The sequence below is a fragment of the Caballeronia sp. LjRoot34 genome (genome assembly GCF_964253815.1).
In the GTDB taxonomy this organism is placed as follows: Bacteria; Pseudomonadota; Gammaproteobacteria; order Burkholderiales; family Burkholderiaceae; genus Caballeronia.
In genome coordinates, this window is the sequence record NZ_CAXUSB020000002.1 from 1548877 (window position 1) to 1664219 (window position 115343).

Consider the following 115343-nt stretch of genomic DNA (forward strand, 5'->3'; position numbering starts at 1 on the left):
GAGTTTGATCATTTTTCTTGGGGAAAGGGCTACAACGCGCGCTCGATGCCGAACTCAAGACCCGAGCGGTCCAGCCACCTGCGATACGCCATCGAGCTTGCGTCCGAGCGCATGGGCAACTCGCGACGAGGATTGACGGGCAGCTTGCGGGGAAACTGGTTGATCAGAACCATCCGGTCCTGCGCAAAGATCTCGTGATAGAAATGCAGGATCCCTGTGTCGCTGTTCCCGCTGTCATGAACACACGCAAACGAATGAACGATGCATCGGTCCTCTTCGACAGGCTGGATGAACAGGCCGATGACGTCTTTCTTTCCAACCTGAATCAGGCTGTCCTTGTAAATCAATGCGATAAAAGGCGAGGCGATCCTGTAGTCGTAGAAAATCGTCGATCCGCCGCCGGCAGCCGCGGAAGCCATCGGCTGAAAAAAACTGCAGCCAACGGCCCATAGTTCGGCACCCTCTTCTCTCATCTCGACCGAGTAACGCGGGACTTCGGCGGACTCATATCCGCCGAGGGTTCCGGTATGAATGAACGAGAAGTGAGAGAGGTCGAAGAAATTCTCAATGACCCGCTGCCCCGAAGTCGGCACTCCTATGCGTCCGCGATAGATGAAGCGGCGCCCCGGCTCCGCGAATTCAGGAATGGCGAGAATGTCTCGCCTGGGCTTTCCCGGCGTGACCCAGATGAACCCGTACTGCTCGCGTACGTCGGGCAGCGGGACCTGCTCGCCCGACTCGCGAACGAAGCTGCAATGCACGGTGTTATCGTGGTCGCGGCTGACTATGATGTCCTGGCCGAGCAATCGCGTCCGTTCGCTGCGCCCGGGCGCAATCTCTTTGCCGAAAGAAACCACGTACCAGTCATCGCGCGCAACCGTGTCGTCTATTGCCTGCATTTCGTTTCCTCATTATGCGTCATGCGCGCGAGCGCTTCGCTCGCGCGATGGGTTCGCCATTCGGCAATCGCGCTTTGCATCCAGACGTGACGCTCATCGCCGAACGCGTTCGATAAACCGTTCCTCACCGCAACGGCCGCCCGGTTTATCTCGATGCGCCGTTCGGCCGGGGCGGGTTCCATCGAGACTACGTGGACGCCGCACGTCGCTTCGTCCGATGGGAAAACGAACGCGCCAAATGTGCTCTGACCACTCGCGCCTTCCGATTCCACCATCAGGCCGCCCGCGCGATCAAGCGATGCGACGAAAGAGCCGCGTTCGTCCGTGCCCTTGAAAACGAGACGCTCCGGCGTGCTCGAATCCGACACATCGATTTGCGCCGGCGCGTGGCTCCCTGAAGAAGTCGACGCATGCGATGCAACGCTGATGAGCGCCGCCAGGGCTGCATCGACCGGTACGGGAAAATAAAGCGTGCGAACGGGGTAGGTCCTGGGGCCGTCGAGCGGCGGACTGCCCGCCGGTTGCCCCAGGTTGAGCCAGACATAGCCGTTGCTCTCGGTCACGGCATAGCGCTGGGCGCATGCGGCTTTCGGCGGCACGATATCGGGATGTGCCGGCATGTGGATGCATTGGCCATCGGTGCCGAAGGTCCATCCATGATAAGGGCATAACAGACTCTCGCCGCGCACCGCACCAAATGAGAGCCGCATTCCCCGATGTGGGCAACGGTCGCCCCATGCACTGGCGTGTCCAGAAGCCGAACGCCACAACGCGATGCGTTGTGAGTGCACGGTAACCGGCATGACGGTGGCAGGCATCAGGTCGTCCGAAGCCGCGACCGCGTACCAGGAATCTGGCGCATCGTGCTGTAATTGCTGAGAGGGAATCATTGGCGGGACGATGTGAAATGGAATGAGGGTGACCATGTGGGAAGCCTGATGCAAATCATCAGGCTGTGCAATTTCTAAAAAAAGACGACTGCGTCATAAATCCCGACTTAGCACGCACTGAAAGTCCGATGCATGAATATAGGCATGTTTCATGCTCTATTTCGTCGCGCGTTGCGCTGAACCTGAAAACCGTTCGCCCAGTGCAAGACATAACGGAAAGTTGGAGCAAGACCATGAGCATGCTTCTCTCGTTCGCCAGTTCGTTCTCCTCGCTCCCCTCGAGTTCAGCGCCGCCGCCTGACGACGCGCTGGAAATTCCCCGCATCACGCTCAGGCAACTCACTTACTTCGCTGCCGCGGCACGACATGGCAGCGCCCTGCGCGCAGCGGAAGAACTGAACATCTCGCCGCCGGCAATATCGGGCGCTATTGCCAGTCTGGAAAGCGTCTTGCAGGAACAGTTGTTTATCAGGCGGCACGCCCGCGGGCTGGTCCTGACGCCGGCCGGTCAACATCTCTTCTTCGAGGCGCGCGACGTCATCAGCCGGGTGAGTGATATTGAGTCGGCGCGTCACAGGCATCCCGACAAACGACGGCGCCAGCTTTCGCTAGGGTGTCTGGGGGACATCGCTGCCGACCTCCTGCCGCCGCTGATCCGTCAGTTCCAGTCAGCAAATCCGGGGGTCGAGATCCGCTGGCAGAGCGACAGTCATCCGCTCTTGATGTCGAAGATGGAAGAAGGTTCTCTCGATCTGATTTTCGTACTCGATTTCGAGGTTGCGCCGACTTACCAATGCACGATCCTGCAACCCTCGCCAGTATGCTGCGTCCTGCCCGCCAACCATCCGCTTGCCAACTCGCTTACATCACTCAAACAGCTCGATCAGGAACCGTTCATCATGCTGGACATCCCAAAGACGAGAGACTATTTCCTCTCCATCTTCGGCGATCTGGGTATTCAACCCAATGTCAGCCAGCGCGCGTCGTCGGCGGAGATGGTGCGCAGTCTCGTGGGAAATGGTTTCGGCTACTCGCTTCTCAACTTCAACGCATCGAAACGCAAGGACATCGTCTTCAGGCCGTTCGATAATTACACGAGTGCGTCGAACCTCGTTGCGATTCGCCCTTATCGCCGGCATCCTTTGCCGCTCATCGAGAACTTCATCTCGACGACGCAGACATACATGAATGATCATTGGGGCAATGGCACCGCTCACTGATCGGCAAGCGTCCCGGAACTGCCTGCGTCCATGCAGGACCGTCGCAGCCGTGGCGAAGTCACGTGACGGCCTTTTATCGAGCAGATGGCGCAGCAGGCAGATCGAGACCCGGCGGCACGCAGCGGCGGGTCCACATCATGGCTTTATCGTAGAGACGCGCGAGTGCGAGACAGGACAGTTCGTCATTCATACGCCCGATCAGTTGCATTCCCATAGGCAGCCCGGCACGGTTGAAACCCACTGGAACGCTGATGACGGGGCAGCCCGACATCGTTCCGGGAATAACCGTCTCCATCCATCGATGATAAGTGTCCATCGTTCGGCCGCCAATTCTCGTGGGCCAGATCTGCCCGGCATCGAACGCAAAAACCTGTGCCGAGGGCAACGCGACGGCATCGTAAGACGCGTGCCAGGTATTCATGGTCCGAAACCACGCGGTGCGAAATGTGATGGCGCTCGCCACGCGCTCCGCGCTATAGCCCAACCCGCGCTCCACTTCCCAGATAGCGTCGGGCTTCATCAACGCCCGGGTGGCGGGATCGCGATAGTACGGTCCCAACTGGACGCTCATGATCCAGGCGCGCAGCGTCAGCCAGTTCTCCCAGATTTCCTCAGCAGGGAAATCCAGCTTCAGTGGCTCGACCGTGACACCCAGTTGTTCGAATACATCCAGCCCGGCTTCGCATAGGGAGATCACTTCGTCCTCGCAGGCCAGATGCCCGCCGAGGTCGCCCAGCCAGCCTATGCGGCGGTTCCGCAATTGAACCGGCATGCCGTGCGCGAAGTCGGAAAAAATGGTGGCGGACTCGTTGATCGACAGCGGCGCGCGCGGATCGGGGCCGGCCTGAACCGATAGCAACATCGCCAGATCCTCGACCGTGCGCGCCATCGGGCCGACAACTCCCAGCGTGGCGCTGAACAGGTCGGGCCCGGCTTCAGGTATGCGCCCAAACGAAGGGCGCAGGCCGAACACATTGTTGAAGGCAGCCGGATTGCGCAGCGATCCTGCATGGTCGCTGCCGTCGGCAACCGGCAACATGCGCGTGGCGAGCGCGGCAGCCGCGCCGCCGCTGCTCCCGCCCGCGCACTTGCTGCTGTCGTACGGGTTACGCGTCGTCCCGAACACAGGATTGAACGCATGCGATCCCAGGCCGAATTCGGAGGTATTGGTCTTGCCGATAAAGACCGCGCCCGCCGCCCGCATGCGCTCGACCTGGATCGAGTCAGCCTCTGCAATGCGATTGCGGAAGATCGGCGAACCCGAGGTCCATGTCATTCCTTTGACCGGATCCAGGTCCTTCACCGCGGCCGGAAAACCGTGCATCCATCCGCGAGGGCCGGCGTTCGCAAGCTCGCGGTCCCGCTCGCGAGCCTCGTGCAGCAGAACGTCACGCGGTCTCAAGGAAACGATCGCGTTGATTTCCGGATTGACCCGGTCGATGCGATCGAGATACGACTCCATCACCTCCACGCACGACACGGTCCGGCTACGAATCGCTTCGGCGAGTTCGCAAGCGGTCGTGAGAACAATCGAATTCGATGACATTGGCGCGTTCCGGTTCGACATCGCGTTTATCCGCATTCAAGGCACGAAAGACCGGTCGATAACCGACTGAGGATCGATGCGGTCAGCCGCAAAACCCTGCGACTGCGATACCCACTTCCATGCATCGCCGACGAGCGCCGGATCGAATCGCCCGAGCCCCGTGCGCGCGGAAATTTCATTGATCACGAGGGGCTTCATCGCCTTGATCTCCTCGACGCTGATTGCAACGTTGGTATCCGGGACCATCTCGTGCAGGTCCTCCGCAGCCTTCTCCGGATGATCGACGACGAACTGCATGGCACGCAGGTAAGCGCGCGCAAATTTCTTCACGGTGTCCGGGTGATCCCGGATGATGCGGCCAGAGGCCAGCACCGACCAGTTGTAGCCCTGCAGCCCGACGTTGAACCAGGGCAAGACCGTCAGCCGGGTGGTGGTGCCCGTCAGCAATGTGGAGAAATTGGGTTCTTCGGTGGTCCATGCAATGACGGCATCGACCTTGCCCGCCAATAGCATCGGTCCGAGCGCGTTGTCATCGACCTTGAGCAGACGAACCGAATTCGGGTCAAGCCCATTCATCTTCGCGATCACCGGCCATAGTGCGTTCGATCCCGAAAACGCCGCCGTTGCAACCGTCTTGCCTGCGAGATCCTTAATGGCCGAGATCCCGCTCCCCGATTTCGTGATGATCGCATCCGGCGACTTGGAGTAGACCGCCACGATCGCCTTTGCCGGAATCGGGGTAGTCGCCTGAGCGCTCATCAGCGAGGCCATGCTCGCCCCGCCAAAATCATCCGTGCCGCTTGCAACCCGCGTGACGGCGTCCGCTCCGCCGCGACCGATATCGATTGAAACATCGAGACCCTCTGCTGCGAAGAACCCTTCCTTGATACCGACATGGGTAAAGCTGATATAGCCGGACGGAAACCAGTCCAGGACGAATCGCACTTTCTCGGCCGCTCCAGCAGGGAACGAAGCAAGAGCCAGGAGACAGATTGCGAATAAGCCGGTGAAACGTTTATTCATTGAAACCCCGCATTGTGTTGTTGATCGGCAGCACGGCAAAGCCGGGGCTGGCGGCCGGGCTCTCCGGCTTCGGAGCAAAGACTATTCTCTTCAATATTGCCGTGCGTTTTTTTGACAAGCCATTAGTTCGATTTTTCTGATTTAGGTAACATGGCCCGGGACCCGCTCGTTCGTGCATGACGGCCGATATGTTCCAGCCATTCACCGGAGCAAACGGCGGCGCGAAGCAGCGCTCGACAGCGTCGCTCATCATTGCCCTCCATGCTCAGATAACTTGACTCAAACCCCCGTAAAACTTCATTTCGCGCTGCATGGTGGATCGTTAAGATGCGGAGGCCAACGGGGTATCACCCACACTTATCCACGCTATTCATAGCGCCTCCGGCTCGTATCGCTCGTTGAGACTCCATGAAAAACGAACTTCCTGATTGTCAGAATCTCGCTCCGGAAGCAGTGCACTTGCTTGCGGCCCGTGAAATCGCGCGGCCCGCCATCTCCCTGAACGCCGTGACGCAAACGTTCGTGTCGACCGACGGCACCACCGTGACCGCTCTTGATCGCGTCGACCTTTCGATCCAGCGACACGAGTTCGTATCCATCATCGGTCCCTCGGGATGCGGCAAGTCCACGCTTTTGCGCCTGCTTGCCGGACTGCTGCCGCCGACCTCAGGCGAGGTCGAGATATTCGGGCTCAAGGTGGCGGAACCTCGTGACGATATCGGATTCGTGTTCCAGAGGCCAACCCTCTTGCCCTGGTTGAACGTGCTGGAAAACGTGACCTTTCCGATCCGGCACAAGGGCGGGCGAGTCACACCGCAGGTCCAGGAACAGGGCATGGCGCTGCTGAGCTCCACGGGCCTGGCCGACTTTGCGCGCAAGATGCCTCATGAATTGTCGGGCGGCATGCAGCAGCGCGTTTCCATCGTCCGCGCGCTGTTGCAGGACCCGGACATTCTCTTGATGGACGAGCCGTTTTCCGCACTCGATGCACTGACCCGCGATGAGATGTCGCTCGAGCTCCTGCGGGTGTTGAGGACGCGGCCGAAGACGGTGGTGTTCGTTACGCATTCGATTGCCGAAGCTGTGCTGCTATCCAACCGGATCGTGGTCATGGCGGCCAGGCCGGGACGGGTGCGAAACCTGATCGACGTTCCGCTCTCGCTGCCTCGCACGCTGGACACAATGGCTGATCCGTTGTTCGGGAAAATCGCCAACGATATCCGGGAACAATTGTTTTCCCGCCCCAGGGAAACTTGACTATGAAACCGTTTATCTATCGCTATTCGCCTGTCATCCTGCTGCTCGCCATCCTGGTGGCATGGCAGGCAGCTTGCAAGCTGTTGCATCTTCCGGTGTACGTATTGCCCGACCCGGCCCAGATCGCAGCGGCGGCCATGGACATTGCGCCGATGCGATGGCTCGACAACATATGGGCCACGTTACAAGTCGTTTTTCTGGGATTTGGAATCTCGCTGCTCGTGAGCATTCCGCTCGCTATCGCCGTGGCAAATTCACCGTTGCTTTCCCGGACGATCGTGCCGCTGCTGGTTGTCGTGCAATCGACGCCTGTCGTCGCCATTGCGCCGATCGTCGTGGTCACGCTCGGTGCAGGCACGCTCCCCCGTGTCCTGATCACCTGCCTGATCACCTTCTTTCCGCTGGTGGTATCGACAATCACAGGGCTTCGCGCTACGCCGGCCGATCTTGTGGAGTTGTCGCGGTCACTAAGAGCGCCGCAGCTTCGGCAGATCATGCAGATTCGCATACCGTATGCCGTTCCGTACATCATGAGCGCCGCGAAAGTCTCGATCACGCTGGCGGTGATAGGGTCGGTCGTTGCCGAGTTCGTGGCGTCGAATGAGGGGCTGGGCTACATGATTCAGTACGCCACTTCGCAATTCAAGCTCGCAGAAGCATTTGCTGCGCTGTTCGTGCTGCTTTGTATTTCGCTCGCGCTCTATCGGGTCGTGGTCATCGTCGAACGGGTCTTTTTCAACTGGTCGTTGCCTCGATAGGGCAAGCCAGCGCCGTTACCGGCATCTTCACCGGGCGGCCGAGCCGGGCAAACGCCTGGCTAAAGCCGATTCCTCCCATTGAGCAACTACTTGCCGTGACATGACTTGGCGGTCTCACAAGCGAAGTGCGACTACCCGGCTTTGTACCGGTTCGCTCAGAGGAAAGCGTTCTTGTCGGCGATTATGGCGAATGAATGTGGACTATAATGCACATGTTTATCAACATGGAGATGCGCATGGGAAAGGCATTCGAAGTCCGGGCGCGCAAGTCCACGAACGTCACATTGCCGCCTGAAGTCCTGGATCGGGCCAAGGAGCTCGGGATCAATCTTTCGCGAGCGAGCGAGCGCGGTGTGCGCGAAGAAATTCAGGAGGCTGAGGCTCGCCGTTGGGCCGACGACAATGCGGAGCTGGTCGCGGCATACACTGCAATGGTTGACCGCGACGGGCTGCCGCTCGCGAAGTACAGGATGTTTTAATGGCGCGTTTTGATCTCTACGGTAACCCCGACGATGAAACGCGGCGCCTTGCACCGTACCTGCTCGACGTACAGAGTACGCATGTCGGAATCTTGCCGGCGCGCATCGTGATTCCTCTGCGGCCTGCCGCGGATCTCGGGTTCTCAGGCAAACCGTCCGACTTGCTGCCAGTCTTCGAGATCAATGGCGAGAAACACTTCCTCGACACGCCTGCCATGAGTGCTGTTCCGGTGAACGCGCTCGGCAAGCGCATTGGCTCGCTTGCCGAGCGCCGCGATGCCATCCTGGCAGCGCTCGACCGGATCTTCGGCGCCTATTGATCGAAGGCGGGGTGGCGTCGGCCGGTCTCACAGGCTAAAACTGACCAAGGGCCAGCCTTAGACCCGTCAAGCTGTCCGTGTGCCATCCAAAGGCGGATGCGTCACGATCGACTTCAGCGCCGCCACGGCCTGGGACAATGTCGCAAGATCCGGGCGCGGGCGCCGCATGGAGGGGTCGGTGGCGAATGCCGCTTCGAACGACTGGGCGATGTCGAGCAGACGCCGGTCGCCACGAAACGCGCCCACCAGTTGCAGGCCGAAGGGCATACCCGCATGGTCGAGCCCGCAAGGCAGCGACAGTGCGGGATTGGTGGCCAGCGTGATCACATAGGTGAGCCCGAGCCACCGGTAGTAGTTCGCGAGCGGCCGCCCGTTCATCTCGGCCAGATAGAGCTGCTCCCACGGAAACGGCGAGATGGGAGAAGTCGGGGACACGATCAAATCGTAGCGCGCGAACTGCGCCTGGAAACGCCGGAACAAGCGCGTTTGTTCAGCGTGCGCCCAGGCGACGTCGGCAAGCGACATCGCTTGTCCCATCTCATAGTTGCTGCGCGTGTTCGGACCGAGCGAGGCCGGGTCGCGCTGGTACGCTTCCTGGAAACTCGCGACGAAGTTCTGTGCGCGAATCACGTCGAAGCAGCGGTCGGCTTCGCCCAGGTCGACGTCGAGCGGCTCGCACACCGTCACGAACTTCGACAGCGCCGCGATCTTCGCGCGGAACGTGGCCCGCAGCGCGTCGTCGACGTCGCAGATGCCGAAGTCTTCGGTGTAGGCCACCCGCAGCGTGCCGAGATCGATCTCGCGCGGCTGCAGGAAGGTATCCGGCGCGATGTCGTAGCTGAGCGGATCGCCCGCTTCGATCCCCGCGCTCGCGGCCAGTTGCAGGCGGGTATCGGCGACATCGCGGCCCATCGGCCCGACCACCGAGATCGGCGTCCAGCCGAGGGGCTTGCGCCCGCTCGGCACGAGTCCCGGCGACGGCCGCAAACCCACCACGCCGCAGAGCGCGGCCGGAATGCGCAGCGAGCCGCCCGTGTCGGAACCGGTGCAGAGCGGCAGCATGTCGGTGGCGAGCGCCACGGCCGAGCCGCCGGACGAACCGCCCGCATTGAGCATCGGATTGAACGGATTGCCGGTCGCGCCCCAGACCGGATTGCGTGTGTTCGCGCCCGCGCCCCACTCCGGCACGTTGGTCTTGCCCGTGAGAATGGCGCCCGCCGCGCGCAGACGCGCGACGAAGCCGTTGTCCGCCTCCGGCACGTTGGCGCGAAACGACGGCGATCCGTACGTGGTGAGCAGGCCCGCGGTTTCCTCCAGGTCCTTCACGCCGAGCGGCAAGCCGTGCAGCAGACCGAGCGGCTCGCCGCGCATGACGGCATCCGTGGCGCGGCAAGCCTCCTCGCGGGCGCGCTCGAAACACGTCGCGGTCACCGCGTTTACCGCGGGATTGATCGCCTCGATCTGCGCGATGCAGGCGTCGAGCAGTTCGAGCGGCGAGACCTGCCTGTTGCCAATCAGACGTCGCGCGCTCAGCGCCGACAGAGAAACCAGGGAGTTGTCCATGTCTTGTGGGTCAAGCGCGGTGGGGGAAGCGAAACGTTAGCGAGATCTGCCGTTTCAGCGCAGCGGCGCAGCGGCGGGTGGCACGGGTGCAACGAACGGTACGCCGCGCGCGCCAAGCCGCATGCCGGCCGGCAGCTTCGTCCACGGCAGTTGTTCGAGCCGCATCGGCATGGGGCCGGGCGCCGCGCCGACGATGATCGTCTGCGCGATCGGCGCGAAGTCCGCGCGAAAATGCACTGCGCTCTTCACGACCAGAATAGCCTCTTCCGTAGGCTCGATGCCGACGAGCCGAAACAGCGACTGATCGGCCATCTGCACCTTGTACGACGCGACCACGATGCGCACGCCGCCCACCCGCAGGCAGGCGGCCGGACCGACGTCGAGGTTGAAGCCGGCGTAGTACGGGCCGGTCGCACGGATCTTGCCGTCCGAGAGTGCCTCGATCACGAAGTCGCCCTCGTAGGGCGCGTCGCCGGCCACGCCGGAGCGGCCGCCGAGCGCGAGCCGGATGGTGTCGCCCACGCGATGCGCGTGGATGGCGGCCGCAGCCTCTGGATCGACGATCAGGCCGATCGAGGCACGCGTCGCGCCCTGCGCGATCAGCGCGCGCAGCATGCCGGTGGTGTCGGAATTGGCGCCGGCGCCGGGATTGTCCTGGCCGTCGGCGATGATCACGGGCTTCGTCGCCGCGCGGCTCAGTTCCATTGCATGGCGCACGGCATCGTCAGGCGCGAAGAGCGTGCCCGCGAACTCGGCTTCGGCGTCGTTCGCGGCTTGCGCGAGGCGCGCGGCGGCGGCATCGGCAATCGCCGGATCGTCCGCATACGCCCAGATCACCGGCGAGCATTCGGCGAAGTCGGCGGCGGGAAAGCCGGTGGCGAACGACAGGTCCGCGCCGCTTTCCGTCTCGATCGTATCGAGCAGCGCATAGAGCCGCGCGGCCGGCTGGATGTCGGTGCACTGCCAGCAGATCGGCACGAGAAACGGCAGGCGCCGCACCGCGAACGCGGCACGCGCGCCGCGCTGCCAGCGCTTTTCCAGCAGCGCGAACGCGCGCGCGCCGGTGCGGGCCATGTCGACGTGCGGATAGGTCCGGTAGGCTGTGAGCGCGTCCGCGCTCGCCAGCATCTGCGCCGTCACGTTGGCGTGCAGGTCGAGGCTGCCGACCACCGGCACGTCTTTGCCCACCAGCGAGCGCACGCGGCGCAGCAGTTCGCCTTCGCCGTCGTCGAGATGCGTGGTCACCATGGCGCCGTGCAGGTCGAGATAAACGGCATCGACCGGCAGCGCGGCCTCGATGCCTGCGAGGATCTCCCCCGCGATCTGTTCGTAGGCGGCTTCGGCCACATGCGCCGACGGACTCGCCGCGCACCATACGGTTGGAATCAGCACGCAGCCGGCGCGGCGGGCAGCGTCGACAAAGCCGGCGGCCGGAATGTTGGCGCCGCCGATCACCTCGAATACCGCGTCGCCTCGCGTGAGGCCGGGCCAGCCGCCGCCGCGCTCGAAGGCGAGCAGGTCGGCCCGCGTGGGGGCGAAGGTATTGGTTTCGTGCTGAAAACCGCAGAAGACGATGCGCTTCGTGCTGACCATGACTATGAATTCTCTCTCGGGTGGATGGATGCTCAGGCCGCCGGCCGGAAGTTCCGGAAGTCCCAGTGACGGCCGGGCGCCGCATGAATCAGCGCGCGGGTGTAAGCCTCCCGCGGCTGCGTGAGGACCGCGTGCGCCGGGCCAGCCTCGACAATGCGCCCATGCTGCATCACGACAATGGTGTCGCAGATCTGCGCGGCCACGCGCAGATCGTGGGTAATGAAGAGCACGCCGATGCCCACGCGCCGGCGCACTTCGTCGAGCAGTGCGAGCACTTGCGCCTGCACGGAGACGTCGAGCGCCGAGACCGCTTCGTCGGCCACCAGCACGTCGGGTTCCATCACCAGCGCGCGGGCAATGCAGATGCGTTGCCGCTGGCCGCCGGAGAACTGATGCGGGAAGCGGTCGATAGCGTCGACGGGCAGCCCCACCAGATCGAGCGCGCGCTCGGCCTTCAGGCGCGCCTCGGCGCGGGATGCGCCATAGTTGAGCAGCCCTTCCACGATCGACTCGCCCACGCGCAAACGCGGATTGAGGCTGCGATACGGGTCCTGGAACACGATCTGGATACGTTTCCTGAGCGGACGCAGCCGGCTGCGCGAGGCGGTGGCGATATCGTCGCCATGAAGCAGCACGGCGCCGGTGGTGGGATCGATCAGCCGCACCGCACAGCGCGCGACGGTCGACTTGCCCGAGCCCGATTCGCCGACGATCCCGACCACCTCCCCGCGCCGCACGGTCAGCGAGATGTCGGTCGCGGCGGCCACGGGCTGCACGCGGGAAAAGCGCGACGCGCTGCCGTAGGTCTTGCCGAGCGCGCGGATCTCGAGCACCGCTTCGCCCGCGGGCGCCACGCGCTGCAGCGGCACGAGGCTCGGCACCGACGACACCAGCAAGCGTGTATACGCCTCGCGCGGCCGGGCGAGCACCTCGTCGCGCGCACCCGACTCCACCACGCGGCCCTGGTTCATCACGACGATGCGATCGGCGATCTCCGCCACCACGCCGAAGTCGTGCGTGATGAAGATGACCGCCGTGCGATGCCGCTGCTGCAGCTCGCGGATCAGCGCGAGGATCTGCTTTTGCGTGGTGACATCGAGCGCGGTGGTGGGTTCGTCGGCGATCAGCACGCGCGGCTGCAGGATCAGCGCCATCGCGATCACGATGCGCTGGCGCTGCCCGCCCGACAACTGGTGCGGAAAGGACCGGTAGATGCGCGGCACATCGGGCAGGTGCACGGACTCGAGCATCGCCAGCACCCTTGCGCGCCGTTCGGCACGCGCGAGCCTCGTATGCAGGCGCAGCACTTCCTCCACCTGCTGGCCCACGCGCTGCACGGGGTTGAGCGCGGTCATCGGCTCCTGGAACACCATCGCCATGCGCGAGGCGCGCAGGATCCGCAGGCGCTCGTCGCTCGCGGCCAGCACGTCCTCGCCGTCGATCAGGATGCGCCCTTCGCTTGCCTGCAGCGCCTCGCGGGGCAACAGGCCCATCGTCGCGAGCGAGGTGACCGACTTGCCCGACCCGGATTCCCCGACGATGCACACCGTCTCGCCTGCCCGCACGGAAAAGCTCAGTTGCTCAACCACGGCCCGGCCCGGCACGCCGTCGGCGTCGCGCACCCGCACGGTCAGTCCCTGCAGTTCCACGACTGGCGCGTTCGCATCGACGGGCGGCTCGCCGGCAGGGGGGATCGTGGAGATCGTCGGTATCGTGGGGATCGGCATGGCGCGAAGGGTCCGGTTCAAAGGCGGCGCGCGAGGCGCGGATCGAGCGCATCGCGCAACGCGTCGGCAAGCACGTTGACGGTCAGCACCGTGATGGAAAGCAGCGCACCGGGATACAGCACGAGGCCGGGGATCAGTTGGAAATAGGTGCGGCCGTCGGCCATGATGTTGCCCCATGACGGGATGTCGGGCGGCACGCCGGCGCCGAGAAAGCTCAGGATCGCTTCCGTGATGATCGCCGAGGCGAAGATGTACGTGCCCTGCACGATCATCGGCGCGATAGTGTTCGGCACGAGATGGCGCAGCATCAGCCGCAAGGTGGGCGTGCCGAGCGAGATCGCGGCTTCCACGTAGGCCTCGTGGCGCACGCCGAGGATCACGCCGCGCACGAGCCGCACCACGCGCGGTATCTCGGGAATCGTGATGGCGACGAGCACCGTCGTCAGGCTGGAACCCGAGAGCGACACCAGTGCGATGGCGAGCAGGATGCCGGGAATCGCCATCAGGCCGTCCATCACGCGCATCACGATTGCATCGAACCAGCGGAAATAGCCCGCGGGCACGCCGATCAGCAATCCCGCGGCGAGGCTGAACAGGGTGACGCCGAGCCCCACCACGAGCGACACCCGCGCGCCGTACACCACACGGGAATAGACGTCGCGGCCGAAGGCGTCGGTGCCGAGCCAGTGCGCGGCGCTGAGGCCTTGCAGGCGCGAGCCGGGATCGAGCTGGGTGGGATCGGTGGTGCCGAGCAGCGGCGCGCACAGCGCCATGACCACGATCAGCGCGACCAGCACCAGCGCGAGCAACACTGGCCAGCCGCGCAGAGCGCGCCGCAGGCGCGAGACCGGGCGCACGTCGGCGGGAGGAACAGGCAAATCGGGAAGGTCGATCACGGTGGACATGTCAGCCTCAGTAACGAATGCGCGGATCGAACACGGTATAGAGCGCGTCGACCACCAGATTGACGATCACATAAAAGAATGAGAACAACAGGATCAGCGCCTGGATCACCGGATAGTCGCGCGCGAGCACGGCCTCCACCACCAGCCGCCCCAGGCCCGGCAGGTTGAAGACGGATTCCGTCACCACCACGCCGCTGATCAGCATTGCCACGCCCACGCCGACGATCGTCACGATAGGCACCGCGGCATTGCCGAGCGCGTGCCCGAGCAGCACGCCGCGTTCGGTCAGGCCCTTGGCGCGCGCGGTACGGATGAAGTCCTCGCCCAGCACCTCGATGATGCTGGTGCGCGTCATGCGCGCTATCAGCGCCACGTAGACGGTGGACAGGCCGACAGTCGGCAGCGTCAGCCCCATGAGAAACGGTCCGAGGCCGGCGGCGAGCGGCTGGTAGCCCTGTACCGGAAACCAGTGCAGCTTGAGCGAAAACAGCAGGATCAGCGCGTAGCCGGTGACGAACACGGGCACCGAGAAGCCAAGCACGGACGCCGCCATCACCGCACGATCGAGCAGGCGGCCGCGGCGCCACGCAGCGAGAATGCCGAGCGGGATCGCGATCAGCACCGAGAGCGTGATGGTGGTGGCGCACAGCGCCAGCGACGGCCCGATGCGATCGGCCACCATCGCCGCAACCGGCTGCCCCGAGATCAGCGAAGTGCCGAGATCGCCGTGCAGCAACTGCCCGATCCAGCGGAAGAACTGCTGGTAGATCGGCTCGGTCAGGCCCATCGCCTGGCGGATCTGCTCGATCTGCTCGGGCGTGGCGGAGTCACCGGCGAGGATCGCAGCGGGGTCGCCGGGGGTCAGGCGCAAGAGCGCGAACACGATCAGCGCGACCATCCCCATGACCGGCACGGTCGCGGCCAGACGGCGCAGGAGGAAGGCCGTCATCGCTCAGGTTCCTTTCTTCAGGTTCCAGAAGAGCGGCACGGGGCTCTTCACGATACCGCTCAGCTTCTTGCTGTACGCGCTCGGCATATAGTACTCACCGAGCGGCACGAGCACGCCTTCGTCGATCACGAGTTTCTGGATCTGGTCGGTGATCTGCTTGCGCCTGGCCTGGTCGGTGGTCTTGATGAAGTCGCCGCGCAGGGTCTCGATGGCGGGCACGTCGGGCCAGCCAAACCATGCGCGCTTGCCGTTCGCGGCCACGCCGAAGGCGGTAAGCGGATCACGCACTTCGACACCGTCGTTGTTGGTCGAGAAGATGCTCCAGCCGCCCTTGTCGATCGGCGCCTGCGACGCGCGGCGCGACACCACCGTCTGCCAGTCCATCGCCTCCATCTTCACGTTGAAGCCGGCATTCTTGAGCGCCTGTCCGATCACGACGGGCTGCGGCGACAAGTTAGCCACGTCCGTGGTCTGCAGGATCACGACCGGCGTGCCGTCGTAATGCGCCTGCTTGAGCAGCGCGCGCGCCTGGGCCAGGTTGCCGGTCGCCGCGATGTCCGCGCCCGCGTTGCTGGCGTAGAGTCCGTTGCAGCCGAAGATCGCCACGCAGCGCGTGTAGTACTTCGGATTGCCGACCAGTGCCTTCAATACGTCTTCCTGCTTCACCGCGATCATCGCGGCCTGCCGGATCAGCTTGTTGTCGAACGGCGGGTTCAGGAAGTTGAAGCGCATCACCGTCTGGGTATTCTCCGGCGAGAGGTTCTCCACTTTTACCGCGTTGTTGCCTTCGAGCATCGGCACCATCTCGAAGGGCACGGTCTGCATGTAGTCGATCTCGCCGCTCGTCAGCGCGTTCACGCCGGTCATCGAATCGGGCATGGCGATCCACTTCACGCGGTCCACGTACACCTTCTTGCCACCCGCGAGACCGCTCGGCGGTTCATTGCGCGGCACGTAGTCCTTGTTTTTCTCGAACACCGCCTGCAGGCCCGGCTTGTATTCCGCGGCCACGAACTTGAACGGCCCCGAGCCGATAAATTCCTTGAGCGGCGTGGTGGACGGGGTCGCCGCAATGCGCGCCGGCATCATGAACGCAGGCGAACCGCTCGGCTTGCTCAGCGCCTGCAGCGCGAGATCGGTCGGCTCCTTGAACGACATGGAGAAGGTGTTGTCGTCGATCGCCTTCATCTCGGTCATGAGCGGGATCATCAGTTGCCCGAGCTTGTCCTGCTCGGCCCAGCGCTTGATCGAGGCAACGCAGTCGGCCGCCGTCACCTTGGTGCCGTCGTGCCATTTCAGGCCGGGCCGCAGCGTGAAGGTGTAGGTCTTGCCGTCGGGCGACACGGTCCACTTCTCGGCCATCTGCGGCTTGACCTGGCCGTTCGCGTCGAGCGCCAGGACTGTGTCGAAGATCATGTAGCCGAAATCGCGCGTGGCGTGCGCCGTGGTCATCACCGGGTCGAGCACCCGCAAGCTCGATTGCATGACAGCCGTCACGGTCTGGGCGGAAACACCCGGCGCGGCGCCAAGCAGTGCCGCGGCGCAGGCGGCGGCCAGGAGGAGTGTGCGGACGGTCGGACGAGTGGGCTGAGTCATGTCGATGGTCGGATGGTCGAAGTGGGTGATTGGGATGACGCGGGTCAGCGCGTGTGATCGTCGACTGCGGCGGCCTGCTTGCCGCGCTCGAGGAAGCCGGCGTATTCGTCCTCAGGAACCAGCAGGCCGCCCGTGGTCCAGACGAGGTGGCGGGCGTCGTCCATTACGTCGGCAAGGCGGTGGTGGGCGAGATATGCCCTGCCCTCGGCTTCGGCGAACAGCATGCGAGGGCCGCTGAAACCCGCCGCCGCCGACGGCTCGAGCCGTAGCCCGGCGTCGCGGCGGGCGCGGTAGAGGTCGGCGAAGAAGGTGTCGTCGGTGCCGGTCATCATGCCGGACAGGAGCGGTCGCATCACCGAGACCGCCAGCTCGGAGGCGCGCGGCACGGCAAGCCCGTCGGCATCGGTGTGATTGTCCATGCCGGCGTCGTATATGGTGATGCCGGCGCGGCCGGGATTCGCCATGCGCGTGAGGAAACAGGCCGACGCCTGCGGTTCGACGAAGAAGCAATGCACCGCGTCGCCATACATGGCCTTGAGCCCATAGGCGATACCCGCGGGCGCGCCGCCTACGCCGCAAGGCAGGTAGACGAAAAGCGGATGCCGGGCGTCGATTGCGCAGTCGGCCGCCTCGAATTGCGCATGCAGGCGAAAGGCCGCGACGCTGTAGCCGTAGAAGAGCGAACCTGACTGCTCGTCGTCGACGAAGTAGACGCGCTCGTCGTTCAACGCCTGGTGGCGGCCTGCCTGCACCGCTTCACCGTAGTCGCCGTCGTGCTCCACCACGCGCACGCCGTTCGCCCTCAGGCGCGCCTTCTTCCACGCTTTCGCATCGGCCGACATGTGCACCGTCGCGCGAAAGCCCAGCGCGGCCGCGATCAGCCCGATCGACAATCCCAGATTGCCGGTGGACCCGACCGCCACTTCATACCCCGCAAAGAGAGCGCGCGCTTCATCCGATGCAAGCACGATCCGGTCGTCATCGGCGCCTTTGAGCAGGCCGTGCCGCAAGGACAGCGCTTCGGCGAACTCGAGCACTTCGTGAAAACCGCCGCGCGCCTTGATCGAACCCGCTACCGGCAGCGCATGATCGGCCTTGACCCAATAGCTGCCGCGCCCGCCCTGGGCATGCAGCGCGGCGCCGAGCACGGGCGCCTCGAGCAGTGGCGACTCGATGATCCCCTCGCTCGGCCCGAGTTCCGGGAAGAGGCGCGCAAGCAGCGGCGCGCAGGCGGCAAGGCGGCGTTCCGCCATTTTTGCCTGTGCGATACTCGCCCAGCCGGTACCGGCCGAAGGCTCGCCGTAAGCAGGGTTGAGCCACAATTGCGGCGCGTGTGGTGAAGCGAGGGACAAAGCAGGCGCGAAAGACATGACCGATTGAGGCGTGACCGACGTGTTGGAATGCCCGCATTGTTTCCTGCCGAAATTCGCGCAACAAACGCTTGTTAATAACTCGCCCATAAGTTTCAGTAATGAGCAGACCGCTTTCCTCCTCCCTTCTTTCGTGGCTGCGCTGCTTTGACGCCGCCGCCCTTCACTGCAGTTTCACGCTCGCCGCGTCCGAGCTGCACATCACGCAGAGCGCGGTCAGCCAGCAGGTGAAGCATCTCGAGGACTGGCTCGGCCGGCCGCTCTTTCACCGCACGCCGCGCATGCTGACGCTGACCCGCGAGGGTGTGCGGCTGCATGCGGTGGTGAGCGAGACGCTGCAGACGCTCGAGACCACGCTCGAGCAATTGCGCCGCCGGCCGAGCCAGGAAGAGATCACGCTGAACTGCTCACCGTCGTTCGCGATGCGGTGGCTAACGCCGCGCATCGGCGAATTCTTGCGCGACCATCCGGAGCTGAGCCTGCGTATCTACGGGGAATTCCACGCGCTGGACCGCGCGCAGATGACCCAGCGCCAGATCGAGGCGGGCATCCGCTTCGACCGCGGCGGCTATACCGACGTCCGCGCGACCGAATTCCTCGAAGAGTGGCTGATGCCGGTGGCGAGTCCCGCTTTTCTCGCGGATCACCCCGGTATACGCGCGCCAGCCGACCTGCCGCATGCGCTTCTGCTGCACGATATGTCGCCGTGGGAAGGCGCGTCGGACAATGAAGAATGGGATCACTGGCTGACCGGCGCAGGCGTCACGCCACCGGAGAAGCACGAGGGTCAGCGCTTCAATCTCTCGCAACTTGCGATCGGCGCCGCGGTCAGCGGTCAGGGCATCGCCATGGGACGCCTGTCGCTGGTGCTTGACGACCTGATCTCGGGACGCCTGATCGACGTCTTCAATCTGCACGTGCGCTCGGCTGCCGCGTATCGTTTCGTCACCCAGCCCGCGGCGCGCGATGAAACGATGCTGATCGAGGCCTGGCTCAGGCGCGAAAGCGGCGTGTTTCGCGCCGAATGCCAGGAATGGGTGCGGGCGCAACGCTGCACGCAGATCGGGTGAACGCATGGTTTATCAGCGACGGCAGCGACAATTGAAGATGCGAGGACGTTCAAGTCGGGACGCGAGTTCGCTGCATTTCCCGGACTCGTTCCAAGGCAAAACGTTACGGGCGGAAAGGTTCGATTGGGCTCTATCTCAAAGCAAGGAGCCCGCACCTGCGCGCGCTGTTGATGCATGGTGCGCGCTCCGCCATGTGTCACGCCAAGGTACCTGTTTGCGTGGCAGAAAGGAATTCAAGAGCCAGGCTTGCCATTCACTGCCTGACGCAGGCGCAGCGCACTACGTCGACATCGAGGGTTATCGTCTCGGGTACACCGTTCTGAGCGATCGACTTTTCAAAGAAGCGCCGCGCTGCCACCTTGTCGCGCTTGGCTCTGAACAGGAAATCAATGGTTTTGCCCGCCTTGTCCACCGCCCGATAGAGGTACTTCCACCGGCCTTTGACTTTGATATACGTTTCGTCCGTCCGCCAGCTCTTGCCTGCCGGCTGCTTGTACTTACGGGACATCTTCTCGAACAGCGGCACCAACTCGATCACCCAGCGATGCACAGTGGAATGATCAACCTCAATACCGCGCTCGGCCATCATTTCTTCGAGGTTACGCAAACTCAGTGAGTAGGCGACGTACCACCGCACGCACTGCACCATCACATCGAGCGGATAGTGAAGGCGCTTTAGCACTCGGGCGATGCCCGCAACAAGCGTTTTTCGCGGGGTTTTGGTCTTCTTCATTGGCCGGCCAAAGCATATTGTCAGACTCGAATACTACCCCTCCCGCTTTAACACGACAGAAGCCTGTCAGCTGCGTCGGCGATGATGTGGAACGCACTGCGCACGGCGGGCGAGCGCTATGGACGCGGCGGATACGGATCACTACTTGCGTGATGCGCGACGGGTGGCGTGCCCACCCGTCGCATCTTTCTGTCACGGCAAGGAACTTCAGGACAGGTTGCGAGGAATAATAATTAGGAAACCTACAAAACTGGCACTATGTCAAATCTATCTGATAACCTAACTAACCACCGTCTAGTCGATATGTTGCACCAACCGTCGAACGCGGCACCGGACTTTGACGATGCACATGCGCTGGGGAAGCCGCCATTGATGGCATGAAGATGGTCCCGGATGTTTGACTCGCACATCTGTGCGCGATTAACGCCTGGCAGAGCGCGAGGCGCCTCGAATCGCCCAAAGGGCGTCATTGAGTTCGTCTATCGCGTAGGGCTTGCGCAGCGTCTTGGACGGAAATTCAAACAACAGATCGTCGGGCAATTCATCTCCCGACGCACATAACGATCGTCCAGCATCGCGTTGGCCAGTTCAATGGTGAGACGTCCACCCGCGGGCATTGCGTCGCGCGCATTGATCGCCAGGTTCAGCACCACATTCTCGAGCTGGTGGGTATCGACCAGCGTATTCCACAGGCCGGCAGCAACGACTGTCTCCACGTTGATCGTCTCGCCCAGCGCACGAGCCAGCATGCTGTCGATCCCGCGAACCATCGCTGCCAGGTTCACCACGACAGGGCGTAACGCCTGTCGCCGACCGAACGCCAGCAGTTGTGAGGCGAGCTTCGCGCCGCGCTCGACAGCATCGATTGCGTGGGCGAGTCGCACGCCACTCCAGGCATCCCGGCGATGCCGGTTCTCCAGTAATTCGAGATTTCCCCTCAGCACCTGCAGTACGTTGTTGAAGTCGTGGGCAACACCGCCCGTCAGCTTGCCAATTGCTTCCATTTTCTGCGCCTGGAACAGCGCCGCCCGCGTTTGTTCCAGCAGCTCATTGGCCTCACGCCGCTCGGTGATGTCCTGCGTGATCTTTGCAAAGCCGACGAGCGCTCCGTCGTGTTCGCGGATTGCGTCAATGATCACGTGGGCCCAGAAGGTCGTCCCGTCGCGACGTACTCGCCAGCCTTCTGCCTCGAAGCGGCCATCGCGCGTGGCTGTCTCCAGACCACGCTGCGGTACCCCGGCAGCGGCGTCTTCTGGCGTATAGAATCTCGAGAAATGCGAACCGACAATCTCCTCCTCGCTATATCCCTTGATGCGCCGTGCAATTGGCCGAATTGGTCCGATGCCAAAGCTATCGCGGTCGATTCGTTGCCGCCCCGCGACCCTTAGCAATGGACGCCATCCACTAGCGTCGAACAATCAGAAGGCCATGGTGTCGATCCGCTCCCGACGTCGTTGAGCATCGGTTGAGAAAGTGCGCCGACGCCGAAAATGGCAAAGACGGAGTTATTAAGGAAGGTCTGAACAACTCATTTTTGCGCTTGACATCCTGAATTTGGCTTCATAAATTCGCTTCCATTGAACCGCCATATTTTCTGGTGGCTCCACGGCAACGATGCCGTGCTACATATGGAAGGCTATGCAGCCCCCGAACTTGCGTCCAACGCTGGTTCGGGGGCTTTTTGCATTTGGAGAAGAAATGGAGATGTTGCAGCACAACCCTACAGAACGTGGCCTCGAAAGCCCGGTCGTCGCATGCATTCAGATGGAGCCGCATGTCGGAGCGAAGCGCGAGAACGTGGCGCGGTCGGTCCATTACATTGAAGAAGCCGCGAAAAGCGGCGCATCCCTGGTGGTCTTGCCTGAGCTGACCAACACCGGCTATGTCTTTGCCAGCCGTGAGGAAGCGTTCGCGCTGGCAGAGGATCTCCCGGGTGGCGAAACAGCACAGGCCTGGGCAGACGCGGCGAAGCGCCTGGGCGTTCATGTCGTTGCTGGCATAGCCGAGCGCGACGGCAAGCGGCTTTATAACTCGGCCATTTTCATCAGTCCGTCAGGGCTCGTCGGCGTCTACCGCAAGCTCCATCTCTGGGATCGCGAGCACCTTTTCTTCGAGCCCGGCAACCGGGGCGTCCCAGTTTTCGATACATCTTTTGGACGAGTCTCAATCGCGATCTGCTACGACGGATGGTTTCCCGAGGTGTATCGACTGGCCGCCACGCAAGGCGCGGACGTCGTCTGCGTACCGACGAACTGGGTGCCCATGCCAGGGCAGCCTGCCGATCGGCCCGCGATGGCCGCAACCCTCACGATGGCCGCCGCGCATAGCAACGGCCTGATGATCGTCTGTGCAAACCGGATGGGGACCGAGCGCGGTCAACCATTCATCGGCCAGAGCCTGATCGTGAGTGGCGATGGATGGCCTCTGGCCGGACCGGCCAGTTGCGACCAGGAAGAAATCCTGTACGCCGCGATTGATCTGCAACGCATCCGCTCCGCGCGCACGCTCAACACATTCAACCACGTGCTGCGCGATCGGCGCACTGACGTGTACGACCCGATGCTGGGCACCGGCTGGCCTTCCTCACGCGCGTGAGATATCCGCCTGCGTTCGCATGATCCACAAAACCTAATCCGACTACTCGTGAAGGGGAAACCATGAAGCCGTTCAAACAACAAATCCTCGTTGGTGCCATCGCGGCACTAGCCGCCATCAACGCCTGCACCAACGCGTTCGCCGCCGATCCCATCAAGATCGGCGTTGCAGTCGGCCTGTCCGGCGCCAACAGCGTGGTGGCCCCAGCCGTGGTGCAGTCCTCACAACTCGCGGTCGACGAGATTAACGCCACCGGAGGTATCCTCGGCCGCAAGGTCCAGCTCGAAATCGCCGACGATGCGTCCGGCGCCGTTGGTGCGCAAAAGGCCTACGACACGCTGGTCTTTCAGAAGAACGTGGATGCCATAATTTCGATGGAGACGAGCGCTGCCCGCAACGCCGCGCTTCCGATCATCGCGCGAGGCAAAAAGCCATTCATCTATACGTCGTTCTATGAAGGTCATTCGTGCAGCCCATGGATGTATGTGAACGGGTGGGTGCCGGACCAACAGGTCGCCCCCGTGGTCGACTATTTCATGAAGAGCAAGGGCGCGAAGAACTTCTATCTGGTCGGTAACGACTATGCATTCGGCCGTGGCATGCTCAACTTCACTGCGAAATACATCGCTATGCACGGCGGCAATGTGGTCGGTGAGGAATACTTACCGGTTGATGGTACCGACTGGACGCCGATTCTATCCAAGATCCGCTCGGCGCATCCCGATGCGCTGATCAGTGCGACGGCAGGCGGTGCACCCAACGTGGCGCTCGCCAAGCAGTTGAGGGGATCGGGGCTGACGCTGCCTTACGGCAATCTGGCGATCGACGAAGGTACCGCGAAAAGTATGGGAGACGTTGCCACCGGCATCTACATGTCCGGCTCCTATCTGACGAGTATCGACACGCCCGGGAACAAGAAATTTATCGCCGCCATGGATAAGGCGTTTGGCAAGGATATAAAGACACCGAACGAACTGTCTGAGCCGCAATACGAGGCCTTCTTCCTGTACAAGGCAGCGGTCGAGAAAGCCGGTTCTACGGATCCAGCAAAGGTAATCAAAGCGCTGGGGCAGGTATCGTTCGACGGACCGCGCGGACCGGTGTCGATGAACAAGAGCCGCCATACGCCCCTCGCAATGCGTCTGGGCCAGATTCAACCCGACGGTACGGTGAAGATCCTTCAGACGTTCTCCGACGTCGATCCGGAAGAGCAATGCCCTGGCATCAAATAAACGCGGTTTGGGACAAAGCATCCGCCCGAACGCCCGGCCTCGCCGGTGCGCAGGCGGATGTGACTGGAGACGACAATGGTTCTAGCACTAGATATTTTGACCACCGCGGCGGTGCTGTTCATCGTGACCGCCGGGTTAATGCTGATTTTCGGCGTGATGAAAATCGTCAATTTCGCCCACGGCGCGTTGCTGACGATGGGCGCGTACGCCAGCTTTGTGGTCACCCAACTGAAGCTGAACCCGTGGGTCGGCTTGCCGCTGGCGCTTGTGGTCGGCGCCGCCGTCGGCATGCTCGTCGAGCAGGTGATCGTGCGTCCCCTATACAAGCGCCCGCTCGACGCGATCCTCGCCACCTGGGGCTTGGGAATCGTCATCGGACAGCTCATTGTCATGGCCTTCGGCCGCGAGGTCCAGTTCGTGGAAACGCCACTGAAAGGCGTCTTCTCCATCGCAGGCACCGACTATTCCGCCTATCGCTTGTTGTTGATCCCAATCGCGCTCGGTCTCTGCGCCCTCATGACCGCGCTTCTCACCGGAACGCGCTTTGGCGTCAAGACCCGTGCGGTGATCATGAATGAGGACTTGGCCCGGGGGCTCGGCATTCATTCAGGCCGCATTCGATTTATTACGTTCAGTATCGGCGCTGCTCTGGGTTCCCTGGCCGGCACGCTCATTACGCCGTTGTCGAGCGTCGATCCCGACATGGGGCTGACCTGGCTGGTGAGTGCCTTCATGCTGGTCATGGTTTCGGGTTATTCGATGGTGAGCCTGCTGGTCACTTGCCTCTTATTCGGTGCTTGCCAGGTTCTGGTCAGCACGTTCGTCAGCCCGGTACTGGGTGGACTGACCATCGCGGTGCTGGCTGCGCTCACGCTGCGCATTCGTCCAAAAGGGTTCTCTCATGGCTAAAGTCAACGCACCGCCGAATCGTGCCGGAGTCGATTCCTCGCAGGGCGAGGAGCGAGTGCACAATCGGCGAAAGATGCATGGGCGCGGATTGCTCATGGTCGGGGGCTTCGCTGCCCTGCTTCTGGCCGCAGGTCCGTTAGTATTCAGCACGTATTTGTTGAACATCCTCATTCAGGCATTCTTCTTTTCGATCGTTGCCGTGACAGTGGATGTCCTTTGGGGATACACGGGGTATCTGACGTTCGGGCAATCGGCCTTCTTTGGTCTTGGGGCCTACGCGGCGGGTCTGGTCTTCACACACGGCGGTTTCTCGGCCGGTTACGTGGTGCTGGCGCTGGGTGCGGCCATCGTGGTGACCGCAGCCGTCGCTGCACTGCTCGGTTGGCTATCCTTCTATCGAGGCGCCTCACCGTTTTTCGCGACCGTGATGTCGCTCGTGCTGCCGATCGTGCTCAGCCAATTGCTGCTGTCCGGTGGTGAATGGACCGGTTCGAGTTCGGGGTTGACCGGCTACGAGACGTTCGATCTGTCTCTTCAGGCCTGGTACTGGATCGCTGGGGCCGCCTTGCTGGTCATCGCAACGCTGGCCTGGCTATTCGTGCGCAGCGATGGCGGCCGCGTGCTGGCGGCCATTCGCGACAATGAATCACGCTGCTCGTACCTTGGTATCAATACGTCGCTTGTCAAGATCATCCTGCTGGTTGCGACCGCGATAATCGCCGGCCTCGCCGGCTTCGGCTACGGCGCGTTTAGCGGCGTGGTCGCTCCTGAACTGACCGGATTTGTTCTCGGTACCCAACTGATCATCTGGGTCGCTCTCGGTGGTCGGGGAACGTTGTGGGGACCGGTTGTCGGTGCACTCCTGATCAACGTTGGGACAGCCTATCTCAGCAGTAGCATGCCATTTGCGTGGCAACTGATCCTCGGAACCGCATTTGTGACGGTGATCGTACTGTTGCCGCAAGGTCTGGTGCCGTTGCTTCTGAAACCATTCCTCCGTCTCACCGGCAACGGTCTTGTACCTGCACTCGTCGAGCGGACCATCCGGGCGGAGCACAAACATGCACCATCAGAATCTGCGCTGGAGATGAACGGCGTCGCCAAACATTTTGGCAGCCTCAAGGTGCTGCAAGGGATCGACCTGAATGCCACCGCCGGCGAGCTGGTTGGCCTGATCGGTCCGAACGGCGCCGGCAAGACGACATTGATGCGCTGCATGAGCGACGGCGCGGAACGTTCTGCGGGTACGGTCGTGCTGTGTGGTCACGATATCCGGCAACTGCCGCCTGACAGGTGTGTGCACTTCGGGTTGGGCCGCAAGTTCCAGAACGCGAACATCTTTGACACCCTTACCGTGTCGGAATGCCTGAGAATCGCGGGCACGATCATCGAACGACCCTCGCTGTTTCAGCGAGCGCATACGCTTGCCTTGCCTCCGTATGCGCTCGAGGTGGTTCGCACCACGGGTCTCGATCAAAAGCTGAACGTGGTGGCAAAGGATCTCTCGCACGGGGAACAGCAGGCGCTGGAGCTGGCGATGGTGCTTTCGTTAGAGCCACGGATCGTGTTGCTCGACGAGCCGACCGCAGGATTGACCAAAACGGAGCGCACGCAAATTGGCAACGTGCTCGCCAGATTGGCACACCAGTATCGGCTATGTTGTCTGCTGGTCGAACACGATCTCGATTTCGTTGCCGAGATTGCCACCCGCATCGTGGTTCTGCATCAGGGCCGTATTGTCATGCAGGGCAACTTCGATGAAGTGGTCAACTCGGAGCTGGTGAAGACGATCTATGCCGGAACCGCGCAGAGTACTGTAACCGACGGAACCACATCTAGGGAGGCGTCATGAGCCAGATTGCATTGAACCTGCAGGACGTGACCAGCGGATACAAGGCGTCGGTTGTGCTTCGCAAGCTGTCGATGACCGTCGCTAACGGCGAGGCCGTCGCCCTGCTGGGCAAGAACGGCATGGGCAAGACCACCTTGCTCAAGACGATCATGGGTTATCTGCCGAAGAAAACCGGCTCTATCAGCGTGCATGGGCAGGACGTTACCCGCATGGCGCCGCATCGGATCGCCCGGGCTGGAATCGCCTATGCTCCCCAGGAACATGCGTTGTTTCAGGACCTCACTATCCGCGACAATCTTCGCCTGGGGCTTGCAAAGACATCGATATTTGACGAGCGTTTTGCCGAGATCGAGCCGATTTTCCCGGTATTCAAGAGCCGCTTGAAACAGTACGCCGGTACGCTCTCCGGTGGCGAACAGAAGATGCTGCTGGTCGCCCGTGCCCTCATGATGCGCCCAGCGATTATTCTGCTTGATGAAATCACGGAAGGCTTGCAGCCGTCCGTGATTGACAGGTTAGCCGAAGCGTTGCTGTGGGAGCGCAGGTGTCACGGCACCACGCTTCTGCTAATCGAGCAGAACGTTCCTTTCGCGCTGAAGGTCGCTGACCGCTATGCTGTGCTGAAGCAGGGCGAAATAATCGATCACGGTAACGCGAAGGACAAAGAAGCTGCAGGCTCGATCTTCGAACACCTGCGTGTCTGACACTCCCCAATTACTGAGATCTGGTGAACACAAATTCATTTTATCGACCTGCCTCTGGACTAGATCTGCTCACGCGGATCGGCAACGCCCCGCAAGAGCGCAGTCGCATTATCCTCGACACACTCGCGCGCATAGAGGAAGTCGATCCGGAAGTACGGGCAATGACAGCCGTCGCCCGGCGCGAAGCCTTAATGGCTTCGGCAGTTGCAGCCAAGGGTGCGCTGGCAGGCATGCCAATAGCCGTGAAGGATATTTTCGACACCGACGATCTTGTCACCAGCTATGGCTCGCCGATCTACGAAGGCCACCAGCCCAGATCCGATGCAGCAATCGTCACCCTGTTGCGCCGCAACGGCGGCATCATCGTTGGCAAGACCGTGACCAGCGAGTTCGCCTACATGGCGCCGACCGTGACACGCAATCCGTGTGACATGGCGCGTACCGCCGGCGGATCGTCATCAGGTTCGGCTGCTGCGGTGGCGGCCGGCATGGCACCTTTTGCAATTGGTTCACAGACCGGCGGCTCAACTATCCGGCCCGCGTCATTTTGCGGCATTGCCGGCTACAAGCCGACGCTCGGCATGCTGCCGACCGTCGGCATGAAGTGCTTCTCGTGGTCGTTCGACACCGTCGGTCTGTTTGCCGCCGGTGTGCGCGACGTGGCTTACCTCGCCCAGGTCCTGTCAGGACGCCAGCTCGCCGTGGACGGCATAACGTTTAGCCCGGTGTTCGGCGTTCCGGATAGCTACCCGTGGACGGAGCCGTCAGCCAATGCAAGCGCCGCGCTTGATACCGCCGTACGGGCGATTGAGCGCGCGGGCGGCCGCGTGCGGCGAGTGCGCTTCGGTTCGTGGATGGCGGACATGATCCGCGTACACGACACGATTCAGAGCTACGAAGCCTGGCAGACGTTGGGATACGAGTACGATCATCATCGTGTTGAACTGTCGCCGAAGCTGGCGGCGTTTCTCGACCAGGCAGCCTCGGTTGACACGGCAACTTACGCCAAGGCGTGCATTTTGATGGAACAGGCGAAAGACAGGCTATCCGAGCTCTTCGATGGCATCACCGGATTGCTGACGCCGAGCGCCCCCGATGAGGCGCCTGACGGGCTGGGTTCGACCGGCGATCCGGCGTTCAATCGCAACTGGACCTTGCTGGGATGTCCGTGCGTGAACGTCCCCGGACTCCGGGGCGCCCGTGGTGGTCCGATCGGCGTGCAAGTCATCGGCCGTCCCTGGGAGGATGCACGATGCCTCGACGCTGCTGCGTTCGTCGAGCGGGCGATCGCTGCAAGGACAGGGCATCATCCCGCGATGTAGGCAGCGAACGAAGCGCTGCAACGCGGAGGCCCAATGGGGACGATCATGCGGCAGTCGGACAAGGCGGCGTCGGCACACGCTGGATGGTGCGACGACGCATCTAACGGCAGGACAGGGTGACTGCGGTGCGGAAACAGGTCTCCCCTACTATGGATGGAGCAATACCATGACAATCGGAAGCTCATACGACTCTCCTTCGGTGCGGGGGGCGGCACTGGCGGCTGCTCGCAGACAATGCGCGGAAGACACGCGCCCAACCGCTTCGACGGATGTGCATTACGGCACGGGCGAAGATGGCTGGCGCATCGGCGTCTTGTACTCACGAACGGGCGTAACCGCAGCAACCGAATCCGAGCACTTCTTTGGCACCGTCCTCGCAATCGAAGAGGTCAACGCCGCCGGCGGCGTCGACGGGCGTCTGCTCGACCCGGTCGCGTACGATCCGAAGAGCGATCCAGATCAATATCGGCGGCTCGCCACGCGTATGCTGCAGGAAGACGACGTGACGGTGATTTTCGGCTGCTCCACTTCGTCAAGCCGAAAAGCGGTGCTGCCGGTCATTGAGCGCAACAACGCGCTGCTGTGGTATTGCTCGATTTACGAAGGATTCGAGTATTCGCCGAACGTGATCTACACGGGGGCGGTACCCAACCAGAACAGCATGCAACTGGCTGCCTATCTGCTCCGCAATCACGGCCGTCGTTTCTTTCTGGTGGGCGCTGACTATATCTATCCGCGAGAATCGAACCGGATCATGCGAGACATGGTCGAGCAGCACGGCGGCGAAATCGTGGAAGAAGTTTATCTACCCAGCGACGCAGATCCGTCGGCAATAGAAGCCGTCGTGCAGGAAATCAAGGCCGTCGAACCCGACGTGGTTTTCTCGACGCTGATCGGCCGCGGAGCACGTGCGTTCTACAAGCTGTACCGCGAGCATGACATTGATCCCCGACGCATCCCGATCGCCAGCCTGACGATGGCAGAAGGCGAGACGCGGATGATCGGTCCGGAATTGTGCGGTGGCCACATCATTTCTGCCAGCTACGTCAACTCCCTGAACAACGAGAGCAACAAGCGCTTCCTGAAATCGTGGCAGGCGCGCTTCGGAGATCAGCCCGCCAGCATGTGGTCCGAGATGGCTTACAACCAGGTGCACCTCTTTGCACTGGCCTTGGCTCGCGCCAGAAGCCTTGACACGGCAAAACTGGTAGAGGCGGCCCGCGATGTTGAATTCGATTCACCGGAGGGACTGCTGAAAATCGATCGCGAAAACAACCATTCGATCTTGACCCCTCGCATTGCCGTTTGCCGGCCGGACGGCGCGTTCGACGTGGTGTGGGAAGGTCGCAGTCCGATCAAACCGGATCCCTATCTGACATCGTACGGCTTCGCGGAGTTCTGGCTCGACGGAGAACCGGTATGAACACGGGGGCACGTCGGCTGTTTGACGATCTGCGCACGCTACGCGTCCTCGTGATCCATCCGCCGGGGGATGATCGCAGTGTCTTGGAGGAGCAGTTGCGCCGGATTGGCTGTCCAGTACGCGTGGTCTGGCCGTTTCCGTCGCAACTGCCGGTAGACGTGGACGTAATTTTCTTCCTCGTGGGCCCGGAACTTCGCAGTACGGGGAGTTGGTGTGCGGCCGACACCGAAGCGACCCTCATCGCATTGTCCGACTACGAAAATCCAACTGCTTTAAAAATGCTCGTCGATACCCAGGCGCACGGCGTGATCACGAAGCCGTACCGCTCCACCGGGATCCTTGGCACACTGGTGCTGGCACGCGCATCTTCCGGGTATCAGCAGCGACTGCATCACAAGATCGGTAAGCTCGAGGAAGCGATCAAGGCGCGACGCCATATCGAGAAGGCCATTCGCATCCTGATGGATGCTCATCGGCTGAGCGAAAATGACGCCTATGAACACATGCGCTCACGCGCCACAAGCCTCCGGGTGACGGTAGGCGAGATCGCTACGATGGTCATCGACGCACACGAAGCGATGGAAAAGCTCGGTCTAGGGAAAGCATCCAAACCCGGCGCAACGGGATGAATTCGCCTACCTGAGCGCCGGCTGGACCGGCTCGATGCATTGCACGGCGACATGCTCGCGCTTGCGCAGGAATTGTCGCGGGAAACGACCGACCGGATCACGGGGATGCGCAAGGAGGAGATCGTCGAGGCCGGCCGCAGGCGAATTCAAACTACCCCGGCGCTGACGCTAACGACCATGATCCGCTCGATGGCCGCGCAGTCTTCGAGGGGCGTATACCGAGATAAAAACCTCACTGTTGCGTGTGTAAACTTGTCACTTCGCGTTTTGGGGTTGAGCGCCAGTTTTGCGCATCGGGTGTTCCCTTAAAAGCTATCGGACGAAAACAAGCGACAGAGCTCTGTCATCATCGGCATCTCACGTGATGCTTCGCCGGTTGATCGCGATGTGCCCTTCCCTTCGCACCACCGGGCGGTTTGAAGCCTGCTCCTGCAATCCGGCTTCGGGAGGCCTACTTCCATCTTCAGTACAGCACCACAAGCTTTCGCTTGTGTTCGCGACGCACTTTCGTCCATCCGCCAGCTCTTGCCTACCGGCTGCTTGTACTTACGGAACGTCTTCTCGAACAGCGGCACCAACTCGATCACCCAGCGATGCACAGTGGAATGATCAACCTCAATACCGCGCTCGGCCATCATTTCTTCGAGGTTACGCAAACTCAGTGAATAGGCGACGTACCACCGCCGTATAGCATCGGGCAATAGAACGGCTGGATCGGCTTAACGACATGCAATCACGTCAGATGATCAGGCATTTGCGACGCAACCGCCACAAATCCCAAGGAGGCAACGTCCCCGCCAGCGCATCGAGCGCCGATCTCATGCTCGCGCGGACGGATGCCAAGCGCATGCCACAACGTCAGCAGCGAAAGCAGGCGCCGTTGAACCTTACTGTCGATATCCATAAGCAGGCCGCTCGGTCACCCGCAACAGAGCAGGTAAAACGACTGCGTGAGCGCTACCTATAGTGGTCACCGTTATGCAAAAATCCTTATTGCGATAGAGCCAGCCATGCCCGCACCCGGAGCGATGACCTTCACCCGGTTATTCGCCGGCGATCCGATGGTTCGACATGAGCTCGATTGCCTGGCACAGCGCCGAGTGATCCAGCTTACCGTTTCCGTGCGCCGCGCAGGTGTTCATCAATTCCTGCGCGGAAGCGGTATGAGGTAGCGCAAGACCCAGCGCTCTCGCCGCTTGCAACGCAAGATTCAAATCCTTCTGATGCAGCTCGATGCGAAAACCAGGGTCGAAGGTACGCTTGATCATGCGTTCGCCGTGGACCTCAAGGATTCGCGACGCGGCGAATCCGCCCATCAACGCCTGACGTACCTTAGAAGGGTCTGCGCCCGCCTTGGAAGCGAACAGCAATGCTTCGGAAACCGCCTGGATGTTCAGGGCCACGATGATCTGATTGGCGACCTTGGTTGTCTGTCCGTCGCCGTTTTCCCCAACGAGCGTGATGTTCTTGCCCATCAGTTCGAACATGGGCTTCACCGCCAGGAACGTTTCCTCTGGACCGCCCACCATGATGGTGAGGGTGGCCGCCTTCGCGCCCACTTCGCCGCCGGACACAGGCGCATCGAGATATGCCGAACCCAACGCGTTGATTCGGGCGGCAAAGTCCTTGGTTGCCATGGGCGAGATCGAACTCATGTCCACCACGATCTGGCCTTTCCCGAGCCCGCTCGCCACGCCGTTTTCGTAGAACAGAACGTGTTCCACGTCGGGTGTATCGGGCACCATGATGAAGATGAATTCCGAATGCTCGGCCACTTCCCGGGCTGAAGCGCATTGTGTTGCGCCCGCTTCCAGCAGGGACGCGGGTACGGAACTGCGGGCATGCACGAATAGCTGGTGTCCCCCGCGCAGCAGATTCGCAGCCATCGGCGCACCCATAATGCCCGGCCCGATAAATCCTACCTTTGCCATGATGTTCTCTTCCTTAGCTGTTGCTGTTACTTGAGTACTTGTAAATTGATGCAGTTGAGCGGCGCTTCGCCCGAGAGGACACGAATCACGTTGTCGGTGACAATCTTGCCCATCGCAAGCCGCGTCTGCGTAGTGGCGGACGCAATGTGAGGAACGATCACCACGTTGTCGAGTTCCGCAAGCCCAGGCGCTAACACGGGCTCGTCCTCGAACACATCGAGCCCAGCTCCCCAGATGACGTTTTGTTTCAAAGCCGCGACGAGCGCTTTCTCATCCACGAGCGGACCCCGCGCCGCGTTGATCAGCACGGCCGTCGGCTTCATCGCGGAGAGCTCCGCGGCACCAATATAGTGATGCGTTTCAGGCAGCAGCGGCAGGTGCAGCGACAGGTAATCGGACTCCCGCAAGAGCGTGGCCTTGTCCACAAAACGGGCATTGTATTGCCGTTCGAATTCCGCGTTTGGCTTTGCGTCCGTGTAGATGATGTTCATATCGAATGCGGCGGCCTTGCGCGCGAACTTCGAACCAATGCGGCCCAGGCCCGCGACGCCGAGCGTCGTATTGTCGACGTCCTGGCCGATGAACGCCATCGGCGCCCAGCCATGCCACCGGCCCGCGCGGACATAGCGTTCCGACTCGGAGATGCGCCGCGCGGTGGCCAACAGCAACGCCCATGCATGCGTTGCGGTGGCGTCGTCCAGCACGCCGGGCGTGTTAGTCATGATCACGCCACGCGCAGTTGCCGCGTCGAGATCGAAGTTGTTGAATCCCACTGCATAGTTGGCAATGATCTTGCATTGCGGCCCGGCGGCATCGAGCACCTCGCCGTCAATCTTGTCCGTGAGCAGGCTGATTACTGCATCGCGGCGTCGCACCGCTTGCAGCAACTCTTCTTTCGTAAGCGCGCGATCGTGCGGGTTGACTTCGACGTCGTAACGTTCCCGTAGCGTATCGATCGTCTGCTGCGGGATCATTCGGGTGACGTAGACGCTGGACTTTGACATTGTCGGATTCCTGGATTGGCTTGATATGGCTCGTACGATTACGAGCGTGATGTCGATAGCTGGACGAAACCTGTACCTCCGTCCGCCAGCAGTTGATCTTCGGCCGGTGCGAGACCACTGACGCCGAGAGCGCCGATCGTCCGGCCCGTGCCATCTTCGATCAGCGCGCCGCCGGGCAACGCGGTCAGCAAGGCATCGCAAAAATAGCCTATAGCGAGATCCTCGCGGCGCAGCCGCTCGAGAAACGCCGTGGTCGTTGAGCCCATGCGAGTGGATGTGAAGGCCTTCTGTTGGGCGAGCGCGATGCTGCGCACCGGCGCGCCATCAGCGCGGACAAACCCGATAAGAAACCCGTGCGCATCACACACAGCGACGCACACGGGCTTGCTGAAACGTTCCCTTGCCTGTGCCACGCAGTGGTCGAGAAGACGTTGCACAAGTTCGAGATCAAGCTCTACCATGGCCATGCAGTGCCTCGGGTTGAATGCGGGTTAGCGATTGATGACAGGCTGCGGACTCTCGGCGACGGACTCGCTGGTGGCCGCTGCCTGTTGTGCGTCGAGCGCGCGTCGTTTGACGCGGCGATGAATGAAAGCGGTCAGGATTGGCGTCAAGATGGCGGTCACGATCACGGCGGCCGCAACCTGGATGGTCGCAATGGGAGCAATGGCGGCGTAGGTCGGATCGGCAATTGCCACCGCCTGCGGCGTGCCGGCCGCGTTCCCGGCGGTGCTCGACGCTGCAGCACCCGCGACACCCGAGCCGCCCAGCAGGCGGTCGGCGGTGATGCAGACGATCCCGGTAATGACCACAACCGCTATACCCAGGAGGATACCCGGCAGGCCAGCGGTCGTGACCGATTTAAGGTTGATACCCTCGCCTAGCGTAAAGGCCATGAACGGCACGATGATCGGCTCGTGATTGCCGAAGAAATCACGTAATTCCTCGTCCAGATTGCCGAGAAGCGCGCCTGCTGCGATCGGGGCAATGACCGACACCATGGTCAGCCAGGGAATGACCGCGAGCCCGGCACCTACCAGCACAAGCATCGTGACGAAGGGACCGGTTTCGATACTCTGGGCGACATATGTGCCGGCGTCCTCCTTGGTCCCGAAAGTGCTGGTGAGCGCGAGAAACATGCCGCCGTTGGTGTCGTTCATCGCCGCGAGCAGCGCTAGCGTCGTGAGGCCAAGAAAGTTTCCGTGGAACAAGTGCGCAATGCCAAGCGCCAGCAACACCGCAACGCCGACCTTGGCGAATAGAATGCCAAAGCCGCGCTTGAGCATCTTGGGCGCCGCGCGCAACGTCATCTTGGTGCCGGCCGTGAAGAGATACATAGCCAGGATAGTGGGATATCCGATGTTCGTTAACGCCTGTGTAAAGCCGCCAATCTTTAGCGCGTTCGGTGCAAAGGTATTCAGCAACATGCCAATGAAGAGCGGCACGACCATCAAACCACCCGGTACTCGATTCACCGCTTGATAAATGCGCACTGTTGTCTCCTCCTGAAGCTTCGGGGGTCGCCGTTCGGGCAACGGATACTCGGCTCGATTTTCGATGCCGGTTAGAACGTCTGCCAATCAGTCGCGGTCGCAAGCGCGGGAGAACCGGTTGCCGTGGATGCCAACCTGGATGGCTGTGCAAGGGTGGGCCGCGCCTTGGTGGGCGTCACCACGACTGTCTTGCCCGTCGGCCGACGCGTTGCCGGGACGAGAGGCGCGGGCGTTGAGCCAGAGCCACCGACCTTGAAAATAGCCGCAGCTTCACGTAGTGCTTGGGTTTGTTCAGCCACTGACTGCGCTGCTGCCGAGGCTTCCTCCACCAAGGCGGCATTTTGCTGGGTCACCTCGTCCATCTGGCTAACTGCCTGGTTGACCTGTTCGATACCGGTGCTCTGCTCGGCAGAAGCATCGGCAATCTCCCTCATGATCGCGCTCACACGTGCAATTGCCCCGATGATCTCGGAGTTGGTCGAGCCAGAGCGTTCGACCAACTCCGAGCCTGCTTCCACGCGGGCGGTCGACTCGCTGATTAAACCTTTGATTTCCTTGGCGGCCCCGGCGCTGCGTTGGGCGAGTGAGCGCACTTCGCTTGCGACCACCGCGAAGCCGCGTCCCTGCTCGCCCGCACGCGCGGCTTCGACCGCCGCGTTCAACGCCAGAATGTTGGTCTGGAATGCAATACCTTCGATCACCCCTACGATCTCGGCGATCTTGCGCGAATCGCCAACGATGTTCTGCATTGTCCCGACCACCTGCTCCGTCAGCTTGCCGCCTTGCTCAGCCAGTCCCGATGCACCTTGCGCGAGTTGGCTTGCCTGCTTTGCGCTTTCAGCCGTCTGCTTCACCGTCGACGTCAACTGCTCCATGCTAGCCGCCGTTTCCTCCAGCGAGGCTGCCTGCTCTTCCGTACGCTGTGACAGATCACTGTTGCCCGTGGCAATTTCGATCACACCAACGTTTATCGATTCCGTACCATCGCGCACGGTGCCGACCATCGCAATCAGCGAGTCCTGCATCTTTTGCAACGCGGCACTTAGTTTGCCCATCTCGTTGTCGCCCTTCGTAACGATCCGGCCGGTCAGATCACCCTCCGCGATACGGTCAAAATGGGCGATGGCGGCGTTAACTGGATCGACTATGGCACGCACCAGCGCCGCGCGGGCTCCCCATCCCGCCAATAGTCCAAGCCCGAGCCCAACGGCGACTACAAAGCTGACCGCCTTGAAGCGGTCTTGGGCCTCTTGATAGCGTTGCGCACCGCGATCAAGCTGAACTTTTTCGACCGCGCCCATCGCTTTGCCGTACATGTTGTAAAGCGCGGGCAGCGTGTGCGCCTGTAACTGCAAGAAGGTTGGTCTGTCGCCAGCCTTGATCGCAGCGAGTGCAGGCTCCAAGCCTTCACGCAGGAACGTCGTGCGCTTGTCCTGCATGTCCTTGACGAGTCGCTGTTCCTCGTCGCCGGAGCCGGCTTGACTCAAAAAGTGGGACAAACGATCATTTGACAACTCCACGTAATGATCGAAGCGCTGGAGGACGGCCTTCGCGCCATCTTGATCGTTTAGTTCGGCAAGCGACGCGTAGGTCGCAAGCGCGAGACGTGCATTCAACAATTGCCCCGCCGTGCCTTCGAGATCTGCCACTGCAGGTGTGTCGACGGTGTACATCAGTTGCAACGATTCGTTACTAGCGCGCATGGACAAAAGTCCAATCGCGGCCCCTACCACTAAAGCGAGCCCGAAAAAGACAACTATCAGGCTCAGGCTGGCGCGAATCGACAGGCTCTTCAACATATTGCGGCTCTCCCGCTAGATGATTATTTGACGCGCTGCCAATTGCGCGCTTTTTTCGCGAGGTGCGCAGCGCCGATATTCTGCAATTAAGCAGGGACTACTTAGGTCAACGACCAATGGGTGAAAAACTTTAGGACTCTTGGTAAGTTTCGTTGTCGTACTTGACCGGGGCATCATCAACTCGGCGAAATTCTTCAGCACCTTGGATCTGAAGACGTCCGGCCAGCCCTTACTGGACGACCTTCGTACCACCCGGGATGAGGCATAAGCTCTGCATTTACGCTCACCTGATCCATATTCAATTCCGTCGTCGCTTTGAGTGCGAGGCCCAGCACAACGTTGGATTGATGTGGCTCATCAGCCGCTCAGCCCGCCGCGGCAACGGCATGGCAAGCGGACCGCAGGTCGATCCGCCCCTCTGCTTATGGATGGCGCCCCCTCTCGCGCCTTTCAATATGAAAGAGGCGTGCTGAAACAAATAGTACTGTCAACGTCGCTGGAAACTTCAGCCGCTGTGCATTCCGCGTACTGCTGCGCTACCGGCAAGAGAATGCGCACGCATAGACCACCGTCCGGGTGATTATGGACGTCGCAGCGCCCGCCGCTATCGTGGGCGAGGCGCGCTACTATCGCGAGCCCCAGACCATAGTGCCCTTTACCGGCATATGCGTCACCGAGCCGCACAAATGGCTTCATGGCTGCGGCCATTCGGTCCTCCGGGATACCTGCACCGTGATCCCGGACGCTGATGATCCAGTTCCTTTCGTCGCGCGAGGTCGAGATATCGATAGGGGGCGCCCCATGTTCGAGCGCGTTGTCGACCAAATTTGTTATCAGCCGATCGAGCACTGTGCGATGGAGTGTGAACAGCGGACCGGCCTTTGGATCAAGCCTGACCCGTGGTACCTCGGCGCTATGGGTAATCGAAAACCGTTCGCGCAGGAAAGTCTCGACAGCAACGGGAGCCCCTGCATCTGCCCTTTGACCGGTGAGAACGAGAAACTGATGGACGATATCCACGAGCGAATCTATATCGCGGGTGAAATCCATTCGATCATTTTCTGTGCCAATCACAGCGGCGCGCTGCTTGAGTCGTATAAGCGGAGCCTTTAGGTCATGCGCGACGCCCGCCAGCACTACGGCCTCATGATCGCTGGCTTCGTTCATGTGCCGCATCATCTCGTTGAACGACGTGATCAGATCACGCAACTCTAGCGGTCCCTGCACGATAACCCCTTCAGGACGCCCGCCTACGCCGAATTCGTATGCAGCGTCCTCGACGCGCGACATTGACTGCAATAGCTGTCGTTTCGCGAGCAGCAACAGAATCAGCGTCAACAATAGTATCTTCAATGCCTCGACGACAAAGTCGAAGTACTGCACGTGTATGAATGACATGATTAAAGTTGCTGACCTGCTTTGCGATCATAGGTATCGCTGACGGGCGTCAGTCGGTACTGCAATTTTCCTTGGTTCAAACCAACATAGAAGCGACGAGTAGCCTCCACTCTTGCTGAGTTGTTTCCGATTCTTTCCACCGTCCAGGGTGCTTGAAAAACGCACAATCGAGTATTTCCTCGAGACAACGAATCGGGCGGACATCGACAGGCCCCCATCAAGGAAACTTGCCTCCCTCTCCAGCATCCTTGCCAATGGGCGCGTCGCTGACATTGCCCGCCACTGTTACGCTAAGTGCGCGTCCGGGCGAGTTCTCTCCACTGCTATTGCTCGTGAATGTGAATCAGGCCGGAGGGCTCGCGAGACGTCCGTGCCGATGGCCGACAACTGACCCAGTGGCTTCCCGTTCGCAGGCGAAATCACGGTCATTAGCGCAAACGACAACGCCGAAACCGCGAGACGGCTCCCCGCGCTGTACCGTACCAGGCGTTCCCGGCATTTCACGAGGTGCTGCTCGGTTCGTTCGCATGGAATGATGGGGCTCGCGTCAATCCCCTCCCCATATGAGTTGTGATCTCGCTGCACGACTATCGACGGCGTTACATGCGGGGGCCCGACTTCGAAAACAGATACCCTTGGAGCCAGTCAGCGCCACTCGAACGCGAAACCTCCGCATCGTCCGCGCTTTCGACACCCTCGATAACCACGCTGGCCGCGCAAGTTTTAGCTAAGCCCACCAACTGTCGGAAGCGCTCGGCCCCGCGTACGTCCCGCCCCGCTTGTCGCAAATAGACTGCGTCTATCTTGACGATGTCGACACCAAGCTCTACCAGCGCGTGTACGTTGCTATGGCCGGCACCAACGTCATCAAGCGCCACCCGACAGCCCAAAGACTGCAGCGATTTCACGAAGACCCGTACCTCCGTAGTCGCCATTAGGGGGGTGGTCTCCGTGATCTCTATAATTAACCTAGCGGCGATGTCCGGTTCTTCACTGAGCGTTTTTACGATAAATGCCCACCATGCATCGAGCGTCGCGCTTTGCGCCGATACGTTGCATCCCAGACTGATGTCCCGATTGAGCCGCAAGGCGTCAATCACTGATTCAACCACCCATTGATCCAGCCTTCGCACGAGCCCAAGTCGCTCAAGGGCCGCAACCATAGCGCCGACACGAGTGGCAACGCCTTCTTCTATCTGACAGAGCAACGCTTCGAAATATCTGACTGTCGATTCGCCGTTGGCATCGTGAACAGGCTCCCACTCGAAACCAAGCCGATCTTCGTCCATCGCGTTGAAGAGTGTTGCAGCAACGCTCATATCGGCAACATAGCGCTCCCGCCACTCCTGGCCACTGCGACCTTCCGCAATTGCGTTCACCCCTACTGCTGCGATGTTGAAAGGGGCGTCATTCCAGAGAGCCACCCTCGCGGCTATCACCGGGAAAACAGTACCTTCGCTAGTCTCGACCGGCCTATCGCCCAAGGAAAAAAAGATACGTTCAAGGAGAACGGTTGCTCGAGGCGCATGCATTTCTCCCCATGGGTGAGAGCCGGGCGGAGAATCGAAGACAAACAGGAGATGTGCTCCGCACATAGTCAGTATTCCGCCGTCCGCTTGGCACACCTGGCGCGCTCGCTCATGCACGACGTTACGCATGCTGGAAGCTATAACCGAGCCATGGGCATTTTCTACTTGGGAGAAGTTGGTGATCGAGGCAACGATGCAAATCGCATCAGGACAAGACGGCTCGCCAGCGGAGTCCACCCCGAGGCGGGACAGGGGCGCGATCAAGGCTGGCAGGAGATACAGACGATTGCTCATGCGGCCACCACCCGGGCATGGTAGCCATTACTTGAAATGACGACCGGGAAGTACCGCCGCGTCTGAAGTAATTCAAGTATCGGACTCGGCAACACACCGCAATGCTCCGTGAGGCAGATCGGCGCGAAGTTGTGTTCCGGGACGCACGAGCGTTCGCAAGCGACCTGCCCAGCAACGATGTAATCAGCGGCCTGAAGGCCCGCGGTACGCCTGATTGCGCGTCGAATGGAAGGTGCAAAAAGGGTCGCTTATGTCACTATCCATTTTAACTGCTGAACTTGCAGATAACTAACGGAAATCCGGGGCTTTGGTGCGCTCGCCAACACACAAACCGACAAGGGCGAAAGGGACCCTTTATGTCAAAAATTGTGTGAATGCCTGTTGATGAAATGAGACTGACGCTGTTTGTCGCTTTGTTTCCGAAGTCTGAATCGTTCTATCTTAGCAATCCTCGAAATCATGAAAATCGGCTACGCACGTGTATCGACAGAAGAGCAAAACCTTGATCTCCAAATCTCCGCACTGACCGTCGCGGGATGCGATACGCTCTATGAAGATCACGGCGTCTCCGGGACCACGTTTTCCCGGCCGGGTTTGGACGCGGCATTACTGAAGTTGGGAAAGAACGATACCCTCGTGGTCTGGCGTCTCGATCGATTGGGGCGCTCATTGAGCAAGCTGGTCGAATTGATGGAGAGCCTGAACAAGCGCGAAGTGCACTTTGTTTCGCTGACGGAATCGATCAGCACGACATCTTCGGGTGGGATGTTTATGTTTCACATGATGGCCGCCCTCGCGCAGTTTGAGCGGTCTCTGATCAGCGAGCGCACCATCGCTGGTATGAAGGCGGCCCGCGATCGAGGACAAAGGATCGGTCGGCAACGCTCACTGACGCCCCAGCAATGCGAAGAGGCCGTTCTTCTTTTAACCGATGGCTCAACTGCCGATGTTGCGGCTAAGTTCAACGTCCATCCGCGAACGCTTCAACGCATGCTTCGTAGAGCAATAGACTCATGAAGCAAAATCGGGGGATCCGCCAACCGCCTCGGAGGGTAAAATCCTGGTGTCTTGAACATTCGATGAAGTGCCCATGTCAAAACACACTCGCTTAATCAATGAAAATTGGGCATGCTCAAGCGTCGCTCGATGACCGGAAGCTCGACTCACAAATATCCGTATTGAGAAACTTCAGATATTATGGTTTCCTAACCAATTGCGGAATTGTCGGCAGGGAATTTGTACATCAAGGTCTCGACGCTGCGCTCGCAGTCCTTTCCAAGGGCGACGCTCTGATGGTTTGCCAACTTGATCGTCTGGGATGCTCGTTACCGAGACTCGTCGAACTAGTCAATCAATTGAGGCACAGAGGCATCGGAGTCGCGTCGCTCTCGGAATCGATCGATACATTCGGTGCACGAAGCGATCTCTTCTTTCGCGTCATGGGCGCACTCGCCCGTGTTGAGCACAACATGATCGGTGAGCGCATCCGGGTCGGCATGCATGCTGCGCATGCGCTCGGTCGGCATGTCGGGAGACGGAGATCGCTGAGCGCCGGCAATGCGAGGAAGCGAGGCAGATGCTTGATTCACATCCATTGACAAGAGTCGCAGAGCGATTCCAAATTCACCATGCACACTCAATGTGCAGAGGAAACAATAGACCTTCAGGAGCGGTATTTGTTCGTGACGATGAGTGAAGAATGCCGTCGATGAGCCCAGATTGACAAGAGGTTGCTCCTCCCTTTGCACTTTGGATCCTAAGTTCGAGCCGCCCGCTGCAGCATGCCTATCGGTCTTATGGAAAACTCGGCGTCGCTCCGTCACTAGCTTAGCAGCCATTCCGGTGAACCTGACCATCGTAAATAGCGGGTCATGGTCCCAAAATCCTACTGCGGAATCGCGCCCCTGTCGCGCACTCGGCGCAACAGCGTACGCGGATGAATTTGGAACCGCTGTGCAACCAGCGCCGTACTTTGCGATACCAGGAGTTCAAGTGCCTCGTCGCACTGATCTGGTGTCAACGAACGTCGACGACCAAGCGGTCGGCCACGGGCTCGAGCAGCAGCCATTCCCGCACGCGTCCTTTCCCCAATTAATGCGCGTTCAAACTGGGCCAGTGCGGCCATGATATGAAAAACCAGCACGCCTCCCGATGAAGTTGTGTTGATGCATTCCGTAAGCGATGCAAATTGGATCCCAGCGCTGCCCAACTGGTCAACAAGCTCCACCAGCTTGCGAAGAGACCGCCCTAATCGATCGAGCCGCCAGACAACAAGCGTATCGCCTTCCCGTAATGTCGCGAGGGCGGAGTCGAGCCCTGGTCGGACAAATTTGGACCCGGAAATTCCATGATCCGAGAATACCTCATCGCATCCTACCCCGTTCAGTGCCGCAATCTGCAAATCCAAACTCTGGTCTTCCGTTGACACCCGTGCGTATCCAATTTTCATTTTTAGTAGATTTTATAAAGTTTCAACTACACTAAACCGTATGCCTTGAAGCAGACGGACCTTAACAGGCTGCGGAAATACAGGCCGACTTTACTGAGCCATGAGCGTGATCAGAATTTTCAGCGGGGGATTTCTCATAGTTTGGAATATGGACCGGTTAATTTCGGTTTTCGGACTTGTTTATGACGTTCTCTTGCGCATTTTTGGTTCACTACGGCTGCAACGCACGGAGTTGTCCCAAGGTGCGCATGCGCACGAGGTTGTACGCGGCCATCGTCAGCACGAACATCTGATCGACCTTCTTCAAGCCGCGCACCATCACCTGGCGCATACCGCCGATGCTCTTGGCCCAGCCGAAACCCTGTTCGATGAGCTTGCGCTTTTGCTGTGACACCGCATAGCCCGCACTCCCGGCGATTGACTCGGGCACTGCCGACTGGCGGCCTGACTTGTTTTGTGCCACGTGAGGCGTGATGTTCATTTCCTGGCAAGCCTTGATGAACTCTGCGGCGTCATAGCCTTTGTCTGCCCCCAGCGTGATCTCGCGCGTTGGATCGCCAAGCGCCTGGCGGGCATCGTTGATCAGTACTTTGGCCGCTTCGCGCTCGGCATAGCCATCGGCCAGCGTCACCACGGCACTGGCGATCAGCCCATGGCGGTTGTCGCTCAACGTGTGGCCCATGTAGCGTAGCTCGCTTGCCGTTTTGCCCTTGCGATACAGCCGCGAATCCGGGTCGCTCTTCGATTCATGCGTCTCGTTGCTACGCGTCTCGCCCTTGAAGTTCCCACCGTCTTCGCTATCCTGATCATCGTCTTTACGCACAAAGCTTTTATGGCCGGCCCATGCTTGAATTAACGTGCCATCGACGCTGAAGTGCTCACCGGAAAGCCAGCACTTCTTCTCGGCAATGCCCACAACCTCGTTGAAGAACTCAATGACCGCGTCATGCTTGATCAGGCGCTCGCGGTTCTTGGTGAAGACGGTGGGCACCCACACGGCATCGTCCATCGACAGCCCGATAAACCAACGAAACAGCAGGTTATATTGAACCTGCTCCATCAACTGGCGCTCCGAGCGAATGCTATAGAGCACTTGCAACAGCATCGCGCGCAGCAGCTTCTCCGGGGCAATGCTGGGCCGCCCACCTTTGATATCAGCCTCGTACATCCCGGCAAACAAGCGGTCCATCTTGGCCAACGCTGCGTTGGCCATCTTGCGAATCGAGCGCAGCGGATGATCTGCTGGAACAAAGTCCTCCAGCTTACGCAAGGTGAATAGATTCTCGGTAAAGGTATCGGCGCCGCGCATCGCTTCTCTCAGTTGGGGGGCTTTACTAACAACGTTTGAACTGACCTTTTGGGTGACTTCGGAGTGAGGTATTTCCGCAGCCTGTTAAGCCTATATCGTTATACAGAAGTGGCCCGGGGTCGCTCCGAAGGGCCTGACTGGATAAGAACGAAGAGAGGCGCTAGGAGTTGAAAAAATAACGGGCTATTCAAGATTTTCCGCATCTAGCCAGATACTTTTATTATCATTTATTTGATCAGGCAATATTTTGACGAAGCCACCCCATGCAGCACCTTTTCAACGAATCAATGCCGTTGTATTTCCAAGGCATTTGAACGTCTGACAATACGCTTATGACGACAGGTTATTCGCAACCAGTGACCGTGCAATATGCAACTCGCTCTGCAATTTCAATGAGCGCTCACGATTGACTGGAACTGATCGAACAAGAACATTTCTACCGCGAGCCTCGTGGCCGCTCGGCGTCTTGGCGTGCGTAAATTTCCTTTGCTTGAGACGACCCCGACTATGCCGTCTGTCAGCTTGTGGTCGATCTGAACGTCGTGCTTTGGAAAGTTGCGACCTTTCAGTACGACCCATATGGAACCGGCACCCCGCCCTTTCACGGGTCTCATGACAAGATCAGGGTAGTTCGGACGCACGATTTCCCAATAGGCGTGATGAAACGCGGTATGGGCCGTATGCAGGACGAGTTGATAGCCGCGGCGTGCCTGCTTGATCGCGTGTTCGATTACTCTCAACTGGTTGCGGGTTTTTCGATGGGGCTGAATTTGTCTGCGAGCCTCGTTGGGACTGGTTGAGACACTTTGCACGCTCGGATCGATTAAAGTTCAGATTTGCGAACATGTCGGATGACTGGAAGTCAATACAGGCAAGCGATTCCAACGAAATTAAGCCTTGAGCAGTTTGAACAATTTGTCTTGCCGCATCTGAGCCGAGGCAGGCGTGGACCCGCTCCAACGCTGGCGTAGCACATCCTCTTCAATTACGTCCTGCAGATGCTTTACACCAGCTGCCAGTGGAAAGCACTGGCGATCAAGATGAACGCCCAAGGCCTCCCCGAGATTCACTACACACTATCTATCCGGCGAAGAAAGGCGGCGACAACCTGGGATACAGCGGACACAAACATCTCAAGGGCAACAAGGTCGTGGCTTGCTGCGATCGCGACTGCAACATCATCTCGCCATTCATTGCCGCTGCGGGCAATCGCAATGAATCGCCCTTGCTGCGTGATGCGCTGCCCAAACTGAGTGAGATGGCCCGCGCCATCGGCATGAACCTACGCGGTTCAACGGTGAGCCTGGACGGCGTCTACGACTGCCGGGCCAATCGTCGGGCCATCTTCAACCGGAACATGCGTCCCGATATTCCCGAAAATCGGCGGGGTCGTAAAACACCCAAGCGGGGTTGCAAGCGGCACTTCGACGCGACGATCTTCGAGGAGCGCTTTCGCACGATCGAGCGCGTGTTCGCCTGGGAGGACAAGTTTCGCCGTCTGCTGCTTCGCTTTGAGCGGATTAGTCAGGTGCACTATGCGTTCGAAGCGCTCGCCTACACACTAATCAATCTGCGGCACTACTGCCGCAGTTAAGATCGAGCACCGGACGCTCGTGTTTTCTCGCGGCGCATAGCGCCGTGGTTCCGCTCGTTTGCAGCATGCCGACGTATTCGCAAAACCACTCATCTCTTCGCGTCTCACGCCTGATCATCGCCATTTATCATGGCTCGCAGGCTCTCACAACCATGCTACGGCCGATCAGGCTCGAAACCCGCAACCGGTTGGCAGCCTTGTTATCCCCCTGCCCGTTCCCTCAAAATTCCGCATTAAGATCGACGTCCTTGGTCTCGCGCAGAAAAAACAGCGCGACCACGAATGACCCGATGATCCAGGCCATCGGATACCACAATCCAAAATAGATATTGCCCTTCTGTGCCGACAGCGCAAACGAGAACGTAGGCAGAAGTCCGCCAATCCAGCCGCTTGCGAAGTGATACGGAAAAGACATCGATGTATAGCGGATTCGCGTGGGAAACAGTTCCACCAGGGCAGGCGCGGTCGGCACCAGCGTGAGCGCCATGTAAGCCAGCAAGACCACCAGCAGCATGAACACCATCGGCTTGTTGAACGACGCCGGATCCGCCTTCTGCGGATAGCGTGCCGCATCGAGCGCGCTCCTGAGCGAGGTGTTGAACGCAACCGCCCTGGCGCCTGCCTGCGCCTTGTCCAGGCCCTTCGCATCGTAAGACTGCACGCTCGAGCCACCGATATGAATGGCGGTGGTCTCGCCTGTCCCACCCGAACGGATCTCGTAGCTTACGCCCGCCGCCGAGAGCGCCTGCTTGGCGATGTCGCAGGAACTCGTGAAGTGGCGGGAGCCAACCGGATTGAACATGAACGAACACTCGGCGGGATCCGCGTCGATGACGATCGGTGCGCTCGACTGCGCGCTTGCAAGCGCCGGGTTCGCGTACTGCGTCATCGCCTTGAAAATCGGGAACAGCGTCACTGCGGTGAGCAGGAAGCCGATCAACAATACCGGCTTGCGCCCGAACCGGTCGCAAAGCCATCCGGCCCCGAGAAACATGGGAATGCAGGTAAGCGTGGCGAGCGTCACCACGATGTTGGCTTCCTGCGGATCGACCTTCAAGGTCTGGGTAAGGAAGAAGGTGGGATAGAGCACCGCAGTGTAGTACACACAGGTCATGCCGCCGCAGATGGCGAACAACGCGACCAGCAGCCGCTTGATGTTGGCCCATTCGAGAAAGGTTTCACTAAGCGGCGCGCGCGACAGGCGGCTCTCGCTCTTGAGCAGTTCGAATGCAGGCGACTCGTGCATGTTCAGCCGTATCCTCACGGAGATCAGCAGCAGCACGATCGAGAAAATGAACGGGATGCGCCAGCCCCAGGCGTCGAAGTGATCTCCCGTCAGCCAGCGCACGAGCAGGATGACCGCGAAGGACAGCAACAAGCCGACGGTGCCTGTCGACGAGATCCATGATGTGTTAAGCCCGCGCCGGTTCCTTGGCGAGTGTTCGGCCACGTAGGTCGCGGCGCCGCCGTATTCTCCGCCGAGCGCCGTTCCCTGCAGCATGCGCAAGGCGATGAGCAGGATCGGTGCGAAGATGCCGATGGAATCGTAGCCGGGCAGGCAGCCGACGCCTACCGTCGCTACGCCCATGATGATAACGGTGACAAGGAAGGTCTTCTTGCGGCCGATCCTGTCGCCGACGCGGCCGAACACCACCGCACCGAACGGCCGCATGATGAAGCCGACGCCAAAGGTCAGCAGCGCGAAAATGAACCCGGTGGTTGGATCCACGCCCGCGAAGAACTTCTTCGCGATCACCGTGGCAAGTGACCCGTACAGCGTGAAGTCGTACCACTCGAACACCGTGCCGATGGATGCGGCGGCGATCACCCGCATCGTCGATTGCGTGACCGGCACGACACCCGGCGCGATAGCGGCAGGAGGCGTATGCGCCGTTTCCGAGCGTGTCGAATTCATTGTTATCTCCGTCTTTTTATGGGTTGAACGCTGGCGGCGGGTGCCTACATCGTCACGATTTGCCGGATGGCGGTGCCCTGTTGCAACCGGTCCATGCCAAGGTTGATGTCATCGAGCGGCAGCCGATGCGTGACGAGACGATCGATGGGCAACCGGCCCCGCCGATAAAGTTCGATGTAGCGTGGCAGGTCGCGCACAGGCACGCTGCTGCCCATGTAGCTGCCGCGCACGGTCTTCTCTTCGCCCACCAGCGACACGGCAGAAATCGACAACATGGCGTGCGGGGCGGGCAATCCCGCCGTGACCAGTTGGCCGCCGCGTCGCGTGATCTTGTAGCCAAGCTCGAGCGCGCTCGCGGCGCCCGCCATCTCCAGCACCACGTCCACACCGCCGTGGGTGGCGTCGCGGATCGCATCGGCCACGCCCTCCTGCTTCGCGTTGAAGGTGTCGGTTGCACCGAGCGAGCGGGCTATCTCGAGCTTGCTGTCGTTGGTATCGATGGCGACCACGCGTTCCGCGCCAGCAGCAAGCGCGCCGAGCACGGCGGCGAGGCCCACGCCGCCCATGCCGATCACCGCCACGCTCGACCCAAGCTGGATACGAGCCGAGTTCACCGCGGCACCCACGCCCGTGAGCACGGCGCAGCCGAACAGCGCGGCTTCGTCGAGGGCGATGTCGGGCGAGACCTTGACCAGAGAATGGCGCGATACGGTGGCGTATTCCGCGAATCCGGAAATGCCGGAATGGTGATTGACCGCGGCGCCGCCTAGCGAAAGCCGGCGGCCGCCGCCAAGCAGCGTTCCGGCCGCGCCCGCCGCCGCGCCCGGTTCGCACAATGCCGGCCTGCCCTCCGCGCAAGGCAGGCAATGGCCGCAACTCGCCACGAACACCGAGACCACGTGATCGCCCTTCGCCAGATCATGCACATGCGGCCCGATTTCCTCGACGACGCCCGCGGACTCGTGACCGAGCACCATCGGCAGCGGCCGCGGTCTCAAGCCTTCGATCACGGACAGGTCCGAATGGCAGATACCGGCTGCGGCAATCCGGACGAGAACCTCGCCCGGGCCGGGAGGGGCGAGTTCGACTTCCTCGATCCGCAGCGGCTTGCTGTCGACATAGGGTCCGGGCAGCCCGGATTGCTCGAGTACCGCAGCGCGAATCTTCATGTCTCGTTTTACCGTGTCTGTTTGGTGCGTGTTTACCGGATTTTTAATATTCGATATTATTGTAGGACAATCCGACTGAATGATCATCTAGGTATTTGCACTAGCACAGCATGTGGTCGAGGTGATCCGCGCTGCGTTTCGCCGAGTGTTGCAAGCGATACCAGCGCGGCGCAGCGACGAGCCCGTTAGCGGGTGCATGTCTTGTCGCTGCAGGCACAACAAAACACATGCCTTCCTGCACGAGAGGCAGGAAGGCCGATGCGTCTCAGCTGGAGCCTTGTTCGGACAGCGTCAGGCCTGCGATCGTCTCGCTGAACCTTGCCATTTCGGTGTGGTCTCGGCCTTGTCCAAGGTTTTTCGCCGCGCCCGCCCACAACTCACGGCACAAGGCTGAAAATGGCGCCGCGACGCCTCCGTCATGAGCCACTTCGAGTGCAATGCCAAGATCCTTGGCCATGAGGTCGAGTCCGAAATTGCTATTGAACGCGCGGGAGAGCACGAATTGCCGGAATTTCTTCTGTGTGCTGTTGTTCATCCCCGTCGACGCATTCAGGACGTCGACCATCTTTCCCGCGTCCAACCCGAACTGACTGCCGATGATGAGCGCCTCCACGCCAATCAGAAATCCACCCGCCGATACGAGGTTGTTCAGCGCTTTCATCGCCTGTCCCGCCCCGATGGCACCGACTTCGGTGATGGTCGTTCCCATCGCGCGCAACAAGGGCATGGCTCGCTGGAGCGCGTCCGCCGATCCGCCAGTCATGATTGCCAGTTCGCCCGTCTTCGCGCGCGACACACCACCGGAGACCGGCGCATCGATCATCATGATCCCATCGCTTTCCAGACTTGCGGCCAAAGCTTGCGTCATGCTGGGAATGCCGGATGTCATGTCGATCAGAAGCGCGTGACTCGCCAGCACCGCACGAACCGGCGTCACCACGTCCACCACATGCTTGCTGGTCGGCAGCATGGTGATGACGGCATCGGCGGACTCGGCCGCCTGCTCCAGAGTCTGCGCTGCCTCGCCGCCGACATCGGCGGCAAAGCGGGTCGCGCGCTCGGGCGTGACGTCATACACCGAGACGCGAAAGCCCGCGGCAACCAGACGGGCGGCCATCGGCCAGCCCATGTTGCCGATGCCCAGGAAGGCAATCTTCTTAAACGTATCGCTGCTCATTACAACGCCCCTTCCTTGACGAGTACCTCATGTGCCGCCTTGAATGCGCCCAGGCCTGAAGGGATGCCTGCATAGGCGGTAGCGTGCAGCAAGGCCGCCTTGATCTCTTCGACGCTGACGCCGTTGTTCAACGCGCCTTTCACGTGCAGCTTCAATTCGTCCGTATGGCCCGAGATGGTGAGCATGGCAAGATTCATCAGGCTGCGGGTCTTGCGGTCGAGCGTGTCGTCGCCCCATGCCCATCCCCAGGCCCAGGCCGTCGTAGCACGCTGAAAGGACATCATGAAGGGGTCGGCTCTTTGCATCGACGCGTCGACATACTCGGCGCCCAGCACGGCACGGCGAATGGGCATACCTTTATCGAAGAGCGCGCTATCATCGGACATAGTTTGGATTCCTTGTTTCATCGGTTGGGTTGGAGGTATCGACCTGTTCCAGAGAACGGCCGGTGGTACGGGGACCAATCGCGGCAACAATTGCGGCAACGACCAGCCAGCACGCGGATATATAGGCAAAGACGCTCATATAGCCGACGCTCACGTATAGGAAGCTGATAATGAAAGGGCCGATGACATTGGTCAGCCGGCCAAGCCCGTAGCAAAGACCCGCGCCCGCGGAGCGCAAATGCGTGGGATAGGACTCGGGCGTGTAGATGTAAAGCGTCGCATTCATCAACTGGATGGTGATGATGACCAGCGCGCCGAAGACGACGATAAAACCGGCCGAAGGGGCGAGACCGTAAGCCACACCGGCAATCGCAATAACGACGGCATCGACAGCGACGATCCACTTGCGTTCGAACCGCTCGATCAGGAAGGTGCCGAGCCAGGCGCCGAGCGGGTTGCAAATGGCGATCAGGCTGGAGTACTCGAGCGACTTGGTAATCGTGAATCCGTGTTGCACCAGCAACGTGGGCACCCAGGAGACGAAGCCATAGAAGCCGAGTGTCTGGAAAATCCACGCCAGCGACAGCCCGACTGTCCTGCGACGGTACTCGGGATCGAACAACTGTCCGTAGGAAAACTTGGGCTCGGGCGTCATCGTCAAAGGTGCGACCGCGCCAGGCGGTTCCATGCCTGCTGCCCGTTCAAGTTTCTCGAGCGAGCGCATCGCTTCGTCCACTCGTCCCTGCCCGAGCAACCAGCGTGGCGATTCCATCAACCTGAGCGCGAAGGGGATGGCGAGCAACCCGAAGCTGCCCCATACGAAGATCAGGCGCCAGCCCCAAGGGGCAACCGGAATCAGGAACCTCGCAACCCAGGCTGTGGCCGGAATACCGATCAAGCCGAGTGTAAAGATCAGACTCATGTACTTCCCGCGCAAGCGCGCCGGAAAGAACTCGCTGATGTAGACGTTGGCGATGACCGTCATTCCTGAAAGCCCGATTCCCGTGAGGAATCGGAACACGGCAAGCGACATCACGTTCCACGACAACGCATTGAGAAGCGAGAAGATCGTATAGATCGCAATACTCAGTATGAATGCGGGCTTGCGGCCAAGGCGGTGCGCAAGGACACCACCGCCGGTGCCGCCGATGAACATGCCGCCGAAACTGGTCGCCGTGATCAACGCGACATCACTCACCGGGATATGCCACGCTCCAATGATCGCAGGCGCTGCATAGGCGAACGTGTTCAGATCGGCAAGTTCGAAGAAGTAAGCGAAGCACAAGGCGAAGATTGCCACCCGGTGGAAGCTTGTGATCGGCAGCCGATCCATGCGCTGACTGATGTCGTTCATGTCTCATATCTCGTCGTTATATTTCGTTGGCCCGTCCAGCATCACCAGATCGCCAGATTGTCCGGCAATATGGCATATAGCAGATTGTCCGTCAATCCGCTATTTCGCCTGAAAGGTGGATGTACAATGGCGAAACCCCCACATACGTTTGGACGAAGAATGAGCAGTTCTCTGAAGGTCGTGCCGCAGCCCGTGCGGAAACAAGTGGAGGATGGCCTGCGCGCCGCGATCGTCTCAGGCCGCTTTTTGCCGGGAGATCACTTGCCGGACAGAATGTTGTGCGAGACGTTTGGCACGAGCCGTAGCGTCGTGCGCGAGGCAGTCAGGTTGCTGGAAGCGGAGGGCTTGGTGACGGTTCACGCGAACCGCGGGCCGTTTGTCGCGATGCTGTCTGTCGAGGAAGCGACGGATATCTATGAGGTACGCGCGGCGCTGGAGGCGCTGGCAGGCGAAGGATTCGCCGTGCGCGCAACCGATGCGGAGCGTGCCGAACTGCGCGCGGTGTACAAGGAGTTGCGCGGTATCCGGTCGATGAAGTCGCGCGATGGACTGCTCGATGTGAAGCGCCGCTTCTATGAAATCCTGACACGCGGAAGCCGCAACGCCCTGGCCACCCAGATGCTGGAACGACTGCTGATCCGCAACGCCCAGTTGCGGGCCACTTCCTTGTCCAGCGAGAGTCGGCTGCCGCAGACTGTCAAGGAAATCGGCCGGATTATGGACGCCATCGAAGAAAGGGATGCCGCGGCCACTGGTGCGGCGTGCCGTGCGCACGTTCGTGCTGCGGCGGATGTCGCCCTCCGGATCCTCAGGGAGCGCGATGCCAGGGTGATAAGCGCACAGGAAGGTCCGCAGCCGGCAAGCGCCGCGATCTGACCGGGTGCCTCCATCGTGTTCCGTCCGGTTCTGTTGCTGTAAGCGGGAGGAAACGACAATTATCGAGATGAGGAGTACTGCTTATGACACAAGCGAGTAAAATTTCTGGGCCGCAGACGGCGGGGTCTTGCCGATGATCTTCCTTTTGCCCTCCATCAATCGATAACGCGCACACAAGCGTTTCTGTGCCCTCCAAGCAATGTCCTGCACCGCTTCGGAGGTTCGCTCTGCACGGCGTTGCAGACTGGTCCGACAAGCGACCCGCACCTGTGGGCAACGCTCGCGAGCGCCTCAATAACGGCGTGCGGCTGCGTCGCGCGCGTGCTGCTGCATCTGCGCGCCGCGCGTCACCAGCGCACCTTCTGGCGCGATTTACCGCTCGTACCGCTTCGCGATACCCTGCTCGCCTTGCAATGGCTCGCAGCGTTGTTCGGCTCGCATGTCGTATGGCGCGGCGCACGTGTGCCAATGGCGCAATCTGCATCACAATCCGCATCAGCGAGGCAGCGTACGGTGTTGGCCTCACTGGATGAAGTGGAGACTTCGGATGGCCGATAGAGCGCGAGGCCTGATCACTACGGCGGACGATTTCGGCCTGCATTCACGGTCAACGTGGCGGTCGAGCGAGCGCACCGACACGGCGTGTTGACGGCAGCGAGCCTCATGGTCGGTGCACCTGGCGCAGCGGACGCAATCGCGCGCGCCTACCGTCTGCCGAAATTGCGGGTCGGCCTGCATGTGGTGTTAGCCGATGGGAACGCGATTATGCCGCGCGCGAAAATTCCGGCGTTGCTGGACGAGCATGGCCGCTTTGGCAGCAACATGGCGCGTGATGGCGTGCGATTTTTCTTCTCGAGGCGGGTACGCAGACAATTAGGTCAGGAGATTCGCGTGCAGTTCGACGCGTTTGCGAAGACGGGTTGACGCTCGATCACGTCAACACCCACAAGCATTTTCATTTGCATCCAACGGTGCTCGGGTTGATTCTCGAGATCGGGCCAGACTACGGAATGCGATCGATGCGGTTGCCGTTTGAAATGGGCGCGCCGCTGTGGATGAAACCATGGATCTCGATGGCGCGCGCTCGGCTGTCGCGTGAGGGGATTGCACATAACGACTATGTGGTTGGGATCGCAAGGAGCGGGAATATGGATGAGCCCACATTGCTTGCCGCCATTAAGGCATTGCCGCACGGTGTCGTGGAGATTTATTGTCATCCGGCGATCGACGGTGATCGTCCGTTGAGCGATGGGATGCAGTTTTATCGTCATGAGGATGAATTGCAGGCACTGTTGTCGCCGTGCGTTGCGGCGGCGATCGGCGCTGCTGCCGTCCGTGTTGGCGGATTCTCCGATGTGCTGTGCATGCCGCTATGAAAATTCGATAAGGCATCGCTCGCGTAAGCCGGAAACAATCCGAGCAATTCGGAACGGTACAGTGCCAGACGCCGTATCCAATTTTCGTAGCTAGTTCTTGATCCAGCAGCCCTGAGTTCGAACTCAGGCGCTCTCCGCTAATACCCCAACGTCTTTAATGTTTCCATTGCGCCTAACCGTCTTCCGCGCCGAAGATAACAACTTTGTCACCTTGCGGTCAGTACCGGGTAAAGATCAGTTCGTCACACTAGCCACACGTTTCGACGTCTCCGCTTTCAAAGGCGGCTTATCTTCCGGGAATTTCCAATGTGGATTGTCAGACTGGCCCTGCGCAGGCCCTATACCTTCATTGTGCTTGCGATCCTGCTGTTTATGATCGGACCGCTCGCCATCATGCGTACCCCAACGGATATCTTTCCGGATATCAATATTCCGGTGGTCAGCATTGTCTGGTCGTATAGCGGATTCTCCGCAGAAGACATGGCGAACCGGATTACGTCGAACTATGAACGCGCGCTGACTTCGGATGTTGAAGACATCGAACACATTGAATCGCAGTCGTTGAACGGCGTCTCCGTCATCAAGATATTCTTCCATCCCGGCGCGGACATCAACCGCGCTATTGCCGAAGCCGGCTCGAATTCCGAGTCCATTCTGCGCGTACTGCCACCAGGCACTTTGCCGCCGAACATCATCACCTACAACGCGTCGACCGTCCCCATCCTGCAACTCGGACTATCGAGCAATACGCTGCCTGAGCAAACGCTCTACGACCTGGGCAACAGCTTCATTCGCACGCAGCTTGCCACGGTGCAGGGCGCGGCCGTCCCGCTGCCCTTCGGCGGCAAGATCCGCCAGATCATGATCGACATCGACCCACGCGCATTGCAGGCCAAAGGCTTGTCGCCCAGCGACGTGGTCAATGCCGTCAATGCCCAGAACCTGATCCTGCCCGGTGGCACGGCGAAGATCGGCGCACGCGAATACAACGTGCAGATGAACGGCAGCACGGACAGCGTCGCAGCGCTCAACAACCTGCCGATCAAAACGGTCAAGGGCGGCGTCGTGTACGTACGGGACGTCGCGCAGGTGCGAGACGGGTATGCGCCGCAAACCAACATCGTGCGCAGCGACGGCAAACGCGCCGCGCTGCTCACGGTGGAAAAGACCGGTAGCACGTCGACGCTCACGATCATTGGACAGATCAAGTCCATGCTGCCAAAGATTGCGGCGGGACTACCGAAGGCGCTGCATATCAAGGCGCTTTCGGATCAGTCGGTATTCGTGAAATCGGCCGTCACCGGTGTCGTGCGGGAAGCGTTGATCGCGGCATGCCTGACTGCCCTGATGATCCTGCTGTTCCTCGGCAGCTGGCGCGCAACGCTGATCATTGCCGTCACCATTCCTCTCTCGGTATTGACCTCGCTGATCGCGCTGTCCGCGCTCGGGCAAACCATCAACATCATGACCCTCGGAGGGCTGGCGCTGGCGGTCGGGATCCTGGTCGACGATGCGACGGTTGCGATCGAAAACATCACGCACCATCTGGAACGGGGGGCCTCGCTGCACGACGCCATTCTCAACGGATCGGGAGAAATCGCGGTACCGACCTTCGTCTCAACGCTCTCTATCTGCATCGTGTTCGTGCCAATGTTCCTGCTCTCAGGCGTCGCGCGATATCTGTTTGTACCGCTGGCTGAAGCCGTTGTCTTTGCAATGTGCGCATCCTACTTCTTCTCGCGCACGCTGATCCCGACACTCGCGATGTACCTGTTGAAAATGCCCTCGAAAGACCGCAAGCCAGCACGCGGACCATTCGCTTTCCTGATGCAATTCCAGGCTGCGTTCGAGCGTCGTTTCGAAGCATTGCGCCACGGCTATAAGGCAACGCTCAACCGCGCCATTGAAAGCCGCCGCCGCTTCCTGCTGGTGTTCATGCTGCTCTGCGTCGGGTCGTTCGCGCTCGTACCCTTCACAGGCCGCGACTTTTTTCCGGCTGTGGATACGGGTGAGATCCGACTTCACATGCGTGCCCCCACCGGCACCCGGATCGAACAAACGGCGCGTCTTGCGGACGAGGTCGAAGCGAAGATCCGAACAGTCATTCCAAAGTCGGACGAAGCCGCATTGCTCGATAACATTGGCGTTCCGGTAAGCGGCATCAACCTGACCTATGACTCGTCAGCGCCGGTCGGATCGGAAGACGCAGACATCATGATCACGCTGAAAAAAGGGCATGCGCCTACGGCGGACTATGTCACGAAATTGCGCAACGTGCTAACTGCGTCGTTCCCTGGCACGACCTTCGCGTTCCTCCCGGCGGATATCGTCAGCCAGATCCTGAACTTCGGCCTACCCGCGCCAATAGACATCCAGATCGTCGGCAACAAGCTCGAACAGAACCGCGTGGTGGCGAACAACTTGCTGGCGAAGCTGAGAACGGTGCGCGGTCTCGTCGATGCCCGGATTCAGCAGCCCGGAGACGAGCCCGCGATCAACATCAACGTAGATCGGACCAAGGCGATGCAAGCCGGCCTCACGCAACGTGACGTTGCGCAAAACCTGCTGATCGCGCTATCGGGCAGTTCGCAGACAACGCCTAACTTCTGGCTCGATCCGAAGAACGGCGTGAGTTATCCGTTGATGACTGAAGTGCCGCAATACGACATCCATTCGCTGCAGACGCTGGCGAATGTACCCCTGACGAAGGGCGCAGCGTCCTCCTCGCCACAAAGCCTGTTGGGTTCATTGGGCACGATGTCGCGCGGCACCCAACAGGCCGTGATCTCGCATTACAACGTGCAGCCCGTGCTCGATATCTTCGCTTCAGCGCAAGGACGCGACCTGGGCGGCGTGGCGTCGGACGTGACCCGGCTCGTGGACCAGGCACAGGCACAGTTACCCGCCGGCTCGTCGATCGTCATCCGCGGCCAGGTGCAGTCGATGAACGAATCGTTCAGCGGCCTGGGACTCGGACTCGTATTCGCCATCGCGCTGGTCTATCTGTTGATGGTCGTGAACTTCCAGTCATGGATCGACCCGCTGATCATCATCAGCGGCTTGCCTGCGTCACTGGCGGGTATCGCGTGGATGCTCTTCGCCACGCACACCACGCTGAGCGTACCGGCGCTCACAGGGACCATCCTGTGCATCGGCATTGCAACGGCCAACAGCATTCTTGTCATCAACACCGCACGCGAGATGCTGCAAGGCGGTGCGCCTCCGCTGACCGCTGCGCTCGAGGCCGGCTTCAACCGCTTCCGGCCCGTGCTGATGACCGCGCTCGCGATGTTGATCGGCATGTTGCCGATGGCGCTCGGACTGGGTGACGGTGGTGAACAGAATGCACCGCTTGGGCGTGCCGTGATCGGTGGCCTGGCGATCGGCACGGTTTCCACCCTTCTGTTTGTCCCGGTCGTATTCGGCATGGTCCACGCTTGGATCGAAAAGCGCCGCATGAAAAAAGCGGTGTCGGCACAAACCATTCCGGCCATTCAGTGACTGCCTTTAAACGAGCAAAGACTATGAACCATCGTAACGACCTGCACGAACCAGCGCCGCTGGCTGATAAGACGCCCGACAAGCCTGCCATCCGGAGACGCTTCATGATGCCGCTGGCATTCGGCGCCGTTGCTGCCGCGTTGCTTGTGGTTGGCATCGTTCCGCGACTGCAGGCCAGCACCGCGCTGACCTCGCAAGCCGCCGCGCAACATGCGCTTAGCGTCTCGGTTATCAAGCCGCGCAATGCGCCTGCGGTCCAGGAACTCCTGCTGCCCGGCTCGGTGATGCCCTACGCCGATGCCTCGATCTATGCCCGCACGAGCGGTTATCTCGAGCACTGGTACACCGATATTGGCGCCAGGGTGAAAACAGGGCAAACGCTGGCTGTCATCCAGACACCGGAGCTCGATGCACAGCTTCAGCAGGCTCGTGCCGACGTGGCGACGGCGCAGGCTAACTTCAACTACGCAAAAGTCAGCGCGCAACGCTGGCAGGACATGCTGAAGACGCAGTCAGTCTCGCAACAGGACACCGACACGAAGGTCAGCGACATGGAAGCGAAGCGCGCCATGCTGCAGTCCGCCCAGGCCAATGTGCAACGTCTCTCAGAGCTTGTGTCGTACGAGAAGGTGAGCGCGCCCTTCGACGGCGTGGTGACGGCGCGCAACGTTGATGTGGGTGCGCTCGTCACTGCGGGCGGTTCGCCAGGGCTGGCCGCCATGCCCGGTGAACTCTTTCATGTGGAGCAGACGGACACGTTGCGGGTGTTCGCCGACGTTCCGCAAAACGATGCGCCGTATGTCACGCCTGGCACCGAGGTGTATCTGAGTGTGCAGCAATATCCGGGCAGGCGTTTCGCCGCGAAAGTCGCACGCAGTGCCGGCGCGATCGATCCGGTCAGTCGCACGATGCACGTCGAAGTCGATGTCGACAACCGCGACGGCGCGCTGCTGCCCGGCGCGTATGCACAGGTGCATCTGGCACTGCAGAACGCCAACCCCGCACTCGACCTGCCGGTGAGCGCGCTCCTGTTCAGACCCAATGGCGTGACCGTCGCGGTGGTCGACAGTAGCGGTAAGACCGCGCTCAAGACGGTCAGTATCGGGCGGGATTTCGGCACCCACGTGGAAGTCACAACCGGACTCACAGCGACCGACCGCGTGATCGACAACCCGGGGGACGCTATCAGCCCGGGCGAGCCGGTGCAGATAGCGTCCGCTTCCTGAGGATCCTGCTCATGCCGCTCATGCCGCTTATGCTTATGTCGCCACCCGCCCTCGCCCGCAAGACGCTGCTCATCTGCCTGGGCGTCGCACTCAGCGCTTGCTCCACCCTGCCGGCTTACCAGAAGCCGGACGTTTCCGTACCGGCACACTATGCCGGCACCGCGGGTTGGGCACTTGCCGCCCCCGCGGATACCCAGCCGCGTGGCCCATGGTGGACCGCCTTCGGCGACCCGACGTTGAACGAACTCGAAAGCCGTATCGATGTATCGAACCAGACTGTGCAGAAAGCAGTTGCGCAGTTGCAGCAAGCACGCGCGTTCGTCGACTATCAGCGCGCCGGCTTCTTCCCGACCGTCACCGCGGGCGCGTCCGAGAGCCGCTTCCGCACGTCGCAGAATGTGCAGGGCCATTCGATTGCGGGCAAGACCATACCCGACTATTCGACCGGTTTGAGCGCTTCGTGGGAACCCGACCTGTTTGGCCGCGTGAAAGATGCAACCGTCAACGCGCAAGCGAATGCGGCTGCAAGCGAAGCCGATCTTGCAGCCGTGCGCCTTTCGATGACGACCGACCTGGCCGTCGATTACTTCGACCTGCGCTCACTCGATACACAGAAGAAACTCTTCGACGACACCGTCACCGCGTATGCCGATGCGCTGCGCATTTTGAACCAGCAACTGAAAAATGGCGCAATTGATGCTTCCGCGGTCGCGCTGGCCTCGACCCAACTGGAAAGTACACGAACACAGGACACGGATATCGACGTTCAGCGTGCGCAGCTTCAGCACGCGATCGCCACGTTGATTGGCGAACCGGCATCGACGTTCTCCATCGCGGCCAGGCCGCAGCCCTTCGTTTTGCCGTCTATTCCACCCAGCGTGCCCTCACAGCTTCTCGAACGCCGCCCTGACATTGCTGCTGCCGAACGCCGCGTATTCGCGGCCAATGCGCAGATTGGCGAGGCCCATGCCGCGTTCTTTCCCGATCTCACGCTATCGGCAAGCGCCGGACTCGAAAGCACGTTCTTTGCGCCGTGGCTCACCGCCCCCAGCCTCTTCTGGTCAATCGGTCCCCAGCTTGTCGGCACATTGTTTGACGGTGGAAGGCGCGATGCGCAATTGAAGAGCGCCAACTCGCAATATGATGCCTCGGTCGCCGACTACCGGCAGACCGTGCTCGTGGCGTTTCAACAGGTCGAGGACAATTTGTCCGCGCTGCAGTCGCTTCAGAGCGAAGCCGCAAGTCAACAACGCGCAACGTCCGCTGCCGAGCTTGCGTTGAAGTTGACGACCAATCGGTTCCAGGCCGGAGCGGTGAGCTATCTCGATGTCGTGACTGCACAGACCATCGCGTTGACGAATCAGCGCACCGCCGACCAGATCGATGCGCGCAGGCTTGATGCAAACGTGTTGTTATTGAAGGCGCTTGGCGGTGGCTGGCAAGGGCTTGCGCCCGGACAAACCACCGAATAAAGGCGCATATCATGAGGAATCCGATCCTACGCGACGAGGTGAGGAAGGTGATAAGTGCCGCATTTCGCGAGTTTTGCTCTTTATGAAAAACGTAATCTGTGTGACGGTGGCGGCTGTTCTGATCGAGCAGCCGAGCCACGATTGCGCGTAGCCGACGCCACATCTCGTTAACGCCCGCTTGCCTGGTCAATGACGGCTAATAGATCGCTTAGTGCCTGCTTGCAGGACGCCGCGTTCGGCGCCTTCTCACGCAAGGCACTGAGTGCCTGATCGATAGACTTATCAACCTTGTGTCAGTCGGCTGCCGCACGCGGCTTCAACGACGGTTCCCCATCCCACGAGGTCTCCAGATCTTTGATTCTCGTGCGCGCTCCTGCGAGATCGCCTTTGTTTACCATGATGGCTGTATCGGCGACTATGCGCCGGAACCCGGGCAAGTCACCGAGCTTCGATGGCGCGGCTTGTGCGGTGCTCACGAACGATATCGACGTCGGAGCGCAAAACGTGCTGATGGCCGTCAGTCCAGGCATAGCAAAGATCAGGGGTTTGAGGTATCGCCAGGAAATCATGATTGCCGCTCCGTTTTCAATAAAATTATTAAGGTGAAGTGCCGATCGGATTACGACTTGCTCACGGCACGCAATGATTTTGTGCGGGACGGCCGGCTAATGCTGACGTAGATCACAAGGACAACGATCACCGAGAGAAATACAATGCTCGTCCCAACGCTGCCCCAGCCAAGTCCGCCATACTTCCTCGACTGCGAGATGAGATCCCCGAGTGAAGCGCCAAGCGGCCGCGTTAAAATTTAAGCAATCCATAACGTCAACACTGAGTCAGCGCCAAGGAAATAGGCGAGCGAAGTCAACGCGATCAGCCCGCCAAACACCACCGTCCCCAGGGCAAATCCGAGTCCCAATGCCTCAGTAGCCAAATCCCCGGCTGCGGTACCGAGCGCAAACGTAACGAGGATGGCCGCCCAGTAAAAAAATTCTCGTGGACATGTGTTGATTGAGTGGATCGACAGCGTGCCCTCCGCGCGGTACCACGCGAGGAAAACGGCGGCGAGACAGACCGCGAACACCGACGTGCTGATATACAAGTTGACCGACAGCCCGTCGGTCAGCGCATCGGTTATCTGAGTACCGACAATGCTGACTAGCACCACCGTCAGCCAGTAGCTCCACGGTACATAAGCGCGCGATCGAATCTGCAGCGCCAATGCCGCGATCAGCTACACCGCACATATGAGGCTGGTGACAAGCGTTCCAAACCCCACGCCCACTGCAAGATAATCGGCGCCAGTTTCACCCTCCGTGGTGGACAAGAGCTTGATGACCCCAAAGATAGTCGTGACTTCAGGGACCTTATTAAAGCGGTCGTCTCCAACTTCAACGGGATATGCGCGAGTCATCATAATGAGTTTCCGAGTGAGGGTTTGCGGCCGCATCACGATTACGAAAGCTAAATGTAACGATAAAATATTATGGGAAGCTTATTAGTTCTGGCTGCCTGCGCAAATTTTGTGACCGCCTCTCTGCAGCTGATCCCGGCATGGCGCGCACGGCGCGACCGATCGCGACATTCCGCGACGAAGTCTGGCTTACGTTGGGGGCGGTGATGCAGCTCGAACCGGCCGCGATCGAAGGCGATCGATAAGGCTTACGATCGCGCGGGGGGGTGGATCGCTATGCACCCTCATGGGCTAAAGGCAGACTTTTTGGTTTGCCTCAAAGGATCGGCTGACTCGCCCGGCTTTGGCGGCGGCTGGGCCGCCGTATGCCCGGGCCGCCATCCTCAGGACGATTAGCCCTGCGGCGCGAAGTTGCGGTCGATTGACATGGTTGATCAGGCCACACGCGATGGCACGCCAGTGGCAGGCTTTTCCACTGGAAAAGTCAGCACGAAGCGTGTGACGCCCGGTCCGCTTTCCGCATGGGCACTCCCGCCGTGCAAGTCCATGATGGTTCGCACTATCGCCAGTCCAAGTCCGGCTGACCCGCTTGTCGAACTGCTGCTCGTGCGCGAAGGATCCGCCCGGTAAAACCGGTCGAACACTCGTTCGAGCATCGCTGAATCGAGCGGGACGCCCTGATTTGTTACGGAGACACGCAGCGTGTCGCCCTGGGTCTGGGTATCGAGCGTGATGGTGCCGCCCCGAGGCGTATAACGTACCGCATTCGCGAGCAGGTTGCTGACGGCTCGCCGGAACAATTCGACATCCGCCGCAAGCCGTCCGCCGCCACTCTCGCGCAGATGAACCCCGGCATCGTCGGCAATGCCTTCGAAATACTCTGCGATCTTCAGCAGTTCGTCTTCGACACTGAACTCGACCTTGTGCTTTGCGAAAGTCGGATGTTCAGCACGCGCCAGAAATAGCACGTTCTCGATCATGCGTGAAAGGCGGTCGCACTCCTCGAGATTCGATGCGAGCACAGCCTGATATTCCTCGCTCGAGCGCGGGCGCGCGAGCGCAACCTCCGTCGCACCGCGCAGATTGCCCAAGGGCGTGCGCATGTCGTGCGCGAGGTCCGCCGTGAAGCGGGAAAGCCGCGTGAAACCACGCTCAAACCCGGCAAACATGGTGTTGAGCGACAGGACCAGTGACTGAAGCTCCTGCGGCACGTGACCCACCTTGATCCGGGAAGCAAGGTTGTCGATGGTAAAATTTTCGGCACTGCGCGCTATCTCTCGCAGCGGATTGAGCGCCCGCCGCAGCAGCAGATAGCTCATCAAGAACGCTAGCAAGACGCCGGCCGAACCAGCGAAGCGCAACCGGTCGCGATATTGGTCCAGCAGCAACTTCCGATCGTGCATATTGCGCGTCACGATAATCGTCACATAAGATCCATCGCTCAGGCGGGCCAGTGCGGCGAGGCGGCGGAACGGCATGTCGTTGGTTGCCAAGCGTTCCACGATCGACGCCGTGGTGATCTGCTGCGACGCCCCAACTGTTCCAGGCGGCCACGAAAGTTCATCAGCCGTCTCGACCCGGTTGTGCTCGAGCAGCACGCGGTTGGACGGATCAAGGATTTCGACCGACAAAGCCTCGTTGCCAAGCACCTGGCTTTCGACCCGCTCCTTGTGTGCACGAAGGTCTCCAGTACCGGCTAGTTCTCCGATCAGACGGCGAGTATGACGGGCGGCCAGCACGATGTCGAGATCGTCCTGGGTGCGCACTTCATGCGCGAGCGCCAGATAGACGTAGGTGCCGATCATTGCGAAAACCGCAAGCGTGGTTGCGGCAAAAACCAGTGCGAGCGTTGCCGTCAACGAGCAAGCCCGATTGCGGCCCCTCATCAATCGTCCTCCCGCGTGTCGATCACATAGCCAACGCCGCGAACAGTCGCAATCAGCTTGACGTCGAAATCGTCGTCGACCTTGGCACGCAGACGCCGGATCGCGACTTCCACTACATTGGTGTCGCTGTCGAAATTCATGTCCCACACATACGAGGCGATCTGCGTTCGGCTCATGACCTCGCCCTTCTTTCGCGCGAGCAATTGCAGCAACGAGAACTCGCGCGGTGTCAGATCGATGCGCTTGCCGGCGCGGCGCACTTTGTGCCGCATGACATCGATTTCCAGGTCCGCGACGGTGATCAGATCGCTTTCACGCGGCGGTCCACGCCGCGCCAGAGTACGAACGCGCGCGAGTAACTCGACGAATGCGAACGGCTTGACGAGGTAATCGTCGCCGCCAAGTTCAAGTCCGTGCACGCGGTCGCTGACGTCGTCACGGGCAGTCAGGAACAATACCGGCGTAGTCTTCAGGGTTCGAACATTCTTGAGCACGGCCCATCCGTCCATGGTCGGCAACATGACATCGAGCACGATGACGTCGTAGTCCTCTTCGCGGGCGAGAATCAGGCCTTCGGCGCCGTCGGAAGCGGTGTCGACTGAATAGCCCGCTTCCTCGAGTCCCTTCTTGATGTAAGCGAGCGCCTTCTGCTCGTCCTCAATGACCAGAATTCGCATATTTGCACCTCACCGTCACATTATTTGCCATTCCACGATAGTACGCCGGCCGTGCCGGGTCACGATTACGGGGAAAATCCTGACCGCATTTTGCGGGAGTACGAGTGACAGCCGACCGACCATTTGATTACAAGATTGATATGTGGACTCGCGGCACTTGCGCCACCCGGTCTTCCTATGTGACGTAAGCAGCGAGCGGAGGTAAGCGTGGTTTCGGTGATCACGGGGAGGTCAAGGGCAGGTCCAGGGCAGGTCCAGGGCGACAAGCCCGTTGTTCATGCGCGCAAACGATCGAGAGACCCGGGACATTTAGCCAGCTTGCCGGAATTACGCAGGTGGTTTCCGAGCTGTGAGATATGCGACACGGTCCGCGGTGACGAACTGCTGAGCCTCCACCCTTGGACGAAAGATTGTCTCGAACAACGCCCGTTCTTCAACGGAGAACCGTTCCTCGAGAATGCTTCTCAGCGGCGGTGCCCAAGGGTGGGGGGAGCTGTCCAGAAACACCTCCCACGAATGGACAGCCGACGGGTAAATATCGACATGAAATTCCACGTGGATATCAATGAATCCGCAATGAATCCGGCATTCAGCGCGAGCCGAACCAAATCGCGTTCATTAAAATTTGTAATGAGACTACTGGCAATTTTTTCTTCAGTATAGGGAAACTGAGCGCCTTTCCAACGGCTGAGAAGGGGAAAGAAGCGATCGTCTGATCCCGGAGGCTGGGAGTCGACCAGTTGTTTTAGCGAGGCAGCTTCAAAAGCATCGCCTCGAAGGATGGGTTCGCCGATCGAGAGTCGTCCTCCGGGCCTGAGGACACGGCGAATCTCAAGAAACGCCTCCTCCCTATTGGTAACGTAGGCAAGAACCGCACTCGTGGTAACGACGTCGATAGATGCGTCGTCAATGTCTCTTAGCGCGTCAGCGGAACATTCAATAAATCTGCACTGGTCCTGAACATTCCGTTGAATCGCCAGCGTTTCGGCATGACGCAGCAATGGTGCCAAAATATCAGTGAGAATCACGCGTAGCGAGGGGCCAGTTGCATCGAGGGCCCGGAATGCTATCTGCCCGTCTCCCGTCCCTATGTCGACAAGCGCCACCCCGGCGCAAAGCTGGGCGCCGCTCAGAACTCAATTCGCGATCAGGTCAATTGAGGTGCGCAAAACCTGTTCGTGTTCGGGATCGTTACCGAAACGCGTATGCATGCTGTCACTAAAAAGAAAAAAACGCGATGGCGCCTCAGTCGCACGCCGCGTTTACAACGCGTAATTCGGGCAGTGTCCCACTCGAATTCTTAAGCGCTGCTTAAGCATTAAAACCATCAGGGCAATCGGTTGAACAGAAGGCGACTGAACACATTTTACGCAGCTAATAATTCGTTAAGGATAACTCCGTATTCTGGATGCATGCATCGCCAGGGTTGGAGTCAAACCAGCCATTTTTGCGTTGCATGACCGGTCACCGAATTCGCCGGACGACTACTCATTCTAGGAATTGACACCATGAAATCACTGGTAATTTCGTTGCTCGCAGCCTCGGCCCTGACGCTTCCCCTTGCCTCCTTCGCACAGACCGCCAACGATCCGGTTACCCGGGCGCAAGTACGCTCCGAATTGATCCAGGCGGAACAGCAAGGCACAGTGCCGCCGTCGAAGACAAACTATCCCGCCGGTCGAGATACCGCGCAGAACATGAACCGCCAGGCGGGACCACGAAGCGCTGACGCAAACAGCAGTTATGGCCCTTCAACAAACGGGTCGAACCAGTCAAGCGCACGAAGCGTTTTTCCAGTCCCGCATGAATCCCTCTTCTCGCACCATTAATCAAGGTCTTGTGTCTGCGGGACCAGGGCATTGCTTCACGTGGTTGCGTAGTTGACTAACAGGGGCGCTCTTCAGCGCCCCGTTTTCGTTCAATGATTTTCCCGCGCATGGATGCATCGGTCCATCAGCGCCGCGGTTTCATCAATAACTGCAGCAATACCGGCAACAGCAGCAGCACCAACGGCAACTGCACGATCAAACCGGAAATGATCGCTACCGCCAGCGGTTGTTGCATGGCCGATCCCTGGCCCAGTGCAAACGCCAGCGGCAGCAACGCAAGAATGGCCGCGATAGTCGTCATGGCAATCGGCCGCAAGCGATTCCGGCCCGCTTCTATCAAAGCCCGATCGAGCGGCATCTCTTCATCGCGCATCAACCCTTGCAACTCCGATACATAGAAGATCGCCACCTCCGTGACAATGCCGATGATCATCGTCATGCCCATCATCGCGGAGATGTTGAGCTCTATGCCGGTGACCCAGAGGCCGACAAACACTGCTCCGGTTGCCAGCAAGGGCATCGCAAGCACGGCTAGCGCAATGCGAAAACGCTCGTAGAGAAACAGCAGCAGGCCAAATACCAGCGCGACGGCCGCGCCGAATACGGTCATCAACCCCTTGAAGGCAATCTGCTGCTGTTGATACAAACCACCTAGTTCGTAGTACACGCCGGCGGGCAGCAGCTTGGCCGTAGCAAGCACTTTCTGCACGTCGGCAATGGTCGAGCCGAGGTCGCGCCCATCGATACGCGCCGTCACCGCCACCATGCGCTTCAGGTTGTCCCGGCTCACTTCCGGCTGGCCCGTCACGGTCACGCGCGAAGCCACGCGATCCAGCGCGAACAGATGGCCGTCCGGCGCGCGGATCTGTAACTGGCCGAGCTGGGTATCGGTGAGTGCGAGCGCACCGGCCACCCGAACGCGAATGCCGACCGTCTTCGGTCCATTCTGGAACTGCGTGGCAATATTGCCTTGCACCATGTCGGAGACGGCCTGCGCGATGCTCTGCGGGTCCATGCCTTCGGCCGCCGCCGCATCCGGCCGGATGTGCAGTTCAAGCGCGTCGCCGGCGGGATTGATGCCGTCGTTCACATCCACCACGCCCTGGACCTTGCCGATCGCCGCCGCCACGTTCCGCGCGGTCGAGTTGAGGGTGATCTGGTCGTCGGAATAAATCTTGATCTGCACAGGTTGCGGCACCGCGGTCAGATCGCCGATCAGGTCCTCCATCAGTTGAGCCAGTTCGATACTGACCCCGGGCACGTCTGTTTCCACTTTCGAGCGAATCTCCTCCATCACGGTTTCGATAGGCTCGCGCTTGCCGGACTTCAGGCGCACGAAAAAGTCTCCCCGGTTAGGCTCGTTCAGATCGCCGCCCAAGCCTGCGCCGGTTCGCCGCGAGTAAGTGGCGACATTCGGATTCGCACTGACAATCGCCTCGACCTGCTTCATCAGCCGGTCGGTTTCGCTGATCGATGTACCCGGCTCGGTGTGATAGTCGAGTACAAAACCGCCTTCGTCCATGGTCGGCATAAACCCGCTGCCCACCCGGGTGAAAGCGAACGCAGCAACAATAAGAAGCGGTACGAGGCCGATCAGGACAAGCGCGGGCCGTGCGCTGACGCGGCCGATCAACGTCGCGTAACGCGTATTCATCCACGTCGCCAGAACGGTTTCGGTGTGCTCCTCCGCGTCCCTGGGCTTGAGCCATCGGTCGCAGAGGATGGGCACGGCAAGCCAGGTGACCATGAACGAAATGAAGAGCGCGCTTGCCATGGTGACGGACAGTGCCTTGAAGAACGCGCCGGTCACGCCGGAGAGGAAGGCAAGGGGCACGAAGATGATCAGCGTCGCCGCGGACGACCCGGCAAGCGGCCGCGTGAATTCGAGCGCGGCTGCCATCACGCGGCCATGAAATGCGTTCGCGCCGCCCTCGCGCATGCGCCGCACAATATGCTCGATCATCACGATCGCGTCGTCGATCACCAGGCCCACCGCGGCCGCCATGCCGCCGAGCGTCATGATGTTGAAGCCCATGCCGAACACATCGAGCAAGAGAATGGTCGCGGCCATCACGACCGGCACCAGCGCCACCGCAATCGCGGTGATCTTCCAGTTGCGCAGGAACGCGAACAGCGTCAGCGCGGCGAGCACCACGCCGATCATGATGGCGTCGCGCACGCTCGTGGCCGCAGCAGTCACCAGCTCGCTCTGGTCGTACCAGTTGGCGAGGCGCACGCCCGGCGGCATCTGCGACTGGAATGCGCTCAGCTTCGCGCGGATCGCCTTCGCCATGGCGACGCTGTTCGCACCGGGTTGCTGGTAGATGTTGACGAGCACCGCGTCCTGCCCGTCGGCCGTCACGCGCATCCATTGCGGCGTGACGCCTGCGCGCACTGTGGCAATATCGCCGAGCCGGATTTGCGTGGGTCCGTTCGCCGATACCACCACGTTCCTCAGATCGTCGAGCTTCGTAATGGTCGCGTCGGAAATGACCAGGTAGAGCTTGTAGTGATCCTCGATCCGGCCGGCCGCCATCAGTACGTTGCTCGCGCCGATCGCTTTGGATACATCGGCGAGCGAGAGCTTGTAGACCGCGAGCCGGGCGGGGTCCACGGCCACTTCGAACTCGTCGGTCGCGCCGCCTGTCACATCCACGCGCGCCACCCCTTCCACCGACGACAACAGCGGCCGCATCTGGAACTGCGCCAGATCGTGCAGTGTAGAAAGCGATTGCTGCTTCGACGTCAGGCTATAGGCAAGGACCGGGAACACCGTCGGATCCATGCGGCGGACCTGCATTGACGTGCCTTGCGGTAACGTACCAAGGATCTCGCTGATCGACGATTGCGCCTGCAGCGTGGCCTGCGCCATGTCCGTGCCCCAGTCGAAGTTCACCGATATCTCAGCGGACCCGCGGCTCGTCTTCGACTCGACATCGAGTACGTTGGGCACGCGCCGCAGCGCCTCTTCCACCGGCATGGTGACGAGTGTCGCCATCTGCTCGGCGGGACGGTCGCCAGCGTCGAGAGAGACAACGGCGCGCGGGAACGCCACGTTCGGGAACAGCGATATCGGCAGCCGGAACGCGGTCAGTGCGCCGGCCGCAGCGAGCAACCCGATCACGAACAGCAATGAGCGCCGGTGAGCCTGCATCCATTGGCCGAAGTTCATCGTGGTGCGCCTCCCGCGCCTTGCACCACCATGCCGTCCTTCAACTCATAGTTGCCGCTGACCACCACCGCTTGCGTCGCATTGAGCGGACCGTCGACGCCGTAGCGGTCGCGGTCCTCTATCTGCGTCACCACATTCACGCGATGCGCCTTGTTGCCGGACACAACCTGGAACACGAAATCGCCGTGATCGTCCTTGAGCACGGCCGAGCGCGGGACGATCCAATGCATGCCCCGGTTCGTATCGATATCGGCGGCCACGTGCGTGCCCGGAATGAAGGCGCTATTGCCGAGCGGCACGGTCGCGCCCACATCGACGAGCTGGCTTTGCGGGTCGATGGACGCACCCACCAGGACCACGCGCCCGGTCATGGAGACCTTCGCGAGCGAGGTTGACAAGCCCCGCAAGCGGACCTCATCGCCGGCATGGATGTTGATGGCGTCCGAAGGTTCGACCGCCAGCATCACGTTGCCGCGCGTCTGCCGGCCGCTGTCCGCGCCGGCAAGCTGCACGATCGGCGCACCCGCCGACACCTGATCGCCCTGTCCCACCGAGGTCTGCAACACCACGCCGTCGATGGGCGACGCAACGACCTTGGCTCCGCTCGTGATCCCGCTCTGTGCCTGCGACGCCAGCGCCTCGCGAGCATCCTGGGCCGCCTTGCGAGCGGCAGCCAGTTGCGAGGCGGTGGCAAGGCCCTTGTCGAACAGCGACTGGGTGCGCGCGAGCTCGCCGTCGGACAGTGTCGCGGCGCTTCTTGCCTGCGTGGCGGCTAGCACGGCAGCAGGGTCGGCCTGCACGACAAACAGCGGATCGCCACGCTTGACCGGCTGACCCGTCTGCACGTGCAGTTGCATGATCCGCGCGACGTAGGGCAGGTTGATTGAAGTGAGGTTAGCCGCCGATGCCGCGACGATGCCGTACGCGCGCACCGGTTGCGCAATCGGTGCGCGCTGGACCGGGGCGGTCGATACAGCGACGACGGTGTCGTCGGCAAGCGCGTTGGTTGCTTCGAAGAAAACGCTGAAGCAAAAGCAAAGAGCGATGCAAGCGTGCATCGAAAGCCGGTTATTTTGCATGGGCTTCGGTCAGGTTCAGGTCGGAAGTAAAGGCGTCGGGGATCGCACTGCCCAGCAGCGCTTGCAAGCCAACGCGCTGTTCGGCCCGCGATTCGCGCAGCGTCGCGATATCCACACGTTTGGTCAGCGCGGCCGACATCGCATCCGTGTACGCACCGAGTGTCAGGTTGTGCTCGACAAAAGCTGCGCCGGCGTCGCGCGCCGCATGCTCCGTCCCGGGCAGCGCCGCTTCGGTCTGCTCGATCTGGCGCGAGAGGATGGTGTCGTCGGCACGCAGATGGGCCACGTCGGCGAATGCCTGGTTCAGGCGGTTTTGATATTCATCACGCAGGCGCTGGCGCGTGCTTTGCTCGATCGCAATATTGCCGCGGTTGCGGTTGAAGATGGGCAGGCTCAGGTTGATCTGGAATCCTGACGTGTAGACATTCGATGTATCGCGTTGACGGTCAAACCCCACGGTCAGAGACGGAAACTGGCTCATGATCGCCGCACGATACTTTTGCTCCTGCGCCTCGTAGCCCGCTTGCAGGGCCAGCAAATCGGGCCGCCGGCGCGGCAGCGCGGCGACCGCGCTATTCACGGTGGTGTCGTCGAGTGGCGCGTCTTCTGGCTCGCCCACGAGCTGCAATTGCACGTCGGGCGACAAACCCAGCAGCTGGTTCAGGTCACGATGCGTCTGCTCGGCCGCGCGTTCAGCATCGGTATAGAGCTTGCGCGCGTCGCTATACGAAGTCAGGGCAGCGGTCAGCGTGTCTTCGGTCAGGTTGCCCTCGCGTTGGGCATCAGACATGCGTTCATAACGCGTGCGCGACAGATCGCGTTCTTGCTGCAGCAACGGTAGCGTGTCCTCTTGAAAGCGCGCCTTGATGAACAGTTGTTTTGCCTGCGCCACGACCTGCCATTCCTGCCAGAGCAGGCCCAGATCTGTCTTTGCAACAGTCGCGTCGGCCGACTGCTTGTTCGCGCCACGCGCGAAGATCGCCAGCACGTCCATGGTCAAGCCATAATTGAACGCACGCGTCGCCCCTTCCATGCCTGAGTAATCGCTGGACACGGCTAATTGCGGATCGGGCAGCAATCCCGCCGAAAATGCCTGTGCCCGCGCAATACCCAGGTCGTCGCGAGCGAGCTTGAGATCGGGATTGTTCGCCACGGCCAGCATGGCGACCTCCTCCATGTCGAGGCCGTCCGAGGGATCGAAGCGATGTGCAGTAAGCTCGGGCAGGGGCATGGTCGCCGGGTCGATCTGCACGCGTGAGAGCGTAGTGAGCGTGGTTGATGTATCCCGCGGCGCAAGCGGTTCGCGGTGATACCAGGTGCAGCCGGCGAGCAGCGCCAGGCACGTGCCGGCGCAAACTAGCTTGTACAGGTACACACTCGGGGCGGTGAATACAGGCAAAGCTGGCTCCAGGGCGAAGAAAGTGAACGGGCAAGATTCATCGAAGGAGCGATTGATTCTAGGAAACCCGTGCTTAAGGAACGCTTAAGCACCTGCCGCCGACAATTCATACTCGATACTTGTTGGTAGGAACGGGGAGACTTCACGATGCGGCTATTACTGGTGGAAGACGACGAGATGATTGCCGAGACTGTGGTCGACTCCATGCGCCGGCTGGGTTACGCAATCGACTGGGCGGCGGACGGCCGCGCCGCTGAGCTGTCGCTTGGCAATGGCGTGTACGACCTCGTGCTGCTCGACCTCGGCTTGCCGAAACGCGATGGCATCCAGGTGTTGAACACGTACCGCAAGGCAGGCGGTGCGGCGTCCGTCATCATCCTGACCTCGCGCGATGCCGTGGATGACCGCGTTCGCGGGCTCGATGCAGGCGCCGACGACTACCTCATGAAACCCTTCGATCTCGACGAACTCGCCGCACGCGTGCGCGCGGCGCTGCGACGTCGTACCGGCCAGAAGCAGCCCATCTATACACATGGACAACTTGCCCTCGATCCCGCCTCGCACGAGGCGAGCAAGGCCGGTGTGCCGTTGCCGCTGGTGCCGCGCGAGTTCGCGTTGCTTCAGGTGCTGATCGAAGAACCAACACGCGTATTCAGGCGCGCGGAACTGGAAGAGAAGCTGTACGGATGGGGTGAGGAAGTGGGCAGCAATACCATTGAGGTGCATGTCCACAGTCTCAGGCGCAAGATTGGCGCTGAGCAGATATTGACGATCCGGGGCGTAGGCTACCGGCTCAAGGGAATCGAATGACATCCATCCGCCGCTGGCTGCTCGGCTGGCTGATCTTCGGACTGGCCGCCACGTCGCTAGTGGCAGCCTACGGCATCTTTCACACCGCGCGCCGAGAAGCGGGCGAGTTGTTCGACTACGAGCTGCGCACCGTCGCGCTGTCGTTGCCCGCGAATATTGCCACTGCCGACGCTGCTGAGCAGCGCAGCCACGAGTTCGACGGCATAGCCGACGACCTGATTGCGATCGATATCTGGGACAAGCAAGGCCAGCTTGTTTACCACTCGCTCAAGGAGCCGGCGTTACCGCGTATCGCTGAAGGATTCCAGTCGATTGAACGCGGTGAATATCGATGGCGCGTGTTTGGCCTCCAGCAGCCGGATCGGTACATCCAGGTGGCGCAACCGTTCTCCGTTCGCGAAGATCTTGCGCTGCGGCTCGCCTGGCGCACGTTGTGGCCGCTGGCCCTGGTGGTGCCGGTGACCATTGCGCTGGTGTTGTTTGTCGTGGCCCGGGGGCTTGCGCCGATCGGTGGGTTGTCGCGTGCGTTATCGCGGCGCTCGCTTGACTCGCTTGAACCGTTGCAAGTGGGCACACGGGTACCCGTGGAGATCCGTCCACTGGTCGATGCGTTGAACGACTTGCTGCTGCGTTTAAGCGACGCGTCGCAGGCGCAGCGGATCTTTGTTGCCGACGCGGCGCACGAGTTGCGTACGCCGCTAACCGCATTGAAGTTGCAACTTCAGGCGGCACGACGCGACGGGACGTTGCAAGGCGATGGCCAGACGCTCGAACGTCTTGAGGAACGGCTGAACCGGATCATTCACCTTGCCCATCAGTTATTAGCGATGGCTCGTGAGGACGCGAACCGCGCGGCTTCCATGACGCACATGAGTCTGCGCCGTCTTGCGGAGCGGTCCGTGAGTGATCTGTCGTTGCTGGCGGAGGCCAAGCGCATTGATCTCGGACTGGAAGAGCGGGCGGGCAATGCATCGGACGACTATGTGGTAATGGGCGATGAACATGCGCTGGGTATCCTGTTGAACAATCTGGTCGATAACGCGATTCGCCATACGCCCGAGGGCGGTAAGGTTGATGTGATCCTCGCGCGCGATCCACAGGGCGTGAGCGTTGAAGTCACAGACACAGGTCCGGGCATTGCGCCCGATGAACTGGACCGGGTGTTCGACCGGTTCTATCGCGGTACCGGTACGCAGGGCTCGGGCAGCGGGCTGGGTCTCGCGATTGCATCGAGCATTGCGGGGCGGCACGGGGCTAAGCTCGATGTGAGCAACCGCGACGGAGGGGGTTTGATCGTGAGCGTGGCAGCGCTCACGCCGGGCGATGGCAAGCTGTCGGCATGATTTCGAAGAAAACTGAAAGTCCCGCGTCAGGATAGAAACATGGTCGACAGTGCCGGCCTGCGTCCGACCCGGATCAGGCGTTATTGCGCTGTGGACATCAAGACGATGGGGTGATTTCGCCCCTGTTGCGCCGGCTTCCATCTGAAGCAGCGCGAAGGCCGCATCGACTGAAATGATGCGGCCAGCGATCCTCTTGACCGCTCGCCCGGCCTTAGTTCGCTGCATCTTGGCCTGGCAACCCCGAAGCCGATGTTGCGGCACTGCTTCCCTGCGCACCGCTCTCCGATGCATACGCGCTGTTGGCCGCTTGCACTCGTTGTTCCGCCGCTTGTATCTCGTCGGGATAATGAATTTGCTTGCTTGCGGGCTGATAGCCCGCACGCTCCAACTGAACAAGTTCCGCGCGCACTTGGGCTCGCGTGACCGGACCGTTGGTGGCCTGTGCGAACGAAACGGCTGGAACAATCAGAACTGCAGACAGTATTGCGCAGATAAATTTTTTCATGATAAAAACCTCGTCGGATGTGGCTCCAGCCACCATGATTGAAGCCCGTGCTCTTCATGCTCTTCACCGCGATACATAGAAACAGCGAAACAGCGAAGAACAGGACTTCATTTTGCGCAACGCGTAGTGACTACATCCTGACGCGACGATTACAAGCTTGTTATCTGCGTGGCTTGCGGTTTCGCCGCGCGTCGAGGTCCCGCTTTACGGAGCGAATCCGGTGTTCAGATCAGCTTCGCTGAGTGTCACCACGCGTTTCCTTCGACACCGTTGAAACCTGCATTCCCGCGTTCATAAGGCTCAGCTAATCCTGAAACGATAAGCTTATCTATCATTCACCCATCATTCACTCATCTATCGCCCGCTATGGAAGCACTGAACCGCAGCCTGTTCTTACTGATCAACGCATCTGTTCAGCCAGAGTCTGTCACCGTGGCATTGGCCATGCTGTTCGGCGAGTACGCTATCTGGCTCGTGCCCGCGACACTGGTCGTGTGCTGGCTGCGTGGAAACGACATCGTGCGCGAGCGTCTGATCGAGGCCAGCGCGTCGGCGCTGGTCGCTTTGCTGGCCGCACAGATCATTGGCCTGACGTGGCCGCATCCGCGGCCTTTCATGATTGGCCTGGGGCATACGCTGATCGCGCATGGAGCGGATTCATCGCTTCCCAGCGACCCCTGACGTTCCTGTGGACGGTTGCCTTTAGTCTGGCGATGCATCCCGAAGCACGCCGCGCGGGCTGGGTACTCGCGCTCCTTGGCCTGCCAATGGCGTGGGCACGAATCTATATCGGAGTGCATTTCCCGCTCGATATAGCCGGCGCAGCGCTCGTCTCTGGAATCAGCGCCTGGCTTTGTGCGCTCACGGGCCGCTGGTTTGCGGCCCCGGTTGTGCGAGCCGCAATGCTTGCGTATCGGCCGCTGTTCGGACCGTTGATCCGGCGCGGCTGGGTGTCACGATAGCCCTGGATAGCCTGCCGCGGCGCCACTCACCAACGAGCCCGGCAGGCGTACACATCCACTACTGAACCTGAACCGGCACGCCTTGCTTCGCCACACCGCTGCCGCGCTTGCGGTCGATCCGCTGAGCGAGCTGGTCAAACCAGAGGTGAACTACCGGCGTGGTGAACAGTGTAAGCATCTGCGAGACGATCAAGCCGCCAACAATTGCAATGCCGAGCGGCACCCGCAACTCCGCGCCCGCGCCATGGCCGAGCGCCAACGGCAAAGCTCCGAACAACGCGGCCAGCGTCATCATCATGATCGGCCTGAACCGCAGCACGCACGCCTCGCGGATTGCATCGTGGGGAGACAGGTCCTGTTTCCGTTCAGCAACCAGCGCGAAGTCGATCATCATGATCGCGTTCTTCCTCACGATCCCGATCAGCAGGATCATGCCCATGATCGACAGATCCTGGCCGCATGACATCAGCGCGATGCAACGCGCCCACACCGGCAGATGGCAAGGTCGAAATGATGGTCAGTGGATGAATTGCGCTTTCGTACAAGATCCCGAGTATCAGGTACACCACCACGAGCGCGGCAGCTATCAGGCAAGGCTCGTTTTTCAACGACGCCTGGAACGCCTGCGCTGTTCCCTGGAACGTGCCGGTGAGCGAGTCCGGCTTGCCCACCGCCACCTCTGCCCGATGAATGCGTTCACGGCATTACCCAGCGACTGCCCCGAAGCGAGATTGAACGAGATAGTCACAGAGGGAAACAAGTTTTGGTGATTGACCGAGATCGGCGACACGCCGTTCTCGACTTTCGCGAGCGTGCTTAACGGCACCAGTGCATTGGTGAGCGGAGAACGTACGTATAAGTGCGCGAGCGCATCGGCCGTCAACTGGAACTTCGGATCCACTTCTTCTATGACGTGATACTGGTTGAGTTGCGTGAACAGCGTTGCGACCTGACGCTGGCCGAACGCGTCGTAGAGCGTGTCGTCAATGGCTTGCGCGGTAATGCCGAAACGCGACGCCGTGCTGCGATCAATCACCAGGGTGGCGCTGGTCGCCGACGCCTGCTGGTCCGAAGTGACATCGGTCAGTTCCGGCAACGCAGAAAGCCGCTGGGTCATCACCTGTGCCCAATGATTTAACAAGTTGACGTCAGGCGCCTGCAATGTGTACTGGTATTGCGCCGCGCTGATCCGGCCGCCACCTAGTCGCGCCTGCACCAGCGTGTCCTCTGCCTGGTACAGCGTGCGCTGTGCATCGAGTACGGTCAGGAAGTCGACTGTGCCGAACTTGTACTGCGCCTCGGCAAGCGTCGCGGCCTGGCGCGCTGCGTCGGCGGCGGTCTGGTCGAAGGCTTCCGCAAGCTGCTGTTGCTGCGCAGCCGTCAGCGAATCTTCAACGTCCTGCAGCGCGGTCACGATCGTCTGCCGGTAGTCCGCCACGCCTTGGTCACGGCCGCCTGGTTCGCATGAAGCTCGCCGTGCAACGCGCCGCCATCGAAGATGGGTACGGCAAGGGCGGTCGCGAGGCTGGCAAACGGACTCGTCAGGAAATGTGATAGCGAACCGCCGCTCAAACCGCCATCGGCCGTGAGCAGGAGGGTCGGAAAGTACGCCGCGCGAGCGGCACCGACGCTGTAGTTCGCAGACTGAAGGGTCGCTTCCTTCGAGCGTATACCGGGGCGTGCTTCCAGCAAGCTCGACCGATGATCCTGTCCGATGGTGTTGTTCGGATACTTGATCAGCGATGCACCGGCGGAATTCATCTACAGCCGGTGCAGTCTGGAGCCAGGCGCTATTGAGGCGTCGGCGCATCCTCTCGGATCAGCTCGCGGCGCTTTAGTTCGGTCCAGAACGCCGATGGAATGTCAGTCCGGAAGGTTTGCAGATTGTCTTCCAATTGTGCAACCGTCCGCACGCCCGGGATGTTGGTCGGGATCGCGGGATGGCCCAGAACGAATTGCAGGGCTGCCGCTTTGAGCGGCACCGAGTACTCCCGGCACACCTGTTCGATCTTGCGCACCCGTTCGAGAATCGCTTCTGGCGCAGGCGAATAATTGTACTTCGCACCCGGCAGCGCGCCGGTCGCCAGAATGCCGCTGTTGTAACCGCCACCGAGAATCACCGACACCTGCTTCTCTTCGCACAGTGGCAGAAAACCGTCGAGCGCGTCCTGCTCGAGCAGCGTATAGCGACCCGCCAGCAACAGGCAGTCAAAGTCTTGCCGGCGAATCGCCTCATGCGCGACTTGCCACTCGTTGACACCAATCCCCACGGCCTTCACAACACCCTCGTCACGAAGTTTCAGCAGTGCTTTCGCCGCACCTGTCATCGCTGCCTCGAACATCTCGGGCTGACGCTTCCCGTGTGTAAATACGTCGATGTCGTGAATCAGCGCGATGTCGATATGTTCCAGCGCAAGCCGCTGCAGACTGTCTTCGATCGACCGCATCGTGCCGTCATAGCTGTAGTCGAAGACGCATTCGAACGGCAGCCCGTCAACCCACGGCTCAAAGTTGATCTCGGCGCGCTTGCGGGGTTTCAGAAGGCGTCCAACCTTGGTCGACAGCACATATTGGTCGCGCGGATACCAACGCAGCCCCTGGCCACAGCGTGCCTCACTCAACCCGTGGCCGTACATGGGTGCGGTGTCGAAGTAGCGTACGCCCGCGTCCCATGCTGCCTTGATCAAGGCAGCCGAATCCTCTTCGCTGATAGGCCTGAAGATGTTGCCGATCGGCGCGGCGCCAAAGCCCATTACGGTTGTCTTGAGCCCCGAACGCGGCCATTTACGTTTTGCTACCGGATCCATCCTCGTCTCCTTTGTCGACCAGAGTTAGTGCTTCAGCACCTACTCTGGTCCCATGCAACTGGTTGCTACCATGAGTATAGATATTCGATTCAAGCCTGGTTCACGCGAAGCTCCCGCTTACTTGACCTTCGCCGCAACGGCAAGTTTGCGCACCCCCTCTTGCGGATCCTCGTTCGAATTCATGAAATTCGTTACGACGTCGGTAATCGCGCCAGCAGTAACCGATGACTGAAGTTCGCCGAAGGCCAACGACGGCAGGAATCCCCCCGATTTAATCGTGGCCTGCTCGTCTGCGCGTGATTTCTTGGCGCAGCCATCGAACTTGTCCATGGGCACATCCAGCCGGACGGGAATTGACCCCTTGTAGAGACTGAACTGCTGCTGGAAATCAGGCGACATGATCGTCTTGGCGAGTGCAAGCTGCCCGGGAGTCGCCTCCGTTTTGCCATTCTGCTGAAAGAACACGAACGCATCCACTGTGTACGTGTAGGCATTCGCCGTACCGGGTGCCGCCGCGCAGATATAGTCGACATCGGCCTTCTTGTTCGCATTTGCGAACTCCCCTTTCGCCCAGTCGCCCATGAATTGCATCCCGCCCGAGCCGGAAATAACCATTGCCGTCGCGAGATTCCAGTCACGGCCGGAGTAGCCTTTGTCGAAGTAAGTCCGGATCTTCTGGACGGTCTCGAACACCTGCACCATCTGCGGCGAGGTCAGCGTTTTCTGGTCGAGTTCAACAAGGGCTTTCTTGTAGAAATCAGGTCCCTGAGAAAGCACCACGGTCTCCCAGATCGTCATGTCTTGCCAAGGCTGGCCGCCATGCGCGACGGGCGTGATACCCGCTGCGCGAAACTTGTCGGCGAGCGCAAAAAACTCCGGCCACGTCGTGGGCGCCGACCCGCCGACTTTATCGAGGTCGGCTTTGTTAATCCACAACCAATTGATTCGGTGTACAGAGAATGGCGCAGCGATATAGTGACCCCCTGCCTTCATGGAGCTGTCTATTTGCGCTGGCGAATGCGCTTTCCAGTCGGTAGCGGACTGATCTATATTGACCAATACCCCCTGAGCGGCCCAGTCCTGAATAAGAGGCCCCTTGATCTGCGCGGCCGACGGTGCGTTGCCCGCGATGACCTGGGTCTTCAGCGCCGTCATGGCTGCCGCGCCCGCTCCGCCCGCTATGGCGAAGTCCTTCCACTCGTAGCCCTGTTTGCTCATATCGTCCTTCAGCACCCGGATTGCCTTCGACTCTCCTCCGGAGGTCCACCAGTGCAGTACCGAAAGCTGTTCGGCGCCAAGTACTGCATGTGTTCCAGCCACGAGCAGCGCAACAGCCGCCGCAACCGATGTCAGTGATCGTTTCATTGCAGTCTCCGAAGTTTTAGTTATTGATCGAGCGGCGCATTCACGGCTAGGGCGAACGCGCATGCTCGATTTCATGCGTGACAGACATCTTTGCCGATCTACAGGTCAAACCCAAGTTGCGCCTTGCCGAGCACGGTCAGATCGTCAGCCGTAGCGCGCCCGGTGAAATCCACTTCGAAATGGTCGGTAGGAAAATCGGGCGGGCTCTCACCCTTAAGGAACCTCGGCAACTGACGCTTGAGGTAAGCGTCGTTCTTGGCGCACGCAGGCGCCGAGGCGATGTACATCACGTTGCTGTAACCCGCCCCCCTGTGTTCATCTTCAACAGCATGGATCACATCGCTATGCCAAAACACGGTGTCGCCCGCGTCCATTTTGGGAATCGACGACAGCGCCTCGAACAATGGCGCATGGAATTCCGGCTTGATCGACAGCGCCCGCCCGGGCATGGCGCCGCATAGGTCGTCCTCTGCGACATCGTCCTGAAGCGCGCGCAGCAGGATGTACACCATCGAATTGACGATGGGCACGAGTTGGAGCGTACCGTCGCCTGGGCCTTGCGGCGTCAAGGCAGTCCAGCCCTGGAAGGTGCGGAACATCGAGCACACGGCGGGCGACGCGATCTCCTGCACGTCAGGCCGGAACGCTGCATCGAACGGATCGTAGTCTCGCCAGTTGCCCGCAAACACATGGCGATATACCTTTCGGAAATTGCTTTCGATCCAGCGCTCGACCGACCCGCCGTCGCAATGAGCGGACAAGCCAAGCGACGCGGAGCCCGGCGGCCTGCGACGCAGACGATCGGCATACACAGGCACGCGCTCCGGATCGAAGTGCACGCGCCCTTCGCTTTCATTGCGCCACAGCCGGTTCAGGAACACACGCGCCTCGGTCAGCGCCTCCGATTGACGGGCCAGCACTTGTGGCTTCGACCAATACACGCCGTAGATCTGCGGCTTGCTGGATGCCAACTGGCCAAAGTATTTGTCCTCGGCGCGATTTTCCAGACGCTTGTCGAGATTATTGCGCTCGACATAGTGGGCAATGTCCTTGTCCCAGTTTTGCACCAGCGCGCGGGGGAAGACATTGCGAATCACGCACGCGCCGCGCGCCTTGACGATCGCGATCTGGTCCGCGGTGACACGTTTTTCGGTAATATCGGAAAACTGGATCTCGGGAATGACGGCTTCTCCACGATCGCGCTGCCTGGCAATTCGCTTCGCTTCGGCGCTAATCGCTTCTTCGACTTCGGCGAAAACCGCTCGGTAATTCGGCAACGCCGCGCGCAACTCTTTTTTCGCTTGCCGGATTGCGGCCGGCAAATCGTCAATGATCAACGCCATGATTGTCTCCATTTGATATGCCCGAGCATATGACGTGCGTGCGCGCCTTGGTGATACTATTCAGACAATCTATTTGCGCTTTCAGCCATGAAGCCAGCCTATGAACATGTCGAGTTCGGCGAGGACTGTTCGCTCCGGGTTTACCACCGGCGGCTTCCGCGTATTCCGTTCGAATGGCATCACCATCCGGAGTACGAGTTAACGCTGACGATGAACAGTCATGGCAAGCGTTATATCGGCGACTCTGTCAATGAATACGAGGCGGAGGATCTCGTGCTCGTGCCGCCAGATCTCCCGCACACCTGGGCGTCGAATCGTTCGATCGAGCCATCCTCCCCACAGGTCGCCATCGTTATCTGGTTCAACGGCGATTGGGCGCGGCGTATGGCGGATTGTTGCCCCGAATATGAACCGCTGCGCAAGCTGTTACGCAGGGCTGCGTGTGGGCTGGCCTTCGAGCCGCCTGCTGGTAAATCGATGCACGGCCGCCTGGAGCAATTACTATCAAGCGGGGCGCGCGAGCGCCTTAGCTGCGCCCTCGATATTTTGTGCACGCTCGCCGACGCGCCGGGCCAGCCGCTGGCCTCACCGAGTGCTTTTAACCATCCAACCGCCGGCCCATCGGGTCACGAGCCCGAACGGATCAACCGGGTCCTTTCGATGATCGACGCCCGCTTTGCCGAACCGCTGCGCCTGTCAGAGCTCTGCGCGGCTGCCAGCCTGTCGGAACGCACGCTCGCGCGTTACTTTGTTCAGCATATCGGTGAGAGCGTCGGTCGGTATATCACCCGGGTTCGTATTGGTCACGCGTGCCGAATGCTGGCTGATACCACCCTGCCCGTTGCTGTCATCGCTGCTCGTTCGGGCTTCGCGAATGTCGCCAATTTCAATCGGCAGTTCAGGACCGCGAAGCAAACGACGCCGGCCGAATATCGACGGCTATTCGCCGCCGGCTCTCCGGATAAGGACGCAGCGGTTCGCTTGACCGAACGATCTCCGTCACTTCAAAGGAAGCGGAAATCAGCCGGTGAGCGAAACGACGAAGAGACCGCTTATTAGTATCGACGCCGGCGATATTTTCGTTAATCACATCATGCGCTTTCAAATGGAGGCAGTGAATGGGTTAGAGTCGCCGGGCTATGCGAATTGATGGCCGATGACGAGTAAGCTGAAGAGCGTGGACAAGCTGATCGATCAAGACCACCGCAACATCAAGTCCCGGACGAAGGCCGTGCTTGGCTTCAGGCAGTTCAGGAGCGCCGCAACCAGGATTTCAGGCATCGAGCTGATACATCGCCTATCTCGTGACGCTTAACCTTAAAGACAGCGCTACGCCGACCGTTTGGAATGCGGTCCTCTCGGATCAATAAGCCATCCTATCAAAATTAGCTTCCTCCACAATTTCCGCTATTTGCTACAGAGCCCCGGGGGCGGCTACACTGGCCCGACCGACGCGGCGACCTTTTCAAACACATCGCGCAGGCGCGGGGCGGCGAAGTCAAGAAAGCGGCGCATCTTGAGCGGCATCTGTCCGCGCGAAACATGGACAAGGTTCACAGGCACCGGGTTCGGTTCGAATGCATCGAGGATGATGCGCAGCGCATCCGCCTCGACCGCTTCGGCAACCTGATAGTGCAGTAGCCGCGTTATCCCCACGCCGCGGATCGCGGCTTGTGCTGCAGCCTCCGTCGTCGTCACGGACAGACGCGGCACAACAGGAACATCAAAGGTGGCTCCCGATCCTGGCGCCTTGAAGCGCCAATCGGGCGAAGGCAACGGCGTATCGACGGCGACGCACGGCAGTTTCAGCAGATCGTCCGGGGTCCGAGGCACACCACGCCCGTCCATGAGCGCAGGGCTTGCGCACACCACCGTACGCATAAGGCCAACCTGTGTCGCCACCATCGAGCTATCGGGGAGCTTTCCGACACGCACGGCCATATCAACATGAGCGTCGATCAGATCGATGTTGCGATCAGCCAGCATCAGGCGGACGTTGATTTCGGAAAACAGGGCAAGGAAGTCCGCCACCACGGGCAGGACGTGCAGTCGACCTAACTGAATTGGTGCGGTAATGACAAGTTCGCCCTTTGGCATAGTGAATTCGCCAGCAGCCTCCCGTTCGGCTTCCTCAACTTGTTCGAGAATGCGCCGCGCAGCGGCGACATACGCAATGCCTGCATCCGTCAGCATGAGCTTGCGTGTTGTGCGGATCAGAAGGCGCGTGCCCAGGAGTGTTTCGAGGTCCGTGATTTTCCGGCTCAACGTTGCCAAGGGCACCTTCAAAGCACGTCCTGCTGCCGAAAGGCTTCCGGTCTCGGTCACGGTCACCAGCATCGACATGGCCTCAAAGCGGTCCATCCATCCTCCCATTTTTCGGTGAAATGATTCCCAAGATTACCGGATTATCTATGGAAGTGAAAAGCAGGATGATGTTTCCCAGCCGAACCAATTCCGGTTTGCGCATCCCAAAGGAGAGTCCCCATGTCCCGCATTTCGATTCCAGCCCTTGACGCCGCCCCGGAAGCCTCCAGGCCCACGCTTGATGCCGTTCACAAGCAGCTCGGCGTTGTGCCGAACCTGTTCCGTCTGATCGGCAGCAGCCCCGCCGCGCTCAGCGCCTTTACTGGCTTGCAGGGCGCGCTGTCGAAAACCCTCGACGTGAAGACCCGCGAACGGATCGCGCTGGCCGTCGCCCAAGTAAACGGTTGCGATTACTGCCTGTCAGCTCACACCTATCTCGGTCTGAATCTGGCGAAGATCAGCCCAGAGGAAATCGCGCTGAACCGCAAGGGCGAGTCCGGCGACGCCAAGGCGAACGCGGCCGTCCAGTTCGCCGCCAAGGTGGCGAAGGAGCGCGGCCACGTCAGCGATGGCGATATCAAGGCTGTCCGCGATGCCGGTTTCACCGACGCTCAGGTTGTGGAGATCGTCGCGTTGGTCGCGGAAAACAGCTTCACGAACTACCTCAACGAAGTCGCGAAGACGGAAATTGACTTTCCCGTTGTACGAGCGGCAGAAGCCGCGTGACGCCAATCGGGCCAGGGCGGCGCAGCCCCCGGGCCCGCTTTATTTCCAGCAGCGGAGGTTCGTCATGTCCTATGGCTTTCTCGATGTCGCCGTGACGCCCAGCGTCCGGACCGTGCAGGCCAAGACGGGCGCCGATCGCATGTGGCAGGACTTCAAGGGACACCGCGACTTCGACCGCTTCACGGAGAACGAAGCCGCCTTCATCGCCAATCGCGACAGCTTCTACATGGCGACGGTTTCAGAGACGGGTTGGCCTTATGTTCAGCATCGAGGCGGCCCGCGCGGCTTCCTGAAACTCGTCGATGAACACACGCTTGCCTTTGCCGACTATCGTGGCAATCGTCAATACATCAGCACTGGCAACCTCGCGGCGAATGATCGGGCTTGCCTGTTCCTGATGGACTACGCCCACCGCGCGCGGCTCAAGGTCTATGCGCGGGTGGAAACCCTTGCGCTCGATGACGACCCTGCACTGACCGAACTTGTCACTGTGCCCGACTACCGGGCTAAGCTCGAACGCATCTTCCGGTTGCGTCTGGAAACATTCGATTGGAATTGCCCGCAGCACATCACGCCGCGCTTCACCGAGCAGGAAGTTGCCGAGGTCGTTGGCCCACTTCGCGACCGCCTGGCTCAGCTCAAAACTGAAAACGCAGAGCTACGCGCTCGCCTCGCCAACCCAGGAGATTCCCAATGAACAGTCAGCGTCCAGCGCTGTCCCACGCCCGAGACCGCGGTTAGAAAGGGTAGCGCCCGCTGCCGCATGCATGAGTGGCTGTTTCCTGTGGCACGTAAAGCGGTGATCTGCGCCAGGCGGCAACCCGGAGCGCCCATCGATCGCTACAAAAAGCAGACACGTGACGCACGTGATCAAATTGGCGTTGCTCCAATGCCGCTATTCCGTGTGCGCATTTCAAGTTCCTGCAGCATGGATTGCCCGCGCGGGCTGTTAGCGTCCCGGGCTCACGCGCCTGGTGACGAGTAAGCCTCAACCGCGGAGCGCCAACGTAGCCACAACGAGAGCCGAGAAGATGAGCGCCGGGGCGAGATGTTGAAACGGTTCCCGATTTCGTAGCAATGTGAAGAGCGCGCCAACCATGATCGCGCCGGCCAACGTCAGGCCTAAAACTCTGGTTTGTTGTCCAAAAAGAAGTGCTGCACTGAGCAACTCGAGAGCGCCACAGAGCAACCGAAACCATGCCGGGTAACCCCAGCGCGCGAAGTCGCGCTTCACCGCGCCGCGTCCGGCGAGATTGACTACCCCGGCAACCGCGAACAGAACCGCTACGATCATCGCGAGAATCGATTCGAAAGATCCAGTGTTTAACGCCATCGTCATGCTCCGTTGCCTGGCTGATAGTGCTTCTGCACTGAGAGGTCCGCAATCAGGCCTGGGCTGTGGGGTTCCCACGCAAGAACTCGCCGGGCATGCTGGCCGCTTACCGTCTGGTCGAGCGCCAGTGCGTCAGCGAACGGTCCAAGCGATTTGCGAGCATCGTCGAGCGGCCAGGGTTCGACGCGATCGGCGCCGGCCGAGGCCCGAATCGCTTCACCCATCTCGGCAACGGCAACGGCATCTTCCGAGACCACGTTGAAGATCTGTCCCGCGACTCGACCGTCCCCACTTGCCGCCCGCTCCACCGCGCTCAGGTAGGCCGTGGCGAGATCATCGACGTGGACGGCCGGCCAGTGGTTGCGACCATCGCCGACGATCCTCACACTGCCGATCTGACGGACCATGCCGGCAAGCATGCCGAAGACGCCGCCGCCGTAGCCGTGCACCATCGCCGGCCTGAGGATCACCGCGGCGATCGAGCGGCGTGCTGCCAGCGCCAGCACCTGTTGCTCCACTGCGGGCCGCCAGGCGACAAGTGGTGTCGGATTCAGCGCCGATGCTTCAGTCGCGGCCTCTCCCTCTGTATTGCCGTAGACCCAGGTGCCCGACGTGTAGACAAACGCCGCGCCCGGATGCAAATGCGCAAGCATCGCCTCAGCCGCGGCCTCATCAGCAGTGGCAGCGGAAGCATCGTTGGTCGACGCCATGTGCACCACGCCGTCAGCGGCACCGGCAATCGCAGCAAAAGACTGTGGCTCACGTAAGTCTCCGGAATGCAGTGTCACGCCGAGACTTGCCAGCGCGCTCGCGGCCGCCGAGCTGTCTTCGCGCACCAGCGCCGTCACTTGATGCCCGAGGCTGATTGCTTTGCGCGCGACCGCTTGCCCGATGTAGCCCGTACCACCTGTAATAAATAGTTCCATAGCGTTCTCCTCGATGATTGCCTGCGAAGTTGATAAGTCACACGAACGAGACTAATCAGTCTCGTTTCGACAAATCTAAACGAGACTACCCAGTCTTGTCAACTACTCGATGATCTGTTATTTATCTGGCATGAACACGACCTCTCTCCCCGACCTGAGCCCGCTGCAACGCCGTAAGCGGTCCGCCATCCTCGACGGCGCGAAAACCGTCTTTTTAAGCCAGGGTTTCGGCCTTGCAACGATGGACGATGTCGCCGCGGCCGCGGGCGTCGGCAAACAGACGGTCTACCGCCACTTCAAGTCGAAGGAGGCGCTCTTCGTTGATCTGGTGAGCTCGATGTGCGCTCAGGTGGGTGGATTTCTTGCCGGCGCTCAGGACGAGCAATCCGATGGATCACCCGAAGTCGAGTTGCGCGAGTTGGGATCGGTACTGGCACGAAGCCTTATTACGCTGGACAATCTCCGGCTTTACCGCGCCATCGTTGCCGAAGCCGAGCGTCTTCCGGAACTTGGCCAGGTGTTTTACGAAAATGGTGCAAAGGTCGTGCGTGCCTTCGCCGCAAAAATCTTGCGAAAGCGATTTGACGAATCGACTGCGGCATTGCGGGCAGCGACATTCGTTCAGTTGGTGCTAGGCGACGCGTATCTGGAACTGTCAATTGGCTACACGGTGCCCAATGTTGAAGCGCGCTTCGCGCTGCAGATTGACGAGGCGGTGGCGGCTGCACTTCGCTAAGGAGCCCTGCATAAGAGTCGGGCCACTGCATGCGGAGCGCAGCAGCGGGTAGTGCAGGGAAACGGAATTAGCTAGACTGGGTGCCATTGCAAATCAGAGACTTGCCAACGAATTCGGTCACGTGCCAGATGACGCGGAACCGAATAGATTGGACTTGTCGGATTGTGACGCAAATTTGTTGGACTGGCCGGAGGGTAGGATTGGCCCGTCGTACGCCGGTTGTGAAAGGCTGCGTGCCGCCAAGCGGACCTTCGACGCCGCGATGAAGATCGTGAACAATCTCCGACCGGTTTTAGCTTCTGAAAAGAACCTGGCTTATCTGATGCGCGTGCGATTCGATGCTATGCGCAGGATGATCAAGCATCCTTCTGATCGGTCGGAAACATTGATCGTGGGCGCCAGCAGACACGACCGCCTCCTCGCCCGCTGTGAGCAGACCAAAAACGACATCCCTGACAAAGATGAATGCCCGTTGACGCCTTGGCGTACCATGTTTCACATTATGAATATGACACTATTCGATTACAAACCGCAATCGGGTCAGTCGATATTCGACGCCGTGGTCTTTGCCGCCAAGCGCGCCTTCATCAGCGGCGAGTACCTGCCTGGGCAGGAGTTTCCGTCGGTCAGGGCGCTGGCCGCGGATCTGAAAATTCACCCAAACACGGCCCACAAGATCATCCAGCACCTGATCCACGAAGGTTGGCTGGAGGCGCGGCCGGGGATTGGGACGATCGTTTGTGAGCCGCCCCAGGCGCGTCCGGGCGAAAAGGCGCAGTTGTTGGGGCACGAAGTCGAGGCACTGGTGGTTGGCGCGCGTCGCGTCGGCCTGACGCAGGCGGAATTGCTCGACGCCATCATTGAGCGTTGGAACCGGATCGATATAGCGAGGGGAATACAAAATGATCATTGAGGCCCGGAATATCGAGAAGCGCTTCGGCCGGGACGAGGCGCTCAGCGGTCTGAGTTTTTCGGTCGCGGAGGGGAGCGTCTATGCGTTGATTGGAGCCAATGGCGCCGGCAAAACGACCACGATTAAGATGATGATGAACATCTTGACGCCGACGCGGGGTGATCTCACCTTGATGGGGACGCCATCACGTGAACTCACAAGCTGCCACCTTAGCCAGATCGGCTACGTCTCGGAGAGCCAGGTGCTTCCAGGGCAAATGACCGTGGGTGCCTATCTTAATTACCTGAGACCGTTCTATTCGAACTGGGACGAAGCGCTCGAAAAGGCCATGTTGAGGCGGTTCAAACTGCCGATGGAGCGTAAAATCCGCGCCCTTTCACATGGTATGCGTATCAAGGTCGCGCTTGTTGCCGCCCTGGCCTTCAAACCAAAGCTGCTGGTGCTCGATGAGCCGTTCAACGGCCTGGACTCGCTGGTGCGCGACGACCTGATCGAAAGCGTGCTGAGCCATGCCGAAGGCCTCACGATCTTCATCTCATCGCACGACCTGAACGAAATCGAGGGTTTCGTTAGCGACGTCGGTTTTCTCAACCAGGGCCGCCTGTTGTTCGAAAATTCGATCGAGTTCTTGAACGCGCGCGTCCGCTCGATTCGCGTCACGTTGCAATCAACGGTCCGTCCTCCCGGTACCTGGCCCGGAGCGTGGATCGATCCCGGCACCTCGGGCAATGTCCTAAGTTTTGTGCATACGGCGTTCACTGAAGACCGGCTGGCATCTGAAATCGCCACCGCATTCGGCGACGTCAAATTCGTTCAGGCCGAGCCAATGGACTTAAGGTCGATATTCACCGCGTTTGCGCGGGCCGAACAAATGAAGGGGGGATGATATGTGGCTGCATATTTTGAAAAAAGATCTGAAACTGCATTGGCCGTACGTAGCAGTGGTAATGGCTCTGAAAGTCGCGGCGACCTGGACGATCCTGCAACTGGGGATGTTCTCCTGGCAACCGCAATTGGCGGTGTTGCACGCGTTCATCGATCTGGCGTTCGCTGGAGCGGCGGGCTTCGCAATCATTGTGGTCGTACATAGTGACCCCGTTGTGTCGAACAATGACGACTGGCTGATCCGGCCGATCCGTCGAAGCGACCTCGCGCTAGATAAACTTGGTTTCGCCGCGCTCGTGACCCTAATGCCGACCTTCGTTTTCGACCTTGGCGTCGGCCTGATGCATGGGTTAGATGTGCTGCCGGCGATGGGCGCGGCGACCTATACAGCTCTCGTCACATTCATCGGCGTCGGTCTGCCCGCATTAGCCGTCGGCACGATCACGGCTAGCTGGCATCAGGCCGCAGGCATCGTTTTCGCCATCGTTCTAACATGGATTGCTGGCATCTTAACGATCAATTACCAGACGGCTGACCTCGACAACTGGCCTTTCCAACTGGCGCTCAAGGCTATCCTTGTCTTTGCGGCCGCACTCGTTCTCGGCCTACAATACGGCCGCCGAAACACGGCAACTTCGCGTGGGGTCTTCGCCGTGGCGGCGATTTGTGCGCTCGCGGTGACGTTCACGCCGAGAACAACCGGCTATCAGATTCAACGCGTCATTGATGATGGCAAAGTGGCGGCGGCCGGCCCGATCCGCCTGTCGTTCGATGACCAGTCCAAGGCGAAAGTGATCGGCAAGGCCCTGCAGTACATGGTCCCCGTGATCTACGTTCCGCTTAAGGTGGTGGTCGACCCGGACCGTATAGTCACTATCAATTACGTCGATCTAAGTATCGTGAGCGGCGACGGCAAGCCGTTATATCGCGGCGCCGTATCGCTCGTGCCGCGCTACCTGCGCAACCAGGTCAGCAACGTCCTGGGTGATACCTTCGACAGCGCAAGCAATGGCCACAAGTCGAACTATCAAGCGGTCAATCTGCCGCCGGACGTATACGCGAAATTCAAGGATACGCCGGGGCGGTTGTCTCTGACCTATCAACTGAGCTCCTACGCCCCAGCAGGGGTTATTAAAGCCCCGCTGCCTTTGGGCGCCCGGCAGAAGGTTGCCGGTTTCGGCGTATGCGAAACGCGGCTCAATCCCAGCGATGACCGGTTCGTCGAACTCTATTGTTTCCCGGCCACGGATAGTTCAAATTGCATTTCAGCAACGGTGCTCGATCTCGCCGGTGCTTCGATCGGCGCGCCGCAAACACGATGTTCGACAACATTTAAGCAGTGGCGCCTCAATACGAAGGCTCTGACGGACCCCGGCCAGTTGGTGGTGACACTCCCTGCGGCGAACGGTGCCGGTACCCGGCCGCTTACCCTTACGAGCTATAAGGTAGCTAGTCACTTCACGCAGACAGTTATCCTTCCCCAGGTGAGGCTTATGGATTTGACGGCAGCCGCCAGGTCGTGATGCCGGGCACCTTCCATGGAATGTCGTTGGCCGCACCGATCACTCGATTTTTCGCCGTCGCAGCGATTATTGAAATCGTCTTGCCATTCAACATTCGCTCATCTCGCTTTTGGGTTGTGAGACTATTCTAATGACTACAAAAGTAGTCGGCGGCGAGTGGCGGCTATGGAGGAAGCCGAAGGGCTGATGTACGCCGGGCCCCACCAACAAGTATCAGGCGCAAGCCGCCATGAAAGGACTTCGACGGCACTGACTACGTCGTCGACAATTGATCGCCATTTCGCCAGCGATATCGTACCCATGTTAATAAGAAGAGCCTTCACCACGTTTCTCTGCATCGCTTTGTTCGCGGGCGGCACAGCAGCTTCAGAGCAGTCGCAGAGGCCACCAGGACCGGTAATGATGGTTCATTTCGATTACTACCCTAGGGACCGGCCGCAAATTCGCGTTCTGGAACATCGGCTAGAAAGCGCGATAAAGCGTGCGGGTGCTGGCGAACTTGGTGAGACGGAGTTTCATGTTGACGGCAATGATGGCTATTTGTATATGTACGGCCCCGATCCCGATCGACTCTATGAGGTGACGGGGCCAGTCCTGAAGTCATCCAAATTGATGACCGACGCCGAAGTCACGAAGCACTATGGTTCCCGCACGGAAAGGTTCGTGATACACCTAGACGGCGTGCGATAACGACGCAATTTCCGAACTTGCGCACATCGTTCAGCGGGAGTTCCAATTCGAATTTCGTATTGACGCTTCGCGCACCAATCGGTCGCGACCGTCCGCTACCGAGAACGTTGAAAGGCCGCTGTGGGTCGTCAAGCGCCTCTCATTATCTCGAACCACCGCTTTCTGCGTCGTCCTCGCCTGGTCGGCAGTCAGCCGACTGAGGCCTTCTACGCCCGCGCCTCGGCCAGCCGCACGTAGAAACTTCTGCGACGACGACCAATTCCGGGAAATCCAATCAATTCAGTACTTTCGTGTCTAGATAACTGCGTGCCAGTCTAAGTAATTCCGTTTACCGACAGTCGCGCACCGGTTTCCATATGATCCAGGCGCGTTTCTAAAATTGTGAGTGTCGCAATGAGGACGCGCGACATCTCTGAATGAAAGTGTTGGCGCCAGGCACTGCAGCGCGGTGCAGTCGCACGTGCTGCCGGAGAAGTGGGTTACTTGGGCGGCGGCAGCGAAGGGTCGAGCCTGGCCGAATTCCTGACAAACTGATCCGTCATCGCGGCCGCGACCGGGTTTGAGCCCGTGCCTGGCTTCGAGCCGCGTTGGTCCATGGCGGCGCGAGCGGCGGACATATCCGGCGGAGGCAACGATGGATCGAGCTTCGCCGATTCCCGGACCAGTTCATCCGTTTCCAGTGTCGCGCCTTGAGTCGTCATAGCGTGACGATTCAGACCGTCTCGTCCACGCTGGCCGCGCTGCGCCGAGACCACCTTCGGCGCACCTGAGTCCTGCACGTTCACCGACGCGACTACCGTCGACGGCGCCTTCTTCGGTTGTGCCTCCGGTCTCGGTTGCCCGGTGACTTGTGCGGCGGCCGGACTGGATGCGAGCACGGCCGTCTTAGGCACGGGTGCTACTGCCGGAGCGGGAACCACCGGCGGCTGCGCGATGGCTGTGCTTTGCGTGATTGCCCCGGATGGCGTCGACTGGCCGATGCTGCCTTCTGTCACGTGATCGCTGGCGAGCGAATCGACGACAGGAGTGCGTGCGGATTCATCCATGGCGGCCGTGGCTTCTGCCATTGCACGGTGGTCTGCCTGAAGGAACATCAGGTACGTGGTCCCTGCCGCACCGACCAGGAGCCCTCCAATAATCATCAAAATATTTCGGGTGTTCATCATACTTACCGATGGTCCTGCAAACGATATGAGCCAATCATGATAAACGACTGATCGCGGATTTCATCAGACCAATCCAGCAATGGCAGACCTGACGAACAGGAATAGGCGGGCGATAAGCGACGGTCAAATGCCTTCAAAGACGCGCGCACGTATGACCGCAACCGCGCGGCTGGAACCGCAGCCCTATCTATGTATGGGTCCATCTGAATTCAAACCTGACATCGCTTGACGAACTAAGCCACGACGTTCGAAGCGTGCCGATCGACGCTATCGAGGTTGCTGGCTGATGCGGCGATGATCGATGTCATGGAAGCGGTTAGCCCGGCGGGTAGCCTGGCAGGCACGGGTATCAAGCCTGAGTGACTTACGCCTGATGCGACGAACGAAATTTTCTTATTGCGACAGAGCCCGATTACGCCCTTCGCGTTTGGCCTTTAGCAAAAGGGCATCCGCACGCTGGAGTGTGTCCTCCCATTCCTCCCCGGCGCGATGTTCGGCTACCCCGATGCTAACGGTGATGGAAACAGCCCGTCCCTCGACGTTCATGGAATGATCTGGAATCCCTTGGCAGATTCTGCCGATCACGCCCAACGCACTGTCTTGCGTAGATTTTGGCAGCAACACCAGGAACTCCTCTCCTCCCCACCGGCCGCACACGTCGTACTCGCGCATCTGGCTCTTCATGAAGTGAGCGACCTCTTGCAGTACGGCGTCACCGGCTTCATGGCCGTACGTATCATTGACTTGCTTGAAATGGTCCACATCGACGATGGCCAGCACGAATGGCTCACGATGCCGGTTAGCGCGCTCGACTTCTCCCTTGAGCCTTTCCATTAACAGCCGCCGGTTCGGCAGGCCCGTGAGTGGATCGTGCGTGGACGCCTCTTTCAGCGCCAGATTCAGCTCGACCATCATTTGCTGATACCGGTCGGAAATCCGGGCGACCTTTTGCAATTGGCGCAGTTGCTTTTCAAAACGCGCGACGAGTCCGTTGTCCTGTTCCCGTGCCACGCTTTGATAAGCGTCCGACACCCTTGTGATCCGCTCGAGCCGAGTAAGCTGCTCGCCGTAGTGCTGCCAGAGTTGCGCGAGCATTTCGCTCAGGTCGGACGGCGTATCGGCAGACTTCGCCAGGAGCGACTGGACCCGCTCCTCCAACGCAAGATGATGACGTTTGATCACGCCGTCCGTCTTATTCATGACTAACGATCAGGAACGGGAAAGTGCAGTCTTCCTTGAACTCCTCTGCCAGTTCGGCAAGCCGTTCGTTGCGCTTGTCATAGTGCCATTTGACCGAAACAGCGCTTCCTTTCACGTGCGCGTCTTCCAGCAGGTCGAAGATGTCCATCATCGCCTTGATGCTGCTGGTGTTGAGATAGAGCAGTTGCAATTCCAGGCGAAGCGAGTCGGCAGAATGGGCCAGGTAATCCTCGACCCACTGGATGATTTCGCCGAATAGCTCGAACGCATTCTCCGGATAAGAATCCCCTTGCATCTTCAGTACGCCTGCCTGCCAGTCGGCCTGTATGGCCGGAGTGGACTGGCTTGCGGGAACATTGATATTCTTCACGATTCGGTGCCCGATAGTATTCAGATTACCGCGCGCAGGCTAAAGAACGCGCGATCGTCGCCATGCTCAATCAGAGCAGCCTGGAGCGGCTCGCTAGCCTTTCTTGCGATTTCCAATAAGCCCAGACCGGCCCCGCCAGTAAGCACCGGGTCTCTCGGCTTGCGCAGTTGTTCCTTGTAAACAGCTTTCAGTGCGGCTTTATCCAGCGTGGCAAGCGCGTTGATACGGCTCATCACTGCGTGTCCGTCGCCCACCTCGACCAGATTGCCCGCCGAGACAATATAGCGGCCGCTCTCGTCGCGCGAGATCACCACGGTGGCGGCGGTTTCCGCCTCTGCGTAGCCGTGGCGTGCCACGTAGTGCCGGATATTCTGGGTCATTTCAATATAAGCTGCGAAAACATCCATGGCCGCAGCCGGGAGCGCCTGGTCGGCCGACAGGTAGTTCTTCAACGCATTGCCGATCTCCTCGATCAGGCTGCGTGAAATCGGCCCGTTGAAGCACAGCATGATGCGCTCGCGATCGAAGTTCTCGCGCAACGCATAAAGATCTGGGGAGTACATGGAGGCCCCGGCGTAGGTGGATGTAGTCATATTGGACGGAACGACACCATGGTTATGTCGTCGCGTTGCGACTGGTTGCCCTGGTAGCGGGCAAGGGTATCGGCGAACGCATCGGGTTGCTCTGTCAGGGGAAGGTCCGCATGGGCCACCAGCGCCTGCTTGAAGCGTTCGTTGCCAAAGCAAAAACCGTCGACCCCGCCAGCCTGGTCCAGATAACCATCGGTCACGAGATAGTAAGTACGCCCCGCCTTGAGCGAAAGCCCTGTATTGGCGAACTCACCCATGCGCTTGTGAGCCAGTGGACGCCGGGCTCCCTTGATCTCTTCGACCCGGCCGTCATCGCAGATATAGAGCGACATTTTTGCACCCGAAAAGGCCATATGCCCCGCCGCACGATCGACATAGATGAGCGCGGCGTCCGCATGCGTTGCCAGCGCGCTGTCGAGATGTGAAGCGCTCAACATGGCGCGCAGCGCCGTATCGGTACGGCCCAGGATGGCGGCCGGATCATGCAGCCCCACTTCCGCAATGGCGTGACTGATCGCGGCGTGAGCCAGCATCGTCATGAGTGCGCCGGGTACGCCATGACCCGCGCAATCCACGACCCCTATCAGGAAATTATCACCGTCCTGATGGAAAACATAAAAGTCACCCCCCACTACATCGCGCGGTTTCCAGAGCACGAAATAGTTCGCACCAAAAAAGCGGGCAAGCTGCCGATGCGGCAAAACGGCAGTCTGTATCAGGCCTGCATAATCGATGGAGTCAGCGATTTTTTTGTGAGTCGCCGCCATCTCAAGGTTGGCCGCCGCCAGCGTCGCGGTGTGGCGCTCGACTGCTGCGGCCATGCCATTGAATCCCCTTGCCAGTATGGACAGCTCGTCATTACCTGTCTCCCGGTTGCGCACGCCGTATTTGCCCGTGGTGACATGTTCCATATTCCCGACCAGTTGATAGACCGGATTGACGATTCGCCTGCGAATATAAAATCCGAATGAAACCATGCCAATAACAGCAGCGCTCACGACAAAAAGCGCCAGGCGGACATACATGAGCTGACGTCGCTCCAGGTTTTGCAGTGCGTTGGCGGTACGGGCGTCCACAGCGGCCAGAAAAGTCTGGATTGGCGCCATGATGCTCGCCTTTTCGACTTGGTACGACTCGCCATAAAGGAGCGAACGCGCATAGCCCGGATCTGGCGTTCGCCTGATCGTCAGGTTGCCGGCGGAATCCATGAACTGACCCTCCATGGCGGCGAAGGCCTCTTTCTCCATGTTGACGAGTTTGTCCGAGCGCGACTGGGATTGTTGAAGCAAATCGAATTCGTGTGCGGTGAAACCGGCGCGGCGCATGAGTTCCTTGAGCGGCACCGCTCGTGCGCCCGGAAGGTGCGGGTCGTGAGGCAGCCACCAATAAGTGCTGGTGTAGTCGGCCGGCCGGGGTCTTTTCCCATTACGGATATCGAGGATCTCGAAGTACTGACTTTCGTAAAGCCGGTTTCCCGTTGAAATATACGTGCTCGCCATGCGCGTCAGGTCGTCGGAGCTTTGCCGCAATTCATCCGCCAGCTTGAACGACTCGAATCGCCTTTCCTGGCCGCGGATCGTGTCGTGCTCGACGTCGAGGATCTGGTACAGGATAAATAGAAGCAGCAGCAACAGAACGCTCAGCGTGGCCGTCGCAATGGTCGTGAGAGTTTTGATTTTCATGGCGGTCCGCCTGCACTTCTTCGTTTGTCCTGGAGTGGCCAGTGCCGGCGAAAATAATCTCGTGGGACGAGACCGACGCTGATTCACAGCGGCTGCATGCCATTCCCACAAGAACATTACGGCATCCGGCCATCGTTCTTGAGGGAAACGGACAAATCACAAAGTTGGTGCAAGATCGAATGAGGCGTCAAGAATGGTGCCCAAGGCCGACTGGCGCATGGGGCGTTTTTTTGACCGACTTTGCCGAATCAACGAATAAAGCATAGAGTCAGCGAGACAAAAGCAGGTCCGCGACAAAGGCTACGCAGCTTAGGGGGTATTCGTCATGCTTTTTCGAATTATGGCGGCGCTGCCGTTCATCGGCATTCTCATCGGCATTCCATTTGTCAATCAGGTTGATCCGCTCATCCTCGGCATGCCGTTCGTGCTCGCGTGGATCGTGATCTGGATCGTGTTGAGCGCGATCATCATGGGGATCATCTATCGGCTGGATCCGGCCAACCGCCACGCCGTCAACGAAGCCGGGGAGGCCCGCTCATGAGCAGCGCCCTACTCATCATCATTGCGGTGACCGTGCTGGCGCTCTATCTGGGCGTGCGTGCACGGCGCGGTCACGACATGAATCTCGAGCAATGGACTGTCGGCGGCCGCAGCTTCGGCACGGCGTTCGTATTCCTCCTGATGGCCGGAGAAATCTACACAACCTTCACTTTCCTGGGCGGCAGCGGCTTCGCCTATGGCAAGGGCGCGCCGGTCTACTACATTCTCGCTTACGGAACCCTCGCCTACATCCTCTCGTACTGGATGCTGCCGCCGATCTGGCGCTACGCGAAAAAACATCGGCTCGTCTCCCAACCCCATTACTTCGCGCGCAAATACGACAGCCCCGCGCTCGGCGTGCTGGTCGCGGTGGTCGGCGTGGTCGCGCTGATCCCCTATCTCGTACTGCAGCTCAAGGGCCTTGGCATCATCGTGGCGACGACATCGTATGGCGTGATATCGCCGACCGTCGCCGTCTGGATCGGCGCGCTTGTCGTCACCGCTTACGTCATCCTGTCGGGCGTACGGGGCTCGGCGTGGAATTCCGTCGTGAAGGACGTCCTGATCCTGAGCGTCGTGCTGGTGCTGGGCATCTACCTGCCCTATCACCTTTACGGCGGCATCGGCCCGATGTTCCATGCGATCGATGCCGCGAAGCCCGGCTTCCTCACCTTCCCGGCGAAGGGATCGAGCGTGGCGTGGTTCCAGTCCACGGTGCTGCTGACGGCGCTTGGCTTCTTCATGTGGCCGCACACATTTGGTTCGGTGTATACGGCTCGCGATGAACGGATCTTCCGGCGCAACGCGATCATCCTGCCTGTCTATCAATTGATCCTGCTGTTCGTGTTCTTCGTGGGATTCGCTGCCACGCTCAAGGTGCCGGGCCTGAAAGGCGGTGACATCGACCTGTCGCTGTTCCGTCTGTCCATCCAGAGTTTCGATCCCTGGATCGTCGGTGTGATCGGCGCCGCCGGCGTGCTGACGGCGCTCGTTCCCGGCTCGATGATCCTTACCTCGGCGGCGACCCTGCTTGCAAACGACGTATATCGAGGCGCGATGAACCGTCAGGCATCCGATGCGTTTGTCGGCCGGCTTGCACGCTGGCTCGTGCCTGTCGTGGCCCTCGTCGCCATCTGGTTCACGCTGCAGGGTGGCAACACGATCGTCTCGCTGCTGCTGATGGGCTATAGCTTCGTGACCCAACTGTTTCCCGCCTTGATCGCCAGCCTGATGCATCGAAGCCGTGCGACGAAACAGGGCGCAATGGGCGGGATCATCGCAGGCGTGGCCGTTGTCGTGGTGACTACTACGATGCACCTGGGCATCGGACAGATGTTTCCGTTCCTCCCCGATGCGGCGAAGGACATCAATATCGGTTTCCTCGCGCTGGCGTTGAATATCATCGTGTTCGTGGTCGTCAGTGCGCTTACGCAACCGCGCGTGGCAAGCGGCGCCGCACATGAAACCGACGGCGCGCTGCGTTGAGTGGCGTTCGGTTTGATCTGCCGCTGCGTTCATTGCGACCGTAACCAACACAGTCAATATGGACGCTGATGAACCCGTCAACTCGCAGAAGCAAGCAGCTCGCCCGGTGCTTGTCTGGGACGTGCCAACGAGGTTGTTTCACTGGCTGGTCGTCGTGCTGGTGGCGGTCGCCTATGCGAGCGCGAAGCTGAACTGGATGGACTGGCACGTCCGGATTGGCGAGGTGCTGCTGGCGCTGGTGCTGTTCCGCTTGCTATGGGGTTTCTTCGGCAGCGAGACCGCGCGGTTTCATGGCTTTCTGCGCGCACCCGCCGCCGCGTGGCGCCATCTGCGCCACGTATTCCAGCGCGAAGCCGACCTGCAGGTGGGCCATAACCCCGCCGGCGGGTGGATGGTCCTGCTGCTGCTGGCCTTGCTGCTGGGCGAGACACTCAGCGGGCTTTACGTCAACAACGATGTGGCGGACGACGGGCCTTTAACCCAATGGGTTCCCGCGTGGGCCGCCAACGCCATCACGGCGCTGCACACAATCCTCTGGGACGCTTTGCTGGCGGCCGTGGCCCTGCACCTGCTGGCTATCGCGTTATACGCGATAGCCAAGGGCCACAACCTGCTGCGCCCCATGCTTACCGGCCGCAAGCTTCTGCCCGCGCGCATCAATTCGCCACGGCCGGCATCAGCCATGCTGGCGCTGCTTTTGCTGATTGTCAGCGCCGTGGCAACAACGCTTCTCGCGACGTATCTCTAAGCGCGATGCCGGCCGATCTCAGTTTGCCTTGGGCGGTAACACCTGCCCGCGGATTTCGCCGGCGGGATGATCCTTGGTATGCACGTTGATGTACATCTGACCCGCAAGGAACTCTTGTGCGTCCGCCGGGGACAGCGTAGCGGTGCCGTTGACAGGGCTAGTGACAGCGGCCCCTTTCTCGGACAGCCAGACTTTCACGGGCGCGTTCTTGCCGGACGCGGCGGGACCATGGAAATGCGCCATGGTGGCGTCGCCGGACAGGCCGCTAAAGGTGATGGCCCACGTGACGACCCGCGTATCGGGATCGTAAGAGAGGTTGGCGCTGCCGGTACCCGAGGTCTGGACAGGCGGCACTTGCTGCGCGCCGGTGAGCGGCACGGTAAATGAGACCGGCGCTGCCTGTGCAAACGTCATTGCCCCTGCACACATGGCGCCGACGAGAACCATGAGAGCCCGTCGCGAGATTGAAACACCCATTTGATTATCTCCTGTCGATATCGCCAAGCCGAGCAAGGCTGTTTGCGCTCACTTCATCAAGGCGAGAAAACTCAAACTGGCCCGTTCCTGCAAGCAGTTGATAGGGCCACTCGCCCTACTGCCCCGCACGGTCCAGTACCTGGACAAATTCAGGCTAGATGATGCTCGCACAGGCATGATCTGACAAGCGCGGAAGTCCTTAGGTTCACGGCGTCATCGCGAAGGTCGCGCAGCCTGAGCGCAATGCCGGAATGGCAATGCCTGCCCTCGCCCATTCGCTTCTCGCTACCGCTCAAGCGACCATTGCGCTGTCACAAAAGAGCTTTACGCTAACCGCGCTTTTGGCGAAGCAATGCTTGGTCTATGCCCCCACGGCAACGCAGCTTAGCGGCTAGCGAGAAGCTCGGCGTTCATATCCTTGGCTAAGGAACTCGCTACGGGACTCGCGCCAGCACAGCCGTTTTCCGGCATTGAATCAATCCGCGTCCGACGTGAGCACGCTCGTCTTTGAATCGAGACTCGATATAGAAGCGCAGCACCAAAGCAACGCCGTTAATCTCAGTCAATCGCCAGCGATGCGTTGGTATTCCCCCGCATTGCTGAATATCGCGATGATGTGCGAGATTGCAGAGGGTCCCGCGGCGGTGAGATCGCCGGTTGCATCATTTTGATTTGATTTTCAAAGCTCCCTTGCATGGCGACATATTGAGCTTGCGCGACAAGAAGCGGCGGGCGCGGAGATCGACTTTACAGTTCTTTCGAAAAATAAGAGGCTTGCATGTCCAGCGAGAAAGCAGCGGAAATTGCGGCACGGCTTGATCGGCTGCCACCCTCGCGTACTGTCTGGACCATGGTGATCCTGATTTCGCTTGGTGGTGTGTTCGAGTTCTATGACCTCTTCTTCACGGGCTACGTCGCGCCAGGCATGGTTCAGTCCGGGTTATTCAAGCCGGAGTCGCTAGGCTTCTTCGCGGCCCTCCAGCCCCTCGCGGTGGCGGGTTTCGGCACCTTTGTCTTTGCCACCTTTGCGGGACTGTGGGTTGGCACGCTGGTGCTGGGTTACGTGGCGGACCGGTTTGGACGTCGCCTGATCTTCACGTACTCACTACTTTGGTACATGGTCTGCACGGTGATCATGGCATTCCAGCACTCCGGATTCGCACTCGATATCTGGCGCTTTATCGCGGGCATCGGGATTGGTGTCGAGCTGGTCACGATCGACACGTACATCTCCGAGCTAATTCCCAGCCAGGAGCGCGGCCGCGCATACGCGATGAACCAGTTCATCACCTTCGCCGTCGTGCCGGTGGTTGCATTTCTTGCCTATGCGCTGAACGGGACGCAGCCGCTTGGCCTCGACTATTGGCGAGTGGTGATCCTGATCGGGTCGGTTGGCGCCGTGGCCGTCTGGATCTTGCGTCGCCATATTCCGGAAAGCCCCCGTTGGCTCGCGCGTCATGGCCGGATCGATGAAGCTGAGGCTATCGTTGCGGACATCGAACGCCGGGTCGCCGCCGAGAAAGGCATTAGCCTGCCGCCGCCGCAAGCAGTCGCGCCCGAGAAAGAAGGACGCGGCTCGCTCAAGGAAATCTTCGCGCCGGGTTACCGGCGCAGGACGATCATTCTGTCGATCTTCAACATGGCCCAGGTGATCGGCTTCTATGGCTTCGCTGCGTGGGTACCGACCCTGCTGATCCATCGCGGCATCCATGTCACGGCGAGCCTGGGATATGCATTCGTCATTGCGATTGCCAACCCCTTCGGTCCGCTACTGGGTATGTTGTTCGCTGACAAGATAGAACGGAAAACGCAGATCTGCGGCGGCCTCATCACGATGGGCATCGTCATCGCGATATTTTCCCAGGTCTCCGCTCCATGGCTGCTGATCGGGCTCGGCGTAGTGTTCACGCTGGCCTCGAACATCATGTCCTATGCCTACCACGGCTATCAGGCCGAACTCTATCCGACCCGCGTGCGCGCCCGCGCTATCGGCTTTGTCTATTCCTGGAGCCGGATTTCCGCAGCCTTCGCAGGGCTCGCGATCGGCATCCTGTTGCAGGGGTATGGTGTGGCCGGGGTCGCGGTCTTTATCGCCATGTCCATGCTCGTGGGAATCTGCATGATCCTGCTTGGACCCTCCACCAGAGGACTGGCGCTAGAGACAATCAATCATTGAGTGCTGCGCGGGCAATGTGGATCGGGGCTTGCGCCTGCCAGTAATCAGCGATCGACGATCGATGTCGACCAAGGCAGCGGGCCTGATGAAGCTGGTCAAGTTCTCTCAGGCCGATAATGTTAAGGATACCTTTAAATATTGTCGGGTCAATCTAAGTACAATCCGTCACTCAAGTCAGATGACCACATCGAGCAATGACGCTCCATGTGGTCACTGCCGTCTGTCGCTCACCCATGCCTTTTCGCCGTCAAGTATCCATCGGTCAAAGAACGCCTAAGCCGGCCTGAAAAATTTCAAAGTCTTCCACGCAATGGGAATTCGATCTGAAATGCGCAATGGTTACCGACCGTGACAAAACGGGTCGGATAGAAAGTTCAGCCGTTAGAATCCGCCTACCCATTGATCGCACGATACGGTTCGGCGCTCCTCTCTCGCATGACACTTCTATCGACTGCAATACGACCAAAGAAGCCGATAAGCAGCTGCGTGTCAGCGGTGCTATTCGCGTTCGGGCTGCTTTGGGCCGTGCCGTCGGACGCGCAGGAATTCTCCGTGTCGGCCGGTACAGGGCGTGCCAACGCGCCAAGCGAGTCGACCTACTCGTGGGGTTTCACCTATCTACAGGCGCTGGACGCGAACAACGCGCTCAGCTACTCGTGGATAAACGAGGGGCATTACACGAATCATCACCGGGATGGTTTCGCGCTCCAATACTGGCGGCGGATCTGGTTCTTTAATGATCGGCTGGCGCTGGCGGGTGGCGTGGGTGGATACAACTACTTCGATACAACAGCTTCCGACGAAGGCAGGCGTTACGCCGATGTGCACGGTTGGGCCTTGATCTATAGCCTCACCGCAACGTGGTACACACGCACACCGTGGTTTTATCAAGCGCGGGTGAACCGTATAGATACATTCCACAGCATCGACACAACAAGTGCAATGCTCAGCGTTGGCTATCAACTCGGCGGAACCAATCATGCCGGCAGCATCCCGGACTATCTTGCACAAGGCTCGGGTAGCCGAAACGAACTCACTGTACTCGCAGGAAAAACCGAAGTGAACAGCCTGCACTCGCCGGGCGCGTTTGCGAAGAGCGTTGAGTATCGCCATGGCTTCGGGTCTTATGTCGACGCTACCGTGACATGGCTGGATGAGGGACCGACCGCGCTTACCCGGCGCAACGGCGTGGCGACCGAGTTATGGGCCAGCCGCGGATTTTTCGACGAGCGGCTCCGGCTCGCAGTGGGTGCCGGGCCGTATGTTGCCATCGATACCTATAAAATCGCGGGCGGCACGAATACGGCCGACAAGGTCTCGGCGCTCGTCACAATGACGGCAAGCTATCAGTTCGCGAGACACTGGCTCGTCCGCGCCTCCTGGAATCGCGTGCTGACAGGCTACAACAAAGATAGCGACGTGTTTCTCGCCGGCATCGGCTACCGTTTCTGAACATGCGGCATCGGCCACGCATGCCGCATGTTTAAACGGTTCCCATCCTCAGAACTTGTGACGCATGCCGAGGATAAACATTTCCTGGCTCGCCGTGCCATTGAAGCCATATGAGCCGATTGACGCCTGCGCCGCCGACGTCGTGCCGTCCGGATTGAGCTGAGTACCGCTGGCATGCTGGTACGCGCCAACCGCGTAAAGATCGGTACGCTTCGACAGCGAATAATCCGCCCCAAGGCTCGCCTGGTTATAGGTGGCCGACGTGTTACCGCTCGCCTTCTCATACGAGTAACCTACGGCAAACAGCATGGCCGGGGTTGCCTGGTAGTTGAGGAACGCATTGCCAATGTTGTACTTCTCGGTGCTCGTGAAGGTTGAATCACCATCATTTTTATATTGCGCATTGCTGTATGAACCGCCGACCGTGAAAGGACCCAGCGCGTACTGAATGGCCGCGCGCGCAATGCCCAGTGATTTTGCTGTCACGTAGCCGCTGTTGATTGCGCCGTCGAAGATTGCGTCCGACGATGAGGTCGGATCCCATCCGGCGCGGAATGCTCCCGCAGTCGGGCTGGGGTTCGTGGCGAGGAAATAACCGGCCGCGATACCGAGGGGACCGTTGTTGTAGGTGAGCGCACCGCTGTAGGTGTACCCCTGCCCCGTGCGGCCGGCCAGACCGCTGAATGCGTACAGCCCTTCGAACTGCAAGCCCGAATAATTGGGCGAGACGTACTTCACGGCATTGGATACGCGCAAGCTATTGTCATAGTTGTCCACGTCACCCGGGGTCGCGAAAATACTCCCAAAATAATTGTCGCCGGTGAGCGGCTGAACCATGTCAACAAGCGGATCGTATTGCCGGCCAAGCGTCACCGTGCCCCAACTGTCACCCGACAGGCCCACAAACGCCTGACGCCCGAATTCGCGACCGCCCTGGCCTAACTGGCCCGTGCCAATATCAAAGCCATTCTCCAAATCGAAGATCGCCTTGATACCGCCACCGAGATCTTCGGAACCCTTCAAGCCCCAGCGATCACCCGACAACGTCCCATCGATAAAACCCCAGCGGCCGCCGTCACTGGTTTTTACGTAACCGACGCCCGCATCGATTGTTCCGTACAAGGTAACGCTGGACTGCGCCTGTACGCCACCTGCTACGCCAAGGAGCGCCAATGAGATCACGCTTAGAGAACTCTTCTTCATTTCTTTCTCCACGCTAAGACACGGGAAAGGCATTCGGTTTATACCGTATTTGGAAATAATCCGGCCATCCGAATGAGAGAAAATTATTTTGATTGGTATGCCTAAAGAGATTGGAAATAAACAAAACGAAAAACGAACGTCAAGGCACTGTAATGGAGAGAGACCGCAAGCAAGCTCACGGTCTCAAGCTCGCACTGAAAATGTTTGGCAACAACTTTCGTGGAGAACGCGAGCCGAAGTTAATCTAGTCCAAAAAAAGAACTAGTTCAATACCACGTACATAATCAAATGTTGTTTTCTGGTACTGGTAGTCACGCGTTGAAGTCGCGGAACAAAGATTGCTTCGAGGCTTGTCTTTTGGCTCTCGCGATCCTTTGGGGTTTATCGACTGGATGAATTGCACCATTCTGGAGCGTTTTCGCGTCCCCGGGAAATGATCCCGCTCAGAATTTATGCGGGTCCCGATCCGGACAATGATTGGCGATTGCTGTTCGACGCGGCCGTCACATCAATCTGGTGAACTTGCAGACCCGCAATCAGCGTTGTTCCAGCCGACGCTGTTGCATGCCCCGCCCGGGGCATGTTCAATGCGTATTCAATGAGCGCTCGATACTGCCGACGGATCGAATCCGGCCGCTACAAGCGCCTGATGCAGCGTCTCCAGGATGTGCGATTCTCCCAGCACCGCGGTGATTCCGTGCCGGTCCATATCGGCTCGCAGATACTGGTTGACGCGCGCAAACAGCACGTTGACGCCGCGCTGCTTCAGACTCTCGCAGAATTCAGCGAGCGTGCGGGCCGCCGAATAGTCGAGGTCAGTGATCGCGCCCGCATCGACGATGAACCAGTGGACCTTCGTGGGTGCGCGATCGAGCAGGCGGCGCACGTCGTCGACGAAAAAATGATCGTTCGCGAAAAACAGGTCGGCGCCAAATCGATAAACAATCAACCCGGGCGCGGTTTCGGTGCCCGGCGTGGCAGGCACCGGTACCCAGCGACCCCCGGCCGCCGGCGTGGGCGCAAGCATCATGGTGTGCGGATGATAGCTATGACGCACATGGCGCAGCAACGACAACGCAACCGCCAGCAGTATCCCGTCCTCAACACCGATCACCACCACCGCCAGGGCCGTGACGAGCGCCAGCGTGAGTTCTCCGGGGCTCTCACGACGGATGGCGTAAAGGCTCTTCACGTCGATCAGCCCGATCGCGATCGTGAACACAATGCCCGCCAGCACGCAGTGCGGAAGATACTGCAGCCACTTGCTGAAGAACAGCAACACCACCCCGACCACAACCGCAAACACCACTTGCGCGAACTGGCTGCGTGCGCCGGCGCGATCGGCCATGGCGGTCTGGGTCGGACTGCCGTTGACCACGAACGCGCCGCTCACGGCCGCCACCGCGTTCGCTGCTGCTATTCCCAGGATGTCCGCATCGGCGTCCACGGGTTCGTTATAACGCTCCGCAAACACGCGGCCCGCCGCGACGCTTTGCGCAATGATCATCACGAAGCACGAGGCGGCCACGGGTAACAGGTCGAGTATCTGTTGCCAGGTGGCAAGCGGGAAGCCTAGTGCGGGCAGTCCGCCGGCAACGGGCCCCACGACCGAGATGCCATGCCCGGCGAAGTCGTAGACATAACTTGCCGCAATGCCGCCGATCACGGCGAACATGGCGACCGGAAGACGCGGCAGCAAGCGCTTGAAAACGAGAATACAGGTCACGACTGCGGCCGATATACCCAGCGTTGGCAGCGAAACGCGAGCAAGATTAAGCGCTATCGATTCGATCTGTCCCAGTGTCCGCGACGACCCTGGGGACACGCCAAGCATGTCGCCCAGCATCGCGACGCCGACCTGAATGCCGACGCCGGCCAGGAAACCCAGCAAGACAGTGCGCGACAGGAAATCGGCCAGGAAACCGAGCTTGAAGATCCGGGCGATCAGTAGCAACCCGGCCGTCAGCAGCGCAACGACCCCTGCAAGCGCCATGTATTGCGCGCTTCCGGCCGTGGCCATGGTCGACAGGTGGCTTGCAAAAATAGTCGCTGTTGCAGAGTCTGCGGCCACGACCAGATGGCGGGACGCGCCGAACAGAGCGAAGGCAAGCAGCGGCAAAAACGCCGTGTAAAGACCGGTCACGGCCGGCATTCCCGCTATGCGGGCATAACCCAGCACTTGCGGGATATCCATTGACGCAAGGGTCACGCCGGCCAGGAGATCGCGGAGTGCAGCACCGCGGCCAAGCGGCAACACGCCCCTTAACAACTTAAAGCGCATTGTGCGTCCCCGAACGATGTTGCATCCAATACTGCGATAAAAATGAAGGTGTCATTGGCGCATCGTGCCGCAAGTTGATTTGGAAGAGCAAGGTTTCTTGATGACGGTGTTGCAAGGCTTGACGCCATTGCCGCACGTTCTGGGCATTAGAAAAGCGCCGTGTTATAAAACGGGCTCGTATTGGAGGTGGGTCGCGACGAGGGCGACATGCAGATGAGCTTTCTGAAACGAGGCGGGTTTTGCGTTCATTACATGACACTGTGTCTTGCCTGGACCGCACGGACGCTTCTGCAAGCCAAGGCTGACGCGTCACCCTGCCTGCGGCTTTCAGTCAGACCGTCCGTGACATCCCTGCTCGTTCTCGTGCGCGAGTTGTGTCGCGGGTTACACCGCGGGTTACGTCGCCACCTGCTGCCCGCATGCTGTGGGCTCTTGCTTGCTGCCCGTCCCGCTCTGACCCAGGCGCATCCGCACGTGTGGATCAATTATTCGATGGTCGCCCAGACCCAGGGCACGCAGCTAGTGGCCATGCAGCAGACCTGGGTTTTTTCGAAAGGTTTTCCGTTTTCGTTGGTCGGCGATTTTTCCCACATGCCCAAGTCCGGCCCGCTCAACGCCGACTACACGGCGACGTTCAAGGCACAGGCGTTCTCATTGCTCAAGAGCTCGGATTACTTCACCCACGTTTTTGTCGATGGCAAGGCGGTCGCCGTGGGCGAAGCGCGCAACTTCAGTGTCAGCATCGAACAAGGTCATGTTGTGTACCGGTTTCTTTTGCCGCTCGTAAAACCAGTGGACTTCAAGCGTGAGCGAGTGACGCTCGGTGTCTGGGACGATACATTTTTCGTCGACTTTGAAAGTGCGGCGCAGCCCGTATTGACGCTCAGCGCGGGCTCGCCGGGTAACTGCAAGGCGGCCGCGTTCGAGGATCACGATCACCCTATTTTCGGTGGTTCCATCTTTCCTCAAGCGAGCAGACTATCGTGCTGACCTGCTTCGGTAACCGGCGCGGTGGTGGACATCGAACGATGATTGGCTTGTGCCTCGCCGCTACCCTCACGCTTGTGACGCCTGGTGTTATCGCTCAAACCACGGACGTCTTCGGGCGTACGTCGACGGGTGCGCCGAGCGCGGCCAACACCACCGATGCGCCTCGGCCCACGCCGGCAGCCATGCCTTCGATCGTCCGCGATGCCGTCACTGCCAGCATCCACTTGCAAAGCAGGTTGAACGAAAAATTGCAGGAAGCGCTCGCGAACCAGCGCGATGGATCCGGCCTGTTCACCACCTGGATCATCGTGCTGTGTTCGTTCGCGTACGGGGTGTTGCATGCGCTTGGACCCGGGCACGGCAAGATCGTGGTCAGTGCTTATCTGGCGTCGCGCCGGGCACGTTTCGTGGATGCCGCGCTGCTGAGCGGATGGAGCGCACTGGTCCAGTCCTTGTCCGCGATTGTTCTTGTCGGGGGCGCGGCTTGGCTCTCCCGCGAAGGACTGCCCGACATATTGACGCGGGCGTCGAGTCTTGAACTGGCGAGTTACGTTGCGTTGCTCTGCGTGGGTGTCTGGTCGTTATGGGCCGTTGCGACGCGGCGCGATTGTTGCGACACGGATCGCGTGGCGCTCATTCCGAAGAAACGCACGAGCCCGATATCAGAAGGAAGTGCTTCGGGCGATCTGGACGAAGCCCGGTATCTCGGTGCGAGCTTCGCTCAACGGCGTTCGCGTGCACGCTGGGCTAGAACCGGCGTCGAACGCGGAACATCGCGGGCTCGCAGCCGGATATTCCTGACGGGCATGGCAGTCGGTGTACGTCCGTGCGTCGGCGCGATCTTCGTGTTGATTGCGGCCCTCGCCAACCACGTATTTATCGTCGGGGTACTCGCGTCGTTGGCCATGGGAGCAGGCGTCGCTTGCACGGTGCTGGCGATCGGGATGACGAGTTTATCCGTGAACCGGATGGTATCGAACGTAGCTGTTTTCAGGCGACAGAAAGTCGACCGGATTCGTTTCGGCCTGGCGCTTGCCGGCGCCATTTTCATTACGGCGTTCGCGGCATGGCAAGTCTTTGCGCTAGTCTCCGGGACGCAGGCCGCATCGCTCGCGTGAGCGCTGATCGGGCGGCCACATTATATGGGCCAAGAAAAATTTCATACGGGGTTGTGATGCGAATACGCCGTCGGATACGGGCATCGGCTGCTGCGCTATTGCTATTGATCATCGGAGTGGGTGCGTTGTTCACGCCAGTCAGCGCACATGCGGCCGATTGCCATGCCGGCACGCTCGTCACTGTCGTTGCTCACCTAGACGACGACCTGCTCTTCGTCAATCCGGGCATCAGCGACAAGCTTCAGGCGGGCTGGTGCGTCACGACCGTGCACTTGATTGGTGGTGCTAACGGTGCGAATTTCGACTACGTGAAGCTGCGCGAAAAAGGCACGCGTCTCGCTTATGCGCGCATGGCGGGCGTAGCGGATGACTGGATCGAATCCACCGTCATGTTCGCCGGCAAACCCGTGCACCAGATGGTGCTGAAACAGCAGCCGAGGGTAACCCTGCTGGAACTGCGGATGCCGGGTGGTGCGGTACGCGGTGGCAAGGTGCCGCTGGGTCTGATGTGGGACCAGGGCGAGACCATCAACACTTATCCCATCAACAACGACGGCTCCAATGCCACGCACTATGACCGCGCGGAGACGGTCGCCACGCTCAAGCAGATCCTCGCCCCGGCGACCGAGATCTATACGCTCAACCCGGACACCGTGCCGTTCATCGAGCACCCGGATCACATCTATTCCGCACGGATCACGCGCGTGGTGGCCCAGAGCCTCAACCGGAACATTCCGATTGGTTATCACGTCACGTATCCCACCGGCGGCATGCCGAAGAACCTGAGCGGCGGCGAGACCCAGATGAAGCGCGATGACGTGGCGTCCTACTTTGCTATCGATGGTGACGACAATGGCGAGCACGTCTTCGGTGAGTATCAGTGGGACGGCAACTGGGTAGCACGCCGCTACTGGACCGAGTCGAGTTCAAGCGCGGCCGGGCTGGAGTTCCGGCCGCGCTCGAGCAACCTCGTCAACGAGTACTCGAGCCAGTGCCTGACCTCGGCCGGCATGAACGGCAAGCCGACACTCGCCGGTTGCTCGGGCGCGAAGACACAGGACTGGCACTGGCAACCGGTACCGGCCATGCCGGGCACGAAGAACAACTCGCAACTCGTCGATGAATCCACGCAGCAGTGCGTGGCCGAACGCGGCGGCGACCTGATCGAAGAGCGGTGCAATCAGGACGAGGCGGCTCAGAAATGGACGCCGTGGGATTTCGGGCTCGTGTACACCCCGCTCGGTCACTGCCTCGCCGGGCATAACGGTGTGCTGTCGGCCGGGCATTGCTTGTCGCTGACCGCGGAATCGCGATGGGCGCCCACGCCTCATTCGCAATGGACTGACCTGCGCCAGGACGCCGCAATGTACGGCAACGTGCGAGGGACCGTGGACGGTGAGAAGCCTATCAGTACAGTTTATGTCCAGCGGCGCCGGGACGGGCCGGGCTTCAACGTATGGGTAGCAGGCTTTTCGCGGTTGCCGACCGCCGCGCCGTGGTATCTGAACGCAGTGCCATTCAACCCGCATGCCGGCACGCCCACGTGCGCCGGTGACACCCTCTGCTTCGACAGCGTGCGTTTCCTGCTGGGTGACTTCGAAGGCACGGGTCGCGATGACCTGATGGTGATTGCACCACGCAACGGCGGCACGGCTTTCTGGCTGATGCGCAGCACCGGCACGCGCTTCGAAGCGCCGCGTCTCTGGTATCAGACCTCCTCGGCGTTGACGCCTGCCAGCGCACAGCAATACGTAGCCGGAGACTTCGATAGCAGCGGCCGCGCCGGCGTGATGATCGCGCAAAAACGCAGCGACGCCACGCTCGACCTTTGGGTTATCGCCAGCGAGGGGTTGGCCGGGCATACGCCGGCACTCTGGATGAAAGCAAGCGGACTTAGCGCGAACGCGCGCTTCCTGCCGGCTCACGTCGCCGGATCGCAGCACACCGGTTTGATTGCGATAGAAACCGTGAATTCGGCGATGGCCGTGACGCAACTCGCGAGTTCGGGCGGCGCGTTTGCCGGACGCTTGCGCGGTAACACCTATGCGGAATTCGCACCAGCGTTCGCCAAGGTGGTCGCGGGCGACGTGGACGGCGATGGCATCGACGATCTGGTCGTGCTCCAGCCCCGCAGCGATGGACCCGATATCAATGTATGGCGGATGAAGGGCGGCACGATATTGGGCGACGCGGTCAAGGTCGGCACTATTCATGAATCGTCTTATGCCGATGCTGTTCCTGCTCTTGTGAGGCGGGGGCGTGGTGAGACGCTGATGCTCTTCAAGCGCGCGAATGCGAAGCTCGGGGGGTTCTATTTCACTGGGGGGGCGCCGAGTCTTATTGGTTATGATTTGAGTGCTTCGTTTAAGCTGGGGCCGGCGCATGTTTGGGGCGACCTGCCTGGGCTGTTTTCGGAAGCGCTGTGGGTCAATATGCTGGCGCAGTAAGGGGGGCTCGCGCCGGTGGACGGGTTTGGGGGTTTGGCGGGTTTGGGGGTTGGTGGTCGGGGTTGATGCCGGGTTGCTGCTTTCAGCGTTAGTGGTCTGCGAGAGTCGGATTTTCTCTTTATCACTATTAGCCACTGTGCGTGGCGGCACGTCATTTCTTTGTCCAAAGCGACAAAGAAACGAAGCAAAGAAAACGCTTTAACCGCTCTACCCTAAGTGTCCACAGCGTGCAGTTTTCATTCATGGGTGCCCCAAAAGCACGGTGCTCGCCAGAGCGGAGGATGTGTGAACCCCTCCTTCTCCGAACACCGATACCCACACGCTTCGCCACCAGTGATTGAACCTGCCCAAGGGGCACCCCGCGCTATCCGCGTAAGACCTCCCTCCAAATATGACGCGTGGGGAGCCTCGGGACAAAGCGATTGCGTCAGGAAGCTTTTCCGGCGAATATATCTCTCTTGATAACCAGTGACAACCCGGAAAATCTCGCACTTCATGTTAGCAAAACTGATCTGAATGCGGCATCCCTTACCTCCGCTCAATGCGCTACGTGCCTTCGAAGCTGCCGCGCGTCTGGGCAGCTTCAAGGCAGCCGCAACCGAATTACATGTGACTCACGGCGCCGTGAGCCAGCATGTCCGTCTGCTGGAAGAGTGGCTGGGCGCCCCCCTGTTTGAGCGGCATAACCGGCGTGTAGTCCTGACGCCGGCAGCCCGCGCCTACCTCGCTGAAATCGGGCCCGCATTCGAACAGGTCGCTTCCGCGACCGCAAGGTATGGCTATGTAGGTGGCGTATCGCCCCGCGTGCTGCGAGTGAACGGACCCGCCACGTTCGCGTTGCGTTGGCTAGTTCCAAGGCTCGCGGGTTTTCAGTCGCAGCATCCCGGCGTTGAGGTGAGCCTGGAGACGTCGAATGAGCCGGTGGAAGCCCTGCAAGACGCTTACGACATTATCATTCGCGGCGGCCCCGATACATTCTACGGTTATTCAATGCGCCCCTTCTTGTCAGAGGAACGTCTGCCCGTCTGCAGTCCCGCGTTGCTGGATCAACGGCCGCTCAAAACGCCACGTGACCTGATCCATCACACGCTCCTGCATACATCAAGTCTGCCAAGGTTATGGAGCGACTGGCTCGCCCGAGCAGACGTCGCCGATCTCAAACCCGCCACGACGCTGACACTCGATCATTTTTATCTCACGCTGCAAGCCGCACTCGACGGCATAGGCGTGGCAATGGGACCAACCGCCCTGATAGCAGATGACCTGGCATGCGGCCGTCTTGTCGCGCCATTCGCCGGCCCCCTTCTTCCTGCACGCAGTTACTGTACTTATGTGCCGGAAGCTAAGGAAACGGACGCGCTTGTGGTCGCCTTCCGCTCGTGGTTGGAACGAGAAACCAGTACTTAAGCGGTGCGTGGTAAAAACATCAAAAGCCAGCAGGGAATGGATCGTGGAAAGATACGGCTACGTCATTTTATAAGTATTACTATCTATATAAAATCTAGCCGTCCCACGATCCATGCCCTGCACCGCCCTTCGCTTTATAAATGAAGCTTAGTCCTGCGCGTGCTCGGCAGCTTGTTCAATCAAGGCCGCCACTTCGTCGGGATGCGACTCATACACCGAGTGACTCGCGCCGGCAATCTCGACGGTATGGCTATGAGCACGGGCTGCGTACATCCGTTCCAGGTCGGGATTGATAATCTTGTCGGATTTCGCGACCATGTACCAGCTAGGTTTCACCTTCCACGCCGGATCGGTCATGGGGGTTGCGAAGACCGTGGCCGACGTCGGCATCTGTGCCCGGGCTTCAAATTGGGCTTGCTTCAGCGGCAGGTCCGCGGCGAAGTCGCCCGGGTAGTTGGCCGGATCAAGGAACAGGAAACCATCCGGTGTTTTCACAAGCGGGTGCGCAGAGTTCGGAAACTTCTTGCCGTTGCCAACCTCGGTCTCGCCGGTGTCCAACGCATGAGCCGCGATGTAGACCAGACCGGCGACATGCGGATCGTTCCCTGCCGACGTGATGATCGCGCCGCCGTAGCTATGGCCGACTAAAATGGCCGGGCCATCCTGACGATCGAGAATACGTTTTGTGGCGGTCACGTCTTCCGCAAACGACGTCAACGGTTCCTGGACCAGCGTCACGTTATAGCCATCCTTGGTCAGGATATCGTAGACAGGTCTCCAACCCGAGCCACCAACAAACGCACCGTGGACCAGCACAATGTTCTTGACGGGACCTTTAGCGGGTTGAGTCTGTTGAGCCACGGCGCCAACTGAAATGAACGCACTGGCAATGATCGACAAAAGTAACGTAGCGCGACGGATTTTCATTTTTAATTCCTGGGAAGTTTGTGGTTTGCAATGGGACGAACACACCTACCCATCCCTCTATTCCCGTCGCAATGAAATATTTTTGAATTCCCCCTTCGCACGCAACACGCGCCACGTTTTATCCGATGTGCTTGGTTGCCCCGCGCCCTCTGCACGGTTAGTATTTTGTAATCGGCGCCTGATACAAGAGCCGTAACGCTTGCCAACGTCTGCTGCGAACAAGACAGCCCCATGAACCGCAAAATCCTCGCCGGCCGCGAACACACGGACCATCAGCTTATCGAGTCAGCATCGCGAGCCTGGCAACAGGGCGACCTGACGAAGGCAGAACACGCTTACCGCGGCGTGCTCGAAAGGGATGATTGCAATGGCCTGGCTCACAACAACCTGGCGAATCTCTTGCGGCAATGCGGGCGGTTCAGTGAAGCCGAAGCGCACTATGATCGCGCGCTCGAACAGATGCCGGATTCCGCAGAGATCAGGAATAACCGCGCCGGCACACTCGAAAGACTTCATCACTATGAACAGGCGGAGATCGAATATCGGCGAGCGCTCGAACTGAAGCCGGATTTCGCCGAAGCCCGCTTCAATCTGGGGATGCTTCTTCTATCCGCCGGACGTTATACGGAAGGCTGGCAATACTACGAAGCGCGATCGGAAGTGTTTGGAGAACACGGGCAGTTGCCTTTCCCTCAATGGAACGGCGAGGACCTGAAGGGCAAGACCCTGTTGCTCTTGCCGGAGCAAGGATACGGCGACACCATACAGTTCGTCCGTTATGTGCCGCTGCTTAAAGAGCGAGGCGCGGCAAAGATATCGGTGATCTGCAAACCGGTACTCGCGCCCCTTCTGCGCACGGTGGAAGGTATCGACGCACTGGTGACAGACCCTCAGGCGCTTCACGTTCACGATTACTGGGCTTCGCTGATGAGCCTGCCCTGGCGCACGGGCACGACAGTCGAGTCGATCCCGGCGAAGATTCCCTATGTCGGTGTATTCACCAACCGTCTGGAGATGTGGCGAGCACGACTACCCGGCGACGGCTTGCGCGTGGGGCTGGTTTGGAAAGGTAACGCCGGGCACGACAACGATGCACAACGGTCGTTGAGCCATTTTTCCGATCTGACGCCACTGTGGTCCGTCAGTGGAATTCGCTTTATCAGCCTGCAAGTGGGGGATGTGGAAACGCAGGCCGACGAATGCAACATGCTGCAACCCACTCTTTGCCTGGGACGGGAGATTCGCGATTTCGGCGATACCGCAGCCATTGTCGCGCAACTCAATCTTGTCATCTGCGTCGATACAGCGATCGCTCACGTGGCCGGCGCGTTGGGCGTTGCGTGCTGGTTGATGTTGCCACAGACAGGAGTCGACTGGCGCTGGCACCGGACGGGGACCGGGTCACCCTGGTACCCCAACGATATGTATCTGTTTCGCCAGCGTCAGGCGGGTTGGCCGGCCTTGATCGACGAGGTGAAAGACGCTCTGGCCGACATCATGCGAAGCGCTCGTTAGCCACACGCTTGGCGCTTGATCTATCGCATCCGCTGAACGCTGCCAAGCGCTATTCATCGTGAGCCTTGCCGGTTTCCTTCGCCGCCCGCGCAACCAGATGTTTTGCTTCCCAGCTCGATGCATCGATCGCGGACGCTTGCGTCGCACTGTCGGCAACGCATTGCCAGTCACCAAGCGCACGGCAATGCCACGCGTGGTGCAGCAATGCATCGCGTGCATGTTCGCGGCTGGCGAGTTCGGTGCGCATCTGTTCTAACTGATTGCTGTCTTCACTGCTTACCCATATCCCGGCGAGACGCCGGCGCGCCACCGCCAGACTCCCGCCCTGCAGCGCGTGATAGAACGCGCTGACATCGGACTGCGGTGTTCGCGCGGTTTCATCGCTGGCATGCTGGCGACCATTCAATAGCGATGGCTGCGTCGGCAGAACGCTATTGCCCTGTGCCATCACCGGTCCGCTTTGGACGAGCGGCCCTGTTGCCGTCAAGTGTGTCTCATCGGCTTGCGGGTTAAAACCGAAGCCCGCAAGATAGGGTTCGGTCAATGCATAAGCAATCAGCGCACCGGCGCCCATCGCGCACGCAAACGCGATTCGCGCCGTGCGCCGCCTGCTTGCCCGATCGGAAAGAAGTGCGGTTTCCGCCAGCCCTGGATACGTGCCCCGTGAACGCGTGCGACGCGATACGCCGCGCGAACTACCTTTCTTCGCGTTTGAAGGGGAAGAAAAATTCGCCAGCCGCTGCATGATGGTTGGCGTTTTGCCGCATCGGCTGCATTGTTGCCCACTACCGGAATACGTGTTCCCGCATCGATCGCAGGTGGTCCATGCAATGTGATCAACTGATTCAAGCACGCGCATAGGATTCTCCATCACTTACATTCAGGGTTCATCGGCTGCCTCAGGAAGCTTTACTCGTAGTCGCTGGGATCGGTCGAGTCGTGCGCTTCGTCAATGGCTGCACGCGTGGGTATTCCCAGCTCCTGCATCAACCGGTGCAGATGCACACGCGAAATGCCAAGGCTGCGGGCGGCGTCGACAACCCGGCCTTTGTGCACGAAGAGCGCGACCTCTATCGCCCTTCTGTCTGCTGACGCCCGTGCTTCCCGAAGCGAGTCCGGCGCGAGC

General features: G+C 60.1%; 99 protein-coding genes and 10 pseudogenes (2 of these 109 only partly in view). 48 read left to right on the plus strand and 61 right to left on the minus strand.

Translation table 11 applies throughout. The annotated features are described in order from the left end of the window. The 3 genes in view from ACSQ36_RS26530 to ACSQ36_RS26540 are tightly spaced (at most 17 nt apart) and all read right to left on the minus strand, a layout consistent with a single transcriptional unit that may run on beyond the window. On the minus strand, positions 1–12 hold the beginning of the coding sequence (locus ACSQ36_RS26530; protein ID WP_436184261.1) for a glutathione S-transferase family protein. It extends 627 nt beyond the left edge of the window; only the first 12 of its 639 coding nucleotides appear in the window; its start codon is at positions 10–12; its stop codon lies off the left edge, out of view. Positions 13–29: 17 nt separating this feature from the next. Beyond that, positions 30–899: an aromatic ring-hydroxylating dioxygenase subunit alpha gene (locus ACSQ36_RS26535; protein WP_436184262.1), complete on the minus strand. Its 870-nt coding sequence runs from the start codon at positions 897–899 to the stop codon at positions 30–32. Next, a complete protein-coding gene (locus ACSQ36_RS26540) occupies positions 887–1825 on the minus strand; it encodes a Rieske 2Fe-2S domain-containing protein (RefSeq protein ID WP_436184263.1) in 939 nt (312 codons plus the stop codon). Before ACSQ36_RS26540 ends, ACSQ36_RS26535 begins: the two co-directional genes overlap by 13 nt. Positions 1826–2022: 197 nt before the next feature. Between ACSQ36_RS26540 and ACSQ36_RS26545 the strand changes: the two genes are divergently transcribed. Continuing rightward, a complete protein-coding gene (locus tag ACSQ36_RS26545; protein WP_436184264.1) occupies positions 2023–3009 on the plus strand; it encodes a LysR family transcriptional regulator in 987 nt (328 codons plus the stop codon). Between the two features lie 73 nt (positions 3010–3082). Here the strand turns inward: ACSQ36_RS26545 and ACSQ36_RS26550 are convergent, their stop codons facing one another. The 3 genes from ACSQ36_RS26550 to ACSQ36_RS26560 are packed head-to-tail and all read right to left on the minus strand — an operon-like array spanning position 3083 to position 5828. After that, positions 3083–4555, minus strand: a complete 1473-nt coding sequence (locus ACSQ36_RS26550) for an amidase (RefSeq protein ID WP_436184265.1) — start codon at positions 4553–4555, stop codon at positions 3083–3085. 36 nt (positions 4556–4591) lie between these two features. Continuing rightward, on the minus strand, positions 4592–5578 hold the full coding sequence (locus ACSQ36_RS26555; protein WP_436184266.1) for an ABC transporter substrate-binding protein: 987 nt from the start codon (positions 5576–5578) through the stop codon (positions 4592–4594). Beyond that, on the minus strand, positions 5571–5828 hold the full coding sequence (locus ACSQ36_RS26560) for a hypothetical protein (RefSeq protein ID WP_436184267.1): 258 nt from the start codon (positions 5826–5828) through the stop codon (positions 5571–5573). The genes ACSQ36_RS26555 and ACSQ36_RS26560 overlap by 8 nt, the downstream gene beginning before the upstream one ends. 158 nt (positions 5829–5986) lie before the next feature. Between ACSQ36_RS26560 and ACSQ36_RS26565 the strand changes: the two genes are divergently transcribed. The 4 genes from ACSQ36_RS26565 (at position 5987) to ACSQ36_RS26580 (ending at position 8392) form a co-directional block, all read left to right on the plus strand. After that, positions 5987–6835: an ABC transporter ATP-binding protein gene (locus ACSQ36_RS26565; protein ID WP_436184268.1), complete on the plus strand. Its 849-nt coding sequence runs from the start codon at positions 5987–5989 to the stop codon at positions 6833–6835. A gap of 2 nt (positions 6836–6837) precedes the next feature. Continuing rightward, positions 6838–7593 carry an ABC transporter permease gene (locus tag ACSQ36_RS26570; RefSeq protein ID WP_436184269.1) on the plus strand — a complete coding sequence of 252 codons (756 nt, stop codon included), beginning with the start codon at positions 6838–6840 and terminating at the stop codon, positions 7591–7593. A gap of 236 nt (positions 7594–7829) precedes the next feature. Then, on the plus strand, positions 7830–8072 hold the full coding sequence (locus ACSQ36_RS26575) for a type II toxin-antitoxin system CcdA family antitoxin (RefSeq protein ID WP_436184270.1): 243 nt from the start codon (positions 7830–7832) through the stop codon (positions 8070–8072). Further along, positions 8072–8392 (plus strand): CcdB family protein, encoded by a 321-nt coding sequence (locus ACSQ36_RS26580; protein ID WP_436184271.1) that lies wholly within the window; start codon positions 8072–8074, stop codon positions 8390–8392. The genes ACSQ36_RS26575 and ACSQ36_RS26580 overlap by 1 nt, the downstream gene beginning before the upstream one ends. 66 nt (positions 8393–8458) lie before the next feature. Here ACSQ36_RS26580 and ACSQ36_RS26585 read toward each other — a convergent pair whose 3' ends face one another. The 7 genes from ACSQ36_RS26585 to ACSQ36_RS26615 are packed head-to-tail and all read right to left on the minus strand — an operon-like array spanning position 8459 to position 18095. Continuing rightward, positions 8459–9955: an amidase gene (locus ACSQ36_RS26585; protein WP_436184272.1), complete on the minus strand. Its 1497-nt coding sequence runs from the start codon at positions 9953–9955 to the stop codon at positions 8459–8461. A 54-nt stretch (positions 9956–10009) separates the two neighbouring features. Next, entirely contained in the window at positions 10010–11548 is a 1539-nt protein-coding gene (locus ACSQ36_RS26590; protein ID WP_436184273.1) for a M81 family metallopeptidase, read from the minus strand. 32 nt (positions 11549–11580) lie between these two features. Next, positions 11581–13275, minus strand: coding sequence for a dipeptide ABC transporter ATP-binding protein (locus ACSQ36_RS26595; RefSeq protein WP_436184274.1), 1695 nt, complete (start codon positions 13273–13275; stop codon positions 11581–11583). A 17-nt stretch (positions 13276–13292) separates the two neighbouring features. Beyond that, positions 13293–14180: an ABC transporter permease gene (locus tag ACSQ36_RS26600; RefSeq protein ID WP_436184275.1), complete on the minus strand. Its 888-nt coding sequence runs from the start codon at positions 14178–14180 to the stop codon at positions 13293–13295. A gap of 7 nt (positions 14181–14187) precedes the next feature. Further along, a complete protein-coding gene (locus tag ACSQ36_RS26605; RefSeq protein ID WP_436184276.1) occupies positions 14188–15129 on the minus strand; it encodes an ABC transporter permease in 942 nt (313 codons plus the stop codon). 3 nt (positions 15130–15132) lie between these two features. Continuing rightward, the gene (locus ACSQ36_RS26610) at positions 15133–16725 is read right to left on the minus strand and encodes an ABC transporter substrate-binding protein (protein ID WP_436184277.1); all 1593 of its coding nucleotides are present in this window, start codon (positions 16723–16725) and stop codon (positions 15133–15135) included. A 44-nt stretch (positions 16726–16769) separates the two neighbouring features. After that, the gene (locus ACSQ36_RS26615; protein WP_436184278.1) at positions 16770–18095 is read right to left on the minus strand and encodes a D-serine ammonia-lyase; all 1326 of its coding nucleotides are present in this window, start codon (positions 18093–18095) and stop codon (positions 16770–16772) included. Positions 18096–18196: 101 nt separating this feature from the next. Here ACSQ36_RS26615 and ACSQ36_RS26620 point away from each other — a divergent pair, with 101 nt between their 5' ends. After that, positions 18197–19165 carry a LysR family transcriptional regulator gene (locus tag ACSQ36_RS26620; protein WP_436184279.1) on the plus strand — a complete coding sequence of 323 codons (969 nt, stop codon included), beginning with the start codon at positions 18197–18199 and terminating at the stop codon, positions 19163–19165. Positions 19166–19174: 9 nt separating this feature from the next. Then, positions 19175–19371 (plus strand): annotated as a pseudogene (locus tag ACSQ36_RS26625) (transposase); the annotation flags it as partial. 83 nt (positions 19372–19454) lie between these two features. On the opposite strand, the pseudogene ACSQ36_RS26630 reads toward ACSQ36_RS26625, so the two are convergent. Together ACSQ36_RS26630 and ACSQ36_RS26635 are read right to left on the minus strand one after the other, a co-directional pair. Further along, positions 19455–19898, minus strand: a pseudogene (locus tag ACSQ36_RS26630) (IS6 family transposase); the annotation flags it as partial. 554 nt (positions 19899–20452) lie between these two features. Further along, positions 20453–21220: pseudogene (locus tag ACSQ36_RS26635) on the minus strand (PAS domain S-box protein); the annotation flags it as partial. Positions 21221–21602: 382 nt separating this feature from the next. Here ACSQ36_RS26635 and ACSQ36_RS26640 point away from each other — a divergent pair. The 9 genes from ACSQ36_RS26640 (at position 21603) to ACSQ36_RS26680 (ending at position 30873) form a co-directional block, all read left to right on the plus strand. After that, the gene (locus ACSQ36_RS26640) at positions 21603–22493 is read left to right on the plus strand and encodes a nitrilase family protein (protein WP_436184955.1); all 891 of its coding nucleotides are present in this window, start codon (positions 21603–21605) and stop codon (positions 22491–22493) included. 62 nt (positions 22494–22555) lie between these two features. Continuing rightward, positions 22556–23725 (plus strand): substrate-binding protein, encoded by a 1170-nt coding sequence (locus ACSQ36_RS26645; protein WP_213766887.1) that lies wholly within the window; start codon positions 22556–22558, stop codon positions 23723–23725. 75 nt (positions 23726–23800) lie between these two features. Further along, positions 23801–24634: a branched-chain amino acid ABC transporter permease gene (locus tag ACSQ36_RS26650; protein WP_213766888.1), complete on the plus strand. Its 834-nt coding sequence runs from the start codon at positions 23801–23803 to the stop codon at positions 24632–24634. After that, positions 24627–26486 (plus strand): ABC transporter permease subunit, encoded by a 1860-nt coding sequence (locus ACSQ36_RS26655; protein WP_436184280.1) that lies wholly within the window; start codon positions 24627–24629, stop codon positions 26484–26486. Before ACSQ36_RS26650 ends, ACSQ36_RS26655 begins: the two co-directional genes overlap by 8 nt. Further along, on the plus strand, positions 26483–27190 hold the full coding sequence (locus ACSQ36_RS26660; RefSeq protein ID WP_436184281.1) for a branched-chain amino acid ABC transporter ATP-binding protein: 708 nt from the start codon (positions 26483–26485) through the stop codon (positions 27188–27190). Before ACSQ36_RS26655 ends, ACSQ36_RS26660 begins: the two co-directional genes overlap by 4 nt. Positions 27191–27213: 23 nt before the next feature. Further along, the gene (locus tag ACSQ36_RS26665; protein ID WP_436184282.1) at positions 27214–28512 is read left to right on the plus strand and encodes an amidase; all 1299 of its coding nucleotides are present in this window, start codon (positions 27214–27216) and stop codon (positions 28510–28512) included. Positions 28513–28678: 166 nt separating this feature from the next. Continuing rightward, the gene (locus tag ACSQ36_RS26670; RefSeq protein WP_436184283.1) at positions 28679–29935 is read left to right on the plus strand and encodes a transporter substrate-binding domain-containing protein; all 1257 of its coding nucleotides are present in this window, start codon (positions 28679–28681) and stop codon (positions 29933–29935) included. Continuing rightward, a complete protein-coding gene (locus ACSQ36_RS26675) occupies positions 29932–30564 on the plus strand; it encodes an ANTAR domain-containing response regulator (protein WP_213766893.1) in 633 nt (210 codons plus the stop codon). Before ACSQ36_RS26670 ends, ACSQ36_RS26675 begins: the two co-directional genes overlap by 4 nt. A gap of 51 nt (positions 30565–30615) precedes the next feature. After that, positions 30616–30873 carry a hypothetical protein gene (locus tag ACSQ36_RS26680; RefSeq protein ID WP_436184284.1) on the plus strand — a complete coding sequence of 86 codons (258 nt, stop codon included), beginning with the start codon at positions 30616–30618 and terminating at the stop codon, positions 30871–30873. A 194-nt stretch (positions 30874–31067) separates the two neighbouring features. Here the strand turns inward: ACSQ36_RS26680 and ACSQ36_RS26685 are convergent. From ACSQ36_RS26685 to ACSQ36_RS26725, 9 genes and pseudogenes are all read right to left on the minus strand, one after another. Further along, positions 31068–31247: pseudogene (locus ACSQ36_RS26685) on the minus strand (IS6 family transposase); the annotation flags it as partial. Positions 31248–31297: 50 nt separating this feature from the next. Continuing rightward, positions 31298–31468, minus strand: a complete 171-nt coding sequence (locus tag ACSQ36_RS26690; RefSeq protein WP_436184285.1) for a hypothetical protein — start codon at positions 31466–31468, stop codon at positions 31298–31300. A 139-nt stretch (positions 31469–31607) separates the two neighbouring features. Next, on the minus strand, positions 31608–32495 hold the full coding sequence (glxR, locus tag ACSQ36_RS26695; RefSeq protein WP_436184286.1) for a 2-hydroxy-3-oxopropionate reductase: 888 nt from the start codon (positions 32493–32495) through the stop codon (positions 31608–31610). A 26-nt stretch (positions 32496–32521) separates the two neighbouring features. Beyond that, complete coding sequence (locus tag ACSQ36_RS26700; protein ID WP_213766896.1) at positions 32522–33499, minus strand: 2-hydroxyacid dehydrogenase; 978 nt, start codon at positions 33497–33499, stop codon at positions 32522–32524. A 38-nt stretch (positions 33500–33537) separates the two neighbouring features. Beyond that, on the minus strand, positions 33538–33966 hold the full coding sequence (locus tag ACSQ36_RS26705; RefSeq protein WP_436184287.1) for a GlcG/HbpS family heme-binding protein: 429 nt from the start codon (positions 33964–33966) through the stop codon (positions 33538–33540). A gap of 24 nt (positions 33967–33990) precedes the next feature. Further along, positions 33991–34992 carry a 2-keto-3-deoxygluconate permease gene (locus tag ACSQ36_RS26710; RefSeq protein ID WP_213766897.1) on the minus strand — a complete coding sequence of 334 codons (1002 nt, stop codon included), beginning with the start codon at positions 34990–34992 and terminating at the stop codon, positions 33991–33993. Between the two features lie 71 nt (positions 34993–35063). Continuing rightward, positions 35064–36791 carry a methyl-accepting chemotaxis protein gene (locus tag ACSQ36_RS26715; protein ID WP_213766898.1) on the minus strand — a complete coding sequence of 576 codons (1728 nt, stop codon included), beginning with the start codon at positions 36789–36791 and terminating at the stop codon, positions 35064–35066. A 450-nt stretch (positions 36792–37241) separates the two neighbouring features. Beyond that, positions 37242–38159 (minus strand): annotated as a pseudogene (locus ACSQ36_RS26720) (sensor histidine kinase); the annotation flags it as partial. 629 nt (positions 38160–38788) lie between these two features. Next, the gene (locus ACSQ36_RS26725; protein WP_436184288.1) at positions 38789–40012 is read right to left on the minus strand and encodes an EAL domain-containing protein; all 1224 of its coding nucleotides are present in this window, start codon (positions 40010–40012) and stop codon (positions 38789–38791) included. A gap of 459 nt (positions 40013–40471) precedes the next feature. Here ACSQ36_RS26725 and ACSQ36_RS26730 point away from each other — a divergent pair, with 459 nt between their 5' ends. Next, a complete protein-coding gene (locus ACSQ36_RS26730; protein ID WP_213766901.1) occupies positions 40472–41029 on the plus strand; it encodes a recombinase family protein in 558 nt (185 codons plus the stop codon). A gap of 98 nt (positions 41030–41127) precedes the next feature. After that, entirely contained in the window at positions 41128–41610 is a 483-nt protein-coding gene (locus tag ACSQ36_RS26735) for a recombinase family protein (protein WP_436184289.1), read from the plus strand. A 287-nt stretch (positions 41611–41897) separates the two neighbouring features. Here the strand turns inward: ACSQ36_RS26735 and ACSQ36_RS26740 are convergent, their stop codons facing one another. After that, positions 41898–42461 carry a recombinase family protein gene (locus ACSQ36_RS26740; protein WP_436184290.1) on the minus strand — a complete coding sequence of 188 codons (564 nt, stop codon included), beginning with the start codon at positions 42459–42461 and terminating at the stop codon, positions 41898–41900. Between the two features lie 211 nt (positions 42462–42672). After that, positions 42673–43770: an IS5 family transposase gene (locus ACSQ36_RS26745; RefSeq protein ID WP_436182245.1), complete on the minus strand. Its 1098-nt coding sequence runs from the start codon at positions 43768–43770 to the stop codon at positions 42673–42675. A gap of 1018 nt (positions 43771–44788) precedes the next feature. Here ACSQ36_RS26745 and ACSQ36_RS26750 point away from each other — a divergent pair. Further along, the gene (locus tag ACSQ36_RS26750) at positions 44789–45364 is read left to right on the plus strand and encodes a transposase (RefSeq protein WP_436184291.1); all 576 of its coding nucleotides are present in this window, start codon (positions 44789–44791) and stop codon (positions 45362–45364) included. A gap of 220 nt (positions 45365–45584) precedes the next feature. Here ACSQ36_RS26750 and ACSQ36_RS26755 read toward each other — a convergent pair whose 3' ends face one another. The 5 genes from ACSQ36_RS26755 to ACSQ36_RS26775 all read right to left on the minus strand — a co-directional run bounded on the left by ACSQ36_RS26755 (position 45585) and on the right by ACSQ36_RS26775 (position 51365). Continuing rightward, positions 45585–47198 carry an MFS transporter gene (locus ACSQ36_RS26755; protein ID WP_255631603.1) on the minus strand — a complete coding sequence of 538 codons (1614 nt, stop codon included), beginning with the start codon at positions 47196–47198 and terminating at the stop codon, positions 45585–45587. A gap of 125 nt (positions 47199–47323) precedes the next feature. Then, the gene (locus ACSQ36_RS26760; protein ID WP_436184292.1) at positions 47324–48448 is read right to left on the minus strand and encodes a zinc-dependent alcohol dehydrogenase family protein; all 1125 of its coding nucleotides are present in this window, start codon (positions 48446–48448) and stop codon (positions 47324–47326) included. A gap of 265 nt (positions 48449–48713) precedes the next feature. Next, a complete protein-coding gene (locus ACSQ36_RS26765) occupies positions 48714–49625 on the minus strand; it encodes an NAD(P)-dependent oxidoreductase (RefSeq protein ID WP_436184293.1) in 912 nt (303 codons plus the stop codon). Then, the gene (locus ACSQ36_RS26770) at positions 49625–50011 is read right to left on the minus strand and encodes a carboxymuconolactone decarboxylase family protein (protein WP_213766908.1); all 387 of its coding nucleotides are present in this window, start codon (positions 50009–50011) and stop codon (positions 49625–49627) included. The genes ACSQ36_RS26765 and ACSQ36_RS26770 overlap by 1 nt, the downstream gene beginning before the upstream one ends. After that, positions 50001–51365: an MFS transporter gene (locus ACSQ36_RS26775; protein WP_213766909.1), complete on the minus strand. Its 1365-nt coding sequence runs from the start codon at positions 51363–51365 to the stop codon at positions 50001–50003. The genes ACSQ36_RS26770 and ACSQ36_RS26775 overlap by 11 nt, the downstream gene beginning before the upstream one ends. 159 nt (positions 51366–51524) lie before the next feature. Here ACSQ36_RS26775 and ACSQ36_RS26780 point away from each other — a divergent pair, with 159 nt between their 5' ends. From ACSQ36_RS26780 to ACSQ36_RS26805, 6 genes and pseudogenes are all read left to right on the plus strand, one after another. Continuing rightward, positions 51525–52241 carry a GntR family transcriptional regulator gene (locus ACSQ36_RS26780; protein ID WP_436184294.1) on the plus strand — a complete coding sequence of 239 codons (717 nt, stop codon included), beginning with the start codon at positions 51525–51527 and terminating at the stop codon, positions 52239–52241. A gap of 237 nt (positions 52242–52478) precedes the next feature. After that, positions 52479–52799 (plus strand): hypothetical protein, encoded by a 321-nt coding sequence (locus ACSQ36_RS26785; RefSeq protein ID WP_436184295.1) that lies wholly within the window; start codon positions 52479–52481, stop codon positions 52797–52799. Continuing rightward, positions 52789–53617: pseudogene (hpnK, locus tag ACSQ36_RS26790) on the plus strand (hopanoid biosynthesis-associated protein HpnK). Before ACSQ36_RS26785 ends, hpnK begins: the two are co-directional and overlap by 11 nt. 306 nt (positions 53618–53923) lie before the next feature. Further along, the gene (locus ACSQ36_RS26795) at positions 53924–57118 is read left to right on the plus strand and encodes an efflux RND transporter permease subunit (protein ID WP_436184296.1); all 3195 of its coding nucleotides are present in this window, start codon (positions 53924–53926) and stop codon (positions 57116–57118) included. A gap of 23 nt (positions 57119–57141) precedes the next feature. Continuing rightward, on the plus strand, positions 57142–58344 hold the full coding sequence (locus ACSQ36_RS26800) for an efflux RND transporter periplasmic adaptor subunit (RefSeq protein WP_436184297.1): 1203 nt from the start codon (positions 57142–57144) through the stop codon (positions 58342–58344). Between the two features lie 29 nt (positions 58345–58373). After that, complete coding sequence (locus ACSQ36_RS26805) at positions 58374–59816, plus strand: efflux transporter outer membrane subunit (RefSeq protein ID WP_436184956.1); 1443 nt, start codon at positions 58374–58376, stop codon at positions 59814–59816. A gap of 167 nt (positions 59817–59983) precedes the next feature. Here the strand turns inward: ACSQ36_RS26805 and ACSQ36_RS26810 are convergent. The 5 genes and pseudogenes from ACSQ36_RS26810 to ACSQ36_RS26830 form a co-directional block, all read right to left on the minus strand. Next, positions 59984–60346: pseudogene (locus ACSQ36_RS26810) on the minus strand (histidine kinase). Positions 60347–60435: 89 nt separating this feature from the next. After that, positions 60436–61230 (minus strand): annotated as a pseudogene (locus tag ACSQ36_RS26815) (COG4705 family protein). A 434-nt stretch (positions 61231–61664) separates the two neighbouring features. Continuing rightward, complete coding sequence (locus ACSQ36_RS26820) at positions 61665–63116, minus strand: heavy metal sensor histidine kinase (protein ID WP_436184298.1); 1452 nt, start codon at positions 63114–63116, stop codon at positions 61665–61667. Further along, on the minus strand, positions 63116–63793 hold the full coding sequence (locus ACSQ36_RS26825; RefSeq protein ID WP_436184299.1) for a heavy metal response regulator transcription factor: 678 nt from the start codon (positions 63791–63793) through the stop codon (positions 63116–63118). The genes ACSQ36_RS26820 and ACSQ36_RS26825 overlap by 1 nt, the downstream gene beginning before the upstream one ends. A gap of 464 nt (positions 63794–64257) precedes the next feature. After that, complete coding sequence (locus ACSQ36_RS26830; RefSeq protein ID WP_436184300.1) at positions 64258–64899, minus strand: class I SAM-dependent methyltransferase; 642 nt, start codon at positions 64897–64899, stop codon at positions 64258–64260. 402 nt (positions 64900–65301) lie between these two features. Between ACSQ36_RS26830 and ACSQ36_RS26835 the strand changes: the two genes are divergently transcribed. Then, positions 65302–65622: a DUF4148 domain-containing protein gene (locus ACSQ36_RS26835; protein ID WP_436184301.1), complete on the plus strand. Its 321-nt coding sequence runs from the start codon at positions 65302–65304 to the stop codon at positions 65620–65622. 124 nt (positions 65623–65746) lie between these two features. Here ACSQ36_RS26835 and ACSQ36_RS26840 read toward each other — a convergent pair whose 3' ends face one another. From ACSQ36_RS26840 to ACSQ36_RS26850, 3 genes are read right to left on the minus strand one after another with little or no spacing between them, the layout of a single operon-like run. Further along, positions 65747–68794, minus strand: a complete 3048-nt coding sequence (locus ACSQ36_RS26840) for an efflux RND transporter permease subunit (protein WP_436184302.1) — start codon at positions 68792–68794, stop codon at positions 65747–65749. Beyond that, a complete protein-coding gene (locus ACSQ36_RS26845) occupies positions 68791–69873 on the minus strand; it encodes an efflux RND transporter periplasmic adaptor subunit (RefSeq protein WP_436184303.1) in 1083 nt (360 codons plus the stop codon). Before ACSQ36_RS26845 ends, ACSQ36_RS26840 begins: the two co-directional genes overlap by 4 nt. Then, complete coding sequence (locus ACSQ36_RS26850) at positions 69863–71272, minus strand: TolC family protein (RefSeq protein ID WP_436184304.1); 1410 nt, start codon at positions 71270–71272, stop codon at positions 69863–69865. The genes ACSQ36_RS26845 and ACSQ36_RS26850 overlap by 11 nt, the downstream gene beginning before the upstream one ends. A gap of 147 nt (positions 71273–71419) precedes the next feature. Between ACSQ36_RS26850 and ACSQ36_RS26855 the strand changes: the two genes are divergently transcribed. After that, a complete protein-coding gene (locus tag ACSQ36_RS26855) occupies positions 71420–72082 on the plus strand; it encodes a response regulator (RefSeq protein ID WP_436184305.1) in 663 nt (220 codons plus the stop codon). Continuing rightward, positions 72079–73425, plus strand: coding sequence for an ATP-binding protein (locus ACSQ36_RS26860; protein WP_436184306.1), 1347 nt, complete (start codon positions 72079–72081; stop codon positions 73423–73425). Before ACSQ36_RS26855 ends, ACSQ36_RS26860 begins: the two co-directional genes overlap by 4 nt. A gap of 211 nt (positions 73426–73636) precedes the next feature. Here ACSQ36_RS26860 and ACSQ36_RS26865 read toward each other — a convergent pair whose 3' ends face one another. Beyond that, positions 73637–73930: a DUF4148 domain-containing protein gene (locus ACSQ36_RS26865; protein ID WP_436184307.1), complete on the minus strand. Its 294-nt coding sequence runs from the start codon at positions 73928–73930 to the stop codon at positions 73637–73639. Positions 73931–74296: 366 nt separating this feature from the next. Here ACSQ36_RS26865 and ACSQ36_RS26870 point away from each other — a divergent pair. Then, positions 74297–74892, plus strand: a pseudogene (locus ACSQ36_RS26870) (undecaprenyl-diphosphatase). A gap of 58 nt (positions 74893–74950) precedes the next feature. Here ACSQ36_RS26870 and ACSQ36_RS26875 read toward each other — a convergent pair. From ACSQ36_RS26875 to ACSQ36_RS26905, 7 genes are all read right to left on the minus strand, one after another. Then, positions 74951–75358 (minus strand): efflux RND transporter permease subunit, encoded by a 408-nt coding sequence (locus tag ACSQ36_RS26875; protein WP_436184308.1) that lies wholly within the window; start codon positions 75356–75358, stop codon positions 74951–74953. After that, positions 75258–75569 (minus strand): efflux RND transporter permease subunit, encoded by a 312-nt coding sequence (locus ACSQ36_RS26880; RefSeq protein WP_436184309.1) that lies wholly within the window; start codon positions 75567–75569, stop codon positions 75258–75260. Before ACSQ36_RS26880 ends, ACSQ36_RS26875 begins: the two co-directional genes overlap by 101 nt. Beyond that, entirely contained in the window at positions 75497–76330 is an 834-nt protein-coding gene (locus ACSQ36_RS26885; protein WP_436184310.1) for an efflux RND transporter permease subunit, read from the minus strand. The genes ACSQ36_RS26880 and ACSQ36_RS26885 overlap by 73 nt, the downstream gene beginning before the upstream one ends. Then, on the minus strand, positions 76303–76653 hold the full coding sequence (locus ACSQ36_RS26890; protein ID WP_436184311.1) for a TolC family protein: 351 nt from the start codon (positions 76651–76653) through the stop codon (positions 76303–76305). The genes ACSQ36_RS26885 and ACSQ36_RS26890 overlap by 28 nt, the downstream gene beginning before the upstream one ends. Positions 76654–76682: 29 nt before the next feature. Further along, complete coding sequence (locus tag ACSQ36_RS26895; RefSeq protein ID WP_436184312.1) at positions 76683–77699, minus strand: aldo/keto reductase; 1017 nt, start codon at positions 77697–77699, stop codon at positions 76683–76685. A 117-nt stretch (positions 77700–77816) separates the two neighbouring features. Further along, positions 77817–79064 carry an ABC transporter substrate-binding protein gene (locus tag ACSQ36_RS26900; RefSeq protein WP_436184313.1) on the minus strand — a complete coding sequence of 416 codons (1248 nt, stop codon included), beginning with the start codon at positions 79062–79064 and terminating at the stop codon, positions 77817–77819. A gap of 98 nt (positions 79065–79162) precedes the next feature. Further along, a complete protein-coding gene (locus tag ACSQ36_RS26905; protein ID WP_213768834.1) occupies positions 79163–80407 on the minus strand; it encodes a DUF1479 domain-containing protein in 1245 nt (414 codons plus the stop codon). Between the two features lie 87 nt (positions 80408–80494). Between ACSQ36_RS26905 and ACSQ36_RS26910 the strand changes: the two genes are divergently transcribed. Both ACSQ36_RS26910 and ACSQ36_RS26915 read left to right on the plus strand, forming a co-directional pair. Beyond that, positions 80495–81466, plus strand: coding sequence for a helix-turn-helix domain-containing protein (locus ACSQ36_RS26910; RefSeq protein ID WP_436184314.1), 972 nt, complete (start codon positions 80495–80497; stop codon positions 81464–81466). 112 nt (positions 81467–81578) lie between these two features. Then, positions 81579–81777 (plus strand): annotated as a pseudogene (locus tag ACSQ36_RS26915) (IS6 family transposase); the annotation flags it as partial. 64 nt (positions 81778–81841) lie between these two features. Here ACSQ36_RS26915 and ACSQ36_RS26920 read toward each other — a convergent pair. Continuing rightward, positions 81842–82780: a LysR family transcriptional regulator gene (locus tag ACSQ36_RS26920; protein WP_436184315.1), complete on the minus strand. Its 939-nt coding sequence runs from the start codon at positions 82778–82780 to the stop codon at positions 81842–81844. Positions 82781–82891: 111 nt separating this feature from the next. Here ACSQ36_RS26920 and ACSQ36_RS26925 point away from each other — a divergent pair, with 111 nt between their 5' ends. Both ACSQ36_RS26925 and ACSQ36_RS26930 read left to right on the plus strand, forming a co-directional pair. Further along, positions 82892–83437, plus strand: coding sequence for a carboxymuconolactone decarboxylase family protein (locus ACSQ36_RS26925; RefSeq protein ID WP_436184316.1), 546 nt, complete (start codon positions 82892–82894; stop codon positions 83435–83437). After that, a complete protein-coding gene (locus ACSQ36_RS26930) occupies positions 83400–84134 on the plus strand; it encodes a pyridoxamine 5'-phosphate oxidase family protein (protein WP_436184317.1) in 735 nt (244 codons plus the stop codon). Before ACSQ36_RS26925 ends, ACSQ36_RS26930 begins: the two co-directional genes overlap by 38 nt. Positions 84135–84425: 291 nt before the next feature. On the opposite strand, the gene ACSQ36_RS26935 is transcribed toward ACSQ36_RS26930, so the two are convergent. Together ACSQ36_RS26935 and ACSQ36_RS26940 are read right to left on the minus strand one after the other, a co-directional pair. Further along, complete coding sequence (locus ACSQ36_RS26935) at positions 84426–84770, minus strand: DoxX family protein (protein ID WP_436184318.1); 345 nt, start codon at positions 84768–84770, stop codon at positions 84426–84428. A 2-nt stretch (positions 84771–84772) separates the two neighbouring features. After that, entirely contained in the window at positions 84773–85696 is a 924-nt protein-coding gene (locus ACSQ36_RS26940) for an NAD-dependent epimerase/dehydratase family protein (protein ID WP_436184319.1), read from the minus strand. A 130-nt stretch (positions 85697–85826) separates the two neighbouring features. Between ACSQ36_RS26940 and ACSQ36_RS26945 the strand changes: the two genes are divergently transcribed. The 5 genes from ACSQ36_RS26945 (at position 85827) to ACSQ36_RS26965 (ending at position 90443) form a co-directional block, all read left to right on the plus strand. Beyond that, positions 85827–86432 (plus strand): TetR/AcrR family transcriptional regulator, encoded by a 606-nt coding sequence (locus ACSQ36_RS26945; protein ID WP_436184320.1) that lies wholly within the window; start codon positions 85827–85829, stop codon positions 86430–86432. Between the two features lie 262 nt (positions 86433–86694). After that, positions 86695–87345, plus strand: coding sequence for a GntR family transcriptional regulator (locus tag ACSQ36_RS26950; RefSeq protein ID WP_436184321.1), 651 nt, complete (start codon positions 86695–86697; stop codon positions 87343–87345). Further along, positions 87335–88231: an ABC transporter ATP-binding protein gene (locus ACSQ36_RS26955; protein WP_436184322.1), complete on the plus strand. Its 897-nt coding sequence runs from the start codon at positions 87335–87337 to the stop codon at positions 88229–88231. The genes ACSQ36_RS26950 and ACSQ36_RS26955 overlap by 11 nt, the downstream gene beginning before the upstream one ends. Before the next feature lies 1 nt (position 88232). Then, positions 88233–89753 carry a hypothetical protein gene (locus tag ACSQ36_RS26960; protein WP_436184323.1) on the plus strand — a complete coding sequence of 507 codons (1521 nt, stop codon included), beginning with the start codon at positions 88233–88235 and terminating at the stop codon, positions 89751–89753. A gap of 165 nt (positions 89754–89918) precedes the next feature. Next, complete coding sequence (locus ACSQ36_RS26965; protein ID WP_436184324.1) at positions 89919–90443, plus strand: hypothetical protein; 525 nt, start codon at positions 89919–89921, stop codon at positions 90441–90443. Positions 90444–90922: 479 nt separating this feature from the next. Here ACSQ36_RS26965 and ACSQ36_RS26970 read toward each other — a convergent pair whose 3' ends face one another. The 5 genes from ACSQ36_RS26970 to ACSQ36_RS26990 form a co-directional block, all read right to left on the minus strand. Further along, entirely contained in the window at positions 90923–91609 is a 687-nt protein-coding gene (locus ACSQ36_RS26970; RefSeq protein WP_436184325.1) for a hypothetical protein, read from the minus strand. A 393-nt stretch (positions 91610–92002) separates the two neighbouring features. After that, positions 92003–92809 carry a biofilm regulation diguanylate cyclase SiaD gene (gene siaD, locus ACSQ36_RS26975; protein WP_436184326.1) on the minus strand — a complete coding sequence of 269 codons (807 nt, stop codon included), beginning with the start codon at positions 92807–92809 and terminating at the stop codon, positions 92003–92005. Then, positions 92802–93179 carry a biofilm regulation phosphoprotein SiaC gene (gene siaC, locus ACSQ36_RS26980; protein WP_213768848.1) on the minus strand — a complete coding sequence of 126 codons (378 nt, stop codon included), beginning with the start codon at positions 93177–93179 and terminating at the stop codon, positions 92802–92804. Before siaC ends, siaD begins: the two co-directional genes overlap by 8 nt. Before the next feature lie 20 nt (positions 93180–93199). Next, complete coding sequence (gene siaB, locus ACSQ36_RS26985; protein WP_436184327.1) at positions 93200–93742, minus strand: biofilm regulation protein kinase SiaB; 543 nt, start codon at positions 93740–93742, stop codon at positions 93200–93202. A 26-nt stretch (positions 93743–93768) separates the two neighbouring features. After that, the gene (locus ACSQ36_RS26990; RefSeq protein ID WP_213768849.1) at positions 93769–95451 is read right to left on the minus strand and encodes a SpoIIE family protein phosphatase; all 1683 of its coding nucleotides are present in this window, start codon (positions 95449–95451) and stop codon (positions 93769–93771) included. Positions 95452–95776: 325 nt separating this feature from the next. On the opposite strand from ACSQ36_RS26990, the gene ACSQ36_RS26995 reads away from it, so the two are divergent. The 3 genes from ACSQ36_RS26995 to ACSQ36_RS27005 are packed head-to-tail and all read left to right on the plus strand — an operon-like array spanning position 95777 to position 98224. Beyond that, positions 95777–95992 (plus strand): DUF3311 domain-containing protein, encoded by a 216-nt coding sequence (locus tag ACSQ36_RS26995; protein WP_213768850.1) that lies wholly within the window; start codon positions 95777–95779, stop codon positions 95990–95992. Then, entirely contained in the window at positions 95989–97476 is a 1488-nt protein-coding gene (locus ACSQ36_RS27000) for a sodium:solute symporter family protein (protein ID WP_213768851.1), read from the plus strand. The genes ACSQ36_RS26995 and ACSQ36_RS27000 overlap by 4 nt, the downstream gene beginning before the upstream one ends. Before the next feature lie 58 nt (positions 97477–97534). Continuing rightward, entirely contained in the window at positions 97535–98224 is a 690-nt protein-coding gene (locus tag ACSQ36_RS27005; RefSeq protein WP_436184328.1) for a cytochrome b/b6 domain-containing protein, read from the plus strand. Between the two features lie 18 nt (positions 98225–98242). Here the strand turns inward: ACSQ36_RS27005 and ACSQ36_RS27010 are convergent, their stop codons facing one another. After that, entirely contained in the window at positions 98243–98701 is a 459-nt protein-coding gene (locus ACSQ36_RS27010; protein WP_436184329.1) for a CHRD domain-containing protein, read from the minus strand. A gap of 850 nt (positions 98702–99551) precedes the next feature. Here ACSQ36_RS27010 and ACSQ36_RS27015 point away from each other — a divergent pair. Next, the gene (locus tag ACSQ36_RS27015; RefSeq protein ID WP_213768862.1) at positions 99552–100877 is read left to right on the plus strand and encodes an MFS transporter; all 1326 of its coding nucleotides are present in this window, start codon (positions 99552–99554) and stop codon (positions 100875–100877) included. A gap of 486 nt (positions 100878–101363) precedes the next feature. Beyond that, a complete protein-coding gene (locus tag ACSQ36_RS27020; RefSeq protein ID WP_436184330.1) occupies positions 101364–102329 on the plus strand; it encodes a hypothetical protein in 966 nt (321 codons plus the stop codon). A 48-nt stretch (positions 102330–102377) separates the two neighbouring features. Here ACSQ36_RS27020 and ACSQ36_RS27025 read toward each other — a convergent pair whose 3' ends face one another. Next, the gene (locus ACSQ36_RS27025) at positions 102378–103532 is read right to left on the minus strand and encodes a porin (RefSeq protein WP_213768855.1); all 1155 of its coding nucleotides are present in this window, start codon (positions 103530–103532) and stop codon (positions 102378–102380) included. Between the two features lie 595 nt (positions 103533–104127). After that, on the minus strand, positions 104128–105813 hold the full coding sequence (locus ACSQ36_RS27030) for a SulP family inorganic anion transporter (RefSeq protein WP_436184331.1): 1686 nt from the start codon (positions 105811–105813) through the stop codon (positions 104128–104130). Positions 105814–106020: 207 nt separating this feature from the next. On the opposite strand from ACSQ36_RS27030, the gene ACSQ36_RS27035 reads away from it, so the two are divergent. From ACSQ36_RS27035 to gcvA, 4 genes are all read left to right on the plus strand, one after another. Next, positions 106021–106803 (plus strand): DUF1007 family protein, encoded by a 783-nt coding sequence (locus tag ACSQ36_RS27035; protein WP_436184332.1) that lies wholly within the window; start codon positions 106021–106023, stop codon positions 106801–106803. Next, positions 106797–107921: a nickel/cobalt transporter gene (locus ACSQ36_RS27040; RefSeq protein ID WP_436184333.1), complete on the plus strand. Its 1125-nt coding sequence runs from the start codon at positions 106797–106799 to the stop codon at positions 107919–107921. Before ACSQ36_RS27035 ends, ACSQ36_RS27040 begins: the two co-directional genes overlap by 7 nt. A 56-nt stretch (positions 107922–107977) precedes the next feature. Further along, entirely contained in the window at positions 107978–110368 is a 2391-nt protein-coding gene (locus tag ACSQ36_RS27045) for a hypothetical protein (protein WP_436184334.1), read from the plus strand. 516 nt (positions 110369–110884) lie between these two features. Next, positions 110885–111775 carry a transcriptional regulator GcvA gene (gene gcvA / locus ACSQ36_RS27050; protein ID WP_436184335.1) on the plus strand — a complete coding sequence of 297 codons (891 nt, stop codon included), beginning with the start codon at positions 110885–110887 and terminating at the stop codon, positions 111773–111775. A 147-nt stretch (positions 111776–111922) separates the two neighbouring features. Here the strand turns inward: gcvA and ACSQ36_RS27055 are convergent, their stop codons facing one another. Then, positions 111923–112702, minus strand: a complete 780-nt coding sequence (locus tag ACSQ36_RS27055; protein WP_436184336.1) for an alpha/beta hydrolase — start codon at positions 112700–112702, stop codon at positions 111923–111925. 231 nt (positions 112703–112933) lie between these two features. On the opposite strand from ACSQ36_RS27055, the gene ACSQ36_RS27060 reads away from it, so the two are divergent. Then, positions 112934–114217, plus strand: a complete 1284-nt coding sequence (locus ACSQ36_RS27060) for a tetratricopeptide repeat protein (RefSeq protein WP_436184337.1) — start codon at positions 112934–112936, stop codon at positions 114215–114217. 49 nt (positions 114218–114266) lie between these two features. On the opposite strand, the gene ACSQ36_RS27065 is transcribed toward ACSQ36_RS27060, so the two are convergent. Then, positions 114267–115076 carry a hypothetical protein gene (locus ACSQ36_RS27065; RefSeq protein WP_436184338.1) on the minus strand — a complete coding sequence of 270 codons (810 nt, stop codon included), beginning with the start codon at positions 115074–115076 and terminating at the stop codon, positions 114267–114269. 50 nt (positions 115077–115126) lie between these two features. After that, a protein-coding gene (locus ACSQ36_RS27070) for a sigma 54-interacting transcriptional regulator (RefSeq protein WP_436184339.1) crosses the window boundary here: on the minus strand, positions 115127–115343 show its end. It continues 1166 nt past the right edge of the window; only the last 217 of its 1383 coding nucleotides appear in the window; the start codon falls outside the window, past its right edge — the gene reads right to left on this strand; it ends in the stop codon at positions 115127–115129.

What these genes read in the sequence shown, in the direction of transcription:
- ACSQ36_RS26535 (WP_436184262.1), bottom strand. Translation starts at nt 899, where the DNA reads ATGCAGGCAATAGACGACACGGTTGCGCGCGATGACTGGTACGTGGTT.
- ACSQ36_RS26540 (WP_436184263.1), bottom strand. Translation starts at nt 1,825, where the DNA reads ATGGTCACCCTCATTCCATTTCACATCGTCCCGCCAATGATTCCCTCT.
- ACSQ36_RS26545 (WP_436184264.1), top strand. Translation starts at nt 2,023, where the DNA reads ATGAGCATGCTTCTCTCGTTCGCCAGTTCGTTCTCCTCGCTCCCCTCG.
- ACSQ36_RS26550 (WP_436184265.1), bottom strand. Translation starts at nt 4,555, where the DNA reads ATGTCATCGAATTCGATTGTTCTCACGACCGCTTGCGAACTCGCCGAA.
- ACSQ36_RS26555 (WP_436184266.1), bottom strand. Translation starts at nt 5,578, where the DNA reads ATGAATAAACGTTTCACCGGCTTATTCGCAATCTGTCTCCTGGCTCTT.
- ACSQ36_RS26560 (WP_436184267.1), bottom strand. Translation starts at nt 5,828, where the DNA reads ATGAGCGACGCTGTCGAGCGCTGCTTCGCGCCGCCGTTTGCTCCGGTG.
- ACSQ36_RS26565 (WP_436184268.1), top strand. Translation starts at nt 5,987, where the DNA reads ATGAAAAACGAACTTCCTGATTGTCAGAATCTCGCTCCGGAAGCAGTG.
- ACSQ36_RS26570 (WP_436184269.1), top strand. Translation starts at nt 6,838, where the DNA reads ATGAAACCGTTTATCTATCGCTATTCGCCTGTCATCCTGCTGCTCGCC.
- ACSQ36_RS26575 (WP_436184270.1), top strand. Translation starts at nt 7,830, where the DNA reads ATGGGAAAGGCATTCGAAGTCCGGGCGCGCAAGTCCACGAACGTCACA.
- ACSQ36_RS26580 (WP_436184271.1), top strand. Translation starts at nt 8,072, where the DNA reads ATGGCGCGTTTTGATCTCTACGGTAACCCCGACGATGAAACGCGGCGC.
- ACSQ36_RS26585 (WP_436184272.1), bottom strand. Translation starts at nt 9,955, where the DNA reads ATGGACAACTCCCTGGTTTCTCTGTCGGCGCTGAGCGCGCGACGTCTG.
- ACSQ36_RS26590 (WP_436184273.1), bottom strand. Translation starts at nt 11,548, where the DNA reads ATGGTCAGCACGAAGCGCATCGTCTTCTGCGGTTTTCAGCACGAAACC.
- ACSQ36_RS26595 (WP_436184274.1), bottom strand. Translation starts at nt 13,275, where the DNA reads ATGCCGATCCCCACGATACCGACGATCTCCACGATCCCCCCTGCCGGC.
- ACSQ36_RS26600 (WP_436184275.1), bottom strand. Translation starts at nt 14,180, where the DNA reads ATGTCCACCGTGATCGACCTTCCCGATTTGCCTGTTCCTCCCGCCGAC.
- ACSQ36_RS26605 (WP_436184276.1), bottom strand. Translation starts at nt 15,129, where the DNA reads ATGACGGCCTTCCTCCTGCGCCGTCTGGCCGCGACCGTGCCGGTCATG.
- ACSQ36_RS26610 (WP_436184277.1), bottom strand. Translation starts at nt 16,725, where the DNA reads ATGACTCAGCCCACTCGTCCGACCGTCCGCACACTCCTCCTGGCCGCC.
- ACSQ36_RS26615 (WP_436184278.1), bottom strand. Translation starts at nt 18,095, where the DNA reads ATGTCTTTCGCGCCTGCTTTGTCCCTCGCTTCACCACACGCGCCGCAA.
- ACSQ36_RS26620 (WP_436184279.1), top strand. Translation starts at nt 18,197, where the DNA reads ATGAGCAGACCGCTTTCCTCCTCCCTTCTTTCGTGGCTGCGCTGCTTT.
- ACSQ36_RS26640 (WP_436184955.1), top strand. Translation starts at nt 21,603, where the DNA reads ATGTTGCAGCACAACCCTACAGAACGTGGCCTCGAAAGCCCGGTCGTC.
- ACSQ36_RS26645 (WP_213766887.1), top strand. Translation starts at nt 22,556, where the DNA reads ATGAAGCCGTTCAAACAACAAATCCTCGTTGGTGCCATCGCGGCACTA.
- ACSQ36_RS26650 (WP_213766888.1), top strand. Translation starts at nt 23,801, where the DNA reads ATGGTTCTAGCACTAGATATTTTGACCACCGCGGCGGTGCTGTTCATC.
- ACSQ36_RS26655 (WP_436184280.1), top strand. Translation starts at nt 24,627, where the DNA reads ATGGCTAAAGTCAACGCACCGCCGAATCGTGCCGGAGTCGATTCCTCG.
- ACSQ36_RS26660 (WP_436184281.1), top strand. Translation starts at nt 26,483, where the DNA reads ATGAGCCAGATTGCATTGAACCTGCAGGACGTGACCAGCGGATACAAG.
- ACSQ36_RS26670 (WP_436184283.1), top strand. Translation starts at nt 28,679, where the DNA reads ATGACAATCGGAAGCTCATACGACTCTCCTTCGGTGCGGGGGGCGGCA.
- ACSQ36_RS26675 (WP_213766893.1), top strand. Translation starts at nt 29,932, where the DNA reads ATGAACACGGGGGCACGTCGGCTGTTTGACGATCTGCGCACGCTACGC.
- ACSQ36_RS26680 (WP_436184284.1), top strand. Translation starts at nt 30,616, where the DNA reads ATGCTCGCGCTTGCGCAGGAATTGTCGCGGGAAACGACCGACCGGATC.
- ACSQ36_RS26690 (WP_436184285.1), bottom strand. Translation starts at nt 31,468, where the DNA reads ATGGATATCGACAGTAAGGTTCAACGGCGCCTGCTTTCGCTGCTGACG.
- glxR (WP_436184286.1), bottom strand. Translation starts at nt 32,495, where the DNA reads ATGGCAAAGGTAGGATTTATCGGGCCGGGCATTATGGGTGCGCCGATG.
- ACSQ36_RS26700 (WP_213766896.1), bottom strand. Translation starts at nt 33,499, where the DNA reads ATGTCAAAGTCCAGCGTCTACGTCACCCGAATGATCCCGCAGCAGACG.
- ACSQ36_RS26705 (WP_436184287.1), bottom strand. Translation starts at nt 33,966, where the DNA reads ATGGCCATGGTAGAGCTTGATCTCGAACTTGTGCAACGTCTTCTCGAC.
- ACSQ36_RS26715 (WP_213766898.1), bottom strand. Translation starts at nt 36,791, where the DNA reads ATGTTGAAGAGCCTGTCGATTCGCGCCAGCCTGAGCCTGATAGTTGTC.
- ACSQ36_RS26725 (WP_436184288.1), bottom strand. Translation starts at nt 40,012, where the DNA reads ATGAGCAATCGTCTGTATCTCCTGCCAGCCTTGATCGCGCCCCTGTCC.
- ACSQ36_RS26730 (WP_213766901.1), top strand. Translation starts at nt 40,472, where the DNA reads ATGAAAATCGGCTACGCACGTGTATCGACAGAAGAGCAAAACCTTGAT.
- ACSQ36_RS26735 (WP_436184289.1), top strand. Translation starts at nt 41,128, where the DNA reads ATGAAAATTGGGCATGCTCAAGCGTCGCTCGATGACCGGAAGCTCGAC.
- ACSQ36_RS26740 (WP_436184290.1), bottom strand. Translation starts at nt 42,461, where the DNA reads ATGAAAATTGGATACGCACGGGTGTCAACGGAAGACCAGAGTTTGGAT.
- ACSQ36_RS26745 (WP_436182245.1), bottom strand. Translation starts at nt 43,770, where the DNA reads ATGCGCGGCGCCGATACCTTTACCGAGAATCTATTCACCTTGCGTAAG.
- ACSQ36_RS26755 (WP_255631603.1), bottom strand. Translation starts at nt 47,198, where the DNA reads ATGCGGGTGATCGCCGCCGCATCCATCGGCACGGTGTTCGAGTGGTAC.
- ACSQ36_RS26760 (WP_436184292.1), bottom strand. Translation starts at nt 48,448, where the DNA reads ATGAAGATTCGCGCTGCGGTACTCGAGCAATCCGGGCTGCCCGGACCC.
- ACSQ36_RS26765 (WP_436184293.1), bottom strand. Translation starts at nt 49,625, where the DNA reads ATGAGCAGCGATACGTTTAAGAAGATTGCCTTCCTGGGCATCGGCAAC.
- ACSQ36_RS26770 (WP_213766908.1), bottom strand. Translation starts at nt 50,011, where the DNA reads ATGTCCGATGATAGCGCGCTCTTCGATAAAGGTATGCCCATTCGCCGT.
- ACSQ36_RS26775 (WP_213766909.1), bottom strand. Translation starts at nt 51,365, where the DNA reads ATGAACGACATCAGTCAGCGCATGGATCGGCTGCCGATCACAAGCTTC.
- ACSQ36_RS26780 (WP_436184294.1), top strand. Translation starts at nt 51,525, where the DNA reads ATGAGCAGTTCTCTGAAGGTCGTGCCGCAGCCCGTGCGGAAACAAGTG.
- ACSQ36_RS26795 (WP_436184296.1), top strand. Translation starts at nt 53,924, where the DNA reads ATGTGGATTGTCAGACTGGCCCTGCGCAGGCCCTATACCTTCATTGTG.
- ACSQ36_RS26800 (WP_436184297.1), top strand. Translation starts at nt 57,142, where the DNA reads ATGAACCATCGTAACGACCTGCACGAACCAGCGCCGCTGGCTGATAAG.
- ACSQ36_RS26805 (WP_436184956.1), top strand. Translation starts at nt 58,374, where the DNA reads ATGCTTATGTCGCCACCCGCCCTCGCCCGCAAGACGCTGCTCATCTGC.
- ACSQ36_RS26820 (WP_436184298.1), bottom strand. Translation starts at nt 63,116, where the DNA reads ATGAGGGGCCGCAATCGGGCTTGCTCGTTGACGGCAACGCTCGCACTG.
- ACSQ36_RS26825 (WP_436184299.1), bottom strand. Translation starts at nt 63,793, where the DNA reads ATGCGAATTCTGGTCATTGAGGACGAGCAGAAGGCGCTCGCTTACATC.
- ACSQ36_RS26835 (WP_436184301.1), top strand. Translation starts at nt 65,302, where the DNA reads ATGAAATCACTGGTAATTTCGTTGCTCGCAGCCTCGGCCCTGACGCTT.
- ACSQ36_RS26840 (WP_436184302.1), bottom strand. Translation starts at nt 68,794, where the DNA reads ATGAACTTCGGCCAATGGATGCAGGCTCACCGGCGCTCATTGCTGTTC.
- ACSQ36_RS26845 (WP_436184303.1), bottom strand. Translation starts at nt 69,873, where the DNA reads ATGCAAAATAACCGGCTTTCGATGCACGCTTGCATCGCTCTTTGCTTT.
- ACSQ36_RS26855 (WP_436184305.1), top strand. Translation starts at nt 71,420, where the DNA reads ATGCGGCTATTACTGGTGGAAGACGACGAGATGATTGCCGAGACTGTG.
- ACSQ36_RS26860 (WP_436184306.1), top strand. Translation starts at nt 72,079, where the DNA reads ATGACATCCATCCGCCGCTGGCTGCTCGGCTGGCTGATCTTCGGACTG.
- ACSQ36_RS26865 (WP_436184307.1), bottom strand. Translation starts at nt 73,930, where the DNA reads ATGAAAAAATTTATCTGCGCAATACTGTCTGCAGTTCTGATTGTTCCA.
- ACSQ36_RS26875 (WP_436184308.1), bottom strand. Translation starts at nt 75,358, where the DNA reads ATGTCATGCGGCCAGGATCTGTCGATCATGGGCATGATCCTGCTGATC.
- ACSQ36_RS26890 (WP_436184311.1), bottom strand. Translation starts at nt 76,653, where the DNA reads ATGAATTCCGCCGGTGCATCGCTGATCAAGTATCCGAACAACACCATC.
- ACSQ36_RS26895 (WP_436184312.1), bottom strand. Translation starts at nt 77,699, where the DNA reads ATGGATCCGGTAGCAAAACGTAAATGGCCGCGTTCGGGGCTCAAGACA.
- ACSQ36_RS26900 (WP_436184313.1), bottom strand. Translation starts at nt 79,064, where the DNA reads ATGAAACGATCACTGACATCGGTTGCGGCGGCTGTTGCGCTGCTCGTG.
- ACSQ36_RS26905 (WP_213768834.1), bottom strand. Translation starts at nt 80,407, where the DNA reads ATGGCGTTGATCATTGACGATTTGCCGGCCGCAATCCGGCAAGCGAAA.
- ACSQ36_RS26910 (WP_436184314.1), top strand. Translation starts at nt 80,495, where the DNA reads ATGAAGCCAGCCTATGAACATGTCGAGTTCGGCGAGGACTGTTCGCTC.
- ACSQ36_RS26920 (WP_436184315.1), bottom strand. Translation starts at nt 82,780, where the DNA reads ATGGGAGGATGGATGGACCGCTTTGAGGCCATGTCGATGCTGGTGACC.
- ACSQ36_RS26925 (WP_436184316.1), top strand. Translation starts at nt 82,892, where the DNA reads ATGTCCCGCATTTCGATTCCAGCCCTTGACGCCGCCCCGGAAGCCTCC.
- ACSQ36_RS26935 (WP_436184318.1), bottom strand. Translation starts at nt 84,770, where the DNA reads ATGGCGTTAAACACTGGATCTTTCGAATCGATTCTCGCGATGATCGTA.
- ACSQ36_RS26940 (WP_436184319.1), bottom strand. Translation starts at nt 85,696, where the DNA reads ATGGAACTATTTATTACAGGTGGTACGGGCTACATCGGGCAAGCGGTC.
- ACSQ36_RS26945 (WP_436184320.1), top strand. Translation starts at nt 85,827, where the DNA reads ATGAACACGACCTCTCTCCCCGACCTGAGCCCGCTGCAACGCCGTAAG.
- ACSQ36_RS26950 (WP_436184321.1), top strand. Translation starts at nt 86,695, where the DNA reads ATGAAGATCGTGAACAATCTCCGACCGGTTTTAGCTTCTGAAAAGAAC.
- ACSQ36_RS26955 (WP_436184322.1), top strand. Translation starts at nt 87,335, where the DNA reads ATGATCATTGAGGCCCGGAATATCGAGAAGCGCTTCGGCCGGGACGAG.
- ACSQ36_RS26960 (WP_436184323.1), top strand. Translation starts at nt 88,233, where the DNA reads ATGTGGCTGCATATTTTGAAAAAAGATCTGAAACTGCATTGGCCGTAC.
- ACSQ36_RS26965 (WP_436184324.1), top strand. Translation starts at nt 89,919, where the DNA reads ATGGAGGAAGCCGAAGGGCTGATGTACGCCGGGCCCCACCAACAAGTA.
- ACSQ36_RS26970 (WP_436184325.1), bottom strand. Translation starts at nt 91,609, where the DNA reads ATGATGAACACCCGAAATATTTTGATGATTATTGGAGGGCTCCTGGTC.
- siaD (WP_436184326.1), bottom strand. Translation starts at nt 92,809, where the DNA reads ATGAATAAGACGGACGGCGTGATCAAACGTCATCATCTTGCGTTGGAG.
- siaB (WP_436184327.1), bottom strand. Translation starts at nt 93,742, where the DNA reads ATGTACTCCCCAGATCTTTATGCGTTGCGCGAGAACTTCGATCGCGAG.
- ACSQ36_RS26990 (WP_213768849.1), bottom strand. Translation starts at nt 95,451, where the DNA reads ATGAAAATCAAAACTCTCACGACCATTGCGACGGCCACGCTGAGCGTT.
- ACSQ36_RS26995 (WP_213768850.1), top strand. Translation starts at nt 95,777, where the DNA reads ATGCTTTTTCGAATTATGGCGGCGCTGCCGTTCATCGGCATTCTCATC.
- ACSQ36_RS27000 (WP_213768851.1), top strand. Translation starts at nt 95,989, where the DNA reads ATGAGCAGCGCCCTACTCATCATCATTGCGGTGACCGTGCTGGCGCTC.
- ACSQ36_RS27005 (WP_436184328.1), top strand. Translation starts at nt 97,535, where the DNA reads ATGGACGCTGATGAACCCGTCAACTCGCAGAAGCAAGCAGCTCGCCCG.
- ACSQ36_RS27010 (WP_436184329.1), bottom strand. Translation starts at nt 98,701, where the DNA reads ATGGGTGTTTCAATCTCGCGACGGGCTCTCATGGTTCTCGTCGGCGCC.
- ACSQ36_RS27015 (WP_213768862.1), top strand. Translation starts at nt 99,552, where the DNA reads ATGGTGATCCTGATTTCGCTTGGTGGTGTGTTCGAGTTCTATGACCTC.
- ACSQ36_RS27025 (WP_213768855.1), bottom strand. Translation starts at nt 103,532, where the DNA reads ATGAAGAAGAGTTCTCTAAGCGTGATCTCATTGGCGCTCCTTGGCGTA.
- ACSQ36_RS27030 (WP_436184331.1), bottom strand. Translation starts at nt 105,813, where the DNA reads ATGCGCTTTAAGTTGTTAAGGGGCGTGTTGCCGCTTGGCCGCGGTGCT.
- ACSQ36_RS27035 (WP_436184332.1), top strand. Translation starts at nt 106,021, where the DNA reads ATGCAGATGAGCTTTCTGAAACGAGGCGGGTTTTGCGTTCATTACATG.
- ACSQ36_RS27045 (WP_436184334.1), top strand. Translation starts at nt 107,978, where the DNA reads ATGCGAATACGCCGTCGGATACGGGCATCGGCTGCTGCGCTATTGCTA.
- gcvA (WP_436184335.1), top strand. Translation starts at nt 110,885, where the DNA reads ATGCGGCATCCCTTACCTCCGCTCAATGCGCTACGTGCCTTCGAAGCT.
- ACSQ36_RS27055 (WP_436184336.1), bottom strand. Translation starts at nt 112,702, where the DNA reads ATGAAAATCCGTCGCGCTACGTTACTTTTGTCGATCATTGCCAGTGCG.
- ACSQ36_RS27060 (WP_436184337.1), top strand. Translation starts at nt 112,934, where the DNA reads ATGAACCGCAAAATCCTCGCCGGCCGCGAACACACGGACCATCAGCTT.
- ACSQ36_RS27065 (WP_436184338.1), bottom strand. Translation starts at nt 115,076, where the DNA reads ATGCGCGTGCTTGAATCAGTTGATCACATTGCATGGACCACCTGCGAT.